Origin of the sequence: Marinicella litoralis (genome assembly GCF_002591915.1) — a bacterium.
Taxonomy (GTDB): Bacteria; Pseudomonadota; Gammaproteobacteria; order Xanthomonadales; family Marinicellaceae; genus Marinicella; species Marinicella litoralis.
In genome coordinates, this window is record NZ_NIHB01000001.1 from 1044337 (window position 1) to 1159679 (window position 115343).

93 protein-coding genes (1 of these 93 running past the window's edge) are annotated in these 115343 nt (G+C 44.0%); 53 read left to right on the plus strand and 40 right to left on the minus strand.

The genetic code is table 11. The annotated features are described in order from the left end of the window. Positions 1–303: 303 nt before the first annotated feature. Together CCS90_RS04640 and CCS90_RS04645 are read right to left on the minus strand one after the other, a co-directional pair. Positions 304–1038, minus strand: a complete 735-nt coding sequence (locus tag CCS90_RS04640) for a transposase (protein ID WP_099018316.1) — start codon at positions 1036–1038, stop codon at positions 304–306. 309 nt (positions 1039–1347) lie between these two features. Further along, positions 1348–2283, minus strand: a complete 936-nt coding sequence (locus CCS90_RS04645; RefSeq protein WP_099018749.1) for a transposase — start codon at positions 2281–2283, stop codon at positions 1348–1350. Positions 2284–2530: 247 nt separating this feature from the next. Here CCS90_RS04645 and CCS90_RS04650 point away from each other — a divergent pair, with 247 nt between their 5' ends. The 4 genes from CCS90_RS04650 to CCS90_RS04665 all read left to right on the plus strand — a co-directional run bounded on the left by CCS90_RS04650 (position 2531) and on the right by CCS90_RS04665 (position 5149). Next, entirely contained in the window at positions 2531–3205 is a 675-nt protein-coding gene (locus CCS90_RS04650) for a hypothetical protein (protein WP_099018317.1), read from the plus strand. A gap of 34 nt (positions 3206–3239) precedes the next feature. Next, positions 3240–3869, plus strand: a complete 630-nt coding sequence (locus tag CCS90_RS04655; RefSeq protein WP_099018318.1) for a hypothetical protein — start codon at positions 3240–3242, stop codon at positions 3867–3869. 63 nt (positions 3870–3932) lie between these two features. After that, positions 3933–4577 (plus strand): hypothetical protein, encoded by a 645-nt coding sequence (locus CCS90_RS04660; RefSeq protein ID WP_099018319.1) that lies wholly within the window; start codon positions 3933–3935, stop codon positions 4575–4577. Between the two features lie 113 nt (positions 4578–4690). Continuing rightward, positions 4691–5149 carry a hypothetical protein gene (locus tag CCS90_RS04665; protein ID WP_099018320.1) on the plus strand — a complete coding sequence of 153 codons (459 nt, stop codon included), beginning with the start codon at positions 4691–4693 and terminating at the stop codon, positions 5147–5149. 134 nt (positions 5150–5283) lie between these two features. Here CCS90_RS04665 and CCS90_RS04670 read toward each other — a convergent pair whose 3' ends face one another. The 3 genes from CCS90_RS04670 to CCS90_RS04680 all read right to left on the minus strand — a co-directional run bounded on the left by CCS90_RS04670 (position 5284) and on the right by CCS90_RS04680 (position 9007). Beyond that, entirely contained in the window at positions 5284–6156 is an 873-nt protein-coding gene (locus CCS90_RS04670) for a pirin family protein (RefSeq protein WP_099018321.1), read from the minus strand. Positions 6157–6254: 98 nt separating this feature from the next. Then, the gene (locus CCS90_RS04675) at positions 6255–8213 is read right to left on the minus strand and encodes an LVIVD repeat-containing protein (RefSeq protein ID WP_099018322.1); all 1959 of its coding nucleotides are present in this window, start codon (positions 8211–8213) and stop codon (positions 6255–6257) included. Between the two features lie 161 nt (positions 8214–8374). After that, positions 8375–9007: an alpha-ketoglutarate-dependent dioxygenase AlkB gene (locus CCS90_RS04680; protein ID WP_099018323.1), complete on the minus strand. Its 633-nt coding sequence runs from the start codon at positions 9005–9007 to the stop codon at positions 8375–8377. 143 nt (positions 9008–9150) lie between these two features. Here CCS90_RS04680 and CCS90_RS04685 point away from each other — a divergent pair, with 143 nt between their 5' ends. The 5 genes from CCS90_RS04685 to CCS90_RS04705 all read left to right on the plus strand — a co-directional run bounded on the left by CCS90_RS04685 (position 9151) and on the right by CCS90_RS04705 (position 17610). Next, on the plus strand, positions 9151–10302 hold the full coding sequence (locus tag CCS90_RS04685) for an acyltransferase family protein (protein WP_162846810.1): 1152 nt from the start codon (positions 9151–9153) through the stop codon (positions 10300–10302). Between the two features lie 72 nt (positions 10303–10374). Further along, on the plus strand, positions 10375–10989 hold the full coding sequence (locus tag CCS90_RS04690) for a hypothetical protein (protein ID WP_099018325.1): 615 nt from the start codon (positions 10375–10377) through the stop codon (positions 10987–10989). Positions 10990–11086: 97 nt separating this feature from the next. Further along, complete coding sequence (locus tag CCS90_RS04695; RefSeq protein WP_099018326.1) at positions 11087–11707, plus strand: RNA polymerase sigma factor; 621 nt, start codon at positions 11087–11089, stop codon at positions 11705–11707. Continuing rightward, complete coding sequence (locus tag CCS90_RS04700; RefSeq protein ID WP_099018327.1) at positions 11697–14354, plus strand: vWA domain-containing protein; 2658 nt, start codon at positions 11697–11699, stop codon at positions 14352–14354. Before CCS90_RS04695 ends, CCS90_RS04700 begins: the two co-directional genes overlap by 11 nt. 103 nt (positions 14355–14457) lie before the next feature. After that, positions 14458–17610 carry a hypothetical protein gene (locus CCS90_RS04705; protein ID WP_099018328.1) on the plus strand — a complete coding sequence of 1051 codons (3153 nt, stop codon included), beginning with the start codon at positions 14458–14460 and terminating at the stop codon, positions 17608–17610. 65 nt (positions 17611–17675) lie between these two features. On the opposite strand, the gene CCS90_RS04710 is transcribed toward CCS90_RS04705, so the two are convergent. Next, entirely contained in the window at positions 17676–18458 is a 783-nt protein-coding gene (locus tag CCS90_RS04710; RefSeq protein WP_099018329.1) for a class I SAM-dependent methyltransferase, read from the minus strand. A gap of 145 nt (positions 18459–18603) precedes the next feature. Here CCS90_RS04710 and CCS90_RS04715 point away from each other — a divergent pair, with 145 nt between their 5' ends. From CCS90_RS04715 to CCS90_RS04745, 7 genes are all read left to right on the plus strand, one after another. Beyond that, complete coding sequence (locus tag CCS90_RS04715; RefSeq protein ID WP_099018330.1) at positions 18604–21546, plus strand: HzsA-related protein; 2943 nt, start codon at positions 18604–18606, stop codon at positions 21544–21546. 388 nt (positions 21547–21934) lie between these two features. Next, positions 21935–22231 (plus strand): hypothetical protein, encoded by a 297-nt coding sequence (locus tag CCS90_RS04720; protein ID WP_133566483.1) that lies wholly within the window; start codon positions 21935–21937, stop codon positions 22229–22231. A gap of 75 nt (positions 22232–22306) precedes the next feature. Beyond that, complete coding sequence (locus tag CCS90_RS04725) at positions 22307–22618, plus strand: hypothetical protein (RefSeq protein ID WP_099018332.1); 312 nt, start codon at positions 22307–22309, stop codon at positions 22616–22618. A 197-nt stretch (positions 22619–22815) separates the two neighbouring features. After that, entirely contained in the window at positions 22816–26772 is a 3957-nt protein-coding gene (locus tag CCS90_RS04730) for an ATP-binding protein (protein ID WP_133566484.1), read from the plus strand. Positions 26773–26888: 116 nt separating this feature from the next. Beyond that, positions 26889–28862: a hypothetical protein gene (locus CCS90_RS04735; RefSeq protein ID WP_099018334.1), complete on the plus strand. Its 1974-nt coding sequence runs from the start codon at positions 26889–26891 to the stop codon at positions 28860–28862. After that, positions 28859–29761, plus strand: coding sequence for an SdiA-regulated domain-containing protein (locus tag CCS90_RS04740; RefSeq protein ID WP_099018335.1), 903 nt, complete (start codon positions 28859–28861; stop codon positions 29759–29761). Before CCS90_RS04735 ends, CCS90_RS04740 begins: the two co-directional genes overlap by 4 nt. A gap of 52 nt (positions 29762–29813) precedes the next feature. Then, a complete protein-coding gene (locus tag CCS90_RS04745) occupies positions 29814–30536 on the plus strand; it encodes a crotonase/enoyl-CoA hydratase family protein (protein WP_099018336.1) in 723 nt (240 codons plus the stop codon). 16 nt (positions 30537–30552) lie between these two features. On the opposite strand, the gene CCS90_RS04750 is transcribed toward CCS90_RS04745, so the two are convergent. Further along, positions 30553–31098: a TetR/AcrR family transcriptional regulator gene (locus CCS90_RS04750; RefSeq protein WP_099018337.1), complete on the minus strand. Its 546-nt coding sequence runs from the start codon at positions 31096–31098 to the stop codon at positions 30553–30555. Positions 31099–31315: 217 nt separating this feature from the next. Here CCS90_RS04750 and CCS90_RS04755 point away from each other — a divergent pair, with 217 nt between their 5' ends. The 3 genes from CCS90_RS04755 to CCS90_RS15045 all read left to right on the plus strand — a co-directional run bounded on the left by CCS90_RS04755 (position 31316) and on the right by CCS90_RS15045 (position 35059). Beyond that, complete coding sequence (locus tag CCS90_RS04755) at positions 31316–31801, plus strand: pyridoxamine 5'-phosphate oxidase family protein (protein ID WP_099018338.1); 486 nt, start codon at positions 31316–31318, stop codon at positions 31799–31801. A gap of 124 nt (positions 31802–31925) precedes the next feature. Next, positions 31926–32321 carry a YybH family protein gene (locus CCS90_RS04760; RefSeq protein ID WP_099018339.1) on the plus strand — a complete coding sequence of 132 codons (396 nt, stop codon included), beginning with the start codon at positions 31926–31928 and terminating at the stop codon, positions 32319–32321. 251 nt (positions 32322–32572) lie between these two features. After that, the gene (locus CCS90_RS15045; protein WP_211337032.1) at positions 32573–35059 is read left to right on the plus strand and encodes an endonuclease; all 2487 of its coding nucleotides are present in this window, start codon (positions 32573–32575) and stop codon (positions 35057–35059) included. A gap of 106 nt (positions 35060–35165) precedes the next feature. Here CCS90_RS15045 and CCS90_RS04770 read toward each other — a convergent pair whose 3' ends face one another. The 7 genes from CCS90_RS04770 to CCS90_RS04800 form a co-directional block, all read right to left on the minus strand. Further along, entirely contained in the window at positions 35166–35822 is a 657-nt protein-coding gene (locus CCS90_RS04770) for a hypothetical protein (protein WP_099018340.1), read from the minus strand. Further along, entirely contained in the window at positions 35819–36358 is a 540-nt protein-coding gene (locus CCS90_RS04775; RefSeq protein WP_099018341.1) for a hypothetical protein, read from the minus strand. The genes CCS90_RS04770 and CCS90_RS04775 overlap by 4 nt, the downstream gene beginning before the upstream one ends. A 261-nt stretch (positions 36359–36619) precedes the next feature. Beyond that, entirely contained in the window at positions 36620–39157 is a 2538-nt protein-coding gene (locus CCS90_RS04780; RefSeq protein WP_099018342.1) for an adenosylcobalamin-dependent ribonucleoside-diphosphate reductase, read from the minus strand. A gap of 550 nt (positions 39158–39707) precedes the next feature. Beyond that, positions 39708–40184, minus strand: coding sequence for a LabA-like NYN domain-containing protein (locus tag CCS90_RS04785; RefSeq protein ID WP_099018343.1), 477 nt, complete (start codon positions 40182–40184; stop codon positions 39708–39710). After that, on the minus strand, positions 40185–41999 hold the full coding sequence (locus CCS90_RS15090) for a DEAD/DEAH box helicase (RefSeq protein ID WP_099018344.1): 1815 nt from the start codon (positions 41997–41999) through the stop codon (positions 40185–40187). A 229-nt stretch (positions 42000–42228) separates the two neighbouring features. After that, positions 42229–44625, minus strand: a complete 2397-nt coding sequence (locus CCS90_RS04795) for a M14 family zinc carboxypeptidase (protein WP_099018345.1) — start codon at positions 44623–44625, stop codon at positions 42229–42231. A 21-nt stretch (positions 44626–44646) separates the two neighbouring features. Then, positions 44647–44883, minus strand: a complete 237-nt coding sequence (locus CCS90_RS04800) for an accessory factor UbiK family protein (RefSeq protein ID WP_099018346.1) — start codon at positions 44881–44883, stop codon at positions 44647–44649. Positions 44884–44985: 102 nt separating this feature from the next. On the opposite strand from CCS90_RS04800, the gene rnr reads away from it, so the two are divergent. The 4 genes from rnr (at position 44986) to CCS90_RS04820 (ending at position 52390) form a co-directional block, all read left to right on the plus strand. After that, positions 44986–47310, plus strand: a complete 2325-nt coding sequence (gene rnr / locus CCS90_RS04805) for a ribonuclease R (RefSeq protein ID WP_162846811.1) — start codon at positions 44986–44988, stop codon at positions 47308–47310. A 155-nt stretch (positions 47311–47465) separates the two neighbouring features. After that, positions 47466–48665, plus strand: a complete 1200-nt coding sequence (locus tag CCS90_RS04810; RefSeq protein WP_099018348.1) for a GNAT family N-acetyltransferase — start codon at positions 47466–47468, stop codon at positions 48663–48665. A 76-nt stretch (positions 48666–48741) separates the two neighbouring features. Then, complete coding sequence (locus CCS90_RS04815; protein ID WP_162846812.1) at positions 48742–49302, plus strand: ECF-type sigma factor; 561 nt, start codon at positions 48742–48744, stop codon at positions 49300–49302. Further along, positions 49295–52390: a serine/threonine protein kinase gene (locus tag CCS90_RS04820; protein WP_162846813.1), complete on the plus strand. Its 3096-nt coding sequence runs from the start codon at positions 49295–49297 to the stop codon at positions 52388–52390. The genes CCS90_RS04815 and CCS90_RS04820 overlap by 8 nt, the downstream gene beginning before the upstream one ends. A 39-nt stretch (positions 52391–52429) precedes the next feature. On the opposite strand, the gene CCS90_RS04825 is transcribed toward CCS90_RS04820, so the two are convergent. Further along, positions 52430–54022, minus strand: a complete 1593-nt coding sequence (locus CCS90_RS04825) for an alkaline phosphatase family protein (protein ID WP_099018350.1) — start codon at positions 54020–54022, stop codon at positions 52430–52432. 372 nt (positions 54023–54394) lie between these two features. Here CCS90_RS04825 and CCS90_RS04830 point away from each other — a divergent pair, with 372 nt between their 5' ends. The 7 genes from CCS90_RS04830 to CCS90_RS04860 all read left to right on the plus strand — a co-directional run bounded on the left by CCS90_RS04830 (position 54395) and on the right by CCS90_RS04860 (position 61441). Then, positions 54395–56503 carry a tail fiber domain-containing protein gene (locus CCS90_RS04830; RefSeq protein WP_099018351.1) on the plus strand — a complete coding sequence of 703 codons (2109 nt, stop codon included), beginning with the start codon at positions 54395–54397 and terminating at the stop codon, positions 56501–56503. A gap of 10 nt (positions 56504–56513) precedes the next feature. Further along, entirely contained in the window at positions 56514–56804 is a 291-nt protein-coding gene (locus tag CCS90_RS04835; protein ID WP_099018352.1) for a hypothetical protein, read from the plus strand. Positions 56805–57017: 213 nt separating this feature from the next. Next, complete coding sequence (rlmB, locus tag CCS90_RS04840; RefSeq protein ID WP_099018353.1) at positions 57018–57764, plus strand: 23S rRNA (guanosine(2251)-2'-O)-methyltransferase RlmB; 747 nt, start codon at positions 57018–57020, stop codon at positions 57762–57764. A gap of 80 nt (positions 57765–57844) precedes the next feature. Continuing rightward, positions 57845–58126: a GNAT family N-acetyltransferase gene (locus CCS90_RS04845; RefSeq protein ID WP_099018354.1), complete on the plus strand. Its 282-nt coding sequence runs from the start codon at positions 57845–57847 to the stop codon at positions 58124–58126. Then, positions 58123–58719 (plus strand): hypothetical protein, encoded by a 597-nt coding sequence (locus CCS90_RS04850; protein WP_099018355.1) that lies wholly within the window; start codon positions 58123–58125, stop codon positions 58717–58719. Before CCS90_RS04845 ends, CCS90_RS04850 begins: the two co-directional genes overlap by 4 nt. Before the next feature lie 80 nt (positions 58720–58799). Further along, positions 58800–59825 carry a helix-turn-helix transcriptional regulator gene (locus CCS90_RS04855; RefSeq protein ID WP_180236492.1) on the plus strand — a complete coding sequence of 342 codons (1026 nt, stop codon included), beginning with the start codon at positions 58800–58802 and terminating at the stop codon, positions 59823–59825. 86 nt (positions 59826–59911) lie between these two features. Beyond that, on the plus strand, positions 59912–61441 hold the full coding sequence (locus tag CCS90_RS04860; protein ID WP_099018357.1) for an amidohydrolase family protein: 1530 nt from the start codon (positions 59912–59914) through the stop codon (positions 61439–61441). 58 nt (positions 61442–61499) lie between these two features. On the opposite strand, the gene CCS90_RS04865 is transcribed toward CCS90_RS04860, so the two are convergent. Then, positions 61500–61886 carry a hypothetical protein gene (locus tag CCS90_RS04865; protein WP_133566485.1) on the minus strand — a complete coding sequence of 129 codons (387 nt, stop codon included), beginning with the start codon at positions 61884–61886 and terminating at the stop codon, positions 61500–61502. 153 nt (positions 61887–62039) lie between these two features. Here CCS90_RS04865 and CCS90_RS04870 point away from each other — a divergent pair, with 153 nt between their 5' ends. After that, positions 62040–62477 (plus strand): winged helix-turn-helix transcriptional regulator, encoded by a 438-nt coding sequence (locus CCS90_RS04870; protein ID WP_099018359.1) that lies wholly within the window; start codon positions 62040–62042, stop codon positions 62475–62477. A gap of 3 nt (positions 62478–62480) precedes the next feature. Here the strand turns inward: CCS90_RS04870 and leuB are convergent, their stop codons facing one another. Genes leuB through CCS90_RS04890 form a run of 4 tightly spaced genes read right to left on the minus strand, consistent with a single transcriptional unit; the run spans position 62481 to position 67186 of the window. Then, positions 62481–63545 (minus strand): 3-isopropylmalate dehydrogenase, encoded by a 1065-nt coding sequence (gene leuB, locus CCS90_RS04875; protein WP_099018751.1) that lies wholly within the window; start codon positions 63543–63545, stop codon positions 62481–62483. Continuing rightward, a complete protein-coding gene (gene leuD / locus CCS90_RS04880; protein WP_099018360.1) occupies positions 63545–64174 on the minus strand; it encodes a 3-isopropylmalate dehydratase small subunit in 630 nt (209 codons plus the stop codon). Before leuD ends, leuB begins: the two co-directional genes overlap by 1 nt. Next, complete coding sequence (gene leuC / locus CCS90_RS04885; protein ID WP_099018361.1) at positions 64171–65568, minus strand: 3-isopropylmalate dehydratase large subunit; 1398 nt, start codon at positions 65566–65568, stop codon at positions 64171–64173. The genes leuD and leuC overlap by 4 nt, the downstream gene beginning before the upstream one ends. Before the next feature lies 1 nt (position 65569). Further along, a complete protein-coding gene (locus tag CCS90_RS04890; RefSeq protein ID WP_099018362.1) occupies positions 65570–67186 on the minus strand; it encodes a hydroxymethylglutaryl-CoA lyase-like TIM-barrel protein in 1617 nt (538 codons plus the stop codon). A 138-nt stretch (positions 67187–67324) separates the two neighbouring features. Here CCS90_RS04890 and CCS90_RS04895 point away from each other — a divergent pair, with 138 nt between their 5' ends. From CCS90_RS04895 to ilvA, 8 genes are all read left to right on the plus strand, one after another. Then, entirely contained in the window at positions 67325–67513 is a 189-nt protein-coding gene (locus tag CCS90_RS04895) for a hypothetical protein (protein WP_099018363.1), read from the plus strand. Positions 67514–67637: 124 nt separating this feature from the next. Beyond that, entirely contained in the window at positions 67638–67799 is a 162-nt protein-coding gene (locus tag CCS90_RS15050; protein ID WP_218961649.1) for a hypothetical protein, read from the plus strand. Between the two features lie 99 nt (positions 67800–67898). Beyond that, a complete protein-coding gene (locus CCS90_RS04900; protein ID WP_099018364.1) occupies positions 67899–68795 on the plus strand; it encodes a branched-chain amino acid transaminase in 897 nt (298 codons plus the stop codon). Next, entirely contained in the window at positions 68795–70585 is a 1791-nt protein-coding gene (gene ilvD, locus CCS90_RS04905) for a dihydroxy-acid dehydratase (RefSeq protein ID WP_099018365.1), read from the plus strand. Before CCS90_RS04900 ends, ilvD begins: the two co-directional genes overlap by 1 nt. Next, a complete protein-coding gene (ilvB, locus tag CCS90_RS04910; RefSeq protein ID WP_099018366.1) occupies positions 70582–72369 on the plus strand; it encodes a biosynthetic-type acetolactate synthase large subunit in 1788 nt (595 codons plus the stop codon). The genes ilvD and ilvB overlap by 4 nt, the downstream gene beginning before the upstream one ends. After that, positions 72362–72925 (plus strand): acetolactate synthase small subunit, encoded by a 564-nt coding sequence (gene ilvN / locus CCS90_RS04915; protein WP_099018367.1) that lies wholly within the window; start codon positions 72362–72364, stop codon positions 72923–72925. The genes ilvB and ilvN overlap by 8 nt, the downstream gene beginning before the upstream one ends. Before the next feature lie 36 nt (positions 72926–72961). Next, complete coding sequence (ilvC, locus tag CCS90_RS04920; RefSeq protein WP_099018368.1) at positions 72962–74008, plus strand: ketol-acid reductoisomerase; 1047 nt, start codon at positions 72962–72964, stop codon at positions 74006–74008. Between the two features lie 5 nt (positions 74009–74013). Further along, positions 74014–75288: a threonine ammonia-lyase IlvA gene (gene ilvA / locus CCS90_RS04925; protein WP_099018369.1), complete on the plus strand. Its 1275-nt coding sequence runs from the start codon at positions 74014–74016 to the stop codon at positions 75286–75288. 1188 nt (positions 75289–76476) lie between these two features. On the opposite strand, the gene rluF is transcribed toward ilvA, so the two are convergent. The 3 genes from rluF to CCS90_RS04945 form a co-directional block, all read right to left on the minus strand. After that, the gene (gene rluF / locus CCS90_RS04930) at positions 76477–77190 is read right to left on the minus strand and encodes a 23S rRNA pseudouridine(2604) synthase RluF (protein WP_099018370.1); all 714 of its coding nucleotides are present in this window, start codon (positions 77188–77190) and stop codon (positions 76477–76479) included. Positions 77191–77507: 317 nt separating this feature from the next. Next, entirely contained in the window at positions 77508–78005 is a 498-nt protein-coding gene (locus CCS90_RS04940) for a flavodoxin family protein (protein ID WP_099018372.1), read from the minus strand. After that, positions 78006–78752, minus strand: a complete 747-nt coding sequence (locus CCS90_RS04945; protein ID WP_162846815.1) for a thioredoxin fold domain-containing protein — start codon at positions 78750–78752, stop codon at positions 78006–78008. It lies immediately after the preceding gene. Between the two features lie 195 nt (positions 78753–78947). Between CCS90_RS04945 and CCS90_RS04950 the strand changes: the two genes are divergently transcribed. After that, positions 78948–80534, plus strand: a complete 1587-nt coding sequence (locus tag CCS90_RS04950; protein ID WP_246027011.1) for an AbgT family transporter — start codon at positions 78948–78950, stop codon at positions 80532–80534. A 29-nt stretch (positions 80535–80563) separates the two neighbouring features. Here CCS90_RS04950 and folB read toward each other — a convergent pair whose 3' ends face one another. The 4 genes from folB to CCS90_RS04970 all read right to left on the minus strand — a co-directional run bounded on the left by folB (position 80564) and on the right by CCS90_RS04970 (position 82234). After that, on the minus strand, positions 80564–80914 hold the full coding sequence (gene folB, locus CCS90_RS04955; RefSeq protein WP_099018375.1) for a dihydroneopterin aldolase: 351 nt from the start codon (positions 80912–80914) through the stop codon (positions 80564–80566). Between the two features lie 6 nt (positions 80915–80920). Then, positions 80921–81334, minus strand: coding sequence for a hypothetical protein (locus CCS90_RS04960; RefSeq protein WP_099018376.1), 414 nt, complete (start codon positions 81332–81334; stop codon positions 80921–80923). Positions 81335–81435: 101 nt separating this feature from the next. Then, positions 81436–81894, minus strand: coding sequence for a YiiD C-terminal domain-containing protein (locus tag CCS90_RS04965; protein WP_099018377.1), 459 nt, complete (start codon positions 81892–81894; stop codon positions 81436–81438). Between the two features lie 13 nt (positions 81895–81907). After that, positions 81908–82234: a hypothetical protein gene (locus CCS90_RS04970; protein ID WP_099018378.1), complete on the minus strand. Its 327-nt coding sequence runs from the start codon at positions 82232–82234 to the stop codon at positions 81908–81910. A gap of 111 nt (positions 82235–82345) precedes the next feature. Between CCS90_RS04970 and CCS90_RS04975 the strand changes: the two genes are divergently transcribed. Genes CCS90_RS04975 through CCS90_RS04990 form a run of 4 tightly spaced genes read left to right on the plus strand, consistent with a single transcriptional unit; the run spans position 82346 to position 85724 of the window. Then, positions 82346–83377 (plus strand): sensor histidine kinase, encoded by a 1032-nt coding sequence (locus CCS90_RS04975; protein ID WP_099018379.1) that lies wholly within the window; start codon positions 82346–82348, stop codon positions 83375–83377. Beyond that, positions 83374–84057 (plus strand): LytR/AlgR family response regulator transcription factor, encoded by a 684-nt coding sequence (locus CCS90_RS04980; protein WP_099018380.1) that lies wholly within the window; start codon positions 83374–83376, stop codon positions 84055–84057. Before CCS90_RS04975 ends, CCS90_RS04980 begins: the two co-directional genes overlap by 4 nt. Next, positions 84054–84968 carry a hydroxymethylbilane synthase gene (gene hemC, locus CCS90_RS04985; protein ID WP_099018381.1) on the plus strand — a complete coding sequence of 305 codons (915 nt, stop codon included), beginning with the start codon at positions 84054–84056 and terminating at the stop codon, positions 84966–84968. The genes CCS90_RS04980 and hemC overlap by 4 nt, the downstream gene beginning before the upstream one ends. 6 nt (positions 84969–84974) lie before the next feature. Further along, positions 84975–85724: a uroporphyrinogen-III synthase gene (locus tag CCS90_RS04990; protein ID WP_099018382.1), complete on the plus strand. Its 750-nt coding sequence runs from the start codon at positions 84975–84977 to the stop codon at positions 85722–85724. Between the two features lie 108 nt (positions 85725–85832). Here CCS90_RS04990 and CCS90_RS04995 read toward each other — a convergent pair whose 3' ends face one another. Continuing rightward, positions 85833–86315 (minus strand): hypothetical protein, encoded by a 483-nt coding sequence (locus CCS90_RS04995; RefSeq protein WP_099018383.1) that lies wholly within the window; start codon positions 86313–86315, stop codon positions 85833–85835. A 169-nt stretch (positions 86316–86484) separates the two neighbouring features. On the opposite strand from CCS90_RS04995, the gene CCS90_RS05000 reads away from it, so the two are divergent. From CCS90_RS05000 to CCS90_RS05025, 6 genes are all read left to right on the plus strand, one after another. Further along, on the plus strand, positions 86485–86841 hold the full coding sequence (locus CCS90_RS05000; RefSeq protein ID WP_099018384.1) for a DUF2782 domain-containing protein: 357 nt from the start codon (positions 86485–86487) through the stop codon (positions 86839–86841). Between the two features lie 4 nt (positions 86842–86845). Next, positions 86846–88429: an FMN-binding glutamate synthase family protein gene (locus CCS90_RS05005; protein WP_099018385.1), complete on the plus strand. Its 1584-nt coding sequence runs from the start codon at positions 86846–86848 to the stop codon at positions 88427–88429. A gap of 57 nt (positions 88430–88486) precedes the next feature. Continuing rightward, complete coding sequence (locus tag CCS90_RS05010; RefSeq protein ID WP_099018386.1) at positions 88487–89746, plus strand: dicarboxylate/amino acid:cation symporter; 1260 nt, start codon at positions 88487–88489, stop codon at positions 89744–89746. Positions 89747–89881: 135 nt separating this feature from the next. Next, on the plus strand, positions 89882–91831 hold the full coding sequence (locus CCS90_RS05015) for a hypothetical protein (RefSeq protein ID WP_099018387.1): 1950 nt from the start codon (positions 89882–89884) through the stop codon (positions 91829–91831). A 100-nt stretch (positions 91832–91931) separates the two neighbouring features. After that, positions 91932–92486, plus strand: coding sequence for an ECF-type sigma factor (locus CCS90_RS05020; protein ID WP_099018388.1), 555 nt, complete (start codon positions 91932–91934; stop codon positions 92484–92486). Then, on the plus strand, positions 92479–95238 hold the full coding sequence (locus CCS90_RS05025) for a serine/threonine-protein kinase (RefSeq protein ID WP_099018389.1): 2760 nt from the start codon (positions 92479–92481) through the stop codon (positions 95236–95238). The genes CCS90_RS05020 and CCS90_RS05025 overlap by 8 nt, the downstream gene beginning before the upstream one ends. A 147-nt stretch (positions 95239–95385) precedes the next feature. On the opposite strand, the gene queF is transcribed toward CCS90_RS05025, so the two are convergent. After that, complete coding sequence (gene queF / locus CCS90_RS05030; RefSeq protein WP_099018390.1) at positions 95386–95739, minus strand: preQ(1) synthase; 354 nt, start codon at positions 95737–95739, stop codon at positions 95386–95388. A gap of 89 nt (positions 95740–95828) precedes the next feature. On the opposite strand from queF, the gene smc reads away from it, so the two are divergent. Continuing rightward, positions 95829–99341, plus strand: coding sequence for a chromosome segregation protein SMC (gene smc / locus CCS90_RS05035; protein ID WP_099018391.1), 3513 nt, complete (start codon positions 95829–95831; stop codon positions 99339–99341). Positions 99342–99359: 18 nt separating this feature from the next. After that, positions 99360–100007: a ComF family protein gene (locus tag CCS90_RS05040; protein ID WP_133566486.1), complete on the plus strand. Its 648-nt coding sequence runs from the start codon at positions 99360–99362 to the stop codon at positions 100005–100007. 53 nt (positions 100008–100060) lie between these two features. Here the strand turns inward: CCS90_RS05040 and CCS90_RS05045 are convergent, their stop codons facing one another. The 10 genes from CCS90_RS05045 to CCS90_RS05090 form a co-directional block, all read right to left on the minus strand. Then, a complete protein-coding gene (locus CCS90_RS05045; RefSeq protein ID WP_099018393.1) occupies positions 100061–101806 on the minus strand; it encodes a proprotein convertase P-domain-containing protein in 1746 nt (581 codons plus the stop codon). A 136-nt stretch (positions 101807–101942) separates the two neighbouring features. After that, the gene (locus tag CCS90_RS05050; RefSeq protein WP_099018394.1) at positions 101943–102494 is read right to left on the minus strand and encodes an ECF-type sigma factor; all 552 of its coding nucleotides are present in this window, start codon (positions 102492–102494) and stop codon (positions 101943–101945) included. Beyond that, a complete protein-coding gene (locus CCS90_RS05055; protein WP_099018395.1) occupies positions 102491–104863 on the minus strand; it encodes a serine/threonine protein kinase in 2373 nt (790 codons plus the stop codon). Before CCS90_RS05055 ends, CCS90_RS05050 begins: the two co-directional genes overlap by 4 nt. A gap of 87 nt (positions 104864–104950) precedes the next feature. Further along, positions 104951–106402, minus strand: coding sequence for a TrkH family potassium uptake protein (locus CCS90_RS05060; RefSeq protein ID WP_099018396.1), 1452 nt, complete (start codon positions 106400–106402; stop codon positions 104951–104953). Between the two features lie 4 nt (positions 106403–106406). Then, complete coding sequence (trkA, locus tag CCS90_RS05065) at positions 106407–107783, minus strand: Trk system potassium transporter TrkA (protein ID WP_099018397.1); 1377 nt, start codon at positions 107781–107783, stop codon at positions 106407–106409. Then, complete coding sequence (locus CCS90_RS05070) at positions 107780–109111, minus strand: sigma-54-dependent transcriptional regulator (RefSeq protein ID WP_099018398.1); 1332 nt, start codon at positions 109109–109111, stop codon at positions 107780–107782. Before CCS90_RS05070 ends, trkA begins: the two co-directional genes overlap by 4 nt. Then, positions 109108–109434 (minus strand): DUF1820 family protein, encoded by a 327-nt coding sequence (locus tag CCS90_RS05075; protein WP_099018399.1) that lies wholly within the window; start codon positions 109432–109434, stop codon positions 109108–109110. Before CCS90_RS05075 ends, CCS90_RS05070 begins: the two co-directional genes overlap by 4 nt. A gap of 33 nt (positions 109435–109467) precedes the next feature. Next, positions 109468–110100, minus strand: a complete 633-nt coding sequence (locus CCS90_RS05080) for a rhomboid family intramembrane serine protease (RefSeq protein ID WP_099018400.1) — start codon at positions 110098–110100, stop codon at positions 109468–109470. Further along, positions 110097–110927 (minus strand): general secretion pathway protein GspB, encoded by an 831-nt coding sequence (locus CCS90_RS05085; protein WP_099018401.1) that lies wholly within the window; start codon positions 110925–110927, stop codon positions 110097–110099. The genes CCS90_RS05080 and CCS90_RS05085 overlap by 4 nt, the downstream gene beginning before the upstream one ends. 3 nt (positions 110928–110930) lie before the next feature. Next, entirely contained in the window at positions 110931–112436 is a 1506-nt protein-coding gene (locus tag CCS90_RS05090) for an AAA family ATPase (protein WP_099018402.1), read from the minus strand. A 187-nt stretch (positions 112437–112623) separates the two neighbouring features. On the opposite strand from CCS90_RS05090, the gene CCS90_RS05095 reads away from it, so the two are divergent. Next, on the plus strand, positions 112624–112971 hold the full coding sequence (locus CCS90_RS05095; protein ID WP_099018403.1) for a hypothetical protein: 348 nt from the start codon (positions 112624–112626) through the stop codon (positions 112969–112971). Between the two features lie 126 nt (positions 112972–113097). On the opposite strand, the gene putA is transcribed toward CCS90_RS05095, so the two are convergent. Beyond that, positions 113098–115343, minus strand: the 3' portion of a protein-coding gene (gene putA, locus CCS90_RS05100) for a bifunctional proline dehydrogenase/L-glutamate gamma-semialdehyde dehydrogenase PutA (RefSeq protein ID WP_099018404.1). 865 nt of this gene lie beyond the right edge of the window; the window shows 2246 of its 3111 coding nt (coding positions 866–3111); the start codon falls outside the window, past its right edge; it ends in the stop codon at positions 113098–113100.

Below are 115343 nucleotides of genomic sequence, written 5' to 3' on the forward strand. Positions count from 1 at the left end.
CTTTGGCTGATTTTGCTGAAATAAAGCCTCGTTTATCGTCCCTCAAGCAACGACCTGTTTCATCAACTAAATCAATGTAACTTGATAGATAAAAGGACCAATCAAGGACATACATTACTTGTGGATGAAGAAATCTTTTTTTTGACTGAATATTTGATTGATAGTTGAAGAAATAGATACCAGTTTTGAGCTATTGGATACTGGTTTGTAGTGTTTGTTGAAATATCTTGTGTTTAGCCTGATTTAGACCGAGTTGGACGTCTGCAGACAGTATCTGCTGATTAATTATTGTGAGTTATTGGGCTACTCCAAAGCAGGTGCAAGCTTAATTCCAAGCGTCCATTTGCGTTTAGTTTTTTTAGAATAATCTTTGAGCTGTTGAGCAGTCCCAACGGCTGTGAAACCGATGGATTTAAAGCCTTTTAATTCGTCCAACCATGAATCGGGATTGATACCAATTTCATCAATAGCTTTGGCGGTTTTATTTGAGATAAAACCGCGTTTGTTTCCTCGAATACAGCGTCCAGTTTCATCAACCAAATCAATGTAGCTTGATAGATAAAATGGTAAGTCATTTTCTGTTTTGCCGAAACCTGAAAGCCATGTATTACTGTTTTCAATTCGCTCTTTAATCGAAGTGAATTCTGAGCCCCTCAAATCCTTAGCCATAGCTGCCCTGATTGGGTTCAAATCAACGTAAGCCATACAAGTCAGTAACGCACGTTTGTCGAGTAATGCTTGACTCTTAAAGCGTGATTCCCAAAAGTGGCCTGTGCACTTATCTTCTTCATTGGCCATGCGAGCAATGTACTCATTGATTGACTTCATATACCACGAAACAGACATCAGTCGAGCACGATACTCAGCCACATATTCCTTAACTTTACGAAGCTCAGCTTCGGTATTAATTTCACCTTTAAGATAACGATCACAAAGTACAGGTATTGAGTATAAAGAACACCAAGTCATAAGCACCTGAGTGGCGTTCCATTCTTCATTCGAATTAACCTTCAAAACGATGTGAAAATGATTGCTCATGATGGCATAGGAACACACATCAATGGCGAAGACTGAAGTGACTTTTTTGAGGGGTAATCAGGGACATGCATTACTTAGAAACTAAAAAGAGGGGTAATCAGGGACATGCATTACTTAGAAACTAAAAACCAAGTTTTTAGAGCGGATTGTGTCTAATAATTGATTAATTTGAACTGCTATTTCATAGCAATGAGTCCATTTTTTTGATGAAGTCGGTTTTTAAGCTGTTCTGAGGTGGTTTTGGCAGATTTGAGCCGAGCCTGACGATTGCAGACATGATCTGCTGGTCAGGTTTTGATGGTTTGTGGGCTATTCCAGTGCTGGTGTAAGCTTAATTCCGAGCGTCCATTTGCGCTTAGTTTTGGCTGAATAATCTTTCAGTTGTTCAGCGGTTCCAACAGCGCTAAACCCGACTGATTTAAAGCCCTTTAATTCGTCTAACCAGGAGTCTGGGTCAATACCAATTTCATCAATGGCTTTGGCTGATTTTGCTGAAATAAAGCCTCGTTTATCGTCCCTCAAGCAACGACCTGTTTCATCAACTAAATCAATGTAACTTGATAGATAAAAGGGTAGGTGATTATCACCTTTGCCGAAGCCTGATAGCCATGTACTAGTGTTCTCGATTCTCTCCTTGATTGAAGTGTATTCCGAACTCTTTAAATCCTTCGCTATTGAAGCCCGTATCGGATTCAAGTCCACGTAAGCCATACAGGTCAGTAATGCTCTTTCATCAAGTAGGGCTTGGCTTTTGAACCTACTTTCCCAGAAATGCCCTGTACACTTATCTTCTTCATTGGCCATACGAGCAACATACTCATTGATGGACTTCATATACCACGAGACCGACATTAATCTGGTGCGGTATTCAGCGACATACTCCTTGACTCGACGAAGCTCAGCTTCGGTGCTGATTTCACCTTTCAGATAGCGATCGCAAAGAACTGGTAGTGAGTACAAAGAACACCAAGTCATCAGCACCTGAGTGGCGTTCCATCCCTTGGTTGAATTGACCTTCAGAACGATATGAAAATGGTTACTCATGATGGCATAAGAACACACATCAATTGCAAACACAGATGTCACCTGTTTGATGCGATCAATCAGCCATTGGCGACGGTGCTCAAATGACTTACCTGATACCTCATCTTCACCACAAAGAAAGGCCCTGCGAACACACCTAGAGACGATGTGATAATAAGGCGTTTCCTCGATACAAATTTGTTGATTCCTTGCCACAGTCATACAAAAACTCCGTTTAAAAGTATGATTTTGGACTTTTAAGGCAAAATATTCTGTAGCAATTCTCTGATGAGTCTGTAAAAATATTCCTACGGGATGCATGTCCCTGATTAGTCCCTGATTAGTCTTATATCCGTCTATAACCTACTATAGATGCATTAAATAATTTCCTATAATGTAAGAAATCAACAACTTATGATAATATCATGGTTTTTTTAATGCATTTATAACAAGGTAAACAGATGATAGTATGCATAAATGCACCTATAATAAATTGTTCGATAAAGAAATGAACCACGACGCACTAAAGATTCTCGAAGATGCAATTTCCGACGTGGGCTACTGGCGCTATTGGTTCTCAGAGAAAGAAATGTTTCAGATCGAGTTTGGTGGCACACAACTTCACAACTCACCTCAGGAAGAGAACTCTCCACCTTCGGGAATTTTGGCGCTTAGATTCGTAAAGCCTTCATCAGTGGTGGCAATTGTTCGAGGAGAAGAAGAGGATTTTGAGTGGTTCGATAAGCTCTCCAAAGACGAAATAGAACCATTCACCGTATCATACGAAGAGTTCACGCTAACTGACTCATCACTAGCCCAAGAAATCATTCAAGGGGCTAAGAAGAAGAAAGAGATATCTTGCAGTAATGAGCAGTTGCCCAAGAAGGGTGGCTTTTATCTAGCGTTCTGGAGTGGCGATGTTGGAATGGCGATCCATGCGGAGCATGTGCAAGCGCTGAGTCACGATGGGGAATTGAGTCCAGAACTTATCAAAGAGAAGAATTCAAAGTGGTGGACTTATTGGAGAGAATATTGGGATAGAAGGGATACGGATGCAGCCATGCCGCAGGATTATGCGTGTGAGGTCACCATTCCAGCAGGCACAGAAATTAATATCGAACAAGGCAGTGGAGGCAACGGCTAACGCCGCGCCTCACTTTTGACGTTAAATCACAATCATGAAAATCATTTCAAAAATATATTTGTTACTAATTTTGTCTTTAGGGAGTGAGGCTGTTATGTCCAGTGAAGTCCCGGACTGGGGAGGATTGGAAGTATTTAAATACAAGATCGATTTGACGAAGGTTGGCCCCGGAGTCTTTAGTTTTCTCGATGAGGAGTATTTAAAGAAAAATAAGGAGGTAATAGTGTTGACTTTTATGTCTTCAGGTTACGTTGAGCAGCATGGTTTTTCTGGTGAGAGTATAATTGGAGTAATGCCAGTAAGCGCCGAAAGGTTGGATTCGGAATCTTTTACTCAAAACAGCGCCTTTAGGGTCTTGGTGCAATCATTAGCAATTCGAGCAGACGAGCCAGGTTTACAAGACTTTATTGACAGGGATAAACCGGAAATGGTGGCTGCAATTGACAGAAGAACCGTTGATGTAATGAGTGAGGTTCCCAGCGAAGACATAATTGGTGTTTATAAAATAACCGGCAAGAAAATTACGAATTTTGAACCAAATAAGCACTATAAGTTTATTACTGGATCAGGTATAGCTAAGCTTACGCCAGGTATAGTAGAAGAACTAAAACAGATATATGGTAGCGAGGCCGGATTTAACAAAGGTAAGCACGATGACAAATAAAAGCTCCGGCTTCACCTCCGCTTTCATTTGCTCGTGTTACCGACGTTATACGGCAAGGATAATATGAAGCACGGAGTTAAAATAATAGCTATGGGAATACTTTCACTATTTAGTTCAAAGGCAAATGCCTCGGTCGCGGCTGATTTTTGGAAATGGTTTCAAAAGAATGACGAGATGATTTTCAATTTTGAAAATGATACAGAGAAAACCTTCGATATACTATCTGCTGCTCTGACAAAAGTAGACCCTGAACTTACCTTCGAATTTAGCCCTGTTCGTGATAATGGAAAGAGGGAGTTTGTAATAAGTGCAGGCGGGATAAAAAAATCTTTCCCTTCAGTTGAATTACTATTCAATTCAGCTCCTAAATTAAAGCAATGGATAATCGTAAAGTTTCGTCCCAGAAGAACACCACTCAATGATCTTACTTTTGGCGGTATTTCAATAAAATCTGATGATGTTTACTACAATTTATATAAAGACGACGATAAGTTGGGTGTCATTTTGTTTTTTGATAATTACAGCGAGGAACAGCACTCAACTTATGGGAACCTTGGCTATCTATTTTTGGATGAAGCTCTTGGAGAATATGACGTTGAAACTAAGCTAGGTTTTATTGAGTTTCATAATAAAAGCTCAGAGTACTTTGTCGATGCCAAACCACTTAAAGAGCTGGCAGAGCAAGTCGATGAGTATTACGATAATTAGTTGTAATGTCGTATAACAAGTCACTCAAAAGGACAAATAACAGTTGGTTTTTGTTCGTTCGTCGTTTATTTTAACCAACTGTTATTTGCCTCTTAGTGAAGCGTTATAACTCTATGAAACGATCAATACTCCTCTTAGGTCTCTTTGTTAATTTCACATCGGTGGCAAGTTCTCCAAGGGCATTTGATATTGAAAAAGTTTCATCATATGGAAAATTGTTGGGCACTGAATATTATGTTAATTTAGATGCATCTAAAGAATATATTAATGAAGCTTATAAAGTAGAAATAACATTAGAGATAAACAGGGTAAAGATGCAAATTCCTACGGAAGTTTTAAATGGATTTAAATACATTTCTTTAAACTCAATAGATATTCAATACCATTACGCTTCAATTGTAGTACTTCATGAAAATAATTATTTACCACGAGAAACATTTTCAATGAACATCGAATCTTCTGACAATAAAGAATGTGAAAACGATAATTCAGTTCTAAAATCTATCAATTTTACTTTTGAGTTAGACGGTTCTCTTCGGGAGATAGAAACGTTTGACCGATGTGAGTTATAACAAAGAATTCAACGTGACATTTACTGCCTATAAGTCACTATTTCAATTAAAGACTAAGCAAGCATTAAAAAAACGTTAATATAAGCGTTATGTGAATAAAATAAAATCTGTCCACCTTCCTTGAGTTGATTCAATCATTCAGGCAATGGAATAAACGCATCTTCATCACCAGGCACTTTTTCAAAGCGCTGGTGACGCCAATCATCCTTGGCTTGTTCTATGCGTTCCTTGCGGCTGGAGACAAAGTTCCAATCGATGTAACGCTTGCTGATTTGTTCGCCGCCAATCAGGGCGATTCTGGTATGGTCTTGAGTCGCTGTGATGGTTATTTCAGCTGAATCCAAAACGGCCATTTGCAAGGCATTTAAGGGTTGTTGGTTGATATCGATTTGACCATTGGCCACATACAATCCCCGTTCTTCAGCAACGGGTAAAATCAAACTTTGGCCTTGGGCCAAAGCAGCTTCAATGTACAAGGTCTCGGCAAAAGTTTTGACCGGTGAAGTCAGGCCATAAGCCGAACCCATCAGCACCCGCACCGCCACGCCGTCGATGTCAGTGGCGGGTATATCGGCACTGGCATAATGATAAAAAGCCGGCTCGATTTCCTCATCGGCTTCAGGCAAAGCCAGCCACAACTGCAATCCATGCAAACGATGTTGTTGATTGCGCACCTCGTCGCGTTCTCGTTCAGAATGAACGATGCCTTTGCCTGCGACCATTAAATTAACATCGCCTGGGACAATCGGTTCACTGGAGCCCAGTGAGTCGCGGTGCCATATTTCACCTTCGAACAAATAGGTGACTGTGGCCAAGTTGATGTGTGGGTGCGGTCTGACGTCGATGCCTTTTCCTGCAGGAAAATCTGCCGGTCCCATGTGATCAAAAAAGATCCAAGGGCCAATCATTTTCTGATTGGCTTGCGGTAGGATCCTACTGACTGAAAAGCCCCCCAAGTCTTTTTTGCGGGGCTCAATGATGTGTTTGATGTGGTGGTTAGGGTGCATGGTACGAATCGATTTTAAGTCATGATAATTCTATCATTTATTGATGTGAGATGGACAGGCCAAATGGCAGCTACCCGAAGGCCATGGTTAACCCCGTGTCACTGGGCTGCTTCAAAATCATTGGCAAAAATGAGGTCAAAAGACAAGGTGTTTGAGAATATGATGACCCCAGCTTCGTTGTCAGCGATGGCCAAGACTTGATCGCTGACCGTCACTTTTTTTGCCAATCCTGGGGTGTTTAAACCAGATAAGTAAACCGGTTGGGTTGGGTCAGTTACATCGTACATCATCAATCCATACAATGCACCAGCGGCCAGATAAGCCACATTGTTGTGAACTTTTACACCTTCCATGGTAAAGATGAAGTCAATGTCTGCCACTTCATGCGCCATGCTGGGAATGCTGGTGTCCCAAATACGTAAACCATCGGTGTTATTGGCAATGTACAGGTAGTTGTCGACCCAATCAATACCAAAAACAGGTCTGTTCAAAGTGTGGGTAAACAAGGTTTGTGGGTTGGCTTTGTCTGAAAAATCAACCAAATAAAAGCTCAATGCACCCGCGATGGCCAACAAATCACCGCTTTTAGCCACTTGACGTGCGGCGCCTTCCGACCATTGGGCCAGTAAATTAATTGAACCATCCTGGCTGATTTCCAACCACTTTAAGCCCTGGCTAGACACATCGCCACCGACGATCACTTCATTGTCATCAACCACCAGAATTTCATGGTTGCTGGAATAGCCTAACAAGTCATAAGGTGGTAATTCGACGGGTTGGGCTGGATTTGAAATGTCTGTTATCATTAATTGATTTGATGTGGTTCCCAGTACCAAGTCACCCAGTATGACCCCAGAAGTGAATGAGGATTCAGGATATAACCAAGCCATCAGGTTTGGTCTGGATGGGTTACCCAAGCTGAGCAAGGCCAAGCCGCTGTTGTCTGTGGCTGCTAACACGTAGCGGTCATCGCTGAAAATATGGATCGAGTTTTGTAACAAAGGCAATGCTTGAACCAAACTGGCTGAACCTTCTGTGAGGGCAGTTGATAGGTCATGACTTTCCAAATCATGATTGACAGTGAATGCACTGGGTGTAATCACATGAGCCACTTGATCGTCCAAGGTAAACCTGAATGCACCGGTGGTGGTTTCGTATAACAACATGGGGTTGTTGGGGTCTTGGATGTCAAATACTTTCAGCCCATCATTCAATTCAGCAACCACCAGGTGATCGGTACCCATGGGCCTGACACCTCGAACATAATTGGTTTGGCTGTTGTCCATATCAAGCAAGGTATTCACAGCGATGACTGGTGAAGTTTGTAATTCAATCACGTTCAAGCCATCCAAGCCCTTGTCCAAATAAGCTTTGTCACCAGCTATGTGGATGCCGGTTAACCGGCTGAAATTACTGTCACGAAACACCAAAGACATCTGATTGATGTCGGTGATATCCACCACCGACAAACCATCAAAACCATCGGCAATCCATGCATGGTCTGCATAGATTTCTACATCCCAAACGGAATTGATTCCCAGTTCAATGTAATCACCAACAATCTGAATGTTCAGTGGGTCACTGACATCCAAGGCAAACAACCCTTTGGGTGTTACCGTGGTGATTAAGGTGTTGTTGTCTTTGAAGGCCATGCCATAAGGGGCTCCACCTTGGTATTGTGCTGGTAATGTGCTGGCAGCGAAATCAAATCGACCCAACAGGTAAATGGATTCTGGATCGGCTATATTCAATAAACTGACCCATTGTTGTTTGTCTGAGGCGGCCAATTTTGTTCCATCAGGACTGATGGTTAAATGCTCGATGGGACTGAGCAATCTAAAAGAGGAGTGAATGGCCGGTTGGTGATTGGCGTTGACAATTGCTACATGCAGTACGCCGCCTTCGGCAAAAAACAAATAATTATTGCCATTGGCTTGGTGCGATATCAACGTGTTGGCCGGTCCATAAGGCCAGTGACCTGCATAGTCAAAGTCAGCCAATTGGGCTGCGGCCCAATGGCACAGGATCAGTAAAATTACGCCAGTCATTGTTCTCATCACAAACCTCTGCACAATTGAAAATAAGCAGGTTAGCAAGTGTGGTATTTTTATACTTGAAATTAAGCTGAAAAATTCATGAAATAAATATAAATGCCCACGGCAGACTCAATATTCACCTTAATTCAGTCAAGTCAGGGGAGGTGGTTATGCCAAAGGGGTTAGACCTTACGCAGGGTGAGGTTGATGCGGTGTGCCCCCAGGTTTGGGTGGGGAATGCTGTGTTTGGTTTTCACACCATGGTAAATTAATCGAGCTGAACGACCCCATACCATCACATCACCATCATACAATTCAATTTCCAGTGGTTTGTTGTTGCGTGCATCGCCGTAAATTTGAAATCGTGCACTCATGCCCAAAGACACAGAGACAATGGGTTGGCTCAAGTCAGGTTCATTTTTATCTTGGTGTGCGGTGAGTACTCGGCCTTGTTTGTAGTGGTTGATCAGACAGGCGTTGGGTTGAAAATTCTTGAAATTGGCATGTCTGGCAGCGGTCAATGCCAGTTGTTTGAATGGCTGTGGCATGGCGGGCCATGGCCGCTTGGAGCTGGGATCTTTGGCAGCATAACGATAGCCTGTGGGTTCACTGATCCAGCCTAAATCGCCACAATTGGTCATTGAGATATTGAGTTTTTTACCGCCTGGGGTGTGCATGAACCGAAAGGGGGCTTGTGCAGTGACGGCTTTGACCTCATCAATCAATGACTCATATGAAGTGAAATTCCTGAGTAAATAAATGTCTTTTTGAATTTCTTCAATCAGTTGGCTGTTGGGTGAAAATAAATCATTCATGGTTTTATTTAAACATGTGCATCAGCAAAAGCCAGAGAAAATTGACCTGTTATAATGGGTATTTTCTCATTGGTATTTCTGTCTGCAGTGAAAGTTGATTTTGTAGGGCTGTTTTCTGTATGAAAAATAATCAGTCAAATAGAATGGCAAAAGTGAAAAGCATTTTTCATTACCTCAGCATAGGTTCAAAAGCAGGCAAAATACCTGAATTGGATGGTTTGCGAGCTTTGGCCATATTGTTGGTTTTATGCCATCATTTCATGACCTTTTACAGTGAAAATCACGGGTCATATGTCAGGGGGTTGTTGCCTGAAGCCGTCAGTCATTTGTTATTCAATGCCTGGTTGGGTGTTGATTTATTTTTTGTTTTGAGTGGATATTTGATATTTCATCATCTGCTCAATGTGCAGCAACATCCGAATAAAAAGCAGACTTATGGTCGCTATGCATTGAAACGTGTGCTGCGCACATTTCCGTTGTATTACGCCATCATTTTGTTGGTCAGCTTGGGTTTAATTCCTTATTATCGAGTGGCTGCAGCCCCGTCTGAGTACTTGGTTCATTTTTTGTTTTTACAAGATTATTTGGGTGCCCACATATTGGTGCCATTGTGGTCATTGGCCACGGAAGAAAAGTTTTATATTTTGGCGCCGATATTTTTGCTGCTGACCAGGCGCTTATCACCGGTTAAAACCATTGGGATCTTGGTGGTCTTTATGTTGTTTATGCTGGCTCTGAAAACTGTGGTGATGATTCAGTCTGACCAAGTTTTGAATCACACCAAGTTCTTTGAACAATACCGGGCACCATTTCACTATGCCATGGTTTCAATTTTAGTGGGTGTGGTGGTGGCGATTTTGGCTCGACTGCCATCATCGAGCAAACGGCACAGTGCGGTTGTGGTGGCCACTGTATTGATTATTGTCATCATGTTGTTTACCAACTTATACAACCCAGAAAATTGGCTTGGACTGAATATATTACATTTACTGGTGGTGATGATTTTTGGTGTTTGGGTGTGGGCAGCGGTTAAAAATACAGGAGCATGGTATCTGCGGTTTTTAACTGGGCGGGTACTGAGGGTGGTGTCTGTCTTGTCATATTCACTTTATTTGACCCATTATACGGTGTTACCATGGGTTTATAGATTGCATAAACAACATGTGACCAGTGAACAAGCTTGGATTCATGCAGGCAGCTTTTTGTTGATTTACCTTGCGCTCACAGTCGCATTCAGTCTGTTGTTGCACTACTTGATTGAAAAACCGTTTTTAACCATCAAAGATCGTTTGTAGCGCCATCAATCAACGATATGACAGGCCCATTTAATGTGATGATTTTTTCAAAACAAAACCAAGGGTGACACAATGACAGATCCTTTAGAGCCACCAATCAAATCAGCTTCTCAAACAGCAAGAACCAGCCCTGAGCGTTTGAATTTCATTATTGCCGTCTGTGCGATATTAATCTCAGCGGCTTCTTTCTATGCCACCTATTTACAAGCGGATGCAGCCAACAAGCAGGTCAAAGCCATGACCTTACCGTTGATTCAATATGGTCACGGCAATGCCATGGGTGATGATGAAAAAGTGATTAATTTCTCATTAAAAAATGCCGGCATCGGACCCGCTTTGTTGCGTACAGTTGAGTTTACCTACCAAGGAAAAACCTATGATCATATTTTTCAAATTCTCAATGATTGCTGTAAAACAGTGACTGACTTGTATTACACCGAAGAAAAACACGCCGCCAATGACTTACCACAGTTCATCACCAGCCCTTTGGTCAATACCATCATTGCTGGGCAAGACAACCATGTGTTTTTGAAGTTCAAGTACCATGAAAAAACCAAAGAATTGTGGGAGTTGTTGAATGAGATCAGGTTTGATTTTGAATTTTCAGCTTGCTATTGTTCCATGTTAGATCAATGTTATACCGTGAATGAAAAAGCCGAAAGCCAAGCAGTGAAAGCCTGCCGCTAACTCAATCTATTGACTTTAAATGGGTTTATTTGAATTAATTTGAAACCTTTTTGTATCGGCTGTGTATAGTTGCTTATGAACAGCTTGAATACACATAATGAACCTGATGCCAAAATCTAACAGCCAGCAGAAAGCAGCACCATCGGTGCTTGATCTAGAAGAGCGTACTTGGCTGGGAGCCCATTTGCGAGGAGATCAACAGGCTTTTGCTAAGTTGATGCAAGCTTATAGAAAGCCAGTCTATAGTTTCCTGGTTCGCAATGGCATAGATTCAGCATGTAGGGACGATGTGTTTCAAGAAGTGTTTCTTAAAATTCACAAGTCAGCCCACAGTTACCAAGCCAATCGCCCGTTGAGTCCCTGGATATTCACCATTGCCATCAACACCATTCGCAATTTCCAAAGAAAAGTCCAACCGGCGATTCTGAGTCTTGAAGCCGCAGCAGTCATTGAGGATGAAGCACCATCGCCAGACAGTACAGCACAATTGGATGAAACCATTGATTGGTTGGAACAAGCAGTGATTCAATTGCCACCGGCACAGGCGGAGGCATTTACTTTGTCCATCATCAAAGGCATGAAAATCAAACAAGTGAGTGAAATTCTTGGATTGCCTTTGAACACCATAAAAACCCAACTCAGGCGCGCTCGTCAAACTTTGTTAGATTCATTTCAATCAAACAAAGACAATCACCCAGGAGTCAAACATGACCAATGATATGAATAAATGTGATGACATCAGAAGTCAGTTATTTGAGTTAAATCCAACTGATTCATTGACCGAAAGTATGAAAAAACACTTGGATCAATGCGCCGCTTGTTCAAGCGTTCATCAAGACCTTATGGCCATCAATCAAGGGGTTCAATTGATGCCCGAACACGATGTTTCAGATGCAGTGTTTGACCAAACTTTGCAAGCCATACAAGCTGAAAAAACACCCAGTCACTTCAGACCCAAAGGCATCAATCCACAATGGGCCTCTGGACTGGCAGCTTCATTTGTGTTGGTGGCTGTGGCAGGCTTGATTTACAACGGTTCAATTTCTGAATTCCAAGCCGACTTCAATCAAGTGCCTGCCACTTCAGAGGTGGGTGCTGACACCAAAACTCGATACAATCAGACCAACAAAGAGGCCGTTTCAGTCAATAAACCGGCAGCCGAAGAAGACAGAAAACGCGATGCCAACAAAGCAGAAACAGCAAGACAAGCTGGTGGCTTTACTGCAGCAGAACCCGAGATGAACGAGACAAAACCAGTGTCAGCGGAGCGGGTGGTCAATGTCCCTTTGGAACAATCAATCCCCGCCAAACCCAAGGCAGTTAGTGCTGGTGTGCTGGCAGAAGTTTTGGCAGATCATACAGCCAGAAACGATGGGTTGGTAACCGTTGAAGACAGATTTGAATTCGCTGATGATGAACAAGATCGCAGACAATCAGTGGGAAAAGCAGCCGTTACCGGTTCAAGATTAAAGCGATCAGAACCCTTGCCAGTCATTGAATCAGCTCATGATGCGGATAAAACGTTGGATCAATTACTGCCCCATGTGCAACAGGTAGTCCCTGAGGCTGCTGTTGATTATGACCAAGGCGCTGTTGAGCTTAAAAAGCAACAAGACCCAGTGGCTCAATTCAAGAACGCGGAATTAATGGCGTCTAAGGCTGAGAAGGGCGATTTAAAACCCAGTGCTGTGAGCACACCCAGGCGAGGTACACACAAAGATGGTTTGTTGGCCAACATGGAAGAAGGTGAAGCTTTTGCTTCAGACGATTCAATGGCAGGTGCTTTGGGTAGCGGCGCGCCCACTGACCAAAGTGTTGCCATGAAATACTTGGCAGATTTACAAAATACAGCACACCTTAAGTTCAAATCTGCCACCGGTTACTGGGCCAACAGTTATTTGCCCGGTGATCCAAATATGCGTTGGATCCAAGCCCAATTAAAACAAGACCATGGCTTGAACCTTCCGTTGATCCAACAAAATGTACAGCCATTTGATTATCCGACCCATGCCGCGTTGGCATTGTATTTAAACAGTGACCACCAATCCTTGAACGAATCTGGACCAACCAGAATGCGTTTACAAGTGGGTGTCCAAGCAGGTCAGCAAAAAGGCGGTCATCGCTCGGCCTTGAATTTGGCGGTGGTATTGGATTTGGGACTACCGCAAAAGTCATCGATGTACAAACAAGAGTCTATGGCTTTATTGCAAGCATTGCTTAAAGCCAAACAGCCGACCGATCAAATTTCAGTGTATGTTTCAGGTGGTGGCCAACTGATTGCTGCTGATGATTTCAGACATGGTCCCATTCAAGTGGCATTGGACCAATTGTTCAGCCAACCACAAACCAATGAATCTGATTTGTTGCAAACCTTAGCAACCGCCCATGCTTGGTTGAAAAGTCAAGATGATCCCAATGCAGTGTTGGGTTCCAGTGCGGTGTTGTTGGTCTCTGCCAATCAGGCATTTGCCCAAACCACTGACCTTGCTTCAATCGAGACAAGGGTGCAACAAAATGCCATTGATGGCATCACCCTCAGCACCGTTTCATTGGCTGGAATTGAGCACAGATTGCCCTTGCAGCGATTGGCATTGTTGGGGCAGGGTCACAGTCGTGTCTTGGCCGGCGCTCAAGATGCGCAAAGGTTGATTGATCAGGAACTGTTGGTGTCTTCTCGTGCGGTGGCCAGGGCTTTGCGTTTACAAATTAAATTGGCCGAAGGTGTTCAGTTGATTGATGTATTGGATTCGTATGCTTTGAGTGAAGCCCAAGCCCAGAAAGTCAGGGATGCCGAACAAAGTTTAGATCAAAGGATGGCGAAGAATTTAGGCATTGCAGCTGACCGTGGTAAAGACGATGACGGCATACAAATAGTGATCCCCAGTTATTTTGCTGGTGACACCCATGTCATCCTGTTGGATGTATTGGTTAATCGGCCGGGTCCGGTCGCGGAAGTATCGGCCAAGTACAAAGACTTGATCTATCTGCGCAATGCCACCAGCCAAAAGAGTTTACATCTGAGCACCGGACAAAACCAATTGGGCCCATTGGAATTGAATGTGATGAAAAATGTGTTGGCACAGCATTTGAGCCATACTGTTAAGCAGGCCAGTCAAGCCATTCGGCGCGGTGATCAAACCACTGCCGTGATGAAATTGCAGCACATACTTGAACTTTACCAAGGCATGAGACAACACATTCCAGCTTGGAAGTCAGATGCGGAAATGCAACAAGACGAATCCATCATTCAACAATACTTACATTTGTTGAACAGCCAATCTTCGATAAACCCCAAACAATATCAACTGATTGCTGATTCCATGCGTTTCATGAGTTGGCGAAAGTTAATCAGCCACAGTCCTTGACTGACCCAGTACTCACTCAACCAGTTTCACCATAACCTTTAATCACGTCTAATGATGGTGCTTTGTTGCGCCAAAAAAAAGAACAAAACCAGAGGATAAAACCATGAAAATATCACACCTGTTGTTATTCATTTTAGCGACATGGGCTTATGTCATGTCAGCCCATTCACAATCCACCGCTGAGGCAGTCGTCAGTCAGCCTGACCTGCACAACAATGGCGATGTCAGGATACCGCTGGCAAATTACATCAAACTGATTGAAGACGCCAGAAATCCAGATTTGCCAGCCCCGGCTGCCTATGCCATTGGACAGTCTGATGTGACGGTTAAGCTCAGTGAACTGGACGATCGCACCACGGCATACGTGACAGTCAATGCGCGCATCGAAGTGTTTGAGGATCAATGGAGTTTGATTCCGATTCTGCCCTATGGTGCAGCCATCACTGCAGTGACCATCAACGGCAAGTCGATCCAATTGGTACAAAATGCTGAGTGGATGTCTTGGAGTACCAACCAAGCGGGTACCGCCAATTTACAAATCAGTTATTCAATTGATGCGGCTCGATCAGACCAAGGCCATGTGGTTCCTGTGCCCATACCGCGTGCATCTTCTACTCAATTAACCGTTGAGTTTTCTGGCAATGAGTTGGACATGGCGGTGATTCCAGCCTCGGATGTCAAAACCAGTCAACAAAATAAAATCAACCGAGTCACTGCCAACATCCCAACCACCTCGGCCTTGTTGATTTCATGGCGAGTGCCAAGCAAACAACCTTATGTTCTCAGCCGGGCCAAGTACCAAGGGCAACTGCAGGACAAAGCCTTTACTTTTACTGCCGATTATCAAGTGGAAGTGTTCACGGGGGAGTCCATTCAATTGCCCTTGTTACCTAACTCAGTGACCTTAAATGACGTAAAAGTCGATGGCACAGCGGCCACCATCTTAGACCAGGAAGGTCAATTCAAAGTGTTGTTGCAAGGCAGGGGCAAACACCAAATCACTGTGGTTTTTCAATCAACGGTGAAGCAACAACAAGGGCCGCCAAGTGTGTCATTCCCTGTCCCTCGTGTCGCCATTTCGGAATTTGAATTGGTCTTAGCGGGCAATAAAGACATCAGCTATTATACGGGTCAACCAGACATCCAATTGCAACTGGACCTCAAGCAAATCAATGGTCAGGTGAACAGCCAGTTCAAAGACAATGTCACCATTGGCCAAACCTTTATTCCGATGACCGATGTAGTCACTTTTGCCTGGATAGACGCCATCCCCAAAGACAGCAAAACCGAAGTCAGGGCCAATGCCAATATCTACCATGCCATATCCGCCGAAGAAGGTGTGTTGTACGGCAAGGGTCTGGTGGATTATGAAATCACCCATGGTGAAACATCCACCTTGTCGTTTCAAATACCCGCAACTGCGCAGGTGAATCGCATCACGGCAGTCACCGCTGGGATTTCAGATTGGACCGAAGCAAGCACCGATGAGGTCAAAACCATCAAAGTATTTTTAGACCGAAAAATCAAAGCCAATTTTCAATTGTTGGTTGAGTATGAACAGTTGTTGGGACAGCAAACCACAGCAAACAATGATCCAGCAGCGCTTGAAGCGATCAAAGTCCCCCTGATCAAAGCCTTGGCCATGCATCGCCAACGGGGTATAGTGGCTTTGTTGGTGGGCAGCGAACTGACCCTGAAGCCAACCAAAGAACAAGGCGTCACCAGGGTGGGTGAAAATCAATTGCCGGCTTTTTTCCGCAACCAAATCAGCCAAACCATTGCCCACACGTTTAAATACACCAGTGACATGCCACAACTGACCGTGGAAACCATGGCGCCGATCAGAAAACAGGGCAAATACGATGCCCAAGTTGACACCTTAATTTCATTGGGTGAGGTCACCATGCGAGGCAGTGCGGGGATTCAAATTGATGTTAAATCAGGCACCGTGTTGGCTTTGGATTTTGCCATCCCAGCAGGCGTGAATGTATTGCATGTCACCGGGCCGTCTTTGCGCATCCACAAAGTCATCACTGACCCAACCAAGGGTGCTGGCGCTGAACAATTAATCAAAGTTGAGTTCACCCAAGAAATGACCGGGCAGTTTCAACTAGAAGTTAATTATGAAAACATTTTGGAGGACAGCAAGTCTGAGTTGGAAGTGCCAACCATCCAAGTCACCGGTGCTGAGGTACAACATGGTCGAATTGCGGTTGAAGCATTGACTGCGGTTGAAATACAGGCCTCAAAAACCCTGCAATTATCAACTCTGGAGATCAATGAATTGCCACAACAATTGGTGTTAAAAACCACCAACCCCATATTGTTGGCATTCAAATACGTTAACTCCAATACACCACACCAATTGAGCCTTAAAATGACCCGCCACCAAGAGTTGGCGGTTCAAGTGGCGGCGATTGAAACTGCCAACTACCAAACTTTGATCACCGATGATGGCTTGGCAGTAACCACAGCGCGGTTCGATGTGCGTAACAGCCGTTTACAATTTTTGCGCTTGAGCCTACCGCTTGAGTCTGAAGTCTGGTCGGTATTTGTTAATGGCAAAGCCGAGAAACCAGCCAATGCCAATAACAACGACACCCACAGTGGCCAAAAAGACATTTTGATTAAAATGCTGAATTCGGCCACTGGGTTTCCAGTTGAAGTGGTGTATGCCACACCGATTAAGCAAATGGGCTTGTTTGGTACCATTTCATCGCAATTGCCACAACCGGACATGGTGGTGACACACAGTTACTGGGATGTTTATTTGCCGGTGGGCCCAAATTATCAGGCGGTAGAAAGCAACATGAATCTGGTGACAGCCAAGCAATGGGTTGACCCAGCCAGGCATGCCACTTTAGGCGCCAAACAGGGCGCATCGCAGGTGGGTAAACCTTTGCGCATGACGGTGCCACAACAAGGCATTCAATACAGTTTTGAAAAGTTATACGCCAACCAATCTGATTCTCAAGCGGGCTTTCAAATCAGGTATGCCTCAGCGACTGGAAATCAGGTGGGCCTGTTGGTCAGTATCATCAGTGTGTTGATGATCTGGCTGGTCATTTTCGCCATCAAATCAAGTCAGCTGTCGCCACGTATTTTGGTTCCAGTCTTTATGCTGGGCTTGGTGGGTTTGATCTTGTCATTGGCCTATTTAAAATCCAATCCGGTGGCACCTTTGAGTACCGCATTGGCCGGCGGTTTGGTGTTTTTAATCATGGTGTTATCACCCAAATTTAAAAACAGGCAGTAACCGCAGCACACTGCACCATTGGCTGCATGATCCAGTCAATGGTGCTTTTTTATTTCAGGGCCAGCTTATGCAGTGGGTGAGGATTTTTTGGCTTTGATGGCATAGACCATCGGTACATGATGGTCTTTGTGTGTTAAGTAAAACCGGCCCTTTTGTTTTTCTTGCATGCCGGCAAAACAATTGTAAGGACTGTAATCAAATTCTTCGACCGACTCAATGACCAGGCCAGCCTTGATCAAAGCATTGATCACATCGCCCATTGGATGAGCCCAAACCGCAAACTCATGCTGGCTGCCATCGCAGTTTTCAGTGTAAGTGTCTTCCAGGCTGATATCTGGATCGTCCCGATGGAAGTACTCATAGCCTGCCATCAAATCAATGATCGGATGAAATTCAGCCATGTAAAAAGTCCCACCGGTTTTTAAACAACGACTGATCACTTGTGCCCAGCGAACTAAATCCGGTAACCAACAAATCGCGCCGTATGAGGTATAAACCAGGTCAAATTGTTGTTGATTGGACTCACCAAAGGAATAAACATCGGCAGCTATGAAGTCAGCCTTTAGCTGTGTTTTTGCTTTTAATTCATTGGCTTTTTGGATGGCGGCATCTGAAATATCAACCCCAGTCACCTCAGCACCCAGTCGCGCCCAAGACAAACTGTCCAAACCAAAATGACATTGTAAATGCAACAATGACAATCCAGCCACATCAGGCAAGGCCGCCAATTCAATTTCATTCAAAGCCGTTTTACCAGCGAGGAAGCCGGGTACGTCATAAAAATCAGAATTGAAATGGGTTTCTACCCTTTGGTTCCAAGAGTGTTTGTTGGTCAGGAAATAGGACATGTATGCAATGCCAAGGGCTGTTTAAAAGGCATATTATAATAAAATGTGAATTAAAACGAAGGATTTGTGAGTAACGTCTCTTTAGTCTGCGTACATACGTACTATCATTCATGGCTTAACAGAGCGCTTAAAGCGAGGTTTCGGTATGAAAAAGTCAGTGGTTGTTTGGTCGCTTTTGGTTTTACTGCAGGGTCTGCAAGAATTAAAAGCACAGGTTGATTATGACATCGTTTACGTCAGACAAGTCAGGTTTGGCGACATGGTCAACACCACATGGCCGGAAATTTTTCATCCGGGGCGGATGGATGCAGGTGCTGATTTGATGCTGTTACACCCTGATGGTTCGGAAGAAATTTTAGTGGATTGTGAAACTTGTGGCGTCACCGATCCGGTGGTGTCATTCGATGCACAATGGGTCTATTACAGCTATTTTTATGATTTAAGCCAAGGCAGTCTGAATACCCAACGCGGTGATTTGCCGCACCAAGGTGCTGACATTTATCGCATTCATTTAAATTCACGGGTGATTGAACAACTGACATTTGGCGAATTCACACCAAATACTGGCGCAGGTCATTGGGATGAAAGCAACCCCTTGAATCCCAGTTCCGAATTCAATCGATTGGGCTATGGCATTTTAAATTTAGGACCGATGCCCTTACCCGGCGGTCGTTTGGCTTTTACCAGTAATCGCAATGGATTTGTTCCGACCAAAGGTTTTACCAACCCCACCATGCAATTGTATGTCATGGATGTTGATGGTTCCAATGTGGAAGCCATTGCACCGATGACCATTGGCAGTGCGCTGCACCCCACAGTCTTGAACGACGGGCGTTTGATGTTCTCCAGCTATGAAGCCCAGGGAATTCGTGATCGTCGACTGTGGGGTATTTGGACCATAGAACCAGACGGGCGTAAATGGGAACCGTTGGTCAGTGCCATGACTTCACCCAATGCTTTTCACTTCATGACCCAAAATTCAGCCGGTGAAGTGATCGTGGAACAATACTACAACTTGAACAACAATGGCTTTGGTGCCTTGTTTAATTTGCCTTTGGATGTGCCACAAGGACAAGCCAAGTTTGGCAGCCCATTTCCAAACCTTAACCCACAGATAGATCAAACTGTCAGTCAGAATATTGGTGTACAACCTTTTCAAATGCCTTTCACTCCATGGGGTTATGAGGCGCTTACACCGATGACCCACCCAGGTGACAGCGCCGCGCCGGTTGGCAATAACAATGTGGATCGGGTGGGAAAATTCACCCAACCTTCGGCGGCACCTGACAATGATTTGTTGGTGGTTTGGACGCCAGGGCCGGCCAATGATTTGAACCGACCCACCACCATTCCTTATTACGATGGTGGCTTGTATGTGATCAATGACAGTGCTCAAGTTTGGCAACCAGAAGATTTGTTGTTGCTAAAAAATGACCCAGATTATAACGAAGCTTGGCCGCGTGCGGTGGTCACTTGGCAAGCCATTCATGGCAACCCGGAACCGGCCACTCGAGATTGGTTGCCGAATGATGGCACTGAACACCCAGCACTTGAAGCGGGCACGCCTTATGGCTTGGTGGGAACCAGCAGCTTGTATAAACGCGATACCTTTCCGGGCCGGGGCCGAGCTGAATTTGATGGTTTGGATCCATTCAACACTTCACAAAATCGAACCAGCAGTAATTGGGATTGGCAAGGGGCAGATGCCGGCAAATACCAGGACAGTGACATCTGGGCGATTCGAATTCTGGCAATGGAACCGAATACTGATCGCCGTTATGGACCGAATGCGGCCCATTATGGAACCGCCACAGATTACTATAATTTTGCCAATGAGCGCCTGCGCATCATGGGAGAAATACCGGTCAGAAAATCCAATCCAGACAGCAGCCCAGTGATGGATAATGACGGCAATCCTGACACCAGTTTTTTGGTTAAGATCCCTGCCGACACCCCGTTTACATTCCAAACCATTGATCGCAAAGGCATGGTTTTGAACATGTCACAAACATGGCACCAAGTTCGTCCAGGTGAAATGCGGGCTGATTGTGGTGGCTGTCATGCTCACAGCCAACAGTCTTTGGATTTTGCCACCACTGCAGCTAATTTACCCAATTACAGCATCCAAGATTTATCCACGGTCACACCCATGGTTACTTTGAATGAAAGCGGAGAAAATGAGGTGGAAAACGTGCCACAAAACATGGTCGATGTGGAGTTTTTCCAGGACATCAGACCGGTACTCCAAAACCACTGTATCAGTTGTCACAATGACAGCCAACTGGCTGGTCAATTGGACTTGTCAGACCTTACATTGGTGGAGGATTTACCGGGTGATTATCGACGTTTGGCGAAAGATGAATCGGCTGAGTTTGGCCACCCACCGGTGATTCAAAATGGCGTCTGGCGCCAAACCAACGCCAGCCGTTATGTTCGAAAGTTCCAAAGTCGTCGCAGTTTGTTGGTATGGAAAATTTTTGGTGAACGCTTGGATGGCTGGGACAATGCAGACCACCCCACAGCATCAGTTCCAGGCGATGCCAACACCTTGCCCAATGGCGCCAATCCAGATCAGGCCGATTTGGATTTCATTGCCAGCACGGCACATCCCGCTGGCGGCATGACGGCTTTAAGTATGGCTGAGAAAATGGCAGTGGCACGTTGGATTGATTTGGGCGCGCCAATTGATTTGTCGGTGATCAGAGGCAACCCTGGTTTGGGGTGGTTTTTAGATGACCTAAAACCCACCTTGACCATCAGTTCACCACGACTGAATGACAACCCAGAGCCAATCAACCAAATCATTCTGGGTATCGCCGATGCCAACTCAGGGATCGACTTTTCATCTTTATCCATCACCGCCGATTTTATAGTCAATGGACGACCGGCTGACACTGAATTGAGTGACTTGGCCAGTCAAACCAGCGCAGGGGTGTATCAAATCAACCTCGATCAAGCGTTGCCAGCTGACCAGACAGAACGGCACCTCAGGGCCGAAGTGGCAGACAACCAAGGCAACATCAAACGGGTGGATGTCAGGTTTTACACCACCAACCCAGACATCATTTTTTCCGATGGATTTGATTGACTTATTTGGTATTGACAAAAATTTATGGTGTTATGAAATAAGTGGGTCATTATAAAAACTGTCACGTCATTGGTTGTGATAAATAGCAAGTGATGACAGTAATTGCCATGCCTGTTTTAGTTGGCTGTGTGTAAATTTTCATTTTTTTCTCAAAAACCAGCCAAATATTCATAAAAAAGGTACTTATGGTTTTTTACTCATCTTTGTGCACTTATAATGCGACGCAATATCTGTCATGGATAAGGTTAATTGTTTAATGGTTATTATGACTTTAAAAAGCAAAAATTGGTTGAATGCAAAAACAGTTATGGTGAATTTTTCTTTCAATTGGCAGTAAATTAGAGAAGAAAACGTTGAATTTTATTTTAATTAGATGAGTGAGTAAATGATGAAAAAAAATATTATATTGAAAGTTTTGTTTGTGACCACCTCTTTGGTTCTAAGTTTTTCAGTACTTTCTGAGCCAGGTTCAAATGGCCCAGGTGCCGCAGGAATGCATAAATGTAGCTTTCATTATGAAGCGCCATGGGGATTGGTTCCAGAGGGGACATTAGAGGCCTGTAAGGGCTCACCTAATTGGGGAAGCGCTTATAATCAACACATAAAAGACACAGAAGAAGTTGTCAATGGTCAGTTAAAGTCTCACAATCCAGAACATTGTGTAGTCACAGAGCCATTCAGTTGATTGACCACAGTCAATTGATTCGGTTACTATACCCGCTTCTGAAGTGATAAATTAACAGAGGCAGGTATATAAGTAATGAATAAAAACAACATATTGAGAACAGCCAGTTTATCTTTGGTATTGGCTTTTAGTTTCACCCCATACGTTCTGGCTGGTGGAGTTGGGATGGAGGGTGCTTTTAATTGTAGGTTACATGAAGAAGCACCATTTGCCACTGTTGATGTAGGCAGTGTAGATGCCTGTGATGCAGCCATGCCATTCAGACACAGAAAAAATCACATAGCAGAAACGGGAGGAGATCAGTCCGTCGGTGGTTCAGCTGGCAGTGATCCAGATACAGCCACTCACAATCCCAGAGATTGCATTGTGGTTGAGCCCAATAATTGATATCAACATGACTTGAATTGGGCGGTTTAGCCAACCGTCCAATGATTTGGAAAAAAGACTAATTTAAAATTGGCTGTACATATCAGATTGAAATACCTACAATCAGGTCAATTTCATTTTAATCTGTATTTGTGCGAAGAAACCTGCCTTCCCATCTTTTGGCGCATCCATTTTTTTTGCTTGGACGCACATCGCAGTTGATTATTCTTTGTTTATTCCTGGTTTTTTCCATCCAATCCGCTGCAGTTCAATTCAATCACCTATCAACTTCTGATGGCTTAAAAAGCTCAATCATAAGAAACATCACCAAAAGTCATGACGGATTTGTCTGGATAGGGACTTATAAGGGCTTGTATCAATTTGATGGTTACCAGTTGACTCAATTCATGATGCCTGATGGTGAACCGTTCAATGAAGTCAGGTCAGTGGTCGAAGACAATGACGGTCATGTATGGATCGCTACATTATCTGATGGTATTTTTTATTATAGCGATGGCGTCATCGTTCAATATCCACAAATAAGTCCAGAAATTCATGGCGAATTTAATCACATGATTTTAGCCAGTGATGGTTTGTGGATTATATACAGTAAAAAAATCATGCGCTTGAATGAAATGACTTTGCAAGTTGAACATGAAAACCGGTTGAACAATACCACCTATTCAGCCATTGATTTTGATACTAACAACCTGTTTTTGGGCACTCAATTTGAAGTGATTAAATTCAATAAGATGACGGCAGAATATTCCTATTTACTGACCGAAACAACGACGGAAAACCGTAAAAAGTTGGTGATTCACCGTGATGTATCTGGCCTTATATGGTTAGGCCGCTCAGATGGCTTGTATCAATACGATGATGAGTGTCAATGTTTCACTGATCGCAATGACATATTAAGTGGAGTTGAGATATATGCATTGGCCTCAGACGATAAAGCGCTTTGGATTGGCACAACTAAGGATGGTCTGTTTCAATACAACTGGGCAACCAAAAATAGACTTCATTATGAATATAACAAGCTCAATCCAACAGGACTGAAAGACAACAGCATTATTTCACTATACAGCTCTGACGATATGCTGTGGCTGGGAACATTCAATAATGGACTTCAATATATCGATAAAAAAGCACTCACTTTTGGTGCGCTTTCCAGAACTGATTTATTCAATGAATGCCTGGACAGTCAAGTTATCTATGACATCTATGAAGAAGAGGTATCAGAACTTTGGTTGGCAACCAGCCAAGGGGTGGTTCTTGTAGACATGGGTCAGCAACGCTGTGTAACTTTCCAACCCGATAAAAATGACCCCAATGCCATTTCAAGCCAACTGGTTTATTCGTTTTACTCACAAGACAATGGGCTTTGGATTACTGGTTCAAATGGTATTGACTATATCAATTTAAGTCACAAAAAAATTGAACCGACAAGCAGCGGATTACCGGTTAAAAGCAGCTATTTTATGGTTGCTCTAACAAATTCAAAATTTTTGATAGGTACCAGTGCTGGCTTGTATTCATATGACTTGGACTTAAATGAATCAAAAACCATTCTGGCCGAAAATGGTGATGAAGTGATGCACCAGTTTTACCTGTATCATGTCATGCCAGATCAGTCTTATGTTTTTGGTACCACGGGCGGCTTGTACCAATTGAGGGATGATTCATTACAAAAAATTTCCATTGAGTTAAGTGATGGTCATGAAGTTGTGGATATCACAGGTATGACTGCCGATTTACATGGGGGCTTGTTATTGGCTGCTGATGAGAAATATTTGTTCACTGTTGATGGTGCTATGAATGTCACGGATTACAGTGAATTGATTGCAGACGGTGAATTACAAGCATCAGTTTATGAAATGATTCCTGATGAAAATGGTGACTTTTGGATGTCCAGCGACAATGGAATTTTTAAAATTAACCTTAAAAACAGGTCCAGACATCATTTCAAAGAGACAGATGGACTACAAAGCAATGACTTCTTGAAAATAGCCAGCCACAGAGGCCAATCAGGAAAAATTTATTTCGGTGGCAGGCAAGGGTTCAATGCTTTTTATCCTGAAGAGATATCGATCAATACAGTGCCGCCAAAAGTGGTGATTACTGAAGTGTCGCAGCTGAATAAAACCATCAACGTGGGACAGCAAACTCAAGGCGGATTTGTTTTAAATAAGCCCATTAACCAAATGGAAAGCTTGGATTTAGGTCATAAAGATTTGTCCATTGGTTTTGAATTTGCAGCCTTGGATTTTGCCGATTCCATGCGCAATCAATATGCTTACCGACTGTTGGGATTCAATGATGAGTGGAGCTATGTTGGTGCTGATAACCGCCAAGCCCATTACACCAACTTGAACCCTGGCAATTACACTTTTCAGGTCAAAGCTTCTAACAAAGACGGTGTTTGGAATGAAACGCCTAAATCCTTGTCGATCAAAGTTTATCCAGCACCATGGCTTTCGGCTTGGGCCTATTCAGCTTATATATTGGTTTTGGTTTTTTCAATTTGGGCTTTTATTCGATACAAAACCATCGCCAGTCGTAAACGCGCCAAACAACTGGAAGTAACGGTGGCGGAGCGAACCCAGGAAGTGGTGTTACAAAAAAGAATGGTGGAGTCTTTACTTGATCATAAAAATGAAGTTTTTGCCAATGTTACTCATGAATTCAAAACGCCTTTGTCCTTGATTTTGGGACCAACAGATCAATTGGCAGATGAACCTGAGTTGGCGGCATACCGCAGTCAATTGTCAATGATTCAGAGAAATGCCAAGCGATTGTTGTTGATGGTGGGACAAATTTTAAAGCTGTCGCAAGCCGAACAAAACAAAGAAGTTCTCAGGGAAACCCAAGCAGTCAGACCCACTTTATTGATGTTGTATGAATCATTTTTACCCTTGGCAAAAGAAAAAGAGATGAGCTTGAAGTTGACCAATGAGATTGATGTTAACGTTTATGCAACAGCTGAATGTGTCGAAACAGTGATAGGTAACCTCATTTCAAATGCATTGAAATATGCACCCAAAGGGGGGCACATCGATGTGACTTCTGCGTTGCATGATGGGCATATCTGCATCACGGTCAGTGACAATGGACCTGGCATCAGAGAACAAGATTTGGGGAAAATTTTTAATCGTTTTGTGCGTTTGGACAACCACAAAAACATCCAAGGTACTGGCATAGGTTTGGCCGTGGTTAAAGAAGTGGTTGAAGCCAACAACGGTTATGTCAAAGTAACCAGCGAGTGGGGTAAGGGGACCCAGTTCAGTGTGACCTTTCCAATCACACAGTTGAATGTTGAGGGTACCATGAGCCGAGTGATGACCGACCAAATGGTTAACAACGTGACAATGGAAATGCATGAATCAACAAAACCTGCCAACACCAGCAAACAAAGTAATGCTGTGTCTGTGTTGATCATCGAAGACAACTTGGACATGCAAAAACACACCGGTGATGTGTTAAGCGACCGTTTTAATTGCATGTTTGCAGACCGGGGTGAATTGGGCATCGCTCTGGCATTAAAAGAAGTGCCTGACATCATCATCTGTGATGTGATGATGCCTGGCATGGATGGTTATCAAGTGACTCGAATTTTGCGTCATGATGAGCGCACTTCTCACATCCCCATCATTTTGTTAACTGCCTTGAACACCAAAGAAAGTCGGATCAAAGGATGGCGAGAAAAAATTGATCGCTATATGACTAAACCGTTTGATGGGACAGAACTGAATGTGCAATTGGACAGCATGTTAAGTATCAGGAAATTGTTACAAGAAAAGACCAATCATGTGATCAATAACCACGATCCGATTGATTCACTTGATCTGTCTAAACAAGACCTTAAGTTCATAGAAAAACTGCAAGACGTGATTGCTCAATACCATTCCAATGAATATTTTCAGAAAGCCGATTTGGCTGACAAAATGGCCGTCAGTGAACGCCAATTACTCAGAAAAGTAAAAGCTTTGATCGGTACAGGCCCCTTGGAAATGTTGCGTGATTATCGATTAGAGCAGGCAAAGCTGAGGTTAAAAGATGGCTACCAAGTGGGCCAAGTCAGTGTGGATTGTGGCTTTGGGTCCATTTCTTATTTTGGCACATGTTTCAAGAAAAAATATGGTATGACGCCAAAACAATACCAACAATTGGATTAGTTTTTCGGTCTTAGACGATTGTATAGTGCCAACTCAATCACAGTAAAATAGCTCGTGTTCAGTAAAAGTATAGGCATGTATCTTCAGCTATCTTTATTTATATTTGGCAGGGTAAAATGTTTTTTTTAATGCTTACTTTGGTTTCTGGTTTTGTTCAAGGGTCACCGAACTGTGATGTGATTTATGTCCATGGATTTGAGTCAGGTGGGCCAACCACAGAAGTCTGTGAAGCCCCAATCATTGCTGACATGGGTATGCACACAGTGAGCCATGGTGATACCTTTGTATACCAGCCACAGATTTCAGGCGAAGTGGTGCTTTGCCGAAAAGACATGGGTCATGATGAGGTCAATGTTGACTCAGTTTCTGGATTAATCACTTGGGATACTTCCGAATTGTTGTTTGGCCGTGGGTTTTACATTCGCATTAAATGCAGCAATTACCATGGTTCTGCCTGGGCATCGATGGTGGTTCATGTTGATAAATCTGGCAGCAGTCAATTGCGGGTGGCAGGTGAAAATGGAGTGTCACCCTTTATTGCTGTGGCTGCCAGTGAAATGCAAGGTGGCGATACTGTGGTGTTTCCAGATGGACTTTATCCAGTTTCGGTCAGCCAGGATGAAAGTTTTGAGAACGCGCTCAAGACCACCACGGATGTACCCAGTAATGGCAGTGCTGATCAATTCAGTACCATCATGGCAGCATCACCCGGTGGTGTATTGATTTCAGGAGCGGCACATGATGGTATTCCAAAACAAAAAAACGCCATACAAATGGCTTCCAGTAACTATGTCGCATTGGTAGGATTTAAAATCGCTGATGTACTCAGAGAATCTTTCACTTCATCAAATGGCAACCATTTATTGGTCGAGTTCATCGGTACTGCCGGAGCTGGTACCAACAACTTACCTTGTTCAAATTTTATTGAAGCCAGAGAAGGTTGGTGTTCAAAGGCTGGTATGCGAGCCAACAATGGAACCCCTTTGTTTCAAGCTAATTACGATTGGGGCCATAACCGCTATGGCATCATGACTCGATCTACCACTGCCTCCATTACCCGTCGTTCATTTGTACGCTTAGATGAGCATCGCGGTGATCAACCTTATGGTGGATTCAGTGATTATTGCGATCAGGCCCATTTAAGCCAAGACAATGTGGTGTTTGATTCCTTGGCAATTGCGGCACCACATTATAAAAATTATGCGGGCTTGTCGGCATTTCCTGCCACTGGTTGTGAAAATATGGTCTCTGAATTAAAAGTTAAAGGCTTAATGGCAGTCAATAATAAGTTGTCATTGTCTTTGATGGATTCACAGGCTGGCGTGGATAACGAATGGGTAAACATCGTATCATATGATTCTGAAGCCACTTGTACACCACAAGGAAATCGTTGTGCGGCACCATTATTACAGTCTGATAAAATTTTGAATGTGCGTGAATCATTCTTCGGTCAGGCCAGGGCATTTAATAACAACATCAGCGGTCCACCGGCCTTTGGAGAAGAAATTATCTTACAGGAGAATGTCACCTTGTTTGATGTATTTGATGAAACTGATCAAGGGTCACCACCGCGTTATTTACCTGAATCCTTGTTGTATTTCAGCGGTAAATCAGACACCTTTCATGGAGACCCTGGTTTTCAAGAGATGACCACAGTCAGGCGTTGGCCCATTTCTGGTGAGGACATCATGGCTGCCAGTATGCAATCATATTTCAACTCGGCAGCATTTAAAGTTGGTGGAGGAACTGTGGCAGTAGATGGCAATCGTGGCGCTGTGGCAGAAGGTGAAACCATGTCAGAATACTTTTGGGCCTATATGGATCCTTTGATCCCCCCATTGGTGGTCAGGGTCAAGGATCTGGGAGCTACGCATCGGATAGCATGGGAACACTTAAGCAGTCATCGACGGACATCAGTCATTGGTTGGAAAGTGGTTTGTACATCCAGTGGCAACACCACTTTGGTCATCCTTGATGAAAATCAACTCAGTTATGAACACCCTGCAGGTTCATGTACGTCCTATGCTGTCAAAACTATGTACTTCGCAGGTGAAAGTGGGATTGCTTACAGTGAGGTACCAGTCCAATGAAACCTGTATTAATTTTGTTGGTTTTGTTGGGCGCCCCAATACACCATTCCGCAACGAATGCCTCGCCATTTCCGATAGAAAACTATCAAAATCCCAATGACATGGTGGCTTGGTCATCAGTGGCTAATTTGTCGGGCATCACCCATAACTGGGTGGCAGATGAGTATGTTACCGTACACCAAAACCAATACTGTCGATTTGATGCCCAACTGAATGAATTGGGCTGCGGTTCATTGGCTTGTGGGGATTGTGAAGACATCAGTTTCCTAGGAACCAATGGCGAATTCTATGAATATGCCTTGGTTGAGGAGGGTGGCGCAGAAGGTTCGGTGGCCATAGTGCAATCACCCATCAGCACCCACAACCTCAGGCTTGATCAAGTTGATGTGCAGTGGTTGACCTATGCCAATACTGCAGGTGGTGATGCCGGTGAAGGCGTGGCTTATGATGCCTTGAACCAAATATTTTATGTTTGTATAGAAGACCCACAAATGCAAGTCCTCAGTTTTCAAAGACCCACGGACTCTAGTGATGCCACTTTCTCAGATGGCTCTTTGGTGGTGACTGAAGCCTTGTCATTTGCTCAATTGAGCGGCTTATTGGGTGGAGGGGCGGATTTGTCCAGTTGTTACTATGATCAGCTGACGGGTCGATTGTTGTTGCTGTCGCACATCGGGCATAAGCTCAGTGACATTGATCTATCCGGAGTTTTACATGGCCAAATTGAGTTGCCTCAGGCCCAAGTGGAGGGTTTTACGTTCAACGCAGACTTTACGCAATTGCTGGTGGTGGCTGAGCCCAATTTACGACAAATATACTACGCTTCTGATGTGATTTTCAGTGATGGATTTGAGTCAGTTTTTGTTTCAAATAACGAGATTATACGCACCTTATGGTAAGCTTTGAAGGGTGAATATATGAGCTTAATAATGACAACAGTTGGGAATTTAAATGGAAAAATTGGTTAACTTTCAAATCGACAATAACATCGCTTGGATCATGATGGATGATGGACAAAAAAACGTCATCTCACCGGCCATGATTGCCCAGTTAAACCAGGCTTTGGATAAGGCTGAAAAAGCTGGCGCCGTGGTGGTTTTAACCGGTCGACAAGATGTTTTCAGTGCGGGATTTGATTTAAAGGTATTTAAGTCCAGCGCCAGTGAAACCTTGAAAATGTTGATGGGTGGGTTTACTTTATCCAGACGCTTGTTGGCGTTTCCGACACCAGTCATCATTGCCTGTAATGGCCACGCCATTGCCATGGGTTCATTTTTGTTGTTATCAGGCGATTATCGCATTGGCGTTGAGGGTGATTTTAAAATCGTTGCCAATGAAGTGCAAATTGGGCTGACCATGCCTTTTTCAGCGATGGAAATTTGTCGCCAGCGTTTGAATCCCTCGCATTATGATCGGGCGGTTTTGTTGTCAGAATGTTTCCATCCACAAACGGCCATTGGCGCCGGTTTTCTTGATCAAGTGGTGGCCAAAGAAGACTTGAATGCGACGGTTTTACTGTGCGCTAAGCAATACGCCACACTGCATGCCAAAGCGCACAAAGCCAGTAAATTAAGAACCAGAAGAAAAATGTTACGAACCTTGGGCTGGGCGATTCACAAAGACCGCTTTGATTTTATCAAACAAGGTATTCTTAGGGCGATCAAGAAAAAATGACCGGCTGAAAGTGGTTTCAAATCATGTAATCAGCAAAGATCAATTCCAGTTCTTCTGGGCTCAATGGACGGTAGAAAAAATCCACACCCACCACCAAAGCATACAAAATCAACCCATGTTTTTTGACATCGATTGGGTCGTCATACAAATCGCCGAGCAGTTTTAGCAAATACTGGTGTCTTTGTTGATAAACTGATGTGACAAATTTTTTGACTGCCTCATCCTGAAAGGACCAGGCATTGATTTCAAATTCCAAGCGGTTGCCGTTGATGGCGCCATCGATGCATTGGCGGCCTAAAATAGATAATTTTTCTCGACTGGTTTTGCCCTGTTCAGCCTGTTCGATAAAGCCTTGGGTGAAGCGCTGTTTCCAGTAAGCCAGAACCTGCATTTCGTAATCGCGTTTGGATTTAAACCAATGGTAAAAACTGCCTTTGGTGACATTGAGTTGAGCACAGAGTGCTTTGATTTTTAGTGCACGCCAGCCGATGGTATCCAAGGTCTGGATACCTTTTTTTAACCACGCCAATTGGCTGTTGTTGTCGTTGTTCGTTACACTCATTTGTTGTTCATGGTTTTAGCGTTGTTTTGGGATGGCGCTTCTTGCCACATACTGATTAAAAATCGTTGATTAATTCAGCATGTGGATTAACCCTGTGACATCAGGGATAAACAATTCAGGCAAGACTGAAAATTTAAATACCCATTGCAGCATACCTTGTGGTATGTTACATTGATTGTCAGCATACCTCAAGGTATGTTTATTTGAGGAGAAACCCATGCAAATCAATGATCAGTTGTTTAAAACCAAAATCAAACCATTGTTCTCTCAGGCGGTTTTCGTTGCTGTGGCCACCGTCAACCAAGCAGGCATGCCGCATGTAACGCCCATCGGCAGCGTGGTGCTGAAAGACAAAAACAGGGGTTGGTTCTTTCAAAAGTTCACCAAAAACATACCGCAAAACGCTGAGCATTGTGAATACGCCACCCTGATGGCAGTCAACGATGGTAAATGGTTCTGGCTCAAATCCTTGATAAAAGGTCAATTCAAACAGCCTCCAGCCATGCGTTTATTGGTGAAACTGGGCGACTTAAGACCCGCGACAGAAGCCGAAGCACAAAAATTCAAGCGCCGGGTGAGCCTTTTCAAGCACAGCAAAGGCCATGCCCTGATGTGGCAAGACATGGCCAACATCCGCGAATTCGAAATCATTGAATACAAACCCATCTACATCGGCCAAATGACCGCCAAGCAATTGACATAAATAACTTTGAATACCTGTGGAAATTACTTCATTGGCATGTAAAAATTTATGGCTTGAGGCGCCAGTATTCGATCTGCTGCCGATTGGCGGCATGAGTTGTGCTCAGATTTCAGGAGACTAGACAGTGAGTGATGAACAAGCAATACGAGAATTATTCAATAATTGGATCAAAGCAACCACCGAAGGCAATTTGGAATTGGCGCGACAATGCATCGCTGACGATGCGGTATTTTTAGTGCCCGGTGCAGGAGAGATGGACAAGGAAACTTTTGCGCAAGGCGCTGCGGGCGGTTCGCCTGAGGAGTCCCCAATTGATTTTGAGCTGGACAGCCAAATCCGTGAGCTGAAGGTGTTTGGTGACCAAGCCTGTCTTTGGATTGAATCGAAATTGCTGTGTAAGCCGAAAAACGGCGATCCAAGCACAACCATGGCGGGTCACTCACTTTCGGTGTTAGAAAAGCGCGCTGGTCGTTGGCAAATCATTCGTGATGCCAACACCATGACCGTGGTTGCTGCGTAAGTTTGGCTGTTAATTCGTCTTATTGCCTGTCACTGAATATGCCGTTTAAAACCTATGCACCTTCTTCAAGCAAACACCCTCAAATCATATTTTTACGGATTTCATATTTTCTCTGCCTGTATATTACTGTGGTAGGTATGGTTTAACCTGGCTGGGATACCGTATTGATTGAACTGCTGGAATTTCTGTGCTAATGTGAAATAAAAATAAGAAGCTGCAAAAGCTCTGAACTAAAAACCTGGGAGTAAAACATGAAGTCAATAAGTACGCTTAACGTGCGCTTTTTTGTGTGCACCATTCTGATTTTTATAATCAATCCAACTCTGGTCTTAGGTCAAGCCCCTGTGGGGTATTACAGCACCATTGACGAAACCAATCCAACCACACTCAGAAACTCCATACATAACATCATTGATGATCACACGCGCTATCCTTATACGTCGTCAGCCGTGGACACTTGGGATGTATTGGAAATTGCTGATGAAGATCAAGACAATGCGGGCAATGTCATCACCATTTATCAGAATGACACCAATGCCAAAGAGGGTGGTGGTAACACCTTTTATAACCGCGAACATTCTTGGCCCAAATCATACGGCTTCCCGAATGATGGCAGCACCAACTACCCTTATACGGACATGCACCATTTATTCATCGCCGACAGTGGTTACAATTCTTCACGCAGCAACAAGCCGTATGACTATTGTATTTCGGGTTGTGCTGAAAAAGTCACACTGGTCAATAACTCACGCGGTGGTCCGGGCATTTCAAATTGGACGGCAGGCTCATTCACCCAGGGCATGTGGGAAGTCTGGCAAGGACGCAAAGGCGATGTCGCCAGGGCTTTGATGTATATGGATGTGCGTTATGAAGGTGGCACCCATGGGGTGACCGGCGTAGCAGAACCAGATTTAATTTTAACTGATGATCTGACACTGATCGAAAACTCAAATGCCGGCAGTAATTTATCAACTGCGTATATGGGTTTGTTATCGGTGCTGATTACTTGGCACAACGATGACCCTGTCGATCTCATTGAATTACAACATGCCGAAGCTGTTTACAGTTTTCAAGGCAACCGCAACCCCTTTGTAGACCACCCTGAATGGGTGGAATGTGTCTTTGAGTTGGTTTGTAATGGTGGTGGTACTGACACCACAGCACCCAGCCAGGTCAGTGGTTTATCGGCTGTTGCCAATACCAGCACTATCGATTTAGATTGGTTCGATAACACCGAGGCTGATTTGGCAGGTTACGATGTTTATCGCAGCCAAACTTCAGGCAGTGGTTATGTGAAAATCAACAGCAATCAATTGTCGCTGTCAGCGTATGCAGACAGCAGCATCACAGGTGGCACCACTTATTATTATGTGGTGACAGCCAGTGACATCACTGGCAATGAATCAATCAACAGCAACCAAGTGACGGTAACGGCACAATCATCAGGCGGTGGTACCTCAACGGCCTGGATCAATGAAATTCACTATGACAACAAGGGCAAAGACCGCAATGAATCGGTAGAAATTGCGGGTCCGGCTGGCACCGATGTTTCAGGATGGACTTTGGATGCTTACAATGGCAGCACCGGTTTGGTCTATGATTCAATCAGTTTGTCTGGAACCATTGCGATGGAAGAAAATTGTATGGGCACCTTGGCCTTCGATTATGCCGGTCTGCAAAATGGATCACCGGACGGCGTGGCTTTGGTTGATTCCGTGGGCCAAGTCTTAGATTTTATAAGCTATGAAGGCAGTTTTACCGCCAACGACGGTGCGGCCAATGGCCTGGTGTCGCATGACATCAATGTGTCAGAAACTGCTTCAACCAGCAGAAATCATTCGCTGCAATTGGGTGGAACAGGATCATCAGCGGCTGACTTTACTTGGCAATCTGCACAAAGTGCCACCAACGGCAATGTCAACAGCAACCAAGTGTTTGATGGTTGTGGTGCAGACACCACGGCACCATCGGCGCCGTTGAATCTGTCCGCCAATGCCAGTGATGCTCAAGTGGCACTGACATGGCAAGCCAACACTGAAAATGATTTGGCTGGCTATCATTTATTGCGCAGTACTTCACCAGGTGGCTCGTATACCCAAGTTAACGGTTCGATCATTGTTGATACCCTGTATTTTGATACCTCGGTGAACAATGGAACCACTTATTATTATGTGCTCAATGCTGTTGATTCAACCGGCAATGTGTCAACCAACAGCAGTGAAGTCAGCGCCACACCGACAGCACCTGTTGTCAGCAGTGATGTTTGGATCAACGAAATACATTATGACAACGATTCCACCGATGTGGGTGAATTTGTAGAGATTGCCGGTGGTGCGGGTATTGATATAAGCGGTTGGCAAATCCTTCTGTACAATGGCAGTGGAGGTGCTGTTTATAAAACAGTGAACCTGTCTGGGGTGATACCCAATCAGCAAAATTCATTTGGTACCATTCCATTTGACATCAGTGGCATTCAAAACGGTGCGCCTGATGGCTTGGCCTTGGTGGATGCTGCTGGTGTGGTGATTGAGTTTCTCAGTTATGAAGGCACGCTGACAGCGGTCGATGGTGCGGCTGCAGGCATGACTTCAGTCAACATAGGCGTCAGCGAAACCGGTTCTACCCCAGCGGGCTATTCATTGCAAAGGGCGGGATCTGGCATAGCGGCCAGCGACTTTGTATTTACCGCGCCGCAATCTGAAACTTACGGCCTGGTCAATACAGGCCAGTCATTTTAAACACCCTTAACGAAACCGATACAAAAAAACCCACTTTCTGGTGGGTTTTTTATTGGGTGCTGCGGAAGCTGAAAAAATGACAGCACAGCCAAGAAGCCACAGGGTATCAGTTATCGATTAATTCGGTAAACAGCACGCCACAACCACTGGCATCGGTACAAACGCTGTCGGTGTAAGGTGGCACAGTAGAGTGAATGATATTCAGGTAATACAGCGTGTTCTTTTCCAAGATACATTTTACAACCAAATCAGTTGGTGATGGATTGTCCTTGGTGGTCCAGCGCAGAACGGGGGCGGTGGATCCACCGGCATATTGGCCACCAACCACACAGCGACCGCGCCCGACATCAGGTGAGCTGACATTGAAATCACCTGGGCATTTGCTGAGTGATACGGTATAAGAGGCTGGGGTGTAATTGGCTGTCGGTTGTTCAAATGAATTTTTCCGTAGATACAGTGTAAGCGGAGTGGTAACAGGGAAAGTGGCGTATTTATTGATCGGTATGGCAAACGAAAATGACGATGAGGTGGAGTCGCCAAAAGGGTTGCCAGAAAAAGCCTCGTAAGACATGGTTTGTGGCGTTGTTCCTACAGGTGGTTGGTGCAGGGTGCAATCTGTCTCGGGTCCGATCAAAGCACCGGAAACCAATGAAGCATTCTCAGCATCTACATTGATCTTTAATTCAGCCGTTTCATCCAAGTCGTAGAAATATTGGGCAGCCATAGAGTCAAAAGCAAACAGCAAAAGAAGCAATTGTTTCATTCGAATCCTCCGAGAAAAATGATTTCTCTTGGGTCAATAAACTCAACCCCATTGTCACAGACGATGTCGCCGTTGATGGAGTCGTATTTAAAATAAAGGTTGTTGCCGTCGGTAAACACCAGTGCATCTGAATCTGCTTTGAATTCAATAGACAGGCCGTTCAGTAAGATTCGAGGTGGGTCAGTTGGAATGATTCCGCTCGCTGAGGTACAGTTGTTGAGGTTACTGGTCTCAGTAAACAGGTGTAAATCCGAATAAAAGTTGACTTCAACGGTATCACTCAAAGGGTAGCGATAGCCATCAATGACAATGAAGTGGTTGTTGCTTGTGCAGCCGGCCGTGTTGATGATAATGACATCGTCGGCCGATCCGTTGTTGATCACAGCGGCTTGGAATTGGCAGGTGCTGTGTGTGTATGAAATCGGAAACAACAAATCAGAATACAAGACAGGTGAGCCATCATTGATTACATTGAATGTCCACAGTGCTTGTGAAGACATCGGTGTTAATAAAAAGATCAGTGTTAACAATTTCATGTTTTTGCCCTGTTTTTAAATTCAGCCACCAGTCATATTTTACCAGATCAGCTTGAGTCAAAACGGCAGGTCAATGGCCCGATGTTTTGGCATCAATTGAATCAGTATAAACGGTGTAGTCAGCAAGCTCAAGGCAGCAAGTCAGAATTTGCAGGGCTGGGTCACACAATGAAGTTTTCAGTCAAACAGCTAAAGTGGCTTCCACAAAACAAAAAAAAGCACCCAGATGGGTGCTTAGTTCTGACTGTTATTGGCTGAATATTAGCCACATTTAGAGGAACCACAACTCTTACAAGTCAGGCAGCCTTCTTGGTAAATCAGTTCGGTAGATTGGCAGTTTTCACAGGTACCTTTGCCCACTTTGGTGCCATCTTCGATGTACTTTTTCAATGCACGGGTAACGCCGTTTTTCCAAGTGTTGATTGATTCGCTGTCCAATTGTAAACTGTTGATCAACTCCACCACTTTTTCAATTGGCATGCCGTGTCTTAAGGTGCTGGAAATCAGTTTGGCATAATTCCAAAATTCTGGATTGAATTTATGTGACAAACCTTCAACTGTGGTTTTGTAGCCACGTTTGTTACAGAATTGGAAATCATAACGTGAGGAACCATCATCCATAAAGCTTTTTATGATCAAGCCAGTTTCAATCGATCTGGGCAGGAAGATGCCATCTTCATCATCGGCCAAACCAGTGAAAATTTCATAGGGTTTACCATTGATGGTGCCGACAAAAGCAATCCATTTTTCTTTGTTGTTATGGAACCTAACCACTTCAGCATCCAATACTTCAGGACGCTTGGTGGGGAAGTCAACCAACTCATCGGTTTTTTCCTCGTTGGAGATCAGTACACCTGAACGGGAGCCATCGCGGTAAACTGTAACGCCTTTACAACCCACTTTCCAAGCTTCCATATATAATTTACCCACCAGTTTTTCATTGACGTCTTCTGGCAGATTGATGGTCACGCTGATGCTGTGATCAACCCATTTTTGAACCGCACCTTGCATCCGCACTTTACTCAACCAATCCACATCGTTTGAAGTGGCTTTGTGATAGGGTGATTTCTTGATCAAGGCATTCAGTTCTTTCTGTGCATAGTTTTTACTGGTGTCATAACCATTCACTTCCATCCATTGTTTGAAACGGTGGTGGAACACAATGTATTCTTCCCATGAATCACCCACTTCATCAACAAAGTCCACCCTGGCGTCTTTGTCATTGGGATTGACTTTGCGGCGGCGTTTGTAAACGGGCATAAACACCGGCTCAATACCAGACGATGTCTGGGTCATTAAACTGGTGGTTCCCGTCGGTGCAATGGTCAATAGCGCAATGTTGCGACGACCGTGCTTGACCATTTCATCGTACAACGAGGGATCGGCTTCCTTAAGACGCTGGATGAATGGGTTGTCTTGTTCACGGCTGCTGTCATAGATACCAAAAGCACCACGTTCTTTGGCCATTTCGACCGAAGCTCGGTAAGTTTCAATGGCGATGGTTTTATGCACCTGCTCGGTCAATAAGTTACCTTCTTCGCTGCCATAGCGAATGCCCAAAGCGGCCAGCATGTCACCTTCCGCAGTGATGCCAATGCCTGTTCGGCGTCCTTCATTGGCTTTGGTTTTGATGTTCAGCCACAGGTTTTTCTCGATGCGTTTGACTTCATCGGTTTCCGGATCAGCTTCAATTTTGTCGATGATTGAATCAATTTTTTCCAATTCCAAATCAATGATGTCATCCATCAAGCGTTGTGCTTTGCCGACATGGTCAATGAACAGGCTTTGGTTGAATTCGGCTTTGTCAGTAAATGGATGGTCAACGTATGAAAATAAGTTGATGGCCAACAAACGACATGAATCATAAGGACACAATGGAATTTCACCACATGGGTTGGTGGAGACTGTTTTATAACCCAAGTCAGCATAACAATCAGGTACCGATTCGCGGGTGATGGTGTCCCAAAATAAAATACCAGGCTCAGCTGATTTCCATGCATTGTGGATGATTTTTTTCCACAACTTACGGGCTTTGATGTCTTTGGTGAATTGTGGTTTGTCACTGTAGATGGGGTATTTTTGGTGGTAATCGCTGTTGTCGCTGACGGCTTTCATGAATTCATCGTCAATCCGCACAGAGACGTTGGCGCCGGTGACTTTGCCTTGTTCCATTTTTGCATCAATGAAATTTTCTGCATCTGGGTGGTTGATGGAAACCGATAACATCAAAGCACCACGACGACCATCTTGTGCCACTTCACGCGTAGAGTTTGAATAACGTTCCATAAAAGGAACGATGCCGGTGGATGTCAATGCTGAGTTTTTGACAGCAGAGCCACTGGGTCTGATGTGTGACAAGTCATGACCCACTCCGCCACGGCGTTTCATCAGTTGTACCTGTTCTTGGTCAATTTTCATGATTCCGCCATAAGAGTCGGATTCGCCATCGTTACCAATCACAAAACAATTTGACAGCGAGGCGATTTGGTGTGGGTTACCAATACCGGTCATGGGACCACCTTGTGGTACCAAGTATTTAAAGTCTTGAATTAAGGCGAAGACATCTGATTGAGACAATGGGTTGGGGTATTTTTTTTCAACCCGCGCAATTTCTGCAGCCAACCTGTGGTGCATGTCATCTGGAGTTTTCTCATACACATGACCTTCCGAGTCTTTCAAAGCGTATTTATTGACCCAGACTCGAGCCGCCAAATCATCGCCTTTGAAATATTCTAAAGCGGCTTGATAAGCTTCATCTTGTGTATAAGATGGCAGCTCAGTTAATAATGATGCTTGCATATTTTTTGTCCCAACTTGTTTGTTCTGATGTTTAAAATTTGAAATACTTTTTTAATTGGAAAATATTATTTTTTTCAATTAAAAGGTGATTTTGTAAAATTAGCAGAAAAATAAATTATCAATAATTTCAATTGTTTAGTTCGAATGTCCTGTATTCTGAAATAAAAGCAAAATTAATTATATTCTTTATTTTCAATGACTTATCTGGTTTACACGCAATCACACTGGCTGTTTCTTCGGTAGGAGAATATATCATACTAGGGCACTGCAAATCCATTCAAAAGTGTTAACTTTTTAATTTAAAAATTACAAAAGTTTCCCAAAAAAATAAATTTTAAAAATAAATTTAATGGTGACTGAATGGTAATTGCTGACTGAACACAGTTCTGAGGATGGTTTTGACTGGCTTTTACAGGCCTATTTATGGGCAGTTGAATCAGTGTGTTGGGATAATGAGGTTCATTGAAGTTAAGTTTGCTGTTTGCATGAATGGATCACTACATACACTTGATATGATATAAATAGATTGTTTGTTGCTTGAGCCGATGGATCAATGCGCTTGTAGCCAGTTGGCATTGATTGGTATGAATTTAGAGGCGGTGTTGATCAGGGCATCAGCGGTTAATTGGGTGACACCGTATACATGGGTTTTTACCGCGTATTTTTCCATCACATGCTTGAGCAGCATGGCAAAATCGCCATCACCGGAAAGTAACACGATTTGATCCAAGTCTTTGGCGGCTTCTAAGATGTCGATGGTGATACCCACGTCCCAATCGCCTTTGGCCGAACCATCACTGCGTTGAATGAATGGTTTTAGCTTGACCTCAAAACCAATGTGTCTGAGGGCGCTTTGAAACTTTTTTTGATCATCCACATTGCGGCTGATGGCATAGGCATTGGCGGTGATGATTTCACCTTGTTCACTGAGGTGCTGCCAGAAACCGCGGTAATCAAATGAGCGACCAAAGGCGTCTCTGGTGGTGTAGTAAATATTTTGTACATCAACAAAAACGCCGATTTTCATTTAGCTTCTTGATCCGCTTGAACGAGGTCCTGCAGATCTTTGGCCAGCAGATCGGCCACTACCAGAGCGGTTGGCACCAGCCCGGTTACCACTGGCTTGATTGCCACCGGCTCGGTTGCCACTGGGTCTGCTTTTATTTTGACCTTTGTAACCGCCAGTAGAATGACGGCCTTCAGCACTTGAGCCTGATCTGCCATCAGCAGAACGGTTTCTTTGTCCTGGGTTGCCTGATGGTTTTTTGTAGGGTGACTTCTTAAAAGGAGCGCTTTCATCAGCTGATCGTCGGTCATCCGACTTGAACGGCTTTTTGAAGTTGTTGTTTTTTCCTTTGTAGTTAGAACGTTTGTTGCCGCCTTCATTGTCGCTGTCTTTGTTCCAAGGACTTTGCCCAGACCGGCGTTGACCTTCTTTGGCTTGCAGGCTGCGTTCACGTGCTTCTTGATTTTCTTTTTCAGAACGGTTGGCCCATTTTTCTTTGATTGAAGCTTTGACAAAAGGTCTGGTTTTGGGCTTCTTGGGTTTTTTCTTGTTGCGTGCTTCGGTTTCAAGTTTGGCCCTGAATTTGTTGCTGTCCTTTTGGTATTGTTTGGCTTTTTCTTTCGCCTGTTGTTTGTAAGGTGCTGGTCTTTTTGGTTTGTTGGCATAACTGCCACGCATGGCTTCTTTGGACTCAGGCACATCATGGGTTGGTTCAAAATCGTCAACAATGACTCGCTTGAGTTTGTTGCCAATCAATTTTTCCACATCAAACAACTGGACAAATTCATCGGCACTGACCAATGACACGGCTTCACCTTCGGCACCGGCTCGGCCCGTACGACCAATCCGATGCACATAATCCTCAGGTACATTGGGTAAGTCAAAGTTAACCACATGGGGTAACAGGTCAATATCAATACCACGGGCAGCGATGTCTGTAGCCACCAATACTCGCACTTTGCCATCTTTGAAAGCGGCCAGTGCTTTGGTTCTTGCAGCTTGACTCTTGTTGCCATGAATGGCCAAAGAAGTGACACCGAATTTTTCTAAATATTCTGACAGTTTATTTGATCCATGTTTGGTGCGACAGAACACCAAAACTTGTTGCCATTGGCCTTGTGCCACAAGGTGCAACAGCAATTCTTTTTTACGTTTCTTATCAACCGGATGCATGACTTGCGCCACCCTTTCTGCGGTTGTGGTTTGTGGGTCAATTGATATTTCAACTGGGTTTTTGGTGATGCCTTTGGCTAATTGTCTGATTTCTTTGGAAAACGTGGCTGAAAACATCAGGTTTTGTCTTTTATTTGGTAACACATGCATGATGCGTTTGATGTCATGGATAAAACCCATGTCCAACATGCGGTCGGCTTCATCAAGTACCAACACTTCCAGATCATCAAATCGAACTGCATTTTGGCTGTATAGATCCAACAATCGTCCAGGAGTGGCCACCAATATATCGACACCACGTCTGAGTTTTTGCATTTGTGGGTTGATTTTCACCCCACCAAAAACCACGGCTGAACGCAAGTTCATGTATTTGCCATAGGTCATCACACTGGCTTCAACCTGTGCGGCCAACTCTCTTGTGGGTGTCAGAATCAGGGTGCGGGCACAGTTGGATTTAACTGGCTTGCCTCTGCTGAGCAATTCTAATATGGGAAGGGTAAAACCAGCAGTTTTTCCGGTACCTGTTTGGGCGGCTGCCATCACGTCTCTACCAGCTAAAACGGCAGGTATGGCTTGGGCTTGAATGGGTGAGGGTGTATCGTAGCCTTCTTCAGACACTGCGCGCAGCAGCGGCTTTGAAAGACCGAGTTCGGTAAATTTCATTTATTTTTCTCTGTATTTAGTAACAGCACATTGGGCTGTTTGCACAGCACTTGAGGCTGTTTGCACTTTGGGTTGTGCGACAAATATCAGAAAAGTAGAATTGCTGTTTTGCGCACGCTTATGAGCCTGTTGACTCAATCTTTGCCCGTCTTTTTCAGCGGGAGGCGTACTTTACCTGAAGTGACGGGTAATTACCACCTATAATCCTGTTTAATCGAAATGAACGGCTTCAGTTGTCAAAACCATGAACAAAAATGGTGTCAACAAGCAGTGCAGTACAGAGGCTGCCAGACGCTTTGACCTTGATGTCATCGATGTGCCAGCCATCGCGGGTGACTGAGCTGTCGGTAGTCAGTCGAAACCGAAGTTTTAATTCGTTAGAGCCATTGGGTGGGTTCAAGGGTTCAATTTCTTGTTGCCATTGGTCTTGATTGTTACAGGTTGAGATTTCTTGCCAGCTGCCACCATCAAACTGTACTTCGAAATGACCATAATCATAACCGGCTTCGGTGTCACAATGACTCATGTAGCTGACTTCAAGTGACTGGGCATCAGTGATTGAAATGGCAGGTGTGGTTAAGGACAGGTTGAGGTTGTCGCTGTAGTTACCACCAGGGCTGTCACTCCAGGCATTGTTGGGGCTGACACTCAATTCATTGCTGATGGCCCAAGGGTTTTGGTTGTTCCAATTGGGTGAGCCACTTTCCATGTCATCGCTGAAAATATCACAAAAAGGATGCAATTGGATGTCTTGTACCAACTGTGTGCCTGCAACCAGGTTGAGGTTGCTGAGGGTCTGACTGGAGTAATTGGCTGCTGATACCACCAGGTCGGCTTGGCCCGGTTGTACCCACTGTGAGTAGGAACCATCGCTGACAGTGAGGGCATTGGATTGGTTGATTTGTAACAAACCGCCAGGGATGGCATTGCCGGTCAAAGCATCAGTCACTGTGCCGGTTAAATGAGCCACTTCATTTTCAAGCACCACATCGACAAATTTGGCAAAGGTAGCACCGGCTCGCAGGCCATCGGAAGCATGAACATAGACCAAGTTCTTGCCAGTTGTTAAGCCAGTTGTACTGATCGTGCTGTTAAAGTCTTCTTGGACTTCATCGTAGTTACCGTCAGTGGCAGCCAAAGCGGTGCCGGAGGTGGCTTGGGTGGGTAATTGATTGATGTACGCGGTCACTGATTGGATCGATTCGGTGCTCTGTGGACCATTGGCCTGGCTGTAACGATCATCATTGGCGGTGCCTGAAACCTGGATGTTGCTGTCTGCAAGAACCACATTTGGTATCAATAATAAGTTTTCAATGTCAGGCCCCAAGGGTTGTTTATAAGGTGCTTGCGCCACCCTGGCCAAATACATCAAGGCATCCAGGTTGTCAGGTAAAACCGTGCTTTCAAAGGAATTACAGTCTTGAAAAAACGAAGTGCCTAACTCAAACACCAATGACGCAATACCCAATTCGCCATAGGTGGTGTCTATGGAGGCGCCGTTGACTGGATACAAATCGCTGGCCGACTCCGGTAAATAGTCATTGAACCAAGCGGTTCTTTTACTTAAGGCTTGGAATTGATTGTCATTGGGTGAAAGACTGCCGGTAAAACCCCATGGATAAAGTACCAATTGACTGTAGCTGTGTATGTCAACAAAAACACCACTGGTGTCATCAGCCACTGGGTCATTGATGCCAGGGCCTCGGTGGTCATCGAAAATCTCACGGATATAGGCCATTTGTGCCATCAGCTCAGGTTCTGATTCAGCTGAACTGCCGCCATAGGTGGGCCCGCATTGATCATTTCCGGTAGCCCATTCGAATTGATAATTTCGATTCAAGTCAGCGCCGCGATCATTGCTGCTTGGTGAGCAATAATCCTGATTGGTGTTCTTGCGCCACAACAAGCCGGTTTCAGCTTGTTTTCTGCCATCGGGGTTGGTTTGTAATGAGAAGTGGATTTCATGGTGATCTAATATCCAGGTGACATCGGCATTGAGGCCGTATTGAGACAACAAATATTCGGCAAATCGGGTGTTCAATTCAGCCGTTGCGTACTCTCTGGCATGGATGGCAGAGGCCAAAAATAAAATGGGCTTGTCGCCTATGGTGCTTTGATTGGTGAGTTTGAGTATTCGAATGTCATGGCCAGCCAGGCCGTTAACGGTTTTTTCCCAACTGTCTCCAATGTCCAATACTTCGGCCAAATTGGGGTGATTCAACTCCATTTGATCCATTCTTTGGAAGGTTTCTTCCACCGTTGAATAACAAGCAAAACCAGGAATACCTGTACCCATTTTATTGCTAAGGTGGCTGTTTGCTTTGATGTTCTGTTGGTCCAAGGCGTGCTGCGCCATCAACTTGTGGTCCAGGTACATCGGCAAGTCTAAGTCATGAAGTTTTTGCAAGGTGCTGGGGTCTTGGATGTATACAATGGCAAATTGTTGTTGTTGATTAACTGCCCAAACATCACTCAATGCGTCTAATGATTGTAATTGTTTTTGGTGTTGAAAATGAATCCTGGCGATTGAAGGGTAATCAATGCTTTGGTTTTTATTTAATGGTTGTGTGTCTATGGCCCATGAAAATTGGCACCAAAGCAGGGATAAAAGAAAAAAAGGTTTCATGGGTATACTCAGTTTGTGGGTTTATGAATTGATGTCGTTCAGCAGTTTTTCCAGGGCGTCCAGTTTGGCCCGGGTCTTGGCCAATACCGCTTTTTGTACTTCGAACTCTTCGCGGGTGACCAAATCGGCCTTTTGTAAGGTGGCGGTAAGGATTGATTTCATGTTTTGGCTGAAATCTTGGCGCATGGTTTTCAAATCATCAGGAATGAATTTTTCAACTTTGTTAACTATGTCTTCAACTACTTCTGCTTTAATCATGTGGGTTCATAGGGTCAATGGCATTCAATTTTAACATAAACGCTGCTTAAGTTTAAAAGTAGAATTTGCAAGCAAACCAGTTTCTTAATGTATAATGGCGCCATGAAAAATCCATTTAATATCCCTGATCCGGAATTTGCAGATCAAGTCAAAAAATATAAAAACCCCATCCCCAGCAGAAACGCCCTGATTCAATTTCTTGAAACAGAAAAAAAACTACTCAAACTCGAAACCATCGCAGTCAAAATTGGCGTACAGAATGATGAACAGTTTGAAGGTTTAAGAATTCGTTTAAGAACCATGGTCCGTGATGGCCAATTATTGGTCAATCGTCGAGGCGGTTATGGGGTCAGAAAAAAACTAGAACTAACCCAAGGTCGCGTCAGCGCACACAGTGACGGCTTTGGCTTCCTGATTTCAGATGAACTGGAAGAAGATGCTTTCATCACCCCCAAACAAATGCGTATGGTGATGGATGGCGACATGGTATTGGCCGATGTCCAACCTGCCTACAAAGGCAATGGCAAGCACGATGCCTTTATCGTTGAAGTGTTACAACGGGCTCATGCCACTGTGGCAGGACGTTTGATTGATGAAGAAGGATTGGCCTATGTCAAAGCCGACAATTCTCGCATCAGTGACATCATGATTCCACAAGAAGGCAAAGGCTCGGCCAAACACAATGACTATGTCACTGTCAGCATCAAAAAATACCCCGATAAAAATCGCCCCGCTTTTGGTGAGGTGATTGCCATTCTGGGACAACAGCTGAATCATGAACTTTCCATGCAGTTAACCATTGTCAGTGAAGGTTTGCCACATGAGTGGCCTGCTGGTGTTGAAAACTTCAGGGCACAGATTCCCAAAGAAGTGGTTGAGGCGCATATTGGGCCACACAAAGACATCCGCCACATTCCATTGGTTACCATTGATGGCGCCGATGCCAGAGATTTTGATGATGCGGTGTATGTCGAGCCCACAGCCAAAGGTTATAAACTGTTGGTCGCGATTGCCGATGTTTCTACTTATGTGCGACCTGATTACCCTTTAGACAAGGAAGCCTATAACCGAGGCACTTCGGTTTATTTTCCAGGAAAAGTGATTCCCATGCTGCCCTTGGAATTATCCAATGGCATTTGTTCATTGAATCCGAATGTCGATCGCTTGAGCATGGTCTGTGAAATGCACATCAATGAGGTAGGAGAAATTCAGTCTTATGAATTCTACCGTGGTTTGATGCATTCTCATGCACGCATTACTTATGATGAAGCCTGGGCGTATCTTGAATCGGGTGAAAACAGCAAAGGCTGGTCACGCAAGGTGACTGAGTCCTTGGACCATCAATACCAGTTGTTCAAAGCCTTGCAAGTTGAAAAACAAGCACGCGGCGGCATTGAATTCAATTCATCCGATGTGTTCATTTCCATCGGTGAAGATGGCATGGTTTCTGACATCCAGCAATACACCCGCAATGATGCCCATAAATTGATTGAAAATTTCATGATATCAGCCAATGTTTGTGCCGCAAAATTCATTGAGAAGCATGAAGTCCCGGCTTCGTTCCGTTGTCACAACCCGCCGCCGGAAAGCAAAGTCAAAGACTTGGTCACATTTTTGAAAGGTTTGGGTGTAACGCCTCATTTTCGGGAAGACCCAAGCCCTAAAGATTTGACCCAATTATTGGATCAGATTCAACACAGAGAAGATAAAAATTTGATTGAACAAGTGGTTTTGCGTTCACAATCATTGGCATCTTATGAATCCACCAATGCTGGACATTTCGGCTTGGCCTTAACCCATTATGCTCATTTCACTTCACCAATCAGGCGGTACCCTGATTTGATGGTGCATCGAGCGATAGATCACATTGTTTATCACAAAGGTGAGCAATATCATTACAGTGAAGCGCAGGCGGCTGAAATGAACAAACAATGTTCGATGACTGAACGTCGGGCTGAAACGGCTTCACGAGAAGTGGATGCACGTTTGAAATGTTTGTTTATGCAACAGTTCATTGGCGATGAAATGATCGGCACTGTATCTGGTGTGACTCGATTTGGTTTGTTCGTGCAGTTGGTTCAATACCAAGTAGACGGTTTGATTCATGTCACCTCATTGCCCAATGATTATTACCACCATGACCCCATCAAGCATCAATTGACCGGTGAACGTGGTGGCAATCAATTCATGTTAACTGACCAAGTGGCGATTAAAATTGCGGCAGTTGATTTGGATGACCGTAAAATAGATTTCGAATTTGTTGGTAAAATCAATGCCAAAGGTGAGATTCAAAAATCTAAAAAGAGTGACGTAAAAAGCAATAAAAAATCCAATAAAAAACCCCAAAAAGGCAAAAACAAACAAGATGAACCTGCCGGTAAAAAAGGCAAAAGTAAGCGTCGCAGGAGTCGCAAAAAACCATCATGAGTTGAAGAAGCCAAGCCCAATGGCTTACTGCATGCGATTGTGCTTTGTTATCAATGGTTTTAAGTGACGGTAAGGAGTCTGCATTGCTGCGGAATGAAAAAATTTGCCCTATGGTATAATCTTTTATTCAATTTGCAACACATCAAAGGACGGCCATGAACATCATTGATCAAGTTAAGGACAAACTTCATAGGCACCAAGAAAGGCACAGTGAATCAGGATATCGATTTGTCTTTGCAGACAGCATTGCGTTTATCAATGCCAATGATTGGGATTGGGTGGCCAAACACCATTCTGTGTTTTTGAGTCGTCGGTATTTAGCAGCGATTGAAGGGTGTTCACCTGAGAACACCGAACAAAGGTATGCCATGGCCTATAATCAGCAAAATCAACCAGTGGTCATTGTGGCCTGCCAAGTGGCCCAAATTGGTGGTGAGCAGCTGACTCAAGAATCAGGCAAGTTGACAGAAAAAATCAGAAAAAGTTATCAAGAACGGGTGTTGGTTTGTGGTAATTTGGTCTCCAGTGGATTACATGGCGTGGGCTTCGCCTTGAACTTTGATCCTGAAAAGGCTTGGCGCATTGCCGCTGAAATATTATACAAAATCAGACGTGCCGAAAAACTTTCTGGGAAAATTGATTTTGTCATGATCAAGGACATCAAAAAGCCCCTGTTAAAACCGTCGGAAGTGTTGGAACGTTATTCATACAGGCGCATCCAAACTGACCCAGATATGGTGCTGGAATTGGGTGACGCCGTGTCAACATTTGATGATTATTTGGCCTTGTTGACCACCAAATACCGGGGGCGCATCAAAAAAATCATCAAAACTTTGGAGCAAGCTGAACTGCGTTGTGAAAAGTTAATGCTTGATGAAAGCAGTGACGACAAAGTACATGGCTTGTATTTACAGGTTGAAGCCAAGTCTGCCACCCGTATGGCCACCTTACCCAAAGGTTATTTCTTGGCTTTACAACAAGCCTTGGGCGAAGATTTTTGTTGTTATGGCATCACCTCATCGGAGGGCTTGGTTGGTTTTGTCTCGGTGGTTAAGGACGGCAAAGAGGCCGTTGCCTATTATGTTGGCCTGGATTACCAGGTCAATCAAAAGTTGCCGATATATTTTAGGTTATTACAGTTGGTGGTTGAGACCGCCATAGACTGGGGTTGTGAAAAAGTACTGTTCGGGCGCACGGCCTTAGAGCCAAAGGCCAGTTTGGGCGCCGAGCCGGTGGAAGAGTTTGTCTGGGCCAGACACCGGGTACCAGTGGTGAATTTCATGATTCGTAAATTATTTCGCAATGTACCCTTTGACATCGCCCCAGAACGATCTGTCAAAAAGAAACAATCATGAAGGCATTGATGGCTTTTTGAAGTCCAATGGATTATGCTTTTTATGCAATGATACGTTACCTACTACGAATACAGTAATGACATTAGATACCAATTTAACTGAATACATCCTGGCATACTCTGACGGAGATTCTGTTGCTTTGGATGTGATCATTGAAGCTTTGTATGATCAACTTAAACTGGCCGCAGCCAAGCAACTGAACAAACTCAATCCAGAATCTATTTCAGCCAACGACTTGGTTCATGAAGTGTATTTGAAATTTTCCGCCAACCAATCTTTCAATGCCAACAGTCGAATGCATTTTATGGCCATTGCAGCCACTGCCATGCGGCAATTAATCATTGATCAACTCAAAGCCAAAAAAAGACAAAAAAGAGGCGGCGATTTATATGCCACCACATTGTCTGATAAAAAAATGCCATTGAATGACAATGCACTGGAAATTATATCTGTCAATGAGGCCCTCAGTAAATTAAGAGCAATTGACCCCAAATTAGCGCAAACCGTGGAATGTCGTTATTTTGCTGGGTATACAGAACAGGAAACCGCCGAAGCATTGAATGTGAATGTTCGGACAGTCAGGCGGTATTGGTCCAGATCAAAGCGATGGTTGTTGTTGGAGTTGTCGAATGAATGATGCCACAGAACAAGCCTTACTGAAGCAAGCATTGATGTTGGACATCAAAGAAAGGACCTTGTTTCTTGATGCCATCAGTGATCCCAAACTTAAACAAAAAATAGAATATTTGTTACAAGATGACACCGAGCTCACTGCCTTTATGATTGGCACTGCAGCAGGTTCAAACTCGTTAAAACAACCCAACATACAAGACTTAAAACCCGGTGATAAAATTCAAAGGATTTTAATCATCAAGTTGATTGCCAAGGGAGGCATGGGATCCGTTTATTTGGCATACGATGAACGATTGAAAAGGAATGTGGCCGTCAAGACCATCCGCGCTGAATTAACCCAAAATGCTTCTAGCCGGCAAAGGTTTGAACAAGAAGCACAAATTTTATCGCAAATTAACCACCCTTCAATTTGCCAAATTTATGATTATATTGAAGCCGACCATGGTGATTTGTTGGTGCTTGAATTGGTCCAAGGAAAGACTTTAAAACACCATGATTTACCCTATGATCAGTTATTGGATGCACTGATTCAGATTGCATCGGCATTGTGTGCTGCACACGAAAAAGGTGTGATTCACCGTGATTTGAAACCAGACAACATCATGCTGACCGCTGACGGAAAAATCAAAGTGCTTGATTTTGGAATTGCTAAATCTCAAGGTCACAAAAGGTCTCATGAAGCAGAGAATAACATCGGTTTGATTGATGAGCCTATTTCGCAGAACATCACCAAGCTCGGTTCTTTGATGGGGACCTTGGTTTATATGAGTCCTGAACAGGCATCCACACTGCCCATTACTGAAGCCAGTGACCTGTATTCATTCGGTATCATCATGCAGGAGTTGCTTACCGGGACGGCGGCTTACAGGCTCGAAAATACCGAAGACCTGAGGAATCAAGTAATCAATGCCACGCCGATTGCGGCGGAATCATTGAGCAAGGATTTTCAAGAGTTGATTTTGGCATTGACCCAAAAGCTCCCAACAAGTAGGCCAACGGCTCAACAGGTGTTACATCGACTGCAGCAGATAAAAAACAAACCTGAAGAATTGAAATTGAAAAAACGCAATGCAGCCTTTGTTTCATTGATTGTTTTGTTGCTGGTTTTTGTTTGGTGGCAGTGGGATCGTTTCAAACAGAAAGAAAGCAAAATCAATTGGATCACCGAAACCAAGGAACAGATAGACATCAACCAAAAGCAACTGACTCAAGTGTATAGCCTGCCCAAACATGACATCACAAACAGTAAACTCAAAATAAGCCAACGACAAAAACTGATTTCAGAGCGGATTCATGCCAACCCAGCACTGGCTGAACATGAAAAAAACAAATTGTTGGGAGAATCTTATTTTGCCATTGCTGAATACGCTGATGCGGTTAAATATTTCCAAGCGGCATGGGATTTGGGCGATCAAACCAGCGAAATGGCACTTGATTTAGCCAGGGCACATGATTTGCTGTATTGGCAATATGCCTACCACCTAACCGTCGAAGGATTGTCGGAATTCGAGCAACAAAGGCTGCTGGATATCAATAAAGCGCATTTGGAAAAAGCGCGGTGGTATTATCAGTTTGATGGAGAAAATAAAGAGCCTCAATCTTCTTTGATCAAAGCACATTCACTTTTCTTTTCTGGTGAATACCAGCAAGCACTTGATGCTTTGGATAAAGCAACAGCGGCCAAGGAGGGTGATTATTTGGTGTTTGAATTTGAAGGCAGAATTTACCGAACCTTGTACAACCAACTGATCAGTGATGGTGAAACTGACAAAGCCATGCAACATCTTCGCTTGGCAGAAAATGCCTTTAAACAAGCAATCAGCTATGGTCGCAGCTACCCACAACCTTATGCCAGCTTATGCCATGTTCAACAATTGTATATTGAGAATGCCATTTATCGGACGGGTGAGGACCCCACTGCGTTTTATCATCAGGCTGCAGCAGATTGTAAACAGTTGATGGATATCAATCCTCGTGACAGTTATGCCTTTAACAGCATGGCCACCAATGCATATAGGTTGGCCGAATGGATGAATCGCAATGGTATAGATGCAACAGACATGTTGGCTGAAGCCTTGATGTGGAATCAACAATCGATGGAACTTAACCCCGATGCCATTGCTTATGAAACCAAAGCCATCATACATGACATCATGGCACTTAAAAAACAGGAGTCAGGACAAAATCCCTTGGCTGATATTGCGCTGGCATTGAAAGCCTATGACAAGGTGCTGGCGTTAGACCCCAGTAGAATTTCAAAAACCACTGGGAATATTTGCTATGCCATGGTGGTCAAATTTCAGCATTTGTTGGCACATGGACAGCCCATGTTTGATGACCTTGCTATGATTGATGAATTACTGCAGCGTGAACAAGCATCCCCTTATAAAAAGGACACCCATTATTCAAGCCTTTATGGCAACTTGGGATATGTCTATTTGTTGGCTGCTTATTCACATCGACAACACAATCAGCCTGTCGAGCCCTGGGTCAACCAAAGCCTGAGTGCCTATCAACATTCCATTGATGCGAGTAAGTCCAACCCATTCGCTTTTGCAGGCATGGCAGACAACCAGGTTTTACTGGCAGAAATGGCACTTGCAAGTGGTCAAGACACGGGTCCAATTATTGAAGAGGCCACCAAACGGGTTAAGCAATCATTGGCGATCAGCCAAGGGTTTTATTGGCCGATATTGACTCAAGGCAACATCGAAAAACTCAAAGCCCGTGATGCAATCAACAAAGAACTTGACCCCATTCCATACATCAATACAGGTCATGAATACTTTAAACATTCGATTGGCATCAATCCAAAATATGCGCCCACCCATGTATTTCATGCTGAACTGTATTATCTTGAAATGCAAGCCGTCAACCATAAGCAACAACAATCGGCATTTGATCAAGCCGTTGCAGCCATCAACCAAGCGCTGGCGATCGATGAAAACATCGCAGAAGCCTGGCTGTTAAAAGCCAAGCTGCTTGAATTTGCACTTGAGCATCAAATTAAACACACAGCCATCCATCTCAGTCATCAACAATTAATGGATAAAGCCCAGGCCATCAACCCGATGGCGTTGTTGTCTCTATAAGATAAGAAATTCATATTAAAATGAATGGTACCCTTTGATTCAAGTACCCAACGGTTCGGATAAATTTTGTTTTAAGCTTTGCAAATGTTCTATGGCTTGACCAACGGTTTCAATGTCATCCAGTAAATTGGGGTTGAATGGACTTTTTTGATTCATTTGTGAGATGTAATGCGCTCCCACCAGAATGGATTTTTGTAAATCATTCAACGGATCGTCGGCATAATCTTTATCACTGGTTTGAGGTATACATGGTTCATCAATGACTGGAAAATTGGTTCGTTTTGTATCCGAAAATACCGAACCAAAAGAAGGCGCCTGCTTGTCTCTGTCCGTCAACCCTTCCAGGTCCCATTTTTCACACATGGTTTTGATAAAAGAGCAATGTTCATATGGGTCATTGATGATGGTGTTTTCAGGCAAGTAAGCGGAAACCATCACCATGGGTACCCTGATGCCAAGGCGATCGAATCTGAACCCTTTTTGTCCAGGTGCCTGACTCAATGCTGTAGGCAGCTGGGGCGGAGCGATGTGGTCAAAGCACCCACCGTGCTCATCATATGTAATGATTAATAAAGTGTTGTCTTTGTATTGACTGGACATCAATGAGGTGTAGACATCCCAAATTAACTTTTCACCCAATAGCACTGAGCCCTCTCGGGTCGGTCCATCATCATCAATCAGGCCCACATCGACTGAAGAAGGGTGCTGGTCATTGTGTTGTCCCAGGAATTTGGGTTCAATGAATGCGTATTGCGGTAACTGGCCTGTTTTCAGGTCATTTTTAAAAGCAGTGAGTTTATCACCAGCGCGGATCACATTTTTGTGTTTAAAATTGTTGACCAATTCAGTCAGTGAAAATGAGTCTTCGATATAGACGGCATGGGAAATTTTATTTGCTTTCATGCGGTCAAACAGGGTTTTTTGTTTCCATACATTTTTCGCCCAAGAAGCCATTGCTTTGACGTCCCTCCAAGCACCACCTGAGTCCAATGGATTGACCACTTTGCCTGCTGAAGTGCCGGCATGCCAAAAAGACCGGTTACACCATGTTTGACTCGGTACTGAACAAAACCAATGGTCAAAAACAGCAAATTCTTTGGCCAAGGTGCTCAATACATTGACCTGACAAGGCTTGAAGCATTGCATGATTGCACTGTACATATCATAACCTGGGTCGTTGTAGTGCTTGCCCTTCTTGCTGTTCAAGGCATTGAGTGTATTGACATAATCTTTGATAAAGCCATCCATTGGCGGTGGGTTGGGTACTGAGCTCGGCATGTTGTAGGGCGCAACCATGTTGGCAGCCGAAACACGGCAATTATCCGGGTTGATGTAGTTATAGATTTGGCTGTTGACATGTTGATAAACCTCACCTGGGTCAGGGAATGGTTGGTGATAATTTGTGGCTTTAAAGGGTTTTATTGATGGGTGTTGGGTAAAATCTTTGACCCATGAGGGTACGGGCAAGGCGCCATCAAATTGATTTAAACCTGCGAATTTTTTACCAGCAGGCACTTCCTCGTCGGTGTATAAGTAACCCAGCAGATTATCGAATGAACGATTTTCCAACATCAACACGACCACATGATCAAAGGTTGCCAATCCTTTTTTATCAGCAGATACTTTTTGCATAATTCCCCCTTAAACGAATGTTTCAGCAAATACCAGTGAAATGGAGTGATGACTGCTTTGCTGATTAATTTTTTAATTGTTGTGTTTTTTATTTATTATACATTAATCACAGATAATATGTGCATCACAGAATAATTCACTCAATGGGCTCGTAAACTCATGGGTCTTGCCTCATCAAACACTGGTTTTTTAGAATTTATAATCACAACGGTGAAAAGTATGGACCCTTGACTGGTTTGATTATTCAACAGTGTGGATTGGTTTTCACCATGAGGGTTTTATTCAATGTAAAAACAAATTGCGTTTCTGTTGTCCTGTGTTTCATTGATGTGTCGTGAAGTTCAATAAGTCAAACTTATTGGAATCATTAAAATGAAACAAAAACTGAATATTTTTATCGCGGCGGTCTTAATCATCATCAGCACTTTTGGGAATGTAAAAGCAGCCACTCAACAAGGTTCCTATTTTACCTACCAAGGTGAATTGATGGCCAACAGCGTGGCAGCCAACGGTGCTTATGACATCACGGTAGAATTGTATGATGCAATGACTGGCGGCTTGATGGTCAGCAGTCAAGCATTGACATCCGTTGCCGTTGTTGATGGTATATTTTCAATTCAAGTAGATGTTGGAGACGTGCCATTTATGGGCAATGAAAACTGGATTGAGTTAAAAGTTCGACCCGCCAGTACTGGGACGTTTACTACATTAACACCTCGTCAGTTGATTACCAATTCGCCTTACGCCATCCAATCACAGTTCGTTGGCGAAGACGGTGTTGACGCCGCGTCAATCAAAGACAACAGTATTCTGAACAGTCACTTAAGCAATGGTATTGTTGATACCGCAGAGTTAATTGATTTGGCGGTTACCAACGCAAAAATTGCCAGCGGTGCGATCACCACAGGAAAAATAGCATTGGGTGCGGTGCGAACGGATGAGATTTTGAACGGCACCATCGTGGCAGCAGATGTTGATTCAAATTCAATCCAGCAACGGGTCAGTGCTGCATGCAACGCAGGAAGCAGCATCCGACAAATCAACAGTGATGGATCGGTCGCTTGTGAAACCGATGACACCGGTGGCAGCAGTGGATGGGGTCTCAGCGGTAATGCAGGAACCAACCCGGCAACCCAATTTCTGGGCACCTCGGATGATGCAGACTTTGTGATGAAAGTGGATGGGTCGCAAGTTGCTTTTTTTGATGCTTCCAGCCGAAATATTATTTTTGGCACAGACACCAACACCATTGGATTTGAAGGCAAAGACTCAAGTATAGCGGGTGGCAGTGGTAATACCATCAATGTAAACTCGTTGAGTAGCCACATGACCATCGGTGGTGGAAGTGATAACGCAATCACCACAGCCGCAGCAGGCGGCAACTCATCCAATGTAACCATAGCTGGAGGTAGGGATAATGTAGCAGCCAGAGAAGCCGCGACCATTGGTGGTGGTAAAAGAAACCAAGCCATACAATTATTTTCAACGGTGTCAGGTGGCCTCTCCAACAAAGCCACTGCCGAAGCATCCACAGTGCCAGGAGGCGAAAGCAATACAGCGGGCGGAAAACACAGTTTTGCTGCAGGTAGAACGGCAGTGGTCAGAGATGCGGCTGCTGTTGGCGGCGGCGACACCGATGGTGATGAAGGCACATTTATCTGGTCATCAAGAGACTCTTACTTTACCTCTACTGGGCCTGAACAATTTTTGATTCAAGCCGACGGCGGTGTCGGTATTGGTACCAATGAACCAAAATCACCCATTCATTTGGTGGGTTCTGGCACATCAAACAGTTCGATCCCCGGGTCAGATGAAGTGATGTTGCTGTTAGAGTCAAATTCTGCCAATGGTGATGTGGCCCTCGTACTGGATAAAAACTCAGAAAATTCTCATGCAAGCTTGGTATTTTCAGAAAATGGTCAAATCGCCTATGACATGCGGGAAACAGCCGCTTCGGGTATTGAGTTCAATAGTTATGACAGTTCAAGTATAGCCACTTTGATCATGCGATTGATAGCCACCACGGGCGTCCCCAATCGAGTTGATATCAATGGCAATCTTGAGCCGCAAAGCGGTAACACTTTCAATTTTGGTAGTGCCTTATTTCGTTGGAAAAACATCTATACAGTTAACCCTGTCGATGTCAGTTCTGATAAACGATTGAAGTCGCAGATTGAAAATTTGGATTATGGTTTGGCTGAAGTTTTGGCCATGCGCCCCGTCAGTTATTACTGGAAAAATGGAGACACTGAACAGTTGCACCTGGGATTGATTGCACAGGAAGTAGAAAACATAGTGCCTGAAATCGTCAGTAAGACCGCAGATCAAGCTGCCATGCGATCCATGCGCTATACAGAGCTGGTGCCAGTGTTGATTAAAGCCACCCAAGAACAGCAAATCATCATTGACCAACAAAACCATAAAATTGAAAAATTACAGGCTTTGGTAGAAGGTCTGATTTCAGTTCAAAACCAAAAATAGGAGCATTCGCATGATTAATTTTAAGGTGTTGCTGCTCAGTCTGTTGATGCTTTCTGTGGCTTTTCATGGCAAGGCAAAAGATTCAAACTCAGAAACTTCCCAGGGAGCGATTCAGTATGCCATCAAGAAACACACCATAGATGCTGGGGGCGGTCAATCAGCAGCTGGTCAGTTTAAGCTCACTGGTACCATGGGCCAATTTGATGGCAACCACCTTGCCTCAGGTGGTTTCTATGTCTTTAAAGGTGGGTTTCATAGTAAACACAATAATGACTTGATTTTCCAACATGGCTTTGACTAAACAAGGCATTCAAACCTCGTCGGTGAGTCAATCCATTAAAGTGAACCATGCAATGCTGATTTGACTGGTGCCGATGCCATGGTTTTGTTCTATAATTTGTGCTTGGTTGAAAGCTGAATGTAATCAGCTTTTCATAAGGTGTCATATGACCACTGCTGGTGGTCATTACTTTTTAGCATGAAGAGGTGCAACTTGATGGTTGCAACGGAGTTTATGAGTACAGAAAAAAACAACCTGATTTTTGGCATCCACGCCGTTGAGATGGCACTTAAGGCTGGTGATCAAGTCACAGAAATTTGGTTGCAAAAAGATGCACAGAACAAACGCTTATTAAACTTATTGATGGCAGTAGAAAAGTCTGGGCTGCGAATCAATCGGGTGAGCCTTCAAGATCTTGATCGCTTATGTAATGAACGCCACCAAGGTGTGGTGGCGAGTATTCATGCCGTGCATTTGAAATCTGAGAAAGACCTCAAAGTGGCTTTAAAGCAATGGGACAAGCCGTTGATTCTGATTTTAGACTGTATAGAGGACCCGAGGAATTTGGGTGCCTGTTTGCGCAGTGCCGATGCGGCTGGGGTTACGGCAGTGGTTTTTGGTAAGGACAAATCTGCCTCCATCACACCGATCACTCACAAAACAGCGGCCGGTGCCGTTGAACATTTAGAGTTATTTCAAGTGACCAATCTGGTGCGCGCCATTGAAGCCATAAAAGAAGCAGGGGTTTGGGTTTATGGAACGGCATTGGATGAAGCAAGCATGGATATTTATCAAGCGGATTTAACCGGCCCAGTAGCCATCATTTTAGGCAATGAGGGCAAAGGCCTGCGACATTTGGTGAAGCAATCCTGTGACCATTTGATACACATTCCAATGGCCGGCGAAGTACAATCATTGAATGTTTCAGTGGCCACGGGAGTGGCCTTGTTTGAGGTCGTGAGACAGCGAAATTTGGCGTGATAAATGGCTTGTCACACCAACAACAGATACATTGAGGACCTTGAAACCAGGGTTTAATTAATACATTGACAGGACAATTTATGCTGAAAAGTATTCAACACAATCCAGAATCACACCGGTTTGAAGTTCATCTAGAAGGTCTCAACGCTTATATGAGCTATGTCTTAACCGAGGACGTCATCGAATACAACCACACCATAGTACCCAAAGCTTTGGGGGGTAGGGGGATTGGTTCAGAATTGGTTAAATATGGCCTGGCATATGCGCGAGTCAATCACTTAGCGGTGATTCCAAGCTGTTCTTTTGTGGCGGCATACATTCAAAAACACCCTGAATTTCAAGACTTGTTGGTGGACCAATGAGCAAGGCTTTGCTGTTATTTTTAAGCGTTCCGGTGTTTGTTTTTGCAGGACCGGTTTATCAATGTGAAAGTTTGGATGGCAGCCATGTATATCAGGACCAAGCCTGCAAGGGTGAAACATTGAAAGTGATCGATGATGGTGAAGAAAAACACAAAGCCATGTTTACCCAGGCGATGGTTCAAGTACTGGCCAAGCTAACCCAGAAAAAAGCCACAGCGTACAATGATTCAACCAAAATGAAAGCGATGGAGGTGCTGGCGATGACTGATGCTGCCAAAAGTTATGCATTCACGCAAGTTTATGCGGTGTCAACCAAGTATTGTGGCAGGGATGTTGAATCCGCTCTTTTGAATTATCAAAACCAAGCTTCTGAAGTGATTGCTTTGGGTGCTTATTATTACAGTCAAGGTATTGATGCCAATTTGGATGGTAATGATTTCAGCCAATCAGGTCAGCAACTCACTGCAGCCTTGTATGAAATGACAAAGGGCTTAGATTTGGAACATCAAAAGGCCAGTGAATCGGAACTAGTAAGAAAATGTAAAGAAGCCAAAAATGCGCTGAACTCCTTGGCGTTTTTGTATTCAAATTAATGAATACAGACCTGACGAAGGTTGCCAACCGCTTAGACTTCGATTTGCAATTTAACTCTCAAAGGAATTAATATGCCATGATGATTTGGCTTGATGCATTTTTTCGTTTTTCTGGGGTGGGCATGTTGTTGTTCACTGTCTTTATGGCACTGCGGGATTTATCCAAATCATCTTCATTGGTTTTGTTGTTGTTGGTTCAGCTTTGTATGCTTTGTCACTTTCTGGGGTTTACCCCCAATCATTTTAATCTGCCATATGGTATAAGAGTGAGTTTTAGGCTGATAGATGTATTTTTATTAAGTACAGTCTGGTTGTTTGTCTTGTCTTTGTTCCAAAAAAATTTCAGAGTCAATTTTTTTCATGTTTTAACCGCTGTACTGATGGGTTGGGTCATGTTGATGGAACGGTTCGTTTATTTTGGTTGGCTTGATGACTTACCTGGCTGGTGGCCCAGTATGGTTAACAGCATGGCTTTCATATTGGTCATGCATATGCTGGCAGTGACCCTGTTAGGTCGCAATGATGATTTATTGGAAAAACGAAGAAAATCTCGTTTGTACATGGTTTTGGTGATCGCCACTTCAACATTGTTGACTTTGGTATTAGGTTCAATGTTGTTACAAGAATACCAAGCAACGGTAAATGTAATCAGTTTATCACCTGCCATTTTCGGTATGGCTGTTTGGATGTTGCAAATTGAGCCGAATACCTTTTCTTTTAAACCTAATAACCAGTTGGATAAAGTCAAATTTTCGGCAAGGGATCATGCATTGCAACTTAAATTGGATGAGGTCATTGAACGGCATCGGTGTTATTTAGAACCGAATATTACGATTGATACATTGGCCAGTCGATTGGCTGTGAGTGCACCCAGATTGAGGGTTTTTATTAATCATCAATTGGGGTTTAGTAATTTCAGTAGTTACATCAACAGTTATCGAATTGAAGCGATAAAAACAGCTTTGCAAGACAATAACAAAGAGCACATTCCGATTTTGACACTGGCTTTGAATCATGGTTTCAATTCTTTGGCGCCATTCAACCGTGCATTTAAGCAACAAGTGGGCCTTACACCTTCTGTATACCGAAAAAATCTAGCAAAATAACAGATTCGATCAGACTTTATATATTTTCGATCAGACGAACAAGGCATAAAAACATATCATGTTGGTTTTCATTTAGGTGTATTAACATGTCTATTAAATTATTCAAAACAGTGCTAATGTGGTTGCTAATCATGTTATTGGTTGCTATAGGTTTTACATTGTTTTGGCTCAACAATGAGGTCAATAAATTTTGGGGTGCACACACAGAAGTAGTCAATCCTGACCTGTTTATAAATCCGCAAGTGCATATGGCCCTCACCAATGTCAATGTGTTATCTGTGGATGGTGAACGAATGATTCCCAATCAAACTGTAGTGATCAACCAAGGTCTCATCGAGTCAGTGGGTGCTGATTTCAATGTTACTGCTGGAATTGAAATGATCGATGCAAACGGCCAATTCTTAATCCCTGGCTTAATCGATTCTCACGTTCATTTGTGGCAAAGTCCTAATGATTTATTATTGTACTTGGCCAACGGTGTTACCCATGTCAGGGAAATGAACGGCAGCGAAGAACATTTAAATTGGAAATCTGAAGTGACTGCAGGTCGCCCTGGTCCCGATTTGTTTGTGGCTTCCAGACGGCACAACAACAGTGGTTTAATCAAAGGCTGGTTCAACCGTTGGACTGCAAAAATGAACAACGCACATGATGTGGATGAAATTGAATCAGATACATTAATCTTGAAGAATAAAGGCTATGATGCGATTAAAATTTATACATTTCTTGATAAAAAATTTTTCCAGGCCTTCAATCGGGCTGCTCCCAGAATAGGAATGAAGTTACTAGGCCACATACCAATCTCAATGGAACTGTCAAAGGTTTGGGGTTCGAACTTGAAAGAATTGGCGCACATTGAAGAACTGGTGAAAGCTTTGGATCGTGAATTTGGCGGTTATGACAGTCATTCGGCCGAATCATTTTTAGCTTTTGTTGAACAACGCAGTGACGAAGTGGTGTCGCAGTTACTTAAAAATGACATGGCGGTGGTATCTACTTTGAATTTAGTGGAAAGTTTTGCGGGCCAAAAAGCAGATATTTCAAACGCGCTCCATGGGGTTGATTTGGGCTTTGTTAATCCCGGAATCATCGAAGCAACAGTTCCTGCAATTCGCGTAATGGGTTGGTTACCTGAAGTCAATATATATCGTTTACCTGCAGATTATCCTGCTGTTCGCAAGGAGGGAAATCAAGTGTATTGGAAAGCTTATGCACATGCACACAAAATATTATTGTATGCCATGGCCGCCAAAGGCGTTCGGGTGTTGGCAGGAACCGATGCCAATGTACCTGTCATGGTGCCGGGTTTTTCATTGCACAATGAATTGTTGTCGTTGACCCAAGCGGGCATGAATCAAGCACAGGCGTTACGATCTGCCACCAGCGAACCAGCGAAGTGGATGAACCTTAAAATAGGCAGTGTACAATCAGGCTATCAAGCAGATTTGTTGCTGCTTGATGCCAACCCACTGCTTGATATTGAAAATACCCAGAAAATTAAGGCTGTGATCAATAATGGTCGATTGTATGAGCATCAACAATTGGAGGTCATGTTAAATGCTGTAAGGGCTGCCAATGATCACAGCCGCAAACAATCAATAGCTGGTTTCGAATAGATCTAAAAGGAAAAGAGGTAAAACCAGTTATATATATTGGGTTTTACCTCAATCGCATTTATACCATTGACCACAAATTTTTGATGGTTGGGAATTCAGGTGCAAATAATTCAAACATCAGCCCAAACAGCCAACCGGAAATGGTAAAACCTAGGATGTACAAGCCAGTCAATGGAAGCAGTGAATCTGCGAAAAACTGGTAGGTATTGTGATCGACTTTTCCCATCATATTAAATAAAACCACGATTGAAAATAACAAACCTGTTATCAAGCCAAAGCGAAAACCATCGGCTAAACTTTCGTTGGGCTTCATGTATAAAAAAGCTGCAAAGCTCAGTGCTGCACCTTGGAGCATCCATGTAAGTAAATGTGTCCAGCTGAATAGCTCTACATGAATCAACCAGTTAAAACCGGCATAAATGGTAAATCCTGCTTTGTTTGACATGATTAACTCAATCATTATAAACACTGATACAAATGAGAGTGTTGAGAAGACAGCATACTTTTTCATGGTAACCTCGATAGCTTGCAAAATGAAAGTAATTCCCAGTTTACTTAATAGCTTGCAATTTGCAAGCATTTTGTTTATTATTTGCTCATGACTAAAAACAACACCTACAAATTAACGGTTTGCCCCATGACCTATGTATTGGAAATACTGGGCGATAAATGGAGTTTTTTGATTATTCGTGACATGTTGTTCAAGGGTTGTTGTCGCTATAAACAATTTATTGACAGTGATGAAGGGGTGGCCACCAATATCCTGGCCGATCGATTAAAAAAGCTCACCAAACATGGACTGATCACTCAATGTAAAGACCCTGAAAATGGCCGTCAAAAGCTGTATCATTTGACTGAAAAGGGTTTGGACCTGATTCCATCCATTTTACAACTGGTCAAGTGGAGCGGACATTATGATTGTAATACTGTTTTGTCTGAAAAAATCATGCATTATTTGAATGAGCGTTTTGATGAAGCGGTTGAAATCGTCCGGAACGAATATTTAAACAACCGCCATCAGCCTGATCAGACATGATGCTCACAAATGATGCAATATCTCATCGGTAAATGCTTGGGTGCCTACTGCGCGCCTACCCACTTGCATGATGTCCTGAGTTCTAAAACCAGCATCTAAGGTATTTTCAATGGCCTTTTCTATGGCATTGGCTTCAGTATGAAGATCAAAAGAATGTCTTAACATCATGGCCAGTGACAAGATTTGTGCCATTGGGTTGGCCTTATTTTGGCCAGCAATGTCTGGTGCAGATCCTCCCGACGGTTCATACAAACCAAAGCCCTTAGAACTGAAGCTGGCAGATGGCATCATGCCTAAACTACCGGGCAGGGCACTGGCGGCATCGGATAGGATGTCTCCAAATAAATTACTGGTGGCAATCACATCGAACTGCGCAGGATTTAAAATCAATTGCATGGCGCAGTTGTCTACCAACATGTGAGTCAAGGTGATCTCAGGATATTGTTTGGCCACTTGTTGAAAAACTTGCCGCCAAAGTTTTGAAGTATCTAACACATTGGCTTTATCGACAGACACCACTTGTTGTTTTCTGGTGGCGGCGATTTTGAATGCGTGGTGCGCCACTTGAGCAATTTGATTTTCATCGTATTTGGCTGTATCTTCTGCAATTTTGTAGCCATTTGCTGTGTATGTGCGTTTTTCTCCAAAATATACATCGCCCAGTAATTCACGCAATATAAGGATTTCATCACAAGCTTCCAAGCGTTCATTTTTCAATGGAGAGATGTCTTTGAGGGCAGGATAAAATTTGGCAGGTCGACTGTTAATGGCCAGCTTTAAATGATTCCTTAGTGCCAAGATCGAATTGACTTCGCAGTTTTTCCATTGGGGCTGTTCGGCCGCTTCGATCGGACCTCCGACGGACCCAAATAATACGGCATCACAAACATCAATTAATTGCTTGGTGGCTGTTGGAAAATGACTTTTATATTGGCAGTAGGCGGCTCCGCCAATCAGGCCATGTTTGGTGGTAATTTGTGGGGCCACCTGTTGCAGTACCCTTAATGTTTGTGCCATCACTTCGGGACCAATGCCATCACCTGCCAATACTGCGATTGATGGATTCATCATGACGATGTGCCTAATTGTTGTGGATAATTTATGAACAATTGTCGATTAATCGACTGCTTTTTATGCTGCACTGTGGCTGCTTGGTGGCTCATCAAATAATCCAGCTCACTGTGCCCTTGGGTGATGCAGTATTGAAAGAAGGGGTTGAGCATAAAATCAAAATGCAGTTGTGCAGTCTTCGCATGAGAATACAGCAAGTCAATTTCTATGGTTTGTGGTGTGAATTTGTTCAATTCGGCCAATTGTTGGCAGATGTCGATTGATTGTTCAATTAACACCAACCCATTTTTACGTGCATTGTTGCTGAAAATATCGGCAAATGATGGCGCTATGATGGCTGCAAAACCCAATTCTTGAATCGCCCACACGGCATGCTCACGCGATGAACCACAGCCAAAATTATCGCCAGTGATTAATACTTTGGCATTCTGATATTGAGGCTGGTTAAGCACAAAGTCAACATCGGCTTGTTTTAAGCGGGCAAAAGCATGTTGGCCATAACCTGTTTTGGATGTTTGGGTCAAGTGTTGTGCTGGAATGATGATGTCGGTATCAATGTCATTGATCATCATTGGCGCACACAAGCCCTTGATGGTGGTAATGGCTGGTTTTATGTTGGGTTTCATGAGGCCTCCTGTTGTCTTTTTTGTTGATCAAATGATGTGGTGATATGACCTGCCAATGCACTGTATGCAACAGTAGCAGGCGATGCCAAATGAGTGATGCTACCAGTGCCCTGACGACCAATAAAGTTTCGATTGGTGGTACTGATGCACCTGGCACCGGGTGGTACTTTGTCATCATTCATGCCCAGGCACATGGAACAACCAGGCATCCTGAATTCAGCGCCGGCTTGTTTGAATGTGGTTTCCAGTCCTTCTTCCTTGGCTTGTTGCATCACTTGTTCAGAACCAGGCACGATGTACATGGTGACATGCGGTGCAATGTGATTGTGTTGCAAAATGTCAGCAACCACCCGCAAATCCTCTATCCTGCCATTGGTACATGATCCGACAAATGCCCAGTCGATTGGTGTGCCAGTGAGGTTCTGCTCAGCTTGCAATTCGACATAATCCAAGGAATCGGTGTTTTGATTGGTACGTTTTGGAAGGGTTTGATTGATTTGCACCGCTTGTTCAGGATTGGTTCCCCAGCTGACCATCGGTTTTAATTGGTTGATGTCCAAATGTATGGTTTGGTCATAGCTGCAGTTGTCATCGCTGCATAATGACTTCCAATAACGCTCAGCTAGTTGCCACTGTTCATCTTTGGGCGCGTATGACCGTCCTTTGATGTAGTCAAAAGTGACCTGGTCGGGTGCAACCAAACCGGCTATGGCGCCACACTCTATACTCATGTTACATAAGGTCATGCGCTGTTCCATAGAAAGTTCAGTGACGGCAGCACCTGTGTATTCAATCACATGACCCGTCGCACCTCCAATGCCTATTTCAGCTATCAAATACATGATCATGTCCTTGGCAAATACACCTTCGGGCAAGACGCCAGAGAAGTCGACTTTCATCACTTTGGGCCGGGTCATTAAAATCGCCCCTGCAGCAAAAACATGAGCCAAAGTAGAGGTGCCTATGCCGAAAGCCAATGCGCCAAAAGCACCGTGGGTGGCGGTATGCGAATCACCGCAGACCAAGGTCATGCCAGGTTGAGTGATGCCCAGTTCTGGACCAATCACGTGGACGATGCCTTGGTGTTGGCTGTCAACGTCACAGATGGGTATGCCGTGCTTTTCGCAATTACTGCGTAACAATTCAATCTGACTTTTTGCCGTTGAATCAAAAATTTCATGGCGGTTTTTCCTGGTAGGAATGCTGTGGTCTATGGTGGCAATAAAGGCTGTGGGGTCATGCACCGACAAGCCGTGATCTTCGATCATTTTAAAAGCTTGGGCAGAAGTCACTTCATGCAATAAAGCAAAGTCAATCGCCAAGACATCCGGGAAGCCATGATTTTCATGTACCAGGTGTTGTTGCCATATTTTTTCTGCGATGTTTTTATTCATATCAATCTCTCAGCCCAACAGCGGCAAATGACGGTTGATCAATTTGTACAGCGTAATGTTGCTCAATCAATAATTGGTTACAGGCATCAACCAAAGCTTTTAAGGCCGCAGATTCGATGTCCCTGTCATGTGCCTTGCCTTGAAAAAATTCATTGTTGGACGCAATGCTGATGGTGGCATGGGCTTCGGCGTGACGCCCAGGTTCTTTGGACTCACTGCGGTAGGATTGAATGTTAAAAGGGACAAAGTTTTCTGTTAAATAACGGTGTAAAGCAGTGGTTGCGGTGTCACTGTCCTGACAAATAAAGTCAATTTGTTGGTGGTCATCAAACACACTGGCCTGCATGGTGAAATGTCTTTCATTATTGATTTTTTCAAAATCAATGGCTGAGACTCTAATGGGGGCACGGTAGGCAAAATAGGCTTGCATGAACTCTTCATCGGTTAAACCTTTTCTGCGGTTGCAGTGGAAATCTTTGATGAATTGCATGATTGGTTGCCGTTCATTGTGGTCACATATATAGCCATGCTTTTGAATGATGGATTGGGCGTGGTTACTGCCACTCAAGGGCCCAAAAACAAATGAAATTTGTTTGCCCACATCACTGGGCTTAAAGGGTTGATAGACATGGGCATTTTTCAAAATGGCATTGGTGTGACCGCCCGATGAATGTTTGGCTGCATTGTCACCACTGATCGGCCAATGAGGTTGGCGGGGCAACATGTGAGCATCAACAAAATCTGAAATTTGCCGTATGTGTTGTGTTCGACATTGACTGGTAAAAGCTTGGGACTTGTGCTGTTCACCAAAAGTTTTTAAGTACATGATGCATTGTTCTAGTGCAACATTACCAGCACGTTCCCCTATGCCGTTAAAACAGCCTTCAACTTGCGTGGCGGGTCCTTGGAAAACGGCTCGCATGCTGTTGTCTAATGCCAATCCAAAGTCATTGTGACAGTGAACGGACCAAGTGATTTCTTTGTTGGGGAAGCGTCTTTTCATGATAGCGGCATGTTCATTCATGTGATTAACAAAATAATCATCGCCTTCTAAATAACAGGACCTGCCAATGGTGTCAGGACAGTTGATGGTGGCAGCACCAGCAGCAATGGCTGTGCTGATGACCTCAGTGGTGAAATCAAAATTTTCACCCATCTGTGAATAGGCTTCTGGACTGAACTCAACGGCTAGGCCAGCACTTACAGCCATGTGAATCATGTTCGCAATGTCTAGCAGAATTTGTGTCTGGTCATTGGCGTAACTACCCAATGAAGCTTTCATCAATTCCGGTGCCACCGGTAAATACAGGTGCAAAATAGCACGACCAGATGGAATCAAAGGTTCCAATGCTTTGATGGTTTGTTTGACTTGATCAGCTCGCAATTGACTCAAGGCAGCCACCTTGGGACTGTGTATTTGTTGTCCATACATTTTTGCTATATGGTTTACGATTTTATAATCTTCTGCACTGGCGCTGGGAAAACCAGCTTCTAAAATATCGATGTTTATCTTGCTGGCCAATTGTGCATACTCAATGTTTTTGGTGTAGCTCATGCCGGCACCTGGACATTGTTGACCGTCTCTTAATGTGGTATCAAAAATTTTTATGTGTTTCATTATGCTGTACTCGTTTTGACGTAAATGACAGGTACAGAACGGCTGTACCCAAAGAGCAAGTCTTCGAATGCATCACGTCTTAAATTTGTTTTTGGTGTTTGTTTTGAATTCAGTCAGTGAAATTCAAAACAAGTCTAAGTGATTGATTCGAAGTTAGATTCTAATCAAGAGGAGGAGGTTGAGGAGGGCAGTAATGGTGTTGTTTTTATGGGCGTGTTGGTAGGTGCTTTGGTCATTATGATGACAATGGTAGCTTGTGTGTTGCCGTTTCATGGCAGTGCTCCTGAATGTAAAAATAGTCAGAAAAATCATGTTGAGATTGCTTAAAAATCAACGCCTTTTTCTAAGCTAACATACTCGTAACAAAAAAAGAAAGCTTTTTTTATAGAACTAAATGGCATAAGAGAAATTTTAAAATTAAGGGTTGACATTCAATTTTAGTTGCAACATCATGGGCTCAAACGAAACAAGCTTTTTTAACGAAAAGCGCAAAAACCAACCGATTGAAAATATAAATAATACTGAAAATCCAAACATGAATTTATTTGCCAACAACAAACTCATTAACGTCGTCGCAGTCATTCTCGTGATTATCGGCCCACGTGTGTGGTGAGTTCGGCAAACAATTGGTAACCCCAAAAAAAGCCCTTCTCACCAAGAAGGGCTTTTTTTTTGGAAATTTTTTTAACCAGCAGAAAACAGAGCAAAAAAGATGTACTACGATGACAACACAGTGATTTATTTGAACGGCAAATGGCTGTCAGCGAAATCAGCCAAAACAGGTTTATACCAACAATCATTTCATTATGGCAATGGCGTCTTCGAAGGCATTCGATCTTACGCCACCGACCAAGGTACAAAAATTCTCAGGGCCAAAGCTCATTTTGAACGGCTGTTGTATTCAGCCAAAACCATGTACATTGACTTGCACCACAGCGTGGATGAAATGATTGAGTTGACTTACCAATTGTTGGAAAAAAACAATTTAAAAGACGCTTACATCCGTCCATTGGTTTATACCGATGAAAGGTTGGGCCTACAAGCGGAAAGTCAGTCAAACTTATTCCTGTGCGCTTGGGATTGGAGTCAATATTTTGATGCTGGTGATTTAAAATTGAAAGTGTCGCCCTATTGTCGGCCTGACCCCAATTCCTGCCATGTCGATGCCAAAGTCTCAGGACATTACGTCAACTCCATTTTGGCCACCAAAGATGCCCATGATTCAGGATTTGATGATGCCTTGTTGTTGGACCAACAGGGTCATGTGGCAGAAGCCAGCGGCGCCAATTTCTTTCTACAAAAAGACGGCGTACTGTATACCCCACCCAAGGGTCATATTCTACCGGGCATCACCCGCTCCATCGTGATGGAAATGGCTGCTGCTAATGGCATAGCGGTTAAAGAAAAATTATTCAAACCTGATGAAATCTATGGTGCACAAGGGGCTTTCTTAACAGGTACCGCAGTGGAAATCAAAGCCATAGGCACGGTGGATAACAAGCCTTTCAGTCGGCATTGGGAAGACACATTTGGTGCCACTTTACAACAACAGTTTCAACGAAAAGTCAGGAATCAAAAAGTTGAATATAAAAAAGTCAGGGCCGCCTAATGAAACACCCATTAAATCCATATTCCAGGTCAGTTACCCAAGACGATTCACAACCCGCTGCCAAGGCCATGTTACATGCCATTGGATTGAGCACTGAACAATTGAACCAGCCTTTTGTTGGTATTGCATCAACTGGTTATGAAGGCAATCCATGCAATATGCATTTGAATGACTTGGCCAAAAACATCAAAAATGCGGTGAGCAAACACCCATTAAATGGCTTGATCTTTAACACCATTGGCATTTCAGATGGCATTTCTATGGGTACCAATGGCATGCATTATTCACTGCCATCGCGCGACTTGATAGCTGATTCCATGGAAATGGTGGTGGCCGGCATGCACTATGATGCGGTGGTGACGGTGGTGGGTTGTGATAAAAACATGCCTGGTGCGATGATGGCCATGCTGCGTTTAAATCGACCGGCTTTGTTGGTATATGGTGGCACCATTGCAGCCGGTTGTCATGCAGGAAAAAAATTAGATGTGGTGTCTGCCTTTGAGGCTTGGGGTGAAAAGGTCAGTGGCCAAATCAACGAAAGTGATTACCAACAAGTGATCCAAAAGGCTTGCCCAGGTGCTGGAGCCTGTGGTGGCATGTACACAGCCAACACCATGGCATCAGCGATAGAAGCGATGGGCATGAGCTTGCCTTATTCCTCTTCCAATCCAGCCATCAGTCAAGACAAATTAGATGAAATGTCACAAGTGGCCGATGCCATCAATGGCTTGATACAACAGGATTTAAAACCCAGGGACATTGTAAGCAAAGCCGCCATGATCAATGCGTTCAAACTGGTAACGGTGCTGGGTGGTTCAACCAATGCAGTGCTACACTTTTTGGCCATTGCGGATGCGGCAGGCATTGATTTGACGTTGGATGATTTGCAAGCCATCAGTGATAAAACCCCATTTTTGGCAGACCTAAAACCCAGTGGTAAATACTTGATGGAAGACCTGCATCAAGTTGGAGGTGTACCAGCTGTGATGAAGTACATGTTGGACTTGGGTTGGTTGGATGGCAGTTGTATGACTGTCACTGGCCAAAGTTTGGCCGCTAATTTAGCATCCATCCATGCCTTAGATGACAGTCAAGATGTACTGCGCATGCAAAATCAGCCCATCAAGGATTCAGGACACATCCAAATCCTCAAAGGCAATTTAGCCAGTGAAGGGTCAGTGGCCAAAATCACCGGAAAAGAAGGTGAGTTTTTTCATGGTCCTGCGGTGACATTTGACAGTGAACATGCAGTCAATCTTGGCATTGCTCAAGGTCAAGTCAAAGCCGGCGATGTGGTGGTCATTCGTTACGTTGGACCCAAAGGTGGCCCGGGCATGCCTGAAATGCTGAAACCCACTGCTGCCATCATTGGTGCGGGTTTGGGTGATTCAGTGGCCTTGATAACCGACGGTCGATTCTCTGGTGGCACCCATGGATTTGTGGTGGGTCATGTAACCCCTGAAGCACAGGTGGGTGGTGTTATTGCTATGGTGCAGGATGGGGATTTAATCACCATTGATGCCAAACAAAACCAATTACAATTACATGTCAGTGATTCAGAACTTCAACAAAGAAAGCAGCAATGGCAAGCGCCAGCAATCAAACATGAACGGGGTGTTTTAGGTAAATATGCGCGCACCGTTTCATCGGCGTCAATGGGTTGTTTGACCGATCTGGTCAATGACCAAGCAATGCAAAAAACCAAGCCCATTGAAACGAATTTAATTGCAGAGGATGTGGCAGCCAATTGTTCGAACATACATCGTCACAGCAAAGGAGTGATGAGATGAAAACAGCTTCGATGATTTCAGACAACATGACAATGCATGAAAAAAAGGCCATGCCAGCCGTGGAAAACCTCACCGGATCACATGCCATCATCAAATGCCTGTTGGCAGAAGGGGTGAGTACAATTTTTGGTTATCCAGGTGGTGCCATCATGCCAACCTATGATGCTTTGATGGATTATGAAAAGCAATTGAAACACATCTTGGTGCGTCATGAACAAGGCGCGGTTCATGCGGCACAGGGTTATGCCAGGGCATCTGGTGAGGTGGGCGTATGCATTGCCACATCAGGTCCAGGCGCCACCAATCTGATCACCGGAATTGCTGATGCCTATTTGGATTCAACCCCTTTGGTTTGTATCACAGGTCAGGTTTTTGCCCACTTATTGGGTTCTGATGCCTTCCAAGAAATTGATATATTGGACATCTCAATTCCAGTGACCAAATGGAACTTCAAAGTCACCCAAGCCGATGAAATTCCAGCGGCTTTAGCCAAAGCGTTCTACATCGCTAAAAGTGGTCGGCCTGGCCCGGTGTTGATTGACATCACCAAAAACGCTCAGGTGGAATCATTGGATTTTGTTTATCAAGCCTGTCAGTTCCTCAGCAGCTATGAACCGAGTCCCAGACCCAATCAATTGGCCTTGGCCCAGGCGGCCAGTTTAATCAATGCAGCCAAAAAACCCATGGTGGTGTTTGGCCAAGGGATTCTATTGGGTGGGGCCGAAGCCGAATTTTTAGCCTTTGCAGAACGCACAGGAATTCCATTGGCATCCACTGTTTTAGGTCTTTCAGCCATCCCGACCAACCACCCCCAGTATGTCGGCATGCTGGGCATGCATGGCAACTATGCACCAAACCGTTTAACCAATGAATGTGATGTATTGATTGCCATCGGCATGCGTTTTGATGACCGAGTCACCAGTAATTTAGAATTTTATGCCAAGCAGGCCCAAGTGATACATTTTGAAATTGATCCCAGTGAAATCAATAAAAATGTTCATGCTGATGTGGCTGTGGTGGGAGATGTAAAACAAACATTGCCTGAATTAATCAAGCAGTTGAAGCAGAATGCACACCCACTATGGAGGGCGCAATTCCATGAACTGCACCAAATTGAACAACAAAAAATCATACAACACGATCTGAATCCCAGCACAGCAGCCATTAACATGGCGGAGGTGATTGATGGACTGAATGCATTGCATGAGAACCCGATTGTTGTGACAGACGTGGGACAACACCAAATGGTGGCGTGCCGATATGCGGCGTTTGAACAAAGTCGCAGTTTAATCACTTCAGGTGGATTAGGTACCATGGGTTTTTGTTTACCCGCTGCCATAGGTGCCAAGTTGGCTTGTCCCGACAGGCCTGTGGTTGGCATAGTGGGTGACGGCGGTGTACAAATGACCATACAAGAATTGGGGGTGTTGATGCAACAGCAATTGGCAGTCAAAGTGATTATCCTCAACAACCAATTTTTGGGCATGGTCAGACAATGGCAAGAATTGTACTTTGACAAAAGATACGCCTCCACTGAAATGTGTAATCCAAATTTTGGCATGATTGCTGATGGTTATGGCATTGCCAACCAGCAAGTGACGGCCCGTGAAGATTTGGCGCCTGCTCTGAAAACCATGATGGACCACCCTGGGGCATATGTGTTAGAGGTGGTGGTGGCTCAACAAGACAATGTTTTTCCCATCATTACCCCAGGTGCATCAGTGGCTGACATGTGCTTAGAAGCGTCAAACAGCAATCAGCAGGAGGCCAAAACAGATGAATAAAAATTACAACTTTGCCATTTATTCGAATGATCAAGCCGGTATTTTGAATCGCATCACCGCTGTTTTTTCGCGAGTCAATTTAAATATTGAGGCTTTATCAGTCTGTGAATCTGAGCAAAATGGTGTGTTCAGGCACAGCGTTCAAGTTCATTGCGATCATGCCACTGCATTTCGATTAAGCAAACAACTGGAACGGCAAATCGAGGTAATCAGGGCCGCGTTCCAAGCCGATGATGAGATGATTCAACAAGAAGTGGCTTTGTACAAAATAGCGTCCAAGTCAATGCTTGAACAAACCTTAACTGAGCAAATCATACACCGTCACCATGCCCGAGTTTTAAGCATGAATAGCCAGTTTACGGTGATTGAAAAAACCGGTCAAAGGCATGAAAGCCAAGCCTTGTTTGATGATTTATCGGTGGTAGGTGTGCTTGAATTTGTCCGTTCTGGACCAGTCAGTATCAGCAAGCCAATGAATGCAGAGGCGATGTCGCATGACATGTCTGTTTTTAAACAAAATGCCACTTGTGATGCGGATCATCAAGTGGATGTATGAACAATATGAATTAAAACTTAAAATATAGGAATAATTATGGCGCAATTAAATTTCGGCGGAACATGGGAAGAAGTGGTCACTCGTGATGAATATCCACTGCCACAAGCACAACAATACTTGGCAAACAAGACCATTGCGGTGCTGGGTTATGGGGTACAAGGCCCAGGTCAAGCACTGAACCTGAAGGACAATGGCTTTAATGTCATTGTCGGCCAACGACCAGGCGGTGCTTCTTGGGACAAAGCCGTTGCTGATGGGTGGGTGGCAGGCGAAACATTGTTTGAATTGGCCGAAGCCACGCAACGAGCCGATGTGGTGATGTATCTGTTGTCTGATGCTGGTCAAATTTCTGCTTGGCCGGTGGTTAAAGAAAACTTAAACCCCGGTGATACTTTGTATTTTTCACATGGTTTTGCAGTGACTTTTAATGAACAAACTGGCATTGTGCCACCGGACGATGTGGATGTTGTTTTGGTGGCACCCAAGGGTTCCGGCCGTTCGTTGCGCACGTTGTTTCAGCAAGGCAAGGGATTGAATTCCAGTTATGCTATTTTTCAAGACGTCACTGGTAAGGCCAAAGAAACCGCCACTGCGTTAGGCATCGGGGTGGGTTCTGGTTACTTGTTCGAAACCGATTTCAAAAAAGAAGTGTATTCTGATTTAACCGGTGAGCGAGGTATTTTGATGGGTGCGATTGCAGGTTTGTTTGAAGCCCAGTACAACGTTTTGAGAAATAATGGTCATTCGCCCTCGGAGGCGTTCAACGAAACAGTTGAAGAATTGACCCAAAGTTTGATGCCTTTGGTGGCTGATAACGGCATGGATTGGATGTATGCCAACACCTCAACCACCGCACAACGAGGTGCCTTGGACTGGCGCCACAGATTCAGGGAAACCAACACCCCCTTGTTTGAAGAATTGTATGCATCGGTGGCCAGTGGTGAAGAGGCAAGGGTGGTGATTGAAGCCAACCAAAAAGCCGATTACCGCGAAAAGCTGGACCAAGAACTGGAAGCCTTGCGCAATTCAGAAATTTGGCAAACCGGTCAACAAGTCAGAAAACTCAGACCTGAGAATGGTTGAATGCAATGACTGCAGTGGCCTCACCAATAAAAAATCAAACGCCATTCATCGATGTGGCGGCTGCCATCAAGCGACTCAAAGGCGTGGTAAACCCAACACCCTTGTTGCCTAATTTAACTTACAGTAATGACATGGGTGCTGAAATTTTATTGAAACGTGAGGATTTACAAACCGTGCGTTCCTATAAAATTCGTGGTGCTTACAATAAAATGGCAGCCTTACTGGAACAAGACCCCAATCTTAAACATGTGGTTTGTGCCAGTGCGGGTAACCATGCCCAAGGCGTGGCTTTTACTTGTCGAAAATTGGGCGTCAAAGCCTCGGTCTATATGCCCGTAACCACTCCACAACAAAAAGTAGAGCAGGTAAAAATGTTTGGTGGTGATCAGGTTGAATTGGTATTGGTGGGAGACACTTTTGATGCAGCCCAACAACAGGCTTATGCCTTCAGTGAAATAAATCAACACCCCTTCATTCATCCCTTTGATGATCCAGACATCATAGCGGGTCAAGCGACCATTGCAAGCGAGGTATTACAACAATGCCACAGCCCAATTGATTATATTTTTGTGCCGATTGGCGGTGGCGGTTTGGCCGCTGGAATATTGACCGTGATTAAAGCTTTGTCCCCACATACTCAAGTTATCGGCGTCGAACCCGAAGGCGCGACATCAATGGCTGCTGCTTTGCAATTGGGTCACAACACCAAATTAAAACACATCAGTCGATTCGTCGATGGTGCTGCCGTGCAGCAAGTCGGCAGCCACACCTTTGAAATCTGTCGTTCACTGCTGGATGATGTCATTCATGTGCCTGATGGTTTAATTTGCCAAACCATATTGAACCTGTACAACAAAGATGCGATTGTGGTGGAACCGGCCGGTGCTTTGTCGTTGGCTGGGTTACACCAATACCAAGAGCGTATCAAAGGCAAAAGAGTGGTTTGTGTACTCAGTGGCAGCAACAATGACATCACAAGAATCGAAGAAATTCGTGAACGCGCAATGTTGTTCAATGGTTTAAAGCATTACTTTTTGGTGCGTTTTCCTCAGCGAGCCGGGGCCTTGAAAGAGTTCGTTGCAGACATTTTAGGACCGGCTGACGACATCACCTATTTCCAATACCAAAAGAAACACAACCGTGAACATGGTCCAGCCGTGGTTGGCATTGAGTTGAAACAAGCAGGAGATTTCGAGCCTTTGTTACAGCGCATGAAAACCGGTGGCTTCTTCAATGATTACCTGAACAACCAACCTGAATTGTTTTCGATGTTGCTGTGAGTTATAGGCTTGTCGGCTTCAGCCGACTTAAATCCTATTCAGCTTGAAACGCTGCTCGGTTGACTGAAGTCAACAACCCAGCATCTATACGCCCAGTCAATTTGATCTGATTTCGAAGTGGCGTTGAGTTATTGGGTTGTCGGCTTCAGCCGACCTAAACGATATTCAGCTTGAAACGCTGCCCGGTTGACTAAAGTCAACAACCCAGCATCTATACGTCGAGTCAATTTGATCTGATTTTGATGTGGCGTTGAGTTATTGGGTTGTCGGCTTCAACCGACCTAAATCCTATTCAACTTGAAACGCTGCTCGGTTGACTGAAGTCAACAACCCAGCATCTATACGCCCAGTCAATTTGATCTGATTTCGAAGTGGCGTTGAGTTATTGGGTTGTCGGCTTCAACCGACCTAAATCCTATTCAACTTGAAACGCTGCCCGGTTGACTGAAGTCAACAACCCAGCATCTATACGCCCAGTCAATTTGATCTGATTTCGAAGTGGCGTTGAGTTATTGGTTTGTCGGCTTCAGCCGACCTAAATCCTATTCAGCTTGAAACGCTGCCCGGTTGACTGAAGTCAACAACCCAGCATCTATACGCCCAGTCAATTTGATCTGATTTCGAAGTGGCGTTGAGTTATTGGGTTGTCGGCTTCAGCCGNGCTTCAGCCGACTTAAATCCTATTCAGCTTGAAACGCTGCTCGGTTGACTGAAGTCAACAACCCAGCATCTATACGCCCAGTCAATTTGATCTGATTTCGAAGTGGCGTTGAGTTATTGGGTTGTCGGCTTCAGCCGACCTAAATCCTATTCAGCTTGAAATGCTGCCCGGTTGACTGAAGTCAACAACCCAGCATCTATACGCCCAGTCAATTTGATCTGATTTTGATGTGGCGTTGAGTTATTGGCTTGTCGGCTTCAACCGACCAAAATTCTATTCAGCTTGAAACTCTTTCCGGTTGGATAAAATCAAAAACTCAGAGACTGGGTTATGTATTTATCCAATCCATTTTGCTGATTTGTTATTAATAAAGGGTGGGCTGGTTGATACAAACAGATCAGTTCACTGAGCCTGTCGAAGTGAGTTTTGGTATGAAGTGACTTGGCGTTGGTTAGGTGTATTGAAAGGGGCCTTTCAGAACTGGGCTTCAGTCATTAACTTAATAACTATAAAAGGTCTGCTGGTGATCATTTCAATGCTTGATACAGTGATGACATTTCTGTTACAGACAAATCACGCCACTGACCGTTTGCCAAGCCATCTAAATTGATGTGCATAATGCGCACGCGTTCCAGTTTATTTACTGAATAGCCATGGTGTCTACACATGCGTCGGATTTGGCGGTTCAGCCCTTGAACCAAGGTGATCCTGAATACATATTTGGACTCTTTAACCACCTGACAAGCCTTGGTGACCTCGCCGAGCATAGGAACGCCATTGCTCATGCCAATGATAAAATCATCAGTGATTTCCTTGTTTACAGTCACCAGGTATTCTTTTTCATGCTTATTACCTGCACCCAATATTTTGTCTACCAGGTCGCTTCGGTTGGTTAAAAATATCAAACCCTGAGAATCTTTGTCGAGTCTTCCTACCGGAAATATTCTGCGTTTGTGATCGACAAAATCAATGATGTTATTTTTTACCTCATTGGCCGCCGTACACACCACACCGACTGGCTTGTTCAAAGCAATAAAAATAACTTGATCGGCGGTCAATGGTTTAACTTCCAAGCCATTGACAGTGACCATGTCATCATCAGACACTTGATCACCCAATATGGCTTGTTTGCCATTAATCAACACCACACCCTGTTCAACATAAACATCTGCTGCCTTTCTGGAACAGAGGCCACTTGCACAAATGAATTTGTTGATGCGGGTTGTTGCGTCAGTAGTCATGTTTTTTTCGGCATGACGATTTGCAGCGTTGATGTTTCAATCTTCACCGGTCATTTTAGACAAGATTTTTCGGGCTTCTTTGAGTTGTTTCATTAACAAGGGAATTTGTTTCCTGTCACCACCAAAAGAAGCTGCAGACAGTTCATTTTCCATGTTATGAATGGTTTGTTGTAAGAATTTTATATTGGGGTCAGTACTCGTTTGCAAGTTTGGAGTGTCTGGCATGAGAAAAAGCGCTTACAAAAAAAGCGCTATCCTATATGAAATGGTGTCGAAAATCTGTAAAAATGAATCATTTACAGAAAATTAGCTGTTGATTAACAGCTTTTTAATTTACGTACGATGGCCGTTAATTGACTTTTGATGTCGTGGTCATTTCCGACAATCACATGTTGATCGCCCAAATAACTCATGCCTAAATAGTCAGCCGTTAAAATGAATGGTGTTTCAAAAGCTTCATTCCTTTCATCATTGCTGACACTGATGAGTGACATGCTCATCCCGCGAAATTGGCGACCCGTTTCTTTTTCTATTCTTAAACAATCGGAGATGCGATCCAGAAATCGCTTCATCAAAGCACTCATGGAATACCAATATACAGGGGTGGCCCATACAATGTGATCATAATGAGCGACAATATGGCGTACTGTCGGTAAAAATTCATCATGACTGTTTTCTGCAAGGTAGTCGTAATCGCTGAAGTTAAGCAACCGCAGGTCGATGATTTCATAATCCAACAGCTGCGCCAATTGCTTGACCACAGCTGCGGTGTCTCCATCACTGCGTGATGAACCTTGGAGGATAATTCCTGTCATTTACTTTTGTTTTTTGATGGACTCAATTCTTTGTTTCATGGCGCCAGCAGGTAAGTAACCAGGCATCATGGTGCCATCGGCAAAAACCACAGCTGGCGTGCCTACTTTATGTACACCCGCACCCAAGCCTAAATTAAATTGCGATTCAATTGGATTAGGACACATCAATGGCTCTAATGTTTCCCCATTCTTGGCTGATGTCATGGCTTGTTGTTGATCTGTGGCACACCATACATTGACGGCTTTCTGGTGGGATGCCGTGTTTAAGCCAGCACGTGGAAAGAACAGGTAGGATACACCAATGCCCAGGTCGTTGTATTGGTCCACTTCTTGGTGTAACTTTCGACAATACCCGCAATCAATGTCAGTAAAAACGGTGATGTGGTCGGTCATGTTTGCCGGCAGGAAATCAATGCTTTTGTGGGTCTTTTTGAAATCCACCAACAATTCATGACGCAAATTCTTTTCAGTCTCTAAGGTGAGGTTTTTTTGGCTTTTCAGGTTGGTTAACTGACCATCAAACATGAATTGACCGTCGTCACTCATGTAAATTATTTCATTGGCTGCACCACTTTTGACGACAATTTCTTTGATACCATTGATCGGTGTTTCATTGACCGATTCAACTTTGACCTGTTGCTTTGACAGGTTTTGAATGACTTGTTGAAAATGTGATTGGTCGGTGTTGGTGTCGGCATTGGCGACCAGGACAGATGCCAGCAAACTGACTGTTGTAATGAATTTCATTGGATCCTCTTTGTATTCTATAGGTGATTGAAACTGTGTTGAACACAGCATGCTTACTGAACTCTGACCCCAGTCTGCTATTAATGTTCAAAAATAATGATGAAGTTTTCTTATGCCTGAAGGTGGCTATCAGTTGAAAATCATTCTCATTTAATGAACAATGTATGCTTTTTTAACGCAACTGAGGAATTCATTTTGACCACCACGACTGAAAAACCACAAGATCAAAAAACCGGTTGGTTCTCTAAGTTTTTAGCCACCGTTGAATGGCTGGGAAATTTATTGCCGCATCCCATCACTTTATTTGCATTGTTCTGTGTATTCATTATTGTCTTCAGCGGCATCGCTCAATACTTTGGTATGAGCGTTCCTGATCCTCGCCCAGTGGGTTCTTCGGGTCGAGAAGCCGATGGTGTGATTGAGGTAATTTCCCTGTTTTCTGGTGAAGGATTGCGCCGCATTGTGGCTGGACTGGTGACTAATTTCACCGGGTTTGCGCCATTAGGCACCGTGTTGGTGGCTTTATTGGGCGTTGCGGTGGCGGAACATTCTGGTATGTTGTCAGCGGCCATGCGCTCACTGGTGATGGGTGCTTCAAAACGCATGGTTACAGTGATGATTGTTTTTGCTGGAGTGGTTTCAAACACTGCTTCCGAGCTGGGCTATGTGGTTTTGATTCCGATGGCAGCCATGATTTTTCATTCTTTAGGACGTCATCCATTGGCTGGCTTGGCGGCCGCTTTTGCTGGGGTATCGGCAGGCTACAGTGCCAATTTATTTATTGGAACGGTTGACCCCTTGTTGTCGGGCATCACGCAAGAAGCCGCACAATTATTAGACCCAGATTATTTAGTGGGTGCTGAAGTCAATTGGTATTTCATGATTATCAGTACCTTTTTGATAGCAGTGATGGGTACTTTTGTCACTGAAAAAATTGTCGAACCGCGATTGGGACCTTACAACGAGGCTGAAGCGAGTATTGATTTGGGCGAACAAAAAGTCGATGAGGTGACGGCTCAAGAGAAAAAAGCCTTACGCATGGCTGGCCTCACTTTTTTAATTTTATGTGCTTTGTTGGCATTGACGGTGGTCCCAGATTGGGGCGTACTGCGCAACCAAGACACCGGTGGCGTTAAAAATTCACCGTTTTTGAAAGGCATTGTGGCCTATATATTCATTACTTTTGCGATTCCAGGTTACGTCTATGGTCGAGTGGCTGGGACCATGAAAACGGACCGAGATGTGATTGATGCCATGAGTAAAAGTATGGGCACCATGGGCATGTATATTGTGTTGGTGTTTTTTGCCGCTCAATTTGTCGCTTTCTTTAAATGGACCAATCTGGGGACAGTGATGGCGGTTAAAGGCGCCGTGATGTTACAAACCCTAGGCTTAGATGGTCCTGAAGTTTTTGTGTTTTTTATCTTGTTGTGTGGCATGGTCAATTTGACTTTAGGCAGTGCCTCTGCTCAATGGGCAGTGACTGCACCAATATTTGTGCCGATGTTGATGTTGGTTGGGTTCGCGCCAGAAACCATCCAAGCGGCTTATCGAATTGGTGACTCAGTGACCAATGTGATTACCCCAATGATGAGCTATTTTGGATTGATTTTGGCAGTGGCTGCGCGTTACAAAAAGGATTTGGGAATTGGTACCTTGATAGCAACCATGTTGCCTTACAGTATGGTGTTTTTATTGGGGTGGACTTTGTTGTTTTACCTGTGGGTGTTCGTCTTAGGAATGCCTGTCGGTCCTGGTGCTGCCACCTATTACAATCCTTGATACAGGCTGTTCACCCGTTTTCAGTGGGTTCACTGAGAACGGGTGATTCGGACGCCCACTGCGTCGGTGTTGTTAATGGCTTCGGGCTTAAATAAGCTGAGTTTAACTTTTTTGCATGGGTAGTAATCAAGAATCATTTGGGCGGATTTTTCTGCCAAAGTTTCTATCAGTTCGAAACGACTGGCGCTGATAAAATCAGTGAGCTGTTGACAAACTTTAAAGTAATCTAAAGTGTCATTGATGTCATCAGATTTTGCGGCTGGTTTACAATCAAATGACAAATCAAGGTCCAGAATCAGGGCTTGTTTGTTCTGTTTCTCCCATTCATGAATACCGATGATGGCATCAACTTTCAACTGGCGAATCAGTATTTTGTCCATGCAGTTTTATCGATCAGTCACTAATTGTGGCAAGCCAGAAGTCAGCCACCAAGTTTTTGCATCACTGTCATATTCCCAGACTTGTCGATCAACCACCACCCTTTCTCTTTTGGTGTGAAGGTTATATAGTTTAATTTGAACATCTTGAATGATTTCATTTTCAGACGCGCCTGGCATGATGGGGGCTGCTACATAGGAACTGACATTGAATTGTTTGAGCCGTTCAATTTCTAAAACGGTGGGTTTATGTTCTTTGTCAATGTTTGGGCTGAAAAAGGTCAGTGCGGTATTGTAATCGGCCCACCTCATGACTTTGGCGTACTGGTACAAGCTGTGATCCAAAGATTTTTTCTTGGTCATGCGCCCACCACAGGCAACAAGTAGTGAACAAATGATGACGGCTACAATGAATTTTTTCATGGATTTGACCCGTTTGACTTAAACCCTGAGTATGCCATATTGACCATTAAAAAAAAATTAAAATTTGGCAGTGCTGTTGAAGTAGTGTGGTAATGCTTGGTTTATTTAGGTTTTAAGATGACGTAGCTGCCAATCATGGTGCAGCAAATTTCGTTTTGAGTATTCAAAACTTGGCACTGAACGAGTATCTTTTTGGTGCGGTTATCCGATGTGACTTGTTGGCATATTTCCTGCCAATGCAATGGTTCTTGGCTTTGAACTTCGATGGTTAAATCATCGGATTGTGCCTTCAGCCACTGGGTTTCTGCCTGTTGGATGACCACATCATTCATCACCCCATGGCACTCTAAATTTAATTTAATTAATGACCAACCACAAATGGTCATCAATGCCGCGCTGCTGCCGCCGAACACGGTGCTTTTATCATTGATATTAGGTGACAGGGGGGCGGTTGCTGATAAAGTTTGTTCTGACAGGGAAGTTAGGTTCATTTGCATCGCCTTGACCATCGGAATGTGCGCATACAAAAAGTCCTGGAATGCAGGTAGTTGAGTATTCATTCAGATGAAGGGATTATTGAACGGGGTTTCTGAGTTTAGACGGAATCAAGATATCAAACATACTGCCTAAGCCAGACTCTTTTTCAGCTGGTTCTTCTGACAATTCTGTCTCTTCTTCGGCTGGCTCAGTTTGTGCGGTTTCTTGGACCCTTTGCTCAGCACTATGCTTAAGACGCAATCTGGCTTCAGCAACAGTGATGTTGGCTGGTTTCTCAGACTCTTGTTGAATCACAGTTGCACTCAGTTTAGGTTTAAGCACATTCACTTGGCACGACACATCGCTGGCTTGAGCGGAACTCAATACCCATAAAATTGTGATTAAACTGAACAATGTTTTCATGCAAGTATGATAAATTGACTACTAAACCTTTAAGATTTTTCTATAAAATGGTCAATAAATCAACTAAAACGATGATTAATTAGCCACCTTGGCCCTAAATACGACATTATAATGAATAAGACTGACAAAGCAAGCCGAATAAAGTTACCTTGGATGCCTGATTTTTCGGATCCAGTGCGAATATTTTCAGTGATTGTGGTGGCTGAGATCATGGTGATTGTCTATTCATTGAGCTTCTTAAGTTTTGATTTTGCCTACTTAAATCGTTTGGCTGTTTTAAGTTTGTTGGCGCAGTTAATTGCCATCAATGTCATTGTTTTGTTATCAAGTTTAAGGCAGTTTTTCAATCGATTCAGTGTGTTAATTGGTCTCGTATTGGTGGTGTTAATGACCTTGGTATTGTCGGTGGTTTATACCCAACTCATCACATGGATGGACCAAACATTGAATTTTGGATTGATAGAAAAACCCGTCTTAACTACGGTTAAAATCAGTTTGGCTACCAACTTTACCTTGCTCACATTGTTGCGTTATTTTTATGTGCAAGCACAATGGGAAAATCAAATTGAAGCCTTGTCGAAGGCTCAAATGAATGCGTTACAAGCCAGAATCAAACCGCATTTTCTATACAATTCCTTGAATTCGATTGCATCCTTGATTTCGTTTGACCCGGTGGCGGCTGAACGCGCAGTCATTAACCTTTCCGGCTTGTTTCGCAAAGCGTTCACTGACAATAAAAAAAGCATGAGCACCATTGCCAAAGAGTTGGAATGGGTTGAAGAGTATATTGCGATGGAAAAGTTGAGGTTGATGGATCGTTTACAGTTCAGTGCCCAGGTTGATGAGGATTTATTGGATAGAACAATCCCTTTGCTTTCTATTCAACCGCTGATAGAAAACGCCGTTATTCACGGCATTCAAAATCTATCGAAAGGTGGTTTGATCGAATTAACCATTCAATCAAATGCGGGTGGGTTTTATGTTCAAGTGAATAATCCATATAAGCCTGAAAAAAGACAACAAGGTAATGGAACGGGTTTGGCCAACATCAAAGAACGGCTGACATTAACCTATGGCAAGGACGTCAGTTTAAGCATCGATGAAGGTGATGATTTTCAGGTTCGTTGGGAGGTGATTAAATGAAGGTGTTGATTGTGGATGATGAACCATTGGCCAGAATCAGACTTAAGCACATGTTGAATCATTTACATGTTGAACATGTTTTTGAAGCGAACAACGGCATCGAAGCGGTATCCATGGCAAGCAAAAACATGCCGGATTTGATTTTTATGGACATTGAAATGCCAGAATTGAACGGCATGGAAGCGGCCCAGCAAATCAAACAATCTCACCCCAATATGCCCATTATATTTTCAACCGCGCATGACGATTTTGCACTGAAAGCATTTGACCTGGCGGCCATTGATTATCTGTTAAAGCCGTTATCAATTGATCGCTTAAAACAAGCATTGAATAAAGTTGGGCTTAAACCATCGGGCGAAAAAATAACGGTAAAAAAAGGCAATGACGTCATAATGGTTGCAGTTGATGACATCATATGTATGATGGCGGAAGATAAATATGTTACCGCATATTTAAGTGACCAAACCTTGATATTAGATCAAAGTTTAGCTGATTTGGAGAAGCTCAGTAATCAGTACCTCAGGGTACATCGGAGCTGCTTGGTTAATGTCAATTACTTGAAAGGCATTCACATGAACCAAGACCATAAACCCAGCGTGATTTTAGATAAAACTGACATTAAACCAGTCATTTCTCGAAGACAAATGGCTGCTGTCAAAAAGCTGATCAAACAATTATGAAAAAAACCATCACAATTGCTACCAGAGAATCTGCCCTGGCCATGTGGCAAAGCAAATATGTAGCAGCAATCATTGAAGCCAAAACTGACTACAAAACCCAACTATTACCCATGACCACTGAAGGCGACCAACGGTTGGAAGTCACCTTGAATAAAATTGGTGGCAAAGGATTATTCTTGAAAGAATTGGAACAATCAATGTTGGCTGGGGAATCAGACATAGCGGTTCATTCAATGAAAGACGTGCCCGCAGATCTGCCGGCTGAATTTCAAATATGTGCAGTGTTTCCGCGTGCTGATGAAAGTGATGCCTTTGTTTCAAATCGATATGAAAAATTGACAGATTTACCACAAGGCGCGGTGGTAGGAACTTCCAGTTTGCGGCGTCAGGCACAATTGTTGTCGTTGCGCCCTGATTTGATTATAAATCCACTGCGCGGTAATGTGAACAGTCGCTTACAAAAATTGGATGATGGTTTATATGATGCCATTATATTAGCCTCTGCCGGTTTAAAGCGGTTGGGTTTTGATGATCGCATCAAAAGCCGATTGACTGCCCCCAAGTGGCTGCCTGCCGTTTCACAAGGCGCAGTCGGTATCGAATGTCTAAAACAAAACGATGAACTGGCAGCGGTGTTAAGTGCTTTGGCTGACGAAAAAACCTGGCAATGTGTTCGCGCTGAGCGGTCATTGAATTTAAAACTCAATGGGTCTTGTTCAGTGGCCATAGGTGCTTTGGCCAGTTATCATTTGGATGACACCATTTCTCTCAAAGCCGGGGTCTACAGTCCCGATGGCAGCCAATCCATTACAGCCAGACAACAAGGCTATGACCCAGTGAAATTGGGTGAGTATGTTGCCAATAAATTGTTGGACCAAGGTGCCACAGAAATTTTGGCCTTGGCTGAGTAAAACAGCATGACCACTGTCGTTATCACACGCCCTGAAATTGCCATTGCAAAGGCCACAGAGGTTTATCAAAAGGCCGGCTTCGAAGTTTTTAAAGCCCCTTGTTATGCAATAAAAACCAACACAGCTGTGCTACCACAATGGTTGGCCGCTGAGGCCGCTGTGTGGATAGTGCTCAGTGTTCATGCCTTGCAGCATGCTTTAAAAATTGCCCCACAATGGAGACCCTTGAACAAGACTCGAGTCATTGCGGTTGGACCAGCGGTGGCCAATGCATGGCAGCGGCAATTTGAACACCCCATCGAGTTCCACCCATTGATGAATTCGGAGGGGGTGATTGAATTGTTGCAAAAGTACCAAGCCAAGTCGGTCAAAATACTGACCACAGCAGGAGGCCGTAATCTGATCAAAACGCATTGTATGGAGCAACAAATCAGCTACAACCAGATCAACACCTACCACCGAATTGAGTTGACTATTGATGCAGCAGGTTTACAGCAAAAAATACTGAATGCTTCTGAGAACAAAGTAATCCTAACCGCCACCAGCAGTGGTATCTTGGTTCATTTCATGTCGCAATTGCCAGTTGAATTAACCACCAAAGTACTCAACAACCCGTTGGTGGTGGGAGCACAGCGCATAGCTGATTTGGCCAAAGACCTGGGGTTTAACAACATTTCAGTCGCCGCCAACCCCAGTGATGAAGCCATGTGTGAAGTGGTGGAAAGGATGGTGTCAGAAGAGACAGCAGCCAATTGATTTTCATTTAAAGTCGGTCAAGCGACCCCTAACAAATTCAATTCGCTGCGTCGGTGAACGTTTGCCGGTTGAAAAGTTGTGCTTGTTTCAACCACTTATCAAGTAATCTTAGAACACAAAATCAGCCGGACTGGCTCGGTGGTATTCTGTTTGGGTAATGATGTATTCGCCGTCAATCAGTTTAAAGGTCACTGTGAATTTTATCATGTCGCCATTGAAGGTCGGTAAATCCGTCAAACTGATATCGGCCCCTGCCATGGCGGCCACCACTTCCACTTCCACTTGATCTTCGCCCTCATCCAACCAGTCAGCGCGTTTGACATTCTTGTGAATGTAAATGGATTTGTTTCTGAGCAAGCGGATGCGCATCAGGCGTTCAATGTCTTTTTTATTCCAGCCACGTTCGGCACTTTTGAAGTCATCATCAATGGATTCGAGAAAATCATCCAGTCGTTTTTCCTCTATGGCAATTTCCAAGTCATTTATGGTGTTCAATAGTTTCGTTTCTTTATCGACAGGGGCATCGCCAGAACATGCTGCCAATAAAAAGAAAACGCAGCAACCCAGTAAAATTAACAATGATTTTTTCATGATCAGAATAGCCAAAAACAGATTTTAAATTAACAGCTCACATTGTATCATGTCTGTATGGGTGCAAAATGGGAGACCTGGTTTTTGCAATCAATGTGGTTGAGTAGGGGTCAATTAAGTGGTGCCGAACAAGTGATTCGGTTTTCGGGTAAAAAAGAGGAGCCGTGAAATGAAATGCAAACTTACTTTTGGCCTGGGCCTGTTTTCGTTGCCTATGCTGTTAACTGCACAAACGAATAACAATGGCAATGAAAATGCCTCTGTTATTGACGAACGTAAACCGGAATTGTTGGGGCAGATGACACAGTCGGCTGATGAATCCACCAGCATCAGGGTTATTGTACAAAAAAAACAAACCATTGAAGAATACAGACAACGGGGTGAGCTGGTTTTAGTTAAAGTGATTCCTGTGGACGGTGTCCCTTATTTTATTGATCCGTTGGAGCGAGAAAACCTGCAAGGGTCGAGTCGTGATTTAATTAATTCAGGTGTTAAGCCTGTGCGTTGGGTGTTGAAGGAGTTTTGACTGAATGACTGTTAGACAAAAGTTTATGGTGTTGCTCATCGTGGTGCCTGCATTGGTTGTGGTGTGGGCTCAATATTGGCCAGCTGCATGGTGGTCTTTTTTGATCATTGCTCCATTGGCCATTTTGGGACTGTATGACATGTTCCAGCCGAAAAAAGCCATCCTCCGCTTGTATCCTGTGATTGGACATTTTCGCTATGTGTTGGAGTCATTTCGGGTTGAAATTCAACAGTATTTCATCGAGTCTGACTTGAACGGTAAACCCATACCCAGAGAATTCCGGTCGTTGGTGTATCAACGCGCCAAGGGCCAAAAAGACACGCGGCCATTTGGTACCATTATGGACGTCAATAAAGACGGTTATGAATGGATCAACCATTCTGTGGCGCCGACTCACATCGATGAGCAAGCACTGCACATAACAATTGGTGGTGCTGATTGTAAACAACCTTATGACGCCAAGCCATTGAACATTTCTGCCATGAGTTATGGATCTTTGAGTAAGAATGCCATTGAAGCATTGAATTTAGGGGCCAGAAAAGGCGGGTTTGCTCACAACACAGGCGAAGGTGGTATCAGCCCCTATCACTTGAAACATGGTGGCGATTTGATCTTTCAGTTTGGTACCGGGTATTTTGGATGTCGCAATGCCCAAGGTGATTTTGATGCACAATTATTCAAAAGTAAGGCGGCACTTGACCAAGTCAAGATGATCGAAATTAAATTATCGCAAGGTGCCAAGCCTGGACATGGTGGTATTTTACCTGCAGTTAAGTTGACTGAAGAAATCGCTGAAATTCGTCATGTCAGCATGGGTCAAGATGTGTTGTCACCGCCCAATCACACCGCGTTTAATTCACCCAGAGAATTGATGTTGTTTGTGCAAGAATTGCGCCAGTTGTCTGCCGGCAAGCCGGTTGGATTTAAAATGTGTTTAGGCAAACGCAGTGAATTTTTGGCCATCTGTAAAGCCATGATTGAAACCGGTATTAAACCTGATTTCATTACCTTAGATGGCAGTGAAGGTGGCACCGGTGCGGCACCGATTGAATTCACCAATTCCGTTGGTACGCCCTTAAAGGACGCTTTGATCATTGTCAACAATGCTTTGATTGGAACCGGCTTGCGAGGTGATATTAAAATCATTGCTGCCGGTAAAGTGATCTCTGCATTTCATTTAATCAAAGCCTTGGCTTTGGGCGCTGATTCTGTTAATTCAGCTCGTGGCATGATGTTTGCTTTGGGTTGTATTCAATCACGGGCGTGTAACACCGATCATTGTCCAACTGGCATTGCGACCCAAGACCCCGCACGGGTGGTTGGTTTGGTGGTCAGTGACAAAGGTCAGCGTGTGGCTCGGTACCATGGTCAGATGATGAAAAACATGGCTGAATTGTTGGGTGCGGCTGGACTAGAGTCTATGGCAGATCTCCGACCCAGTCACATCATGCATCGAGTCAAAGGGACCTTGGTGAAATCTTACGAAGAAATGTTCCCTACATTGGCCGAAGGTGTTTTGTTGGATGAAGCTTCCAGACCGGAATCATGGGCTGCCGATTGGCAGGCGGCACAGACCAGTCGATGGTGATGTGCAATCTTTGGCTTAATAAGCTATTATTGAAACCATTCTTATATTGAAAAACTTATGACATTAACAAAAAAGATCATTGTATTTATGGTGGTAGGCGCCTTATTGGGCCTGGCGTTAAATTTGACTGGATTGAATAACCATGAACTGGTTGATCAATACGTGGTCAATGGCTTGTTCTATGTAATCGGACAACTGTTTATTTTGTCATTGAAAATGATGGTTGTCCCATTGGTATTTGTGTCATTGTTTTGTGGAACTACGGCATTGCGGGATCCAGCCATGTTGGGATCCATTGGTGGCAGAACCTTGGCGTTTTATTTAATGACCACAGCCATTGCTTTGGGAATTGCGATCAGTTTTGCGCTGCTGATTGGGGTCGGTCTTGGTGCCGAAATTCCTACGGACATTAATTACGTGCCTAAAGAAAGTAAATCCTTTGTGGCAGTTATTTTGAGCATCATTGATAACCCGGTCAAAGCCATGGCCGAAGGTAATTTGTTGGCAGTGATCATGTTTTCTATTCTGCTGGGTCTGTCTGCCACCATGGCAGGTAAAGCCGGTGAGCAGGTGATAGATTTCTTTAAATCATTCAATGAAGTAATCATGAAGCTGGTGATGTTGATCATGCATTTTGCACCCTATGCAGTTTTTGCCATTTTGGCCAAAGTGTTTGCAGAATTGGGGGTTGATGCAATCAAGACCTTGTCTGGTTATTTCTTTACAGTTTTAGGCTTGTTGATCTTTCATGCTTTGGTGGTTTATCCATTGTTACTGAAACTATTCTCTGGACTGAGTCCATTGACATTTCTGAAAAAAATGGAAAGTGCAGTGACCTTTGCTTTTGGAACATCGAGTTCAAATGCGACGATACCAGTGACTTTGAGAACAGTCACAGAACGATTGGGTGTGAATAAGTCAGTGGCTTCATTCACCATTCCTTTTGGCGCCACCATCAATATGGATGGCACGGCCATCATGCAAGGAGTGGCGACGGTATTTATAGCCAATGCCTATGGTGTTGACCTAACCACCACACAGTTGATGATGGTGGTGTTGATGGCCACCATGGCCTCGATAGGATCTGCTGGTGTTCCCAGTGCTGGTTTGGTGATGCTGCAGGGTGTCTTGTTACAAGTGGGTCTGCCGATAGAGGGTATTGGTATTATCTTGGGTATAGATCGTTTGTTAGACATGACCCGAACGGCGGTCAACATCACTGGTGATGCGGCGGTGACCTGTATTGTGGCCAAGTCACAAGGACAATTTGATCAAGCCATTTTCGATGACCCACAAGCAGGCGTTATCAAGGAATAGAGCTGTATAAATAGTCAATAAAAAGGGTTCATTTGAACCCTTTTTTTATGGCTTTCTAAAATAATTCATAATTAAATGGCGCACTTTTGTAGTGGGATGCGTATGCCTGGGTAATTAACAGCGAAAGGTATACTCATGAAAACACTGCAATTTAATTTCATCGTCTTGATGTTGATGCTCAGTTCCGCCGCATGGTCTGGTCTCTACTGGGTTGGCAATTCAGCAACATGTACTGGCAGCAATGTCTATGGCACTTTAGATCAAGCCTTGTTTGTGGCTGCATTGAATGGGGATCCTCAGGATGAAATTCGACTGACCAACACCGTTGCTTATACCGGTAATGGCAATGGCAGTTACACCTTAACTGATTGGTCATCAACCGGAGCAGGGGTACTGACCTTGGTTGGCGGATACACCGACTGTTTTGGTGCAGTCTCCGGCAGAACCTTTGTTGGTGATACTGCCAATGCAATATTTGAGGTCAACACCAATAACGAGAGCAGTTCAGAGGTGACATTCAGAAATATTCAAATGTCTTTAACCAGTGCAACAAGGGCCATGGTACTCAGTGGTGGTGCAGTGGTGACTTTAGACAATGTCTTGGTCAGCAGCAATCAATCTGGCATTGTGGTTTCCGGAGGGGCATTCTTGGATGTATTGGCCAATTCCTTGATCGAATTCAACGGCAACACCAGTAACATTTTGGGAGGCGGTATTTATTGTACAGGTCAAAACTCAACAGTGTTGTTGCGCGGTCGAGTCCATCGCAACCAAGGACTCAGAGGTGGTAATCTGCACATTCGAACAGGCTGTTATTTAGAAATTAAAGACGGTGTCAGGATAGAAGGGCGCGGCACGCTGGCCGGATTGGATGCGGTTGAGGGTGCAGGTTTGTACGTAGACAATGGTGGTGAAGTGTTTGCCGATGGTCGCGCTAACAGGGTGATTTTTGATGGCAACAAAGCCGAAAATGGCGGTGCCATCTACATCAATGGAACCAGCAGTTTTGTGTTATTACAGAATACCCACATCAATGGCAGTGAAGCCGAAGATGGTTCAGCCATCTATGCCAATGGTGGTGGTAATGGCACCCCACAGTTGATCATGGATCAAACCACAGATTGTAATTTATTGTTCCGCTGTTCAGAAATTCAAAATTCGCGTTACTTGAACTCGGTGGTGGCAGTGGATGACTCGATGATACAACTACAACGAACAGTCATTGAGCAAAGTGACTATTTGGGAACCAATTTGGCGGCAGGTTTAATTACCTCATATACCAACTCAAGAGTCAGGTTAAACCGAGTGGGCATGATCAGAAATGAAGCCTACGCGATGCTTCGGTTCACCACCAATGACTTGTTTGAAGTGAGTCATTTGACCATGGCAGACAACAGCTGGACTTTTGATGGATCAAATTCCCGTGTAGCAGTGGTTTTGGCTGGCGCTATCAATATTCAAAACAGTTTAATCACAGGTTCTTCAGGCATCGATAACCGGAGTGCGGGTGCCAGTTTTGCAGGTGGCTGTAACTTGATTGACAATGATTTTGACTGGCCTTCAGGATTTTATCACTTGGGTGCAGCGCAACTGATCAACCCAGCCGCTGGTGATGCCCGTCAACTGGCTGCATCACCAGGTGTCGACATGTGTTTACAAGATAATTTTGTGTGGTCATCTGAAATTGACATTGAAAACCAAGCTGCACCGGTGAATGAGAACACCAATCCTCAAGGCATGCCTGGTCAAAGTGGCGGTCTATATGACGCAGGGTTTGATGAAGTTTATGACAACATCGGAGAAGATGAATTTCTATTGACAGTGCAGAAAGAAGGCAGGGGCGAAGGCGTGGTGATCAGCAACCCTTCTGGTATTTCCTGTGGCGTTGATTGTTCGGAAGTGTATTTCAATGGCACCATTGTGACTTTATTTGCCAGTCCGACTGCCGGGAATGATTTTGCGGGTTGGTTGAACTGCCCTTTGGTCAATCAGGACGGCGAGTGTTTAACCAGCGTAGAGTCAAGTCACACCATCAGGGCGGTATTTCAACCTGATGATTTGATATATTTTGATGGTTTTGAATGATGAATTTTAAACCAGCCTTCAGTCAAGAACTGTGATGGAAGTTTAAAGCGTACTCAGCAGTTGTGTTAATATAAATGGTATTCAACTGCTGAGATTGGTGATGGGTTCTGTCACAGGAATTCTTAACAACGCATCATTACAGGCCGCTTTACAAGATCAAAAGCTGCAAGCCTTGTTGTATCAAGAATTAAGGATCATTGCCCATGCCAAGCTGCATGCTCAGAATGGTTTGAACGACCTTAACACCACGGCATTGGTGCATGAAGCATTCCTGAAATTAAATCCTAATTCTGCACAAAAGGAATGGAGTAACCGACGGCATTTTTATGCCACTGCTGCTTTGGCCATGCGGCATATTTTGGTTGATGCAGCTCGGCGCAGACTGGCAGAAAAACGAGGTGACATGGAACAGCAATTGACTTATTCAGAACAGTCCATGGCAGACAACAGTGACTGCCAACAGGTGGTGACATTGAACGAGGCATTGGAACATTTGAAAGCAGTCGATGCTGATTTGGTGGAAGTGGTTAACTTGCGGTATTTTGTTGGTTTAACGGTGGCCGAAACGGCCGAAATATTAGGCGTTTCTAAAAGGACCCTGGACCGAGAATGGCACAAAGCCAAAAGTATTTTGCAGACTTGGATGAATGAATAAAATCGAGGTGAATAAGTTAAGCCCGGAAGATTGGGCGATGGTATTGCGTTGGTACGATGAATTGTTCGAACTGACGGAATCAGTCTGTCATGAAAAAATGGCTTCAGTTGATTTGACTCCTGAAGCCAAACACATGTTGCAACAAATGTTGGCTAACAGTCACACAAACAGCATTTTGGATAAAACCATAGATCCACTGATAGAAGATTTATTGGGCCATGATGCCCTTCATCCACATGCCATTCCAGCACACATTGTGGGTCGGACTTTTGGCGCTTGGAAGGTAATAGATGTGTTGGCCAGTGGTGGTATGGGTCAGGTCTTTTTGGCTGAACGGGCCGATGGACAATTTGAAAAGCAGGTGGCACTCAAAATCATCAAATCTGGACAATTTTCAACCTTAAGCCAACAGCGTTTTTTGGAAGAAATGAGGACTTTGGCTCAATTAGAACACCCGCACATTGCCAGATTGATTGATGGGGGAAACAGCGATGAAAACATTGCTTATTTTGTTATGGAATTGGTGCATGGTGCCCCCATATGTGAATACGCCAATCTCAATGCCCTCAATTTAAATGATCGAATTTCCTTGGTGATTCAAGCCATTGAAGCCGTTGAGTTCGCACATCAAAGTTTGATCATCCATGGTGACATCAAGCCCGCAAATATACTGGTCAATGATGCAGGCCAAGTCAAGTTGGTGGATTTTGGGATTGCCCGTCCGTTAGAAGCACAGGATTCGACTGATTTTTTACCGCAATTCACCCCAAGTTATGCTTCACCTGAACAAGCACAGGGCAAACCCTTAAGTACTGCCAGTGATGTATTTGGATTATCTGCAGTCCTGTTTGAGTTGTGTACCGGTTGTGCGCCCAGGTCACAAGCGACAACCACCACTGAAATTGATTACATTGAACAAACCACAGCGCCCATAGCAGCGGCTTACCAACGTTTCAAAAACAACCAAAATCAGCAAATCAATCATATCATTGGTGAAAAACCAGGTAAATTAGACCGGGCCCTGTCTCGGGAATTGGGTGCCATTATTGACAAAGGATTAAAGATTGAAACGGCACAACGGTATAGAAACACCACAGAGTTAAGGCGTGACTTACAGTCATTTGTTGCCGGTGATCCGGTTGCAACCTACAGTCAACAAAGCTTGTATCGCTGGCGCAAAGCGGTGGCCAATCACAAGTGGCCAGTATTCATTTCTGGCATGGCCTTGTTGGGTATTGTAGGCTTCGCTGTGGTGGCCATGCAACAAGCCAAATTGGCTCGCGATGAAACCGCAAAAGCCCAATGGGCCAATCAATTTTTACTCAGTATTTTTGCGGCTGCTGATCCAGTAAAAAACCAAAAAACGCCAATCAGTGTCAATGAATTGACAGGTATGGCGGCCAATAAAATCCTTGAAGATGACAGCGACATTCACTTAAAAGCCGATTCTTTGGAATTATTGAGTCAAATTCAACACCGATTGGGAGAAGTTGAATCAGCAGGATTGTTGAATACAGAACAAATTAAATTGTTGGAAAAATTTCCTGACAATCAACAACAACTGGCAGAGGCACACATCAATGCCGGTCAAATCATGGTGACGCTCAATGATTTCGAACAATCCACCAAACATTTTAAACTGGCCATGGATTTGGTCCCATTGGAGCAAGCAGTCAACCAACAATCAGTCAATGCTGCCATGGGTATGGCTGACAGTTTAATTCGTTTTGACCAAGAAAAAGCGGCCGAAAAGATTGTGGAAGATCTGGTGGACAATGAAGCAACCATATCAATGCTGAACAACAAGGATCTTTTGATGGCCACCCTATACATGCTTAAAGCCAAGTTGGCCAAGGCTTATTTTGCCTATGATCAGGCATTGTCAGACATCACGGTTGCCAAATCTTTTGCCATAAAAGTTACTGACAATGCAATGTTGTACCCAGAAGTTTTGGGCATTGAATCTGATGTCTATTTTGAAAGAGGAGAAAGTACAAAAGCAGAAGTAATTGATCGTCAGTTGGTGGCTTATTTCAAAGACAAGTTTGGTGCGACTCATCCAGAAACCATTGACAGTTTGAGCAACTTGGCGGTTTCACTGCTGACGCTGGGTAAAATCAAAGAAAGCATTGCCGTTAATTTAGAAATCATCGCGAGCCTACAACTGGCAGGTATTACAGATCACCAAGAAGCCGCCTCTTATTTGAACTTGGGAATTGCTTATGATATTTTGGGTGAATACCAAAAAGCACTGGATAATTTGAAACTGGCCGAAGCCATGTGGCCAACCCTGACGCCCAGGTATTTGTATTACGATGCTTTGACCTACGTCAGTATGGCCAGAACTTTTTTAACATTAAACCAATTGGACTTGGCAGAACTGTATTTCGACAAGGGATTGACAACACTGGCTGAAGAGAATGGCGTTGATCACCATCGATACGCTTGGTTTCAAGTTAAGTATGTTGCCTTGTTGTTGGCACAGGGCAAGTTGACTGAAGCAGAATTGATTTTACCCAACGCCCATCAAAAAATAGTTGATGTCTATGGGGTGGATGGAAAACGCACCGCCTTGGCTGACATCAGGTGGGCACAGTTGAATGCAGCGCTGGGTCATCAACAACAAGCGGCTGTACAAGCTGCCAAAGCGTTAAAGGTATTGGATTTACCCCATGTGCGTCATCGCTATCCAGCAGAAATTGCTGTGGCAAAACAGTTGGTCAAGCAATCAAAGATTGCGCCAGAAAAATAAAACTAATGTCAATGTGAAAACTGCAGCAGCGGGAGATTTAACGGGCCATATGTGAGCCCATCTACCGAACGATAAAAGGCTCCACCAGGAGCCTTTTAATGTTTATTTGAGCTCGCAAGTATTGAAACAACGAGCTGAAGGGATTTTTTATTTTTTGTGTTCAATGACCACGTCAGTATAAATGCCACCACGGACATTGAATTTCATGGTGATTTTCATCCACTTCGGATCAGTCGCTGCAATCAAATCATCTAAAATCTCATTGGTGACTGCTTCATGAAATGCGCCACGCTCACGGAAGGTCCACATGTATAATTTCAATGCTTTTAACTCAACACATTTTTCATCGGGTTGGTATTCGATTTTGATGGTAGCGAAATCAGGTTGGCCTGTTTTAGGGCACAAACAAGTGAATTCAGGAATGTCGATAATGATGGTATAATCCCTTTCCTGATTAGGATTAACAAATGTTTCGAGGTCTTTTGTAGGGTGTGTAGACATGTTATTCTCAGTTATATAATAGGCCAATGACAATCAAGGGCGGAACAATACCCAAAAAGGGAAGAATTTTCAAGCAAAATGCACAATAGATGAAACTATCAAAGATAAAATTAGCAGGATTCAAATCATTTGTTGATCCAACTGAAGTTTTAATGCCAAGTAACCTGATTGGGGTGGTTGGTCCAAATGGTTGTGGAAAATCCAATATCATAGATGCCGTTCGTTGGGTGATGGGGGAAACTTCTGCCAAAATGTTGCGCGGCGCTTCAATGACAGATGTTATTTTTTCGGGATCTGCGTCGAGAAAACCAGTCAGTTTGGCCACTGTAGAATTGATCTTTGATAATTCTGATGGACAAATTCAAGGTGAATATGCCAGCTACAACGAAATTTCAGTCAAGCGACAAGTCAATCGAGATTCACAATCATTCTATTATTTAAACGGCAGTAAATGTCGCAAAAAAGACATTGTTGATTTGTTTTTAGGCACCGGCTTAGGGCCCAGAAGTTACTCGATCATTGAACAAGGCATGATTTCAAACATCGTCGAATCAAAGCCTGAAGATTTGCGTGGTTATATAGAAGAAGCTGCAGGGGTATCAAAATACCGAGAACGGCGCAGGGAAACTGAGCGACGCATCATTCGCACCAAAGAAAATTTGGAAAGATTGGATGATTTACGGACGGAAGTGGGTAAGCACATTCAGCATTTACAACGCCAAGCGAAAAATGCCGAAAGGTATACTGGGTTGAAAAATCAGTTCAAACAATTCAAAGATGAAGTATTGGCATTGCGTTGGCAACAATGGCATCAAAAAGCCGAAAGCAGCCAGGTCAAAGTGAATCAACTCAAAACCGCGGTGGAAAAAGTCAAATCTTCACGGACTGATGGCGAAAAACTGATTGAAGAGCATCGCTATGCCCACCAAACTTTGGTCGATGAGAACAATAAAGTTCAAGAACAGCTGTATCAAGTTAATGGTGAAATCGGCAAGATTGAACAATCGATTGCGCACTCAAAATCCTTGTCAGAAAGGCATAAAAATGATTTGGCCAGTACCGAAGCCAGTCTCAAAGTGGCGCAGCAACAGTTACAATCAGATCAAGCAGAACTGCAACAGCAAAATGCCTTGTTGAATGAGTCCAGCCCACAACTTGAAATGTTGTCAGCACAACTTGAAGAGTCACAAATCCTGAATCAAGAAAGTGAGTCAGCACAAGAGGCTTGGCGCTTAAAGTGGGATGAGAACAACCACAAAGTGGCTGATAAAAACAGAATCATTGAAGTTGAAAAAACAAAAATAGCATCCTTAGAGTCTCACATGATGAGACAACAAGATCGATTGAAATCAGTACAACCCCAAGACAATGATGCCCATGTCAAAAGCCTCAAAGATGAGCTCGTGGTGTTACAAGAACAACAGGAAACACAAACCACTAAACATGAGACTTTTGAGTCAAGTTTGATTGAACTCAAGGACCAGGCCAATTTGTTGATTGAAAAACGTCAACAAATCAGGCAGGCGATTGATCAACTACAAGAACAATTGCACCAAGCCAAAGGCAGAAGAGGGTCTTTGTTGGCATTACAACAAGCCGCTCAAGCCCATGACAACACAGAATTGAAACAATGGTTGGCACAAAACAGTCAAATTCAAAATAAGCGATTGGCAGAATTGATCGAAGTGGATGCAGGTTGGGAAGTCGCTGTTGAAACGGTGTTACAAGACAAGTTACAAGCCTTGGTTACCTCACACCATGACCTGTTGGCGGTGATGTCTGGCTGGCAATACGGAGAAGTGACCACCCTGTTGGCCAATCAAGGAAAAATAAGCCCCAAACCTGGTACTTTGGCTGAATGTGTCAAAGGCCCCGATGCCATGACCGCATGGTTCAACCAAATCAGGATTTGTGATGACCCCCAAGATGCGCAAAAATTAACCCAACAACTGGCTGAAGGTGAATCCATCGTAACCCGTTCAGGGGAATGGCTGGGTGCCAACTGGGTTCATGTCAACCGAGGCCAGCAACAAGAAAACTTTTTGTTACGTAAAAAAGAACTGGAAGCCTTGAATGACAGCATAGCAGAGAATGAAACCAAGTTAGCGGAACTGGCAGCCCAAGCAGAACAAGTGAAAGCAGACAAAGCCACCAAAGACCAACAAGTGGAACAATTACAGCTTGATGTCAATATGTCACACCGAAAATTATCTGAGCTACAGAGCTTGGTGATGAACAAAAGCCAGTTGATAGAACGTGAGCTACAACAGAACCAAGAAAAAACCGCTGAATCTGCACAAATTGCTCAACAGTTGGCAGCGGATGAAAATCAAGTCAAGGCCGCTCGAGCCCTTTTAGAGCAAGCGATGAATGAGTTGGCTGAAGGTGAAACAACCAAACAACAACTGTTGGCACTTCAACAACAAAACCAAAGCCAGTACCAACAAACCAAAGCGCAATTGAATGACATTTCAAACCGCTACTACCAATTGAAAATGGGCCTTTCCGCCACCCAAAATAAAATTGATTCATTGACCCAGAGCATTCGACGAACAGAAGACAATTTAACGGTTTTGGTGGCCAGAAAGGATGACTTGTTAAAACAATTGAGTCAGGATTTGAACCCCATAGAAGGGCAAAAACAAACACTGGATAAATTGGTCAGTCAGCGTTTAGAAACCGAGAAACAGCGTGATCAAATGCGACAACAAGTATCGGCCTCGCAATTGAAGTTAGATGCTTTAGAGCGAGAACGTCACGACCATCAAAAACGCATTGATGATGCCCGAAGTGCATTGGAAGCGGCCAAACTGGAGTGGCAATCACATCAGTTAAAAGCCAATGCGTTTGTCGATCAGTTAAAGGATCAAGACCAAGATGCCGAAAGCATCATCCAAGACATGAACCTGACTGAAGAACAGTCATTGGATCAGTTGGTTGAGCAAAAAGAAGCACAAATAGAGCGTTTGCAAAGGAATATAGTCAGGCTGGAGCCAGTCAATTTAGCTGCCATCGAAGAATTCGATGAAGAGTCTAAGCGTAAACAATACTTGGATGATCAAAATGAAGATTTGGTTAAAGCTTTGGAAACGCTGGAAGATGCCATTGCCCGCATCGACAAAGACACCCGGACATTATTCAAAGAAACTTTTGAAGCGGTTAACAGCAACATCAAACAATTATTTCCACGACTTTTTGGTGGCGGACATGCCTACCTTGAGTTGACTGGTAATGATTTATTAACCACCGGTGTGGCCATCATGGCCAGCCCGCCAGGTAAGCGAGTATCTAGCATTCAATTGCTTTCAGGTGGAGAAAAGGCATTGACCGCAGTTTCATTGGTGTTTGCTATATTTAATTTGAATCCAGCCCCTTTTTGTATGTTGGACGAAGTGGACGCTCCCTTGGATGATGCCAATGTCAGTCGTTTTTCTGCCATGGTCGCAGAAATGTCTGAGAAGGTACAGTTTTTGTTTGTTTCGCACAACAAGGTAACCATGGAAATTGCCAATCAATTGATGGGTGTAACCATGCGTGAAGCCGGTGTTTCTCGTTTGGTGACTGTTGATCTGGCAGAAGCGGCTCAGTTGATCGGTGACTGATTCAAGCCCAAAACAGCTGTGAAACGATGTGCGGTTTGTTTGGTTTTATCCGAGGGTATTTTGTGTCATGGTTGTCAGTCGTTAATCCAAGCACCAACAAATCCCTGTCAAATTTGTGCCAAGCCATTGAATCAACCCGGTGGTATCTGTGGTGAATGCCGCAGTGACCCGCCTGCGTTTTCTCAAACCATTTGTGCGGCCATCTATGAACCTCCAGTCAGTACCTGGGTGCAACAATTGAAATTTGGCAATCGCATGGATCGGGCCCGCATCATGGCTGAAGCGTTGCTGAAACCGTTGCAAGCCATTGATAACAACATACCCATTATACCGGTGCCTTTACACCCCAAGCGGTTGCGCCATAGGGGCTACAACCAGGCACATGAAATCGCCAAAATCATCGCCAAACGGCAAAACCGGCCACTACTCAGCGATGCCCTGATCAGAACCAAAAACACTGCCATGCAGGCCGAATTACACGAAAAACAACGTGCCAACAACGTCCGAGCGGCTTTTGCCGTGAATCAACCCATTGAGTCCGATACAGTGATTGTGTTGGACGATGTGATGACCACCGGTCAAACCCTGCGTTCGGTTGCCAAGTGCCTGAATCAAGCGGGTGTTGATGAGGTGATTGTCGCTGTGTTTGCTCGATCAGGCGCTTAAACGAAAAAAACCCGCCCCAATAAATGGGCGGGTTTTCCTGTGATCAATTGATTTTATCTAAAACGAATGTTTGCCAATGGCCTATCTAAACTAAACGCATTATTTGGCGAGACCTCAATCAGGTTGTTATCCGGATCAGGACTGCCGCTGGGTCTGATGATAAAGCGGCTGCCGAAACCATCAGTATTCGGTCGCCACACAGCAAAGTCATCGATGCCATCTCCATCATAATCACCGGTGACAGGAATGTCGGTTGAATGGATTCCAAATAAACTGCCTCCGACGGGAGTGAGTGAATTGTAGTTTTGAGTGTCGTCATTGACAAACCAGCTGATTTCATCGAAATCAGTTCCAAAAGCTATGGCGATGCCGGCTAAATTGTTGGGCAGGAAAGTGCCGGGAACCATGCCCGCTTCTGGAATAAATTCAGCACTGGCACTGTCAAATAACAGACTGCCATCTGTGCCGTTATAAACTTGAACATTTTGATTACCTGCTGTGCCACCATCATCAATAAATAGGGCGAAATCAGCCACACCGTCACCATTGTGATCAAACCCACCACCTGGTTTAAAGTCACCAGTGGTGCCATCCGGAGTTTCAAAGAACCCTAATGTATATGTAGATGAGTTTATCCATTGTAATGTAGATCCTGTACTGACATCTCTGCTGACAAAAAGAGCAATATCATCCAGGCCATCACCATCATAATCACCAAGTTGCAAATCAAGGGTGTAACCAGCCGGTGGGATATTATTCAGGAAAGAAACAGGCAAGTCATCAGGGCGAGACGACCGCCTAATCAGGAATTGAAAAGTTTCATCATTATAGGGTGTTTTAAATACCATGTCCTTGATGCCATCGCCATCGAAATCACCGCCACTGGTCATTTCCGTGGAGGAAAAAGGCAACCCCGTAAAGATTGTATTGTCCTCTGAAGGTGAGTTGGTACCATCGTTGGTGATTATTTGAACATTTAAATCAGGAAAATTATCCCAAGAGGTCACATAATCACTAAAACCCGTGCCAGTAAAGTCATATTGAGCTTTTTGACATTGGCCCATAACATTGGAAGCAGCCAACGATAGCGACTGATAAGGTACACTGGTGACGTCTTCAAAACCCGTACTGAATAAATAATCACCATTCACAGTCCCAGTAAAGTAAACATTATTGACTTGACCGACATCGGCAGGAGCCAAATCAGCGATATGAAGCGTCCAAACACCGTTGCTTTGCGCTGGGGTTAATCCGCCAAATGCGCCGTTCATGCGGGTGGTGCAGCCACCATGCCCATTGGCATAACCAAAAACGCTGGGAATGATGATGCCAGCGGTGCTGGTGCGGTATTCCCCTGCCGGTATCACGCCTGACTGGCTCGATGTCCAAATGTCGTTGTTGGCTTGGTCATGAAAGATGTATTCACCGTTCAAGTCAGCACTTGAATCAATGCGAGAAAACAAGACCAACTGCGCCAGCCCATCAGGTGAAGTTAAAGTGACGTTGAGGTCCTGGGCATAGCTGTGTTCAATGTCCAGCACAATTTGTAAATCTGTGATATCTCCTTGAAAAGCCCCGGTCATGTCGATGGGGATGTCTATCCCAGCAGGGTCGTCGTCTGGAATACTGTAAGGAAAAGCACCACGCGCTTGGTGGGTCTTTTGGGGTGAAGAAACAGTCTTTGCTTGAACAGTTAAGTTGGTTTGGAAAATTTGAAATGGACTGAAGATTGGTTTGGCCATTGATAAGTGACTTATCAACAACAGTACAGTGATGAGAAATGCTTTGGATCGAAACATATTGACCTCCTATTAAGTAAATAATGAGGTGCTTGTGTTCTGACTTTGCACCCCCCTTAACTAGGTAGGCGGGCTTTTGGCATCAAAGCGGCCAAAAAATTTATTAAAGATGATTCAATTTGCGACAGTATTAATTTCAGGAGCTGAGTTCGCGATTAAGCCACAAGCGGGCCACTGACCAATCCCGGCGGATGGTGCGTTCTGATGAGTCAACGACACTCGCAATTTCTTGGTGACTGAGTCCACCGTAGAACTTAAGGGTCACTATTTCAGCCAATTCGGGATCAAACTGCTCCAGTTTTAACAGTGCATCCTCCAAAGCATCCAGCTCAACCGCATTGGACTGCTGGGTGTCTTCTTCAACCAAAGTATGTAAGGTTAAATCATTGCCGCGTTTGTTGGTGTTTCTTTTGCGATAACGGTCTACCAACACGCGCCGCATGGTGCGGGCTGCCATCGAGTAGAAGTGAGTCCTGTCTTGCCAGTCCATGGCAGTGATGTCAACCAACTTAAGATAGGCCTCTGATATCAGTTCAGTGCACTGGATACTGTTTTTCCCTTGATTGAGTTGGATTTTAGCCAGTCGCCGCAACTCTTGATAGACTTGTGGAATCAATTGATCCAAAGCATTTTGGTCGCCTGCTTGCCATTTTTTGAGCATCAGGGTCAATTGTTGTTTGTCTGTCATAAAGGCTGCTCCTTAAGTGAGTCAATGCGACATTCTTTGATGTTATATTCTACACACAAGTCTTGGTAATCTCGACGCATGAAACTCAGGGCACTCAGCTTTTTGGCCACGGCTTTGGCCTGTGCTGTTTTGCCCAACATCACCAACGCTGTGAAATGGCTGTTCATGTAAGAAATTTCTTCTTGATCTGCAGCAATGGGGCCTATCACATTCAATGCTTTGGTAAACGTTTGTTGACTTTCTTGAATTAACCCCAATTGTTTTTGTGCCCTTCCCAAGGCCAATATGACAGTGACATATTCATTCAAGGCACCTTCATTTTCCGGGTCAAGCTGGATCAACTGTTCGCCCAATGCAATCCCTGCTTTGGCATAAGCCAAACTTTCATCCAGTCGGTTTAATTTTCGGTAGACATTGGCAATCACACCGTGGTCACCAACAAAATATTGCAGCACCTGAAAATCTTTCGGATTGGACTCATACATTTCACGGTCCATGGCAAAAGTGGCTAAACAGGGTGCCAATAGTTTTTCCGTTAAATTGGCATCATAAAAGGTATTACACAATTTAAATTGGATGTCAGCCAAGTTGACTTTTAGTTTGGCATTATTACGCGCAGCTGGCATGGCATCTACCAAGCCTTGTTCCAACAATTTTATGGCTTGGGTTCTTTCTCCCAACCGCATGTGACCATCGGCATTTAAATAGATGGAACGCAATAATATACGCCATCGATCCGTGCCATCAGGTGTTGTTGTTGGCCCCTTACCTGGGGTTAAGTCTGCGGTTAATTGTTGGCCAATTTGGGTGGCTTTATATGCATATTGTTTGGTCAGTTCTAATTCGCCGGCGATTTTCAAAATATTCGCCGCTTTGATGTATGAATCGGCCATTCGGTACATGATTAATTCATCATCAGGTTGGCTTTGGTACAACCTTTGTAATTTTGTGATGGCCGTGCTGAGGGTAGACAAGGCTTGGGCTTGATCCCCTTTGTCACCAAAAACTTCTGCTATTTGAATCAAGGCAATGGCTGGCATGCCCTTCTTCAGTTTGATTTGTTCATCACTTAAATTGTCATAATATTGTAAGGCTTTGTTGGCTGTTGATTGCAACAGTTCGGTGCGACCCACTGCACGCAATCCGGTGTATAAATCATTGAGCATGTAATCTACCAGTGACTCAGCTTGATTCCTCGCTTCAACGGCCCGATTGGTGGCTTGAATGGCCATGTTGCGTTCATGACTCAAATCCGCCGTGTATTTCCAACCACTGAGCACCACCAACAACGCAACCAGGGTAACTGCCAATGTTTTTAGTCTGCGTTTGGGTTTATCTATCATCCGGTTAATGACTTCCAATGTCATCCTGGCAGAAGGTCGGTTGGCAGGAACGGGATCCAATAACTGTGTGATCAGTTGTTTTTTATCTTTAGAGAATGTTTCGGGAATTTGAACGGAGGCTTCACTCGCACGTTTAAGCAAGTCCTTGGTGGTGGCATGTTGTGGATAAGGCTTTGTGCCACTCAGTAATTCAATCAAGATTAAGCCAAAACTCCATATATCTGTGGCCGTAGTGGCGCGCACCCCTTGGGCTTGTTCCGGTGACATGTAACCCGGAGTGCCTGCTATTTGAGTCTGTTCAACCGAGGCTTGAACATCCATTTCTTCATGCAATGGAACATCGGTTGCTGAATGAGAAATGGGTTGAATTTTGGCCAAACCAAAGTCTAAAATTTTAACTTCACCTTGTTCGGTGATCATGATGTTGTCAGGTTTCAAGTCACGGTGGGCTATGCCTCGTTCATGCGCCGTGGTTAAAGCCATTAAAATACTTTGTGCCACCAACAGTGGCTGCGCAATAGATTGGTCTGTGATGGCTTTACTTAAGGTACAGCCGTCAAGGTACTCCAACACCAATATGTCATTATTTTGTTCAGTAAAAAAATCATGAATTTGACAAATATTGGGGTGCTGCAAACTGGACAAGACTTGTGCTTCATTCAATAAGATGGCGCGTTGTTCAGTCGATAGATGTAGGTCGCTGTTCATGACTTTGACTGCCACTTTGCGCTTCAGCAGCTCATCCAAACCAACGTAAACATGCCCCATGCCACCGGATGCCAATAGCCGTTGAATTTTGATGCGACCAATTTGCTTTGGAATGACTTCGTCTTCAGTTGTTGTTGCTATTGGTAATATGTGCAGAAAATTTTCATTCATTTCAGTCGCCAATAAAGACTTAACTTCTGAAAGCAGATCTTGGTCTTCACCGCAAGCCATTTGTAAGTAGGCTGGTTGATCTGGCAGCGGTTGATCTAAGGTGTTTGCCAGGATGGTTTTTATTTGTTTGAACCGTTCAGGTGTCATGGGTTTTTAAGCTGTACTTCCATTCAGTTTAACACAAACCTGCCCCATCACCCGTTCATTCATCCATGCCCTATTTAGAGCATCAAATCAAAACTCCCAATAGGCAGGTATCAGCAGAATAAATAAGGTGAACAATTCAAGCCGACCAAATATCATGGCTATGGTCAAGATTGATTTACTGCCATCAGACAGGCTGGCATAATTCGAGCCAGCATCACCAAGGGCAGGGCCAAGGTTAGTCAGGCAGGCCAGTGAGGCGGAAAAAGCCGTGGTTAAATTTTCGCCCAAGCCAGCCAGGATGATGCCAAATACACAGAGCAGAAACAAAAATTGTACAAAGAACGCGGACACAGAATCCAGCACCCGGTAATTAACTGTCTTGCCATTGATTTTTACCAGGTATTTGCCGTGTGGATGAATCAATCGATACAATTCGCGCATGCTCATTTTAAACAATAGAATCATGCGAATGACCTTGAAGCCACCTCCGGTAGAGCCTGCACAGCCACCAATGGTACTGAATAGAATCAATAACAAAGGCAAAGCCCCCGGCCATAAATGAAATGACTCGGTGGTGAATCCAGCAGTAGAACCTATCGAAACGGCTTGGAAAGTGCCCTGACGAAGGGACTCATAGAGTGAACCAGAAGTGTCGGTGAGGTAGAGTTGGAATGAGGTGGCTAATGAGGCCAAGGCCAAAAAGCCGATAAATACTTTAACCTCAGTGTCTAATAAATAAGTGCGAATAGAGGCCGATTTCCATGCCAAAAAATGTGAAGCAAAATTAATCCCAGCAATGATCATGAAAATCACTGCAATCATCTCAATCAACGAATTATTGAAGTGACCCATTGACGCGTTATAAGTAGAGAACCCACCGATTGAAATGGTAGAAAATGCATGGCAAATCGCATCAAACATATTCATACCAGCCATGTAATAACTCAAAGTACACATGACAGTGATGCCTAAGTAAATGTACCACAATGCTTTGGCAGTTTCAGTGATTCGTGGGGTCAGTTTTTGATCTTTCATCGGACCGGGTGTTTCAGCCCTAAATATTTGCATGCCCCCAATGCGCAACATGGGCAACACGGCCACTGCCAAGACGATGATACCCATGCCACCAAACCACTGCAGCTGTTGGCGATAGTATTTGATGGAATGGGGTAATTCATCGATGTTGGTCAGGATGGTTGCACCGGTGGTGGTCAATCCAGATATCGATTCAAAAATGGCGTCGGTGACCGACAAATTCATGTAGTCAGACAAATACAAGGGTAAAGCACCGGCCAAACCTACAATCAACCAAGAGGCGCCCACGACCAGAAAACCACTGCGAATCTTGAGTTCTGCATGGATGTTTCGGTACATGAAAAAGGGCACGGCGCCAATCAGTGCCAAGGTACCAAAGCCTTCGATAAATGGCCAGACATCACCGTCTTGATAAATGTAACCAACCAAGGCCGGAGGCAACATCATGGAGCTGGCTACCAGAAGCAGCAGGCCGATTATTTTTGCGATCAGGCGTGGATTCATAGCTTTACAAGAAGGAAGCGTCTACTTCGAACAGACGTTTCAAATCGTTGATGTTGCGTTTATCGGTGACAAACATGATTAAATGGTCTTTGTTTTCAATCACTACATTGCGGTGTGCCATGATGACTTGATTGGCGCGGATGATGCCGCCGATGTTACAGCCCGGTGGCAGGTTGATGTCTTGTATCATTTTACCCACCACTTTAGATGAAGAGCTGTCGCCGGTGACTTCTACTTCAATGGCTTCAGCAGCACCAGAACGCAATGAGTGAACCCGGGCCGTGTAGTCGCCGCGGACATGAGCCAAAATACCACCCATGGTGATGTGTTGTGGAGAAATGGCGATGTCAATGGTGTCTTTTTCAATCAACTGTGCATAGTTTTGTTTGTTGATCAGGGTCAGCACTTTTTTTGCGCCCATTTTTTTCGCCATCAGTGCCGATAATAAATTCGCTTGGTCGTCATTGGTCAGCGCACAGAATATGTCGGTGTGACTGATGTTTTCTTCATTCAACAATTCTTCTGAAGTACAGTCTCCACGGATGACCAAGGCTTTGGTCAACTCTTCTGCGATGAACCTTGATCTGGCTTTGTTGTATTCAATGATTTTAACAGAATGTTCTCGTTCTAAAGCTTTGGCTAAGTTAAAACCGATGTTTCCGCCCCCTGCCAAGATGATTTTGTAACTGCTTTTCTCCGTTTTTTGCCATGATTCCATGATTTTACTGATGTGTTTTCTGGCCGCCAGAAAAAACACCACATCATTGGCTTTGAGCACGGTATCGCCGTCTGGGAACACTGATTTATTCTTGCGGAATATGGCTGCCACCCGCGCATCCACATTTTCCGGCAATAAGCTGCTGAATTCCCTCAGTTGTTGATCAATCAATGGACCATTCTTTTTCACTTTGATGGTGACCAATTGAGCCAAACCACCGGCAAAATCCATTACCTGTAATGCACCGGCATACTCAATCAAGCCTTTGATGTGTCTGGTAACCAATTGTTCTGGTGAAATGTGAAAGTCAATGGGTACATGCTCATGCTCAAACATTTCTGGGTGAGATGCATATTCTGCTTCACGAATCCTGGCGATTTTTGTTGGTGTATTGAAAATACTGTAACAAACTTGGCAAGCCACCATATTGACTTCGTCCGAATTGGTTAATGCAACCACCATATCGGCATCATTGGCACCGGCGCGTATCAACACCGACGGATGTGAAGCATGTCCGTGTACGGTTCTGATGTCCAATTTGTTTTGCATGTCTGCCAATCGTTCCAGGTCCGTGTCTACCACAGTAACGTCGTTGTTTTCATGCGATAAATGTTCGGCTATCGAAGAACCCACTTGACCGGCACCTAGGATGATGATTTTCATGATTTATCCATGTTCTTGGGGTTGATGTCTAAGGACCTGAGTTTGCGGTACAAATTGGTTCTTTCCATGCCTGATATTTTGGCCAAATCACCCACCTTGCCTTCGACAGATTTTAAATGATATAAAAAATAATCACGTTCAAATTCTTCCCGAGCTTCTCTGAGTTCCAAGTCATATCGGGTGTTCTGTGATGTGTTGGTTCTGTCTAAGCTTGTTTGCTCTAGGATATCAATCACTTCTTGTAATTGAATTTCTGCCTCACCTTCATGCAGTTGCAGCTGTCTCACCAAATTTTTCAATTCTCTTAAATTACCTGGCCAATCATAATTTCTCAGGTGATTCTGAGCAGCGAATGACATTTTCCGGTAAGGGGTTTGTTCTTGGTCGGGTAAAAAGTTAACGTAAAAATTTAATAATTCTGGGACGTCTTCCGCCCGTTCGGCAAGGGTGCAAACTTGCACAGTGAATTCAGTAATGAAATCATACAACTCTCGATTGAAATCACCGCCGGCCAACAAAGCTTTGATGTCTTGCTGAGAGGTTGACAGGACTTGTATTGGATTACTTTGGTGTGGTTTTTGCCATTTCTTTAAATGAATGAGCAATTTTGCTTGTTGTACTTCCGTCAGGCAGTCGATGTTGGTCAGTATCAGCGAGCCCGATTTGAAATCATTGATGATTTTCTGTGTTTTTTGTTCTAAAGTTTGCTCGATGTTGGCATCGGTTAAACTGAGGCTGTCAATGATAACCGCTGATTGGTTTTCCAGTTGTCTTTGGTTGTGCAACAGTAAGGCGAGGGTCAGCTTGCCGGTGCCACTGTCTCCAACAAACAAGGTGTTGGTTTTGGTTTTGCTCAGTTTTTTGATATTGGCGCGCAATTCATTGGCTGCCATTGAGCCGCCAATGGGTTCAAAAATTTGCCATTTGGCATCGGTATTTTGATTGTCTTGTTGTTTTTGATTTTGCGCCAAAGTGGTTTCAATGGTTTGTAACAGTTTGGCCAATGAAATGGGTTTTTCTACAAAGTCTTTGGCCCCCATTTTAGTCGCTTCTATGGCTGTTTCAATGGTTCCATGGCCAGACATCATGACCACTGAAAAGGGCATGTTTTGATCATGGTTCCATTCTTTCAATAAACTGATTCCATCAATGTCAGGCATCCAAATATCCAACAGCACCAAATCAGGTGAAATTGAATTCAATTGAATTTTGGCGTCCTCGCCACCTTCAGCAATTGAGACTTGGTATCCTTCATCCGCCAAAATTTCAGAAATTAAATTCCTGATGTCTGGTTCGTCATCTACGATCAATATATGCGATTGGCTCATTGTTGTGGTCCTGGTTGGTTGCTCAATGGTGTAACAACAGCATTGGGTTTCAGTGGTTTGATTTTACATGATTTTTTGTGTTTAACCTCTTCAACTTTCAAAACATGTGCCAAAGGGATGTGTAAAACCTCAACATCTTTGAATTCATGTTTTAACTGTTCCTCTATAGGGTCTATCACCACGCCCTCTGACAAATCAAATAAAATGCCAGAAATACTCATGAAACCCAACAATGAATCGGTGACAATCTGTTTGGCGTACAGTTCATAGACCTGATTTTGATTGATGTAATTGATGCGGTACAGGTTTGGTTTGATTTTCATTTTCTCGTGATAATGGGTATTGATCGTAATTGATTATTTTACAAACCAAGCCAACAAAAAACCAGTTGTAAAACCCATGATGTGACTGATCCACGCAATGTCATAGGAAGGGTGGGGTTGAAACTGTAAAATAATCTGTACCACCAACCACAACATAATCACCACAGCCAAAGGCATGGAGGTTTTCTGCAAATACAGACCTATGGGAAGGATGAAGTCAATTTTCTTACGTGGAAACATGACCAGCCACACACCTATCAGGCCCGAAACGGCGCCGCTGGCACCAATCAATAAATTATCTTGGCCTTGCAGAAATAAACTGGCGGCTAAATTGCCAACCAAACCACAGGTCAAAAAGAGGAAAATAAACTTCTGACCACCAATCACCTTCTCGATGGAAAATGCCAGCAATAAAAAGATTGAATTGTTGATGATCCAATGCAGCCAGTTTCCATGCAAAAAAGTGGCAGTGATTAAGCGCAACAACTCCAGTGGCTGCTGTTGTATCAGGCTCCAATAAGTGTTGGTGTGAATGGCATACAGTTCCATCAATTTAGGTTGATAAGCCGTGAATTCTGTAATGATCAAAAAAAACAAAAAGGCCAATGTCAGTAACATCGACACGTAGGGGAAATAAATGGGTTTTTGGTTGGAAAAATTAATCACTTAGGAATTAAAAATTCAATGCCCGCAAATGCAACCACAATACCCTCAGGAACAATGTCTTGTATGGTGACAGCGTCATCGATGGTGTCGCCAATGTTGAACCTTTCGCCATTGATCAGAACCATCCTGTTTTCAGCTTCTGGATCATATATATGTATATTGATTTTGATGTTTGGGATGTCTTTGCGGATGGCATATTCAATTTGGTGAATCAACAAATAGTCTTGTTTTAAACTGGGTTCTAGGCTTTGATCTCTGGAGCCCTCTTTGTCACTGTGTATAGCAACTTTGGTCTCAGATTCATCTGCTGTGGTTATTGGCTTGATGGTCGGGCCTTTGTTGACAGGCAATAAGGTGTCAACTTCATTTTCCTTGGTTTTACGTTCAGTCAAAACGGTGTTTTGTTTGATTGGTATGATGGCCGCTGTGCTGTTTTCGGAATCGGTCACAGGTTGAGTCGCTGCTTGTGTCAATTGCTTACTTTTTGCTTTGATTTCGCTTTGTTTTGGTGGCACCAATTGGTTCACTTTGGCCTTTTGGTCAGAGGTGTTTTTGGCCTGCTTGTTCGCTTGGACCTCATTGGCCACAAGTGGCTGTCCATTGGGTTCGGGGCTTGCTTGGAAACGGTTGATTATGGTTGAGTGCCAGCCTTGTTGCCAGGCGAAAACTGCCAAAGCAATTAATAATAAAACCGCTACCAATAGCCAAAAACCACGCCGACTTTTCTGGCTGGTTGCTTCGCTGAAATTGATGTGATTCACATCAGAGTTATTTTCGTTGTTTCTGTTTTGGTCTGACTTTTTTAACGCATCGATGATTGAAGACATGGTTTACTCTGTTAAATTAGGTCCTTTATAAGCTTTCAGTGACAGTGCCATCTGGGTTTCTTTGCCGATGATTCCATCTGCCAATAAGCCGTTACTGGATTGGAAGTCGATGATCCAATCATTCAATTCAGTGGCTGGTAAATTGGGGTTGTTGTCAATGACTTTAGCCACGTTCAATGCCCACCCATTGACTGTCGAGCTTATTGTATCATCAATCAGTTCACTCGCCATTGGCCACAAAACAAAATAATGACCAAACCAGCGTTGGTTGATTAAGCTGTGGTCAAAGGCTTGTTCTCCTGTGGTTGTGACCAGGGTCGCGGTATTGGAATCAATGCGAATCAGCAACGCCAACTGACCTTGATTGAGCTCAAGCAAGACCGGGGTGTTTTGTTGTTGGATTTGAGTGAGGTTGCCTTGTTTTCGCAAACAGCCCATGCCAATGGTTGAGACATCAGGGCAACGGTTTTCATTCCAAATCAAGCTTTGGTCCGCTTGCCATAAGGACAGGTATTTTTGCCAACTGATGGATTGAATGGGCAGGTCAATTTTAACCTCTGCTTGTTGCAGCTGTTGCGGGTGTGTTACTTCTTGTTGAGGCTGTGGCTTGGTTGTTGGCCACAGCCAATAACTGACAAAGAGGATGGCCAATACCACCAGGGTCAACAGCAGTTTTGGTTCTGGGCCTTGTTTTTGATCAGGATACACTTCTTGGATGGCTTGTCGAACATGGGTTGAACCCACCGAAGGCGATTCTTTGGCAAAGGCCACCAACAAAGCGCGGTCGCAAAGCACATTGATCAATCGAGGAATGCCTTGTGTTTGCTTAAATATTTTTTTAATGGCGGCGTTTGAAAACAATTCTTTTGGCCCACCCGAAACGGCCACTCTGTGTTTGATGTATTGAATGGTTTCGGCATTTGACAAAGGTTGTAAGTGGAAACGGGAAGTGATTCTTTGCGCCAATTGACGTAAATCTTTGCGTTGCATCAATTGTTTTAACTCAGGTTGGCCAATCAAGATTATTTGCAATAATTTTTGTTGGTCAGTTTCTAAATTAGTCAACAAGCGCAGTTGTTCTAAAGTGTCTCTGGGAATATTTTGTGCTTCATCAATAAGGATTAAAGTGTTTTTACCATCGGCCCACCACAGCAACAGCTTTTCATTCAGTTTTTCAACCATGGCATTGAGTTTGCCCTTAATTCCACGGGTAGAGATTTTGAACTCTTTGAATATATTTTCCAACAATTCTGTGGGCGTGATGTTGGGATTGAGGATCAATGCGGCGTGGGTGTCGGTTGGCAACTTTTGTAAAAATAATCGGCTGATGGTGGTTTTTCCAGTGCCCACCTCACCGGTTAATTGAACAAAGCCAGCGCCGCCACCACGCGTCACACCATAAATCAAATGGGCCAAAGATTCTTGGTGTTTTTCACTTAAATACACAAACTCCGGATCAGGGGTGATCGAGAACGGTGCTTGTTGTAAATCAAAAAACTCTAAATACATGGGCTATCTGGCATGTGGAGGCAACAAAGGTTCAATTGTAATCGCCTTTCGCTGGTGAAGCAAAATTGATGTGTCGACATCGAATAAAATCTGATTGGCTTGAAGGTGTCCAGGCAATTGAATTGTAAACACGCAGTAATCATGTAAAAATGTTCGGCTTATTAAATTGATTTGTAAGGAATGTTGTATGAAAAATTTGAGTGTATTGTTTGGTTTGGTCTTTTCGATGGCAATTCATGCCTCAGAAAAGAACGATTATGTGGATGTGAAGATAAACCATGATGAAGCCAATGGACAGACAATCCTGACTTGTGAGCCCAAACAAAAAATTGAAAATATGCCTGAGCAATGGGTAAAAATCTGCAATGAAATCGGACAAGCCTTGTTACAAGAAGCCAAAAAGAATGGAAAAAATGTTTCATTGACTGCAGAACCTTTCGGCATGGGGGGAAGATTTGCTCAAACTTTGTCACAAGATTTACCCGATGGCGTTGTGCCGACCAAGATCACCAGTGGTGATTTAACAATTCGCTGATCAAAAGACGACACCCAAGACCGATTTAATTGGTTTAATTTTGGGTCTTAAGAGCTTGGGCTTGGCCGTTGTGCCTTGCCCAAGCTTCACATTGCTATGTAGTCGTTTGTCTAATACCAGATAAACTCAGTCATCATCCGACAATTCCAATAAATCGGCATTGCCGCCAACGGCAGAGATGTTATTGGTGATGGTTTTTTCGGTCAGAAATTGTCTCAAATAACCAGGTCCGCCTGCTTTGGGGCCAGTGCCTGATAAGCCCATGCCGCCAAAGGGCTGGACGCCCACCACGGCCCCCGTCATGTTGCGATTGATGTAACAATTGCCTGCTTGAATTTTTGAGACCACATGTTCAATGGTGTCGTCAATCCTAGAGTGAATGCCCGTGGTTAAGCCATAACCGGTGGCATTGATGGCATCAATGACTTTATCGAGCTCATTGGCTTTGAATCTGATCACATGTAAAAACGGACCAAATATTTCTTGTTGCAAGACCTCGATGCCATTGATTTCAACCGCTTGAGGGGCAAAATAATGGCCTTTGAGCTCTGGCTTAGCAAGTGATTTGATGGGTTTGGCTGTTTGTTCCATATGTGCTTTATGGTTGTTTAAAATAGCCAAAGCTTTTTCATCAATCACTGGTCCCAAATCGGTTGAAAATAATTGGGGATTGCCGGTGATTAATTCATCCATGGCGCCCTTGAGCATGTGGATGACTTTGTCGGCCACATCATCTTGGATAAACAACACACGCAAAGCAGAACAGCGTTGGCCGGCACTGAAAAAGGCTGAGTTGATCACGTCTTTGACCAATTGTTCAGGCAAACAAGATGAGTCTGCAATCATACAATTTTGCCCACCGGTTTCTGCAATCAAAGTGGCAATCGATGCGTTTTTGCGGTTGGCTAAATTTAAGTTAATGATCTGAGCTGTCTGGGTTGAGCCGGTAAATACCACGCCCGCAATGGCATTGTTTTGGCACAGTTGGGTACCTATTTGACTGCCCGAGCCCAATACCAACTGAAACACGGCTTTAGGTATGCCAGCTTGGTGAATTAATTGTGCGGTGAAATGTGCAATTAAACTGGTTTGTTCTGCGGGTTTGGCAATCACGCAATTACCGGTTACCAATGCAGCGACAATTTGTCCTGCGTAAATGGCCAATGGGAAATTCCATGGGCTGATACAGACAAATACCCCTTTGCCTTGATGGTATAAAAAGTTACTTTCGCCAGTGGGCCCAGGCATTTTTTCACCGTGACCACACAATGCTTGGGCTTGATCGGCGTAATAGCGACAAAAATCCACGGCTTCTCGTAACTCAGCCACACAATCACCCAAGGTTTTGCCGGCTTCATTTTGTAGTAAGTAAATCAAAGTGTGGCTGTTTTGTTCCATCAAATCAGCCAGTTTTAACAGGCTTTCAGCTTTGGCACCAACATGAGTATCGCGCCAATTTGGGAAAGCTGCTTGCGCATTTGACAAGGCCAGTTCAACATCGGCCGCCTGTGCTCGGTGGTAACTACCCACGGCATGATCAAGGTTGGCAGGTGAATGGACTTCAATCAAGTCACCCATGGCTTCGGTACCCGGAATCAAACTGGTGGCGTGGTGTTTTAAAGTGTTTTCAGCTTTGACTTGATTAAGTAACTCATCCACCGTTTGCATGTCGCCCAAGTTAAAGCCTTTTGAATTGATTCTTTGCTCACCATAAATATCCAGAGGCAGTGGCAACATGGGATGTTTATGGCTTTTGTGTTTACGCACTTTTTCAATGGGGTCTTGAGTGATGTCATCGATGTCTAAAGTCAAATCAGTTAATCGATTGACAAAAGAAGTGTTGGCACCATTTTCCAGCAGTCTTCTGACCAGGTATGGCAACAAGTCTTCATGCGAACCCACTGGCGCATAGATTCGACAAGGTCGGTTAAGACCTTGTTCACTGATCGTTTGGGCGTGTAAAGCTTGACCCATGCCATGCAAACGTTGAAATTCATAACCGCCAGTCTCGCCCGCCAAAATTTTGACGGCTGCCACTGTATTGGCGTTGTGGGTGGCAAATTGTGGGTAGAAACGCTTCCTGTTGGTTAACAAGAATTGTGCACAGGCTAAATAGGATACATCGGTATTTACTTTGCGGGTAAACACGGGATAATTTTCTAAACCTTGTTCTTGAGCCCTTTTGATTTCCGTGTCCCAGTATGCCCCTTTGACTAATCGAATGGGAATCAAACGTTGGTTTTGGTCATATAAATCAGCCAGCCACTCCAAAACTTTGAGTGCGCGTTTTTGATAGGCTTGGACCACTATGCCGAAGCCTTGGTAGTCGTTCAATTGTGCATAAACGGCTTGAAAAATTAACAATGAAATTT

Coding starts and splice junctions, on each gene's coding strand:
- CCS90_RS04640 (WP_099018316.1), bottom strand. CDS start 1,038: ATGAGCAATCATTTTCACATCGTTTTGAAGGTTAATTCGAATGAAGAA.
- CCS90_RS04645 (WP_099018749.1), bottom strand. CDS start 2,283: ATGACTGTGGCAAGGAATCAACAAATTTGTATCGAGGAAACGCCTTAT.
- CCS90_RS04650 (WP_099018317.1), top strand. CDS start 2,531: ATGCATAAATGCACCTATAATAAATTGTTCGATAAAGAAATGAACCAC.
- CCS90_RS04655 (WP_099018318.1), top strand. CDS start 3,240: ATGAAAATCATTTCAAAAATATATTTGTTACTAATTTTGTCTTTAGGG.
- CCS90_RS04660 (WP_099018319.1), top strand. CDS start 3,933: ATGAAGCACGGAGTTAAAATAATAGCTATGGGAATACTTTCACTATTT.
- CCS90_RS04665 (WP_099018320.1), top strand. CDS start 4,691: ATGAAACGATCAATACTCCTCTTAGGTCTCTTTGTTAATTTCACATCG.
- CCS90_RS04670 (WP_099018321.1), bottom strand. CDS start 6,156: ATGCACCCTAACCACCACATCAAACACATCATTGAGCCCCGCAAAAAA.
- CCS90_RS04675 (WP_099018322.1), bottom strand. CDS start 8,213: ATGAGAACAATGACTGGCGTAATTTTACTGATCCTGTGCCATTGGGCC.
- CCS90_RS04680 (WP_099018323.1), bottom strand. CDS start 9,007: ATGAATGATTTATTTTCACCCAACAGCCAACTGATTGAAGAAATTCAA.
- CCS90_RS04685 (WP_162846810.1), top strand. CDS start 9,151: ATGGCAAAAGTGAAAAGCATTTTTCATTACCTCAGCATAGGTTCAAAA.
- CCS90_RS04690 (WP_099018325.1), top strand. CDS start 10,375: ATGACAGATCCTTTAGAGCCACCAATCAAATCAGCTTCTCAAACAGCA.
- CCS90_RS04695 (WP_099018326.1), top strand. CDS start 11,087: ATGAACCTGATGCCAAAATCTAACAGCCAGCAGAAAGCAGCACCATCG.
- CCS90_RS04700 (WP_099018327.1), top strand. CDS start 11,697: ATGACCAATGATATGAATAAATGTGATGACATCAGAAGTCAGTTATTT.
- CCS90_RS04705 (WP_099018328.1), top strand. CDS start 14,458: ATGAAAATATCACACCTGTTGTTATTCATTTTAGCGACATGGGCTTAT.
- CCS90_RS04710 (WP_099018329.1), bottom strand. CDS start 18,458: ATGTCCTATTTCCTGACCAACAAACACTCTTGGAACCAAAGGGTAGAA.
- CCS90_RS04715 (WP_099018330.1), top strand. CDS start 18,604: ATGAAAAAGTCAGTGGTTGTTTGGTCGCTTTTGGTTTTACTGCAGGGT.
- CCS90_RS04720 (WP_133566483.1), top strand. CDS start 21,935: ATGAAAAAAAATATTATATTGAAAGTTTTGTTTGTGACCACCTCTTTG.
- CCS90_RS04725 (WP_099018332.1), top strand. CDS start 22,307: ATGAATAAAAACAACATATTGAGAACAGCCAGTTTATCTTTGGTATTG.
- CCS90_RS04735 (WP_099018334.1), top strand. CDS start 26,889: ATGTTTTTTTTAATGCTTACTTTGGTTTCTGGTTTTGTTCAAGGGTCA.
- CCS90_RS04740 (WP_099018335.1), top strand. CDS start 28,859: ATGAAACCTGTATTAATTTTGTTGGTTTTGTTGGGCGCCCCAATACAC.
- CCS90_RS04745 (WP_099018336.1), top strand. CDS start 29,814: ATGGAAAAATTGGTTAACTTTCAAATCGACAATAACATCGCTTGGATC.
- CCS90_RS04750 (WP_099018337.1), bottom strand. CDS start 31,098: ATGAGTGTAACGAACAACGACAACAACAGCCAATTGGCGTGGTTAAAA.
- CCS90_RS04755 (WP_099018338.1), top strand. CDS start 31,316: ATGCAAATCAATGATCAGTTGTTTAAAACCAAAATCAAACCATTGTTC.
- CCS90_RS15045 (WP_211337032.1), top strand. CDS start 32,573: ATGAAGTCAATAAGTACGCTTAACGTGCGCTTTTTTGTGTGCACCATT.
- CCS90_RS04770 (WP_099018340.1), bottom strand. CDS start 35,822: ATGAAACAATTGCTTCTTTTGCTGTTTGCTTTTGACTCTATGGCTGCC.
- CCS90_RS04775 (WP_099018341.1), bottom strand. CDS start 36,358: ATGAAATTGTTAACACTGATCTTTTTATTAACACCGATGTCTTCACAA.
- CCS90_RS04780 (WP_099018342.1), bottom strand. CDS start 39,157: ATGCAAGCATCATTATTAACTGAGCTGCCATCTTATACACAAGATGAA.
- CCS90_RS04785 (WP_099018343.1), bottom strand. CDS start 40,184: ATGAAAATCGGCGTTTTTGTTGATGTACAAAATATTTACTACACCACC.
- CCS90_RS15090 (WP_099018344.1), bottom strand. CDS start 41,999: ATGAAATTTACCGAACTCGGTCTTTCAAAGCCGCTGCTGCGCGCAGTG.
- CCS90_RS04795 (WP_099018345.1), bottom strand. CDS start 44,625: ATGAAACCTTTTTTTCTTTTATCCCTGCTTTGGTGCCAATTTTCATGG.
- CCS90_RS04800 (WP_099018346.1), bottom strand. CDS start 44,883: ATGATTAAAGCAGAAGTAGTTGAAGACATAGTTAACAAAGTTGAAAAA.
- rnr (WP_162846811.1), top strand. CDS start 44,986: ATGAAAAATCCATTTAATATCCCTGATCCGGAATTTGCAGATCAAGTC.
- CCS90_RS04810 (WP_099018348.1), top strand. CDS start 47,466: ATGAACATCATTGATCAAGTTAAGGACAAACTTCATAGGCACCAAGAA.
- CCS90_RS04815 (WP_162846812.1), top strand. CDS start 48,742: ATGACATTAGATACCAATTTAACTGAATACATCCTGGCATACTCTGAC.
- CCS90_RS04820 (WP_162846813.1), top strand. CDS start 49,295: ATGAATGATGCCACAGAACAAGCCTTACTGAAGCAAGCATTGATGTTG.
- CCS90_RS04825 (WP_099018350.1), bottom strand. CDS start 54,022: ATGCAAAAAGTATCTGCTGATAAAAAAGGATTGGCAACCTTTGATCAT.
- CCS90_RS04830 (WP_099018351.1), top strand. CDS start 54,395: ATGAAACAAAAACTGAATATTTTTATCGCGGCGGTCTTAATCATCATC.
- CCS90_RS04835 (WP_099018352.1), top strand. CDS start 56,514: ATGATTAATTTTAAGGTGTTGCTGCTCAGTCTGTTGATGCTTTCTGTG.
- rlmB (WP_099018353.1), top strand. CDS start 57,018: ATGAGTACAGAAAAAAACAACCTGATTTTTGGCATCCACGCCGTTGAG.
- CCS90_RS04845 (WP_099018354.1), top strand. CDS start 57,845: ATGCTGAAAAGTATTCAACACAATCCAGAATCACACCGGTTTGAAGTT.
- CCS90_RS04850 (WP_099018355.1), top strand. CDS start 58,123: ATGAGCAAGGCTTTGCTGTTATTTTTAAGCGTTCCGGTGTTTGTTTTT.
- CCS90_RS04855 (WP_180236492.1), top strand. CDS start 58,800: ATGATTTGGCTTGATGCATTTTTTCGTTTTTCTGGGGTGGGCATGTTG.
- CCS90_RS04860 (WP_099018357.1), top strand. CDS start 59,912: ATGTCTATTAAATTATTCAAAACAGTGCTAATGTGGTTGCTAATCATG.
- CCS90_RS04865 (WP_133566485.1), bottom strand. CDS start 61,886: ATGTCAAACAAAGCAGGATTTACCATTTATGCCGGTTTTAACTGGTTG.
- CCS90_RS04870 (WP_099018359.1), top strand. CDS start 62,040: ATGACTAAAAACAACACCTACAAATTAACGGTTTGCCCCATGACCTAT.
- leuB (WP_099018751.1), bottom strand. CDS start 63,545: ATGAATCCATCAATCGCAGTATTGGCAGGTGATGGCATTGGTCCCGAA.
- leuD (WP_099018360.1), bottom strand. CDS start 64,174: ATGAAACCCAACATAAAACCAGCCATTACCACCATCAAGGGCTTGTGT.
- leuC (WP_099018361.1), bottom strand. CDS start 65,568: ATGAATAAAAACATCGCAGAAAAAATATGGCAACAACACCTGGTACAT.
- CCS90_RS04890 (WP_099018362.1), bottom strand. CDS start 67,186: ATGAAACACATAAAAATTTTTGATACCACATTAAGAGACGGTCAACAA.
- CCS90_RS15050 (WP_218961649.1), top strand. CDS start 67,638: ATGGGCTCAAACGAAACAAGCTTTTTTAACGAAAAGCGCAAAAACCAA.
- CCS90_RS04900 (WP_099018364.1), top strand. CDS start 67,899: ATGTACTACGATGACAACACAGTGATTTATTTGAACGGCAAATGGCTG.
- ilvD (WP_099018365.1), top strand. CDS start 68,795: ATGAAACACCCATTAAATCCATATTCCAGGTCAGTTACCCAAGACGAT.
- ilvB (WP_099018366.1), top strand. CDS start 70,582: ATGAAAACAGCTTCGATGATTTCAGACAACATGACAATGCATGAAAAA.
- ilvN (WP_099018367.1), top strand. CDS start 72,362: ATGAATAAAAATTACAACTTTGCCATTTATTCGAATGATCAAGCCGGT.
- ilvC (WP_099018368.1), top strand. CDS start 72,962: ATGGCGCAATTAAATTTCGGCGGAACATGGGAAGAAGTGGTCACTCGT.
- ilvA (WP_099018369.1), top strand. CDS start 74,014: ATGACTGCAGTGGCCTCACCAATAAAAAATCAAACGCCATTCATCGAT.
- rluF (WP_099018370.1), bottom strand. CDS start 77,190: ATGACTACTGACGCAACAACCCGCATCAACAAATTCATTTGTGCAAGT.
- CCS90_RS04940 (WP_099018372.1), bottom strand. CDS start 78,005: ATGACAGGAATTATCCTCCAAGGTTCATCACGCAGTGATGGAGACACC.
- CCS90_RS04945 (WP_162846815.1), bottom strand. CDS start 78,752: ATGAAATTCATTACAACAGTCAGTTTGCTGGCATCTGTCCTGGTCGCC.
- folB (WP_099018375.1), bottom strand. CDS start 80,914: ATGGACAAAATACTGATTCGCCAGTTGAAAGTTGATGCCATCATCGGT.
- CCS90_RS04960 (WP_099018376.1), bottom strand. CDS start 81,334: ATGAAAAAATTCATTGTAGCCGTCATCATTTGTTCACTACTTGTTGCC.
- CCS90_RS04965 (WP_099018377.1), bottom strand. CDS start 81,894: ATGAATACTCAACTACCTGCATTCCAGGACTTTTTGTATGCGCACATT.
- CCS90_RS04970 (WP_099018378.1), bottom strand. CDS start 82,234: ATGAAAACATTGTTCAGTTTAATCACAATTTTATGGGTATTGAGTTCC.
- CCS90_RS04975 (WP_099018379.1), top strand. CDS start 82,346: ATGAATAAGACTGACAAAGCAAGCCGAATAAAGTTACCTTGGATGCCT.
- CCS90_RS04980 (WP_099018380.1), top strand. CDS start 83,374: ATGAAGGTGTTGATTGTGGATGATGAACCATTGGCCAGAATCAGACTT.
- hemC (WP_099018381.1), top strand. CDS start 84,054: ATGAAAAAAACCATCACAATTGCTACCAGAGAATCTGCCCTGGCCATG.
- CCS90_RS04990 (WP_099018382.1), top strand. CDS start 84,975: ATGACCACTGTCGTTATCACACGCCCTGAAATTGCCATTGCAAAGGCC.
- CCS90_RS04995 (WP_099018383.1), bottom strand. CDS start 86,315: ATGAAAAAATCATTGTTAATTTTACTGGGTTGCTGCGTTTTCTTTTTA.
- CCS90_RS05000 (WP_099018384.1), top strand. CDS start 86,485: ATGAAATGCAAACTTACTTTTGGCCTGGGCCTGTTTTCGTTGCCTATG.
- CCS90_RS05005 (WP_099018385.1), top strand. CDS start 86,846: ATGACTGTTAGACAAAAGTTTATGGTGTTGCTCATCGTGGTGCCTGCA.
- CCS90_RS05010 (WP_099018386.1), top strand. CDS start 88,487: ATGACATTAACAAAAAAGATCATTGTATTTATGGTGGTAGGCGCCTTA.
- CCS90_RS05015 (WP_099018387.1), top strand. CDS start 89,882: ATGAAAACACTGCAATTTAATTTCATCGTCTTGATGTTGATGCTCAGT.
- CCS90_RS05020 (WP_099018388.1), top strand. CDS start 91,932: ATGGGTTCTGTCACAGGAATTCTTAACAACGCATCATTACAGGCCGCT.
- CCS90_RS05025 (WP_099018389.1), top strand. CDS start 92,479: ATGAATAAAATCGAGGTGAATAAGTTAAGCCCGGAAGATTGGGCGATG.
- queF (WP_099018390.1), bottom strand. CDS start 95,739: ATGTCTACACACCCTACAAAAGACCTCGAAACATTTGTTAATCCTAAT.
- smc (WP_099018391.1), top strand. CDS start 95,829: ATGAAACTATCAAAGATAAAATTAGCAGGATTCAAATCATTTGTTGAT.
- CCS90_RS05045 (WP_099018393.1), bottom strand. CDS start 101,806: ATGTTTCGATCCAAAGCATTTCTCATCACTGTACTGTTGTTGATAAGT.
- CCS90_RS05050 (WP_099018394.1), bottom strand. CDS start 102,494: ATGACAGACAAACAACAATTGACCCTGATGCTCAAAAAATGGCAAGCA.
- CCS90_RS05055 (WP_099018395.1), bottom strand. CDS start 104,863: ATGACACCTGAACGGTTCAAACAAATAAAAACCATCCTGGCAAACACC.
- CCS90_RS05060 (WP_099018396.1), bottom strand. CDS start 106,402: ATGAATCCACGCCTGATCGCAAAAATAATCGGCCTGCTGCTTCTGGTA.
- trkA (WP_099018397.1), bottom strand. CDS start 107,783: ATGAAAATCATCATCCTAGGTGCCGGTCAAGTGGGTTCTTCGATAGCC.
- CCS90_RS05070 (WP_099018398.1), bottom strand. CDS start 109,111: ATGAGCCAATCGCATATATTGATCGTAGATGACGAACCAGACATCAGG.
- CCS90_RS05075 (WP_099018399.1), bottom strand. CDS start 109,434: ATGAAAATCAAACCAAACCTGTACCGCATCAATTACATCAATCAAAAT.
- CCS90_RS05085 (WP_099018401.1), bottom strand. CDS start 110,927: ATGTCTTCAATCATCGATGCGTTAAAAAAGTCAGACCAAAACAGAAAC.
- CCS90_RS05090 (WP_099018402.1), bottom strand. CDS start 112,436: ATGTATTTAGAGTTTTTTGATTTACAACAAGCACCGTTCTCGATCACC.
- CCS90_RS05095 (WP_099018403.1), top strand. CDS start 112,624: ATGAAAAATTTGAGTGTATTGTTTGGTTTGGTCTTTTCGATGGCAATT.